General features: G+C 70.8%; 100 protein-coding genes and 1 riboswitch (1 of these 101 running past the window's edge). Of the genes, 46 read left to right on the forward strand and 54 right to left on the reverse strand.

The features are described 5' to 3' along the window. Positions 1–341: 341 nt before the first annotated feature. From AC3AOF_RS20690 to cbiE, 4 genes are all read right to left on the reverse strand, one after another. A complete protein-coding gene (locus AC3AOF_RS20690) occupies positions 342–881 on the reverse strand; it encodes a GNAT family N-acetyltransferase (RefSeq protein ID WP_488346358.1) in 540 nt (179 codons plus the stop codon). A gap of 67 nt (positions 882–948) precedes the next feature. Then, on the reverse strand, positions 949–1,737 hold the full coding sequence (gene cobM / locus AC3AOF_RS20695) for a precorrin-4 C(11)-methyltransferase (protein WP_488346359.1): 789 nt from the start codon (positions 1,735–1,737) through the stop codon (positions 949–951). Beyond that, a complete protein-coding gene (locus tag AC3AOF_RS20700; protein WP_236992718.1) occupies positions 1,734–2,168 on the reverse strand; it encodes a cobalamin biosynthesis protein in 435 nt (144 codons plus the stop codon). The genes cobM and AC3AOF_RS20700 overlap by 4 nt, the downstream gene beginning before the upstream one ends. A 53-nt stretch (positions 2,169–2,221) precedes the next feature. Further along, positions 2,222–3,466, reverse strand: coding sequence for a precorrin-6y C5,15-methyltransferase (decarboxylating) subunit CbiE (cbiE, locus tag AC3AOF_RS20705; protein ID WP_488346360.1), 1,245 nt, complete (start codon positions 3,464–3,466; stop codon positions 2,222–2,224). Between cbiE and AC3AOF_RS20710 the strand changes: the two genes are divergently transcribed. Next, entirely contained in the window at positions 3,465–4,220 is a 756-nt protein-coding gene (locus AC3AOF_RS20710) for a cobalt-precorrin-6A reductase (protein WP_236989093.1), read from the forward strand. The genes cbiE and AC3AOF_RS20710 overlap by 2 nt on opposite strands. On the opposite strand, the gene cobJ is transcribed toward AC3AOF_RS20710, so the two are convergent. The 10 genes from cobJ to AC3AOF_RS20760 form a co-directional block, all read right to left on the reverse strand. Beyond that, a complete protein-coding gene (gene cobJ, locus AC3AOF_RS20715) occupies positions 4,193–4,948 on the reverse strand; it encodes a precorrin-3B C(17)-methyltransferase (RefSeq protein WP_488346361.1) in 756 nt (251 codons plus the stop codon). The genes AC3AOF_RS20710 and cobJ overlap by 28 nt on opposite strands. After that, a complete protein-coding gene (locus AC3AOF_RS20720; protein WP_488346362.1) occupies positions 4,945–5,736 on the reverse strand; it encodes a precorrin-2 C(20)-methyltransferase in 792 nt (263 codons plus the stop codon). Before AC3AOF_RS20720 ends, cobJ begins: the two co-directional genes overlap by 4 nt. Beyond that, a complete protein-coding gene (locus AC3AOF_RS20725; protein WP_236989091.1) occupies positions 5,736–6,368 on the reverse strand; it encodes a precorrin-8X methylmutase in 633 nt (210 codons plus the stop codon). Before AC3AOF_RS20725 ends, AC3AOF_RS20720 begins: the two co-directional genes overlap by 1 nt. Next, positions 6,365–7,867, reverse strand: a complete 1,503-nt coding sequence (locus AC3AOF_RS20730; RefSeq protein WP_488346363.1) for a nitrite reductase — start codon at positions 7,865–7,867, stop codon at positions 6,365–6,367. The genes AC3AOF_RS20725 and AC3AOF_RS20730 overlap by 4 nt, the downstream gene beginning before the upstream one ends. After that, positions 7,864–11,145 carry a cobaltochelatase subunit CobN gene (gene cobN / locus AC3AOF_RS20735; protein WP_488346364.1) on the reverse strand — a complete coding sequence of 1,094 codons (3,282 nt, stop codon included), beginning with the start codon at positions 11,143–11,145 and terminating at the stop codon, positions 7,864–7,866. The genes AC3AOF_RS20730 and cobN overlap by 4 nt, the downstream gene beginning before the upstream one ends. A gap of 6 nt (positions 11,146–11,151) precedes the next feature. Beyond that, a complete protein-coding gene (locus tag AC3AOF_RS20740; protein WP_488346365.1) occupies positions 11,152–11,742 on the reverse strand; it encodes a Uma2 family endonuclease in 591 nt (196 codons plus the stop codon). Between the two features lie 337 nt (positions 11,743–12,079). After that, positions 12,080–13,114, reverse strand: coding sequence for a cobalamin biosynthesis protein CobW (cobW, locus tag AC3AOF_RS20745; RefSeq protein WP_236989087.1), 1,035 nt, complete (start codon positions 13,112–13,114; stop codon positions 12,080–12,082). Further along, positions 13,111–13,488: a DUF1636 family protein gene (locus AC3AOF_RS20750; RefSeq protein ID WP_236989086.1), complete on the reverse strand. Its 378-nt coding sequence runs from the start codon at positions 13,486–13,488 to the stop codon at positions 13,111–13,113. Before AC3AOF_RS20750 ends, cobW begins: the two co-directional genes overlap by 4 nt. Beyond that, the gene (locus AC3AOF_RS20755; RefSeq protein WP_488346366.1) at positions 13,485–14,231 is read right to left on the reverse strand and encodes a CbtA family protein; all 747 of its coding nucleotides are present in this window, start codon (positions 14,229–14,231) and stop codon (positions 13,485–13,487) included. Before AC3AOF_RS20755 ends, AC3AOF_RS20750 begins: the two co-directional genes overlap by 4 nt. Positions 14,232–14,317: 86 nt before the next feature. Continuing rightward, positions 14,318–14,494 carry a CbtB domain-containing protein gene (locus tag AC3AOF_RS20760; RefSeq protein ID WP_048425720.1) on the reverse strand — a complete coding sequence of 59 codons (177 nt, stop codon included), beginning with the start codon at positions 14,492–14,494 and terminating at the stop codon, positions 14,318–14,320. Positions 14,495–14,525: 31 nt separating this feature from the next. Continuing rightward, positions 14,526–14,725: riboswitch (cobalamin riboswitch) on the reverse strand. A 62-nt stretch (positions 14,726–14,787) separates the two neighbouring features. On the opposite strand from AC3AOF_RS20760, the gene cobU reads away from it, so the two are divergent. The 3 genes from cobU to AC3AOF_RS20775 all read left to right on the forward strand — a co-directional run bounded on the left by cobU (position 14,788) and on the right by AC3AOF_RS20775 (position 16,944). Next, positions 14,788–15,357 carry a bifunctional adenosylcobinamide kinase/adenosylcobinamide-phosphate guanylyltransferase gene (gene cobU, locus AC3AOF_RS20765; RefSeq protein ID WP_488346367.1) on the forward strand — a complete coding sequence of 190 codons (570 nt, stop codon included), beginning with the start codon at positions 14,788–14,790 and terminating at the stop codon, positions 15,355–15,357. Beyond that, the gene (cobO, locus tag AC3AOF_RS20770; RefSeq protein ID WP_488346368.1) at positions 15,354–15,959 is read left to right on the forward strand and encodes a cob(I)yrinic acid a,c-diamide adenosyltransferase; all 606 of its coding nucleotides are present in this window, start codon (positions 15,354–15,356) and stop codon (positions 15,957–15,959) included. The genes cobU and cobO overlap by 4 nt, the downstream gene beginning before the upstream one ends. Before the next feature lie 199 nt (positions 15,960–16,158). Continuing rightward, positions 16,159–16,944, forward strand: a complete 786-nt coding sequence (locus AC3AOF_RS20775) for a prephenate dehydrogenase/arogenate dehydrogenase family protein (protein WP_488346369.1) — start codon at positions 16,159–16,161, stop codon at positions 16,942–16,944. A gap of 151 nt (positions 16,945–17,095) precedes the next feature. Here AC3AOF_RS20775 and AC3AOF_RS20780 read toward each other — a convergent pair whose 3' ends face one another. The 4 genes from AC3AOF_RS20780 to serS all read right to left on the reverse strand — a co-directional run bounded on the left by AC3AOF_RS20780 (position 17,096) and on the right by serS (position 21,703). Next, complete coding sequence (locus tag AC3AOF_RS20780; RefSeq protein WP_488346370.1) at positions 17,096–18,730, reverse strand: peptidoglycan DD-metalloendopeptidase family protein; 1,635 nt, start codon at positions 18,728–18,730, stop codon at positions 17,096–17,098. A gap of 192 nt (positions 18,731–18,922) precedes the next feature. Beyond that, positions 18,923–19,615: a protein-L-isoaspartate O-methyltransferase family protein gene (locus AC3AOF_RS20785; RefSeq protein ID WP_488346371.1), complete on the reverse strand. Its 693-nt coding sequence runs from the start codon at positions 19,613–19,615 to the stop codon at positions 18,923–18,925. A gap of 10 nt (positions 19,616–19,625) precedes the next feature. Further along, positions 19,626–20,387, reverse strand: a complete 762-nt coding sequence (surE, locus tag AC3AOF_RS20790) for a 5'/3'-nucleotidase SurE (RefSeq protein ID WP_488346372.1) — start codon at positions 20,385–20,387, stop codon at positions 19,626–19,628. Continuing rightward, positions 20,387–21,703 carry a serine--tRNA ligase gene (serS, locus tag AC3AOF_RS20795; RefSeq protein WP_488346373.1) on the reverse strand — a complete coding sequence of 439 codons (1,317 nt, stop codon included), beginning with the start codon at positions 21,701–21,703 and terminating at the stop codon, positions 20,387–20,389. The genes surE and serS overlap by 1 nt, the downstream gene beginning before the upstream one ends. Positions 21,704–22,138: 435 nt before the next feature. On the opposite strand from serS, the gene argS reads away from it, so the two are divergent. The 8 genes from argS to tatC all read left to right on the forward strand — a co-directional run bounded on the left by argS (position 22,139) and on the right by tatC (position 30,321). Continuing rightward, entirely contained in the window at positions 22,139–23,896 is a 1,758-nt protein-coding gene (argS, locus tag AC3AOF_RS20800) for an arginine--tRNA ligase (protein ID WP_236989078.1), read from the forward strand. A 180-nt stretch (positions 23,897–24,076) separates the two neighbouring features. Then, positions 24,077–25,480 (forward strand): SPOR domain-containing protein, encoded by a 1,404-nt coding sequence (locus AC3AOF_RS20805; protein ID WP_488346374.1) that lies wholly within the window; start codon positions 24,077–24,079, stop codon positions 25,478–25,480. Positions 25,481–25,665: 185 nt separating this feature from the next. Then, on the forward strand, positions 25,666–26,691 hold the full coding sequence (nagZ, locus tag AC3AOF_RS20810) for a beta-N-acetylhexosaminidase (RefSeq protein ID WP_488346375.1): 1,026 nt from the start codon (positions 25,666–25,668) through the stop codon (positions 26,689–26,691). Next, on the forward strand, positions 26,666–27,463 hold the full coding sequence (locus AC3AOF_RS20815) for a segregation and condensation protein A (protein ID WP_488346376.1): 798 nt from the start codon (positions 26,666–26,668) through the stop codon (positions 27,461–27,463). The genes nagZ and AC3AOF_RS20815 overlap by 26 nt, the downstream gene beginning before the upstream one ends. Positions 27,464–27,495: 32 nt before the next feature. After that, a complete protein-coding gene (scpB, locus tag AC3AOF_RS20820) occupies positions 27,496–28,140 on the forward strand; it encodes an SMC-Scp complex subunit ScpB (RefSeq protein WP_236992715.1) in 645 nt (214 codons plus the stop codon). A 197-nt stretch (positions 28,141–28,337) separates the two neighbouring features. Continuing rightward, positions 28,338–28,685, forward strand: coding sequence for a twin-arginine translocase TatA/TatE family subunit (locus tag AC3AOF_RS20825; protein ID WP_236989074.1), 348 nt, complete (start codon positions 28,338–28,340; stop codon positions 28,683–28,685). A 257-nt stretch (positions 28,686–28,942) separates the two neighbouring features. Next, positions 28,943–29,521 carry a Sec-independent protein translocase protein TatB gene (gene tatB / locus AC3AOF_RS20830; RefSeq protein ID WP_236989073.1) on the forward strand — a complete coding sequence of 193 codons (579 nt, stop codon included), beginning with the start codon at positions 28,943–28,945 and terminating at the stop codon, positions 29,519–29,521. After that, positions 29,518–30,321 (forward strand): twin-arginine translocase subunit TatC, encoded by an 804-nt coding sequence (gene tatC, locus AC3AOF_RS20835; RefSeq protein ID WP_488346377.1) that lies wholly within the window; start codon positions 29,518–29,520, stop codon positions 30,319–30,321. The genes tatB and tatC overlap by 4 nt, the downstream gene beginning before the upstream one ends. Before the next feature lie 112 nt (positions 30,322–30,433). Here the strand turns inward: tatC and AC3AOF_RS20840 are convergent, their stop codons facing one another. Beyond that, positions 30,434–31,315, reverse strand: a complete 882-nt coding sequence (locus tag AC3AOF_RS20840) for an ATP-binding protein (RefSeq protein ID WP_488346378.1) — start codon at positions 31,313–31,315, stop codon at positions 30,434–30,436. A gap of 234 nt (positions 31,316–31,549) precedes the next feature. Between AC3AOF_RS20840 and yajC the strand changes: the two genes are divergently transcribed. From yajC to AC3AOF_RS20865, 5 genes are all read left to right on the forward strand, one after another. Then, complete coding sequence (gene yajC / locus AC3AOF_RS20845) at positions 31,550–31,879, forward strand: preprotein translocase subunit YajC (protein WP_236989070.1); 330 nt, start codon at positions 31,550–31,552, stop codon at positions 31,877–31,879. A gap of 88 nt (positions 31,880–31,967) precedes the next feature. Then, the gene (secD, locus tag AC3AOF_RS20850) at positions 31,968–33,575 is read left to right on the forward strand and encodes a protein translocase subunit SecD (RefSeq protein ID WP_488346379.1); all 1,608 of its coding nucleotides are present in this window, start codon (positions 31,968–31,970) and stop codon (positions 33,573–33,575) included. 105 nt (positions 33,576–33,680) lie between these two features. Further along, complete coding sequence (secF, locus tag AC3AOF_RS20855) at positions 33,681–34,628, forward strand: protein translocase subunit SecF (RefSeq protein ID WP_236989068.1); 948 nt, start codon at positions 33,681–33,683, stop codon at positions 34,626–34,628. Continuing rightward, positions 34,629–35,018, forward strand: coding sequence for an Mth938-like domain-containing protein (locus tag AC3AOF_RS20860; protein WP_236989067.1), 390 nt, complete (start codon positions 34,629–34,631; stop codon positions 35,016–35,018). It begins immediately after the preceding gene. Between the two features lie 10 nt (positions 35,019–35,028). Further along, entirely contained in the window at positions 35,029–35,895 is an 867-nt protein-coding gene (locus AC3AOF_RS20865) for a phytoene/squalene synthase family protein (protein ID WP_488346380.1), read from the forward strand. 124 nt (positions 35,896–36,019) lie between these two features. Here AC3AOF_RS20865 and trmFO read toward each other — a convergent pair whose 3' ends face one another. From trmFO to AC3AOF_RS20900, 7 genes are all read right to left on the reverse strand, one after another. After that, positions 36,020–37,450, reverse strand: a complete 1,431-nt coding sequence (gene trmFO / locus AC3AOF_RS20870; RefSeq protein WP_488346381.1) for a methylenetetrahydrofolate--tRNA-(uracil(54)-C(5))-methyltransferase (FADH(2)-oxidizing) TrmFO — start codon at positions 37,448–37,450, stop codon at positions 36,020–36,022. A 173-nt stretch (positions 37,451–37,623) separates the two neighbouring features. After that, the gene (locus tag AC3AOF_RS20875) at positions 37,624–37,773 is read right to left on the reverse strand and encodes a DUF1127 domain-containing protein (RefSeq protein WP_082173034.1); all 150 of its coding nucleotides are present in this window, start codon (positions 37,771–37,773) and stop codon (positions 37,624–37,626) included. A gap of 824 nt (positions 37,774–38,597) precedes the next feature. After that, a complete protein-coding gene (locus tag AC3AOF_RS20880; protein WP_488349026.1) occupies positions 38,598–39,569 on the reverse strand; it encodes a S1C family serine protease in 972 nt (323 codons plus the stop codon). 223 nt (positions 39,570–39,792) lie between these two features. Further along, the gene (locus AC3AOF_RS20885) at positions 39,793–40,797 is read right to left on the reverse strand and encodes a transporter family protein (RefSeq protein WP_488346382.1); all 1,005 of its coding nucleotides are present in this window, start codon (positions 40,795–40,797) and stop codon (positions 39,793–39,795) included. 63 nt (positions 40,798–40,860) lie between these two features. Next, positions 40,861–41,097: a hypothetical protein gene (locus AC3AOF_RS20890; protein ID WP_236989063.1), complete on the reverse strand. Its 237-nt coding sequence runs from the start codon at positions 41,095–41,097 to the stop codon at positions 40,861–40,863. Between the two features lie 54 nt (positions 41,098–41,151). Beyond that, on the reverse strand, positions 41,152–44,136 hold the full coding sequence (uvrA, locus tag AC3AOF_RS20895) for an excinuclease ABC subunit UvrA (RefSeq protein ID WP_236989062.1): 2,985 nt from the start codon (positions 44,134–44,136) through the stop codon (positions 41,152–41,154). Positions 44,137–44,352: 216 nt separating this feature from the next. Beyond that, the gene (locus AC3AOF_RS20900; protein WP_236989061.1) at positions 44,353–44,817 is read right to left on the reverse strand and encodes an Lrp/AsnC family transcriptional regulator; all 465 of its coding nucleotides are present in this window, start codon (positions 44,815–44,817) and stop codon (positions 44,353–44,355) included. Positions 44,818–44,984: 167 nt separating this feature from the next. Here AC3AOF_RS20900 and AC3AOF_RS20905 point away from each other — a divergent pair, with 167 nt between their 5' ends. Beyond that, a complete protein-coding gene (locus AC3AOF_RS20905) occupies positions 44,985–45,995 on the forward strand; it encodes a 1-aminocyclopropane-1-carboxylate deaminase (protein ID WP_488349027.1) in 1,011 nt (336 codons plus the stop codon). A 242-nt stretch (positions 45,996–46,237) separates the two neighbouring features. Here the strand turns inward: AC3AOF_RS20905 and AC3AOF_RS20910 are convergent, their stop codons facing one another. Further along, on the reverse strand, positions 46,238–47,098 hold the full coding sequence (locus tag AC3AOF_RS20910) for a glycoside hydrolase family 25 protein (protein ID WP_442919245.1): 861 nt from the start codon (positions 47,096–47,098) through the stop codon (positions 46,238–46,240). A 202-nt stretch (positions 47,099–47,300) separates the two neighbouring features. On the opposite strand from AC3AOF_RS20910, the gene AC3AOF_RS20915 reads away from it, so the two are divergent. Then, positions 47,301–47,744: a DUF488 domain-containing protein gene (locus tag AC3AOF_RS20915; protein WP_488346383.1), complete on the forward strand. Its 444-nt coding sequence runs from the start codon at positions 47,301–47,303 to the stop codon at positions 47,742–47,744. A gap of 123 nt (positions 47,745–47,867) precedes the next feature. Continuing rightward, entirely contained in the window at positions 47,868–49,058 is a 1,191-nt protein-coding gene (locus AC3AOF_RS20920) for an MFS transporter (RefSeq protein WP_488346384.1), read from the forward strand. Between the two features lie 16 nt (positions 49,059–49,074). Here the strand turns inward: AC3AOF_RS20920 and AC3AOF_RS20925 are convergent, their stop codons facing one another. Together AC3AOF_RS20925 and AC3AOF_RS20930 are read right to left on the reverse strand one after the other, a co-directional pair. Further along, a complete protein-coding gene (locus tag AC3AOF_RS20925) occupies positions 49,075–50,184 on the reverse strand; it encodes a glycosyltransferase family 4 protein (RefSeq protein WP_488346385.1) in 1,110 nt (369 codons plus the stop codon). Then, the gene (locus AC3AOF_RS20930; protein WP_488346386.1) at positions 50,181–51,059 is read right to left on the reverse strand and encodes a UDP-2,3-diacylglucosamine diphosphatase; all 879 of its coding nucleotides are present in this window, start codon (positions 51,057–51,059) and stop codon (positions 50,181–50,183) included. The genes AC3AOF_RS20925 and AC3AOF_RS20930 overlap by 4 nt, the downstream gene beginning before the upstream one ends. A 270-nt stretch (positions 51,060–51,329) precedes the next feature. Between AC3AOF_RS20930 and AC3AOF_RS20935 the strand changes: the two genes are divergently transcribed. The 4 genes from AC3AOF_RS20935 (at position 51,330) to AC3AOF_RS20950 (ending at position 54,818) form a co-directional block, all read left to right on the forward strand. Next, positions 51,330–52,316: a DMT family transporter gene (locus AC3AOF_RS20935; RefSeq protein WP_236989055.1), complete on the forward strand. Its 987-nt coding sequence runs from the start codon at positions 51,330–51,332 to the stop codon at positions 52,314–52,316. Positions 52,317–52,425: 109 nt separating this feature from the next. Beyond that, positions 52,426–53,130 (forward strand): thiamine phosphate synthase, encoded by a 705-nt coding sequence (thiE, locus tag AC3AOF_RS20940; protein ID WP_236989054.1) that lies wholly within the window; start codon positions 52,426–52,428, stop codon positions 53,128–53,130. Positions 53,131–53,158: 28 nt separating this feature from the next. Next, positions 53,159–53,959, forward strand: coding sequence for a bifunctional hydroxymethylpyrimidine kinase/phosphomethylpyrimidine kinase (gene thiD, locus AC3AOF_RS20945; protein ID WP_236989053.1), 801 nt, complete (start codon positions 53,159–53,161; stop codon positions 53,957–53,959). Between the two features lie 238 nt (positions 53,960–54,197). Continuing rightward, the gene (locus tag AC3AOF_RS20950) at positions 54,198–54,818 is read left to right on the forward strand and encodes a helix-turn-helix domain-containing protein (RefSeq protein ID WP_236989052.1); all 621 of its coding nucleotides are present in this window, start codon (positions 54,198–54,200) and stop codon (positions 54,816–54,818) included. Positions 54,819–54,829: 11 nt separating this feature from the next. Here AC3AOF_RS20950 and AC3AOF_RS20955 read toward each other — a convergent pair whose 3' ends face one another. From AC3AOF_RS20955 to AC3AOF_RS20980, 6 genes are all read right to left on the reverse strand, one after another. Beyond that, entirely contained in the window at positions 54,830–55,174 is a 345-nt protein-coding gene (locus tag AC3AOF_RS20955; RefSeq protein WP_236989051.1) for an HVO_A0114 family putative DNA-binding protein, read from the reverse strand. 222 nt (positions 55,175–55,396) lie between these two features. Further along, positions 55,397–55,996, reverse strand: coding sequence for an ABC-type transport auxiliary lipoprotein family protein (locus AC3AOF_RS20960; RefSeq protein ID WP_488346387.1), 600 nt, complete (start codon positions 55,994–55,996; stop codon positions 55,397–55,399). A gap of 119 nt (positions 55,997–56,115) precedes the next feature. Beyond that, a complete protein-coding gene (locus tag AC3AOF_RS20965) occupies positions 56,116–57,195 on the reverse strand; it encodes an MlaD family protein (protein WP_236989049.1) in 1,080 nt (359 codons plus the stop codon). A gap of 128 nt (positions 57,196–57,323) precedes the next feature. Then, on the reverse strand, positions 57,324–58,121 hold the full coding sequence (locus AC3AOF_RS20970) for an ABC transporter ATP-binding protein (RefSeq protein WP_488346388.1): 798 nt from the start codon (positions 58,119–58,121) through the stop codon (positions 57,324–57,326). A gap of 75 nt (positions 58,122–58,196) precedes the next feature. Next, positions 58,197–59,279, reverse strand: coding sequence for an ABC transporter permease (locus AC3AOF_RS20975; RefSeq protein WP_488349028.1), 1,083 nt, complete (start codon positions 59,277–59,279; stop codon positions 58,197–58,199). A gap of 156 nt (positions 59,280–59,435) precedes the next feature. Further along, complete coding sequence (locus AC3AOF_RS20980) at positions 59,436–60,602, reverse strand: MFS transporter (protein ID WP_488346389.1); 1,167 nt, start codon at positions 60,600–60,602, stop codon at positions 59,436–59,438. Positions 60,603–60,798: 196 nt separating this feature from the next. Here AC3AOF_RS20980 and AC3AOF_RS20985 point away from each other — a divergent pair, with 196 nt between their 5' ends. Together AC3AOF_RS20985 and AC3AOF_RS20990 are read left to right on the forward strand one after the other, a co-directional pair. Further along, positions 60,799–61,656, forward strand: coding sequence for a hypothetical protein (locus tag AC3AOF_RS20985; protein ID WP_488346390.1), 858 nt, complete (start codon positions 60,799–60,801; stop codon positions 61,654–61,656). A 111-nt stretch (positions 61,657–61,767) separates the two neighbouring features. Further along, positions 61,768–62,208, forward strand: coding sequence for a DUF1489 family protein (locus AC3AOF_RS20990; RefSeq protein ID WP_488346391.1), 441 nt, complete (start codon positions 61,768–61,770; stop codon positions 62,206–62,208). 201 nt (positions 62,209–62,409) lie between these two features. On the opposite strand, the gene AC3AOF_RS20995 is transcribed toward AC3AOF_RS20990, so the two are convergent. Together AC3AOF_RS20995 and AC3AOF_RS21000 are read right to left on the reverse strand one after the other, a co-directional pair. After that, positions 62,410–64,179, reverse strand: coding sequence for a sulfotransferase family protein (locus AC3AOF_RS20995; RefSeq protein ID WP_488346392.1), 1,770 nt, complete (start codon positions 64,177–64,179; stop codon positions 62,410–62,412). Between the two features lie 1,315 nt (positions 64,180–65,494). Then, positions 65,495–76,180 carry an apolipoprotein A-IV repeat region-like domain-containing protein gene (locus AC3AOF_RS21000; RefSeq protein WP_488346393.1) on the reverse strand — a complete coding sequence of 3,562 codons (10,686 nt, stop codon included), beginning with the start codon at positions 76,178–76,180 and terminating at the stop codon, positions 65,495–65,497. 437 nt (positions 76,181–76,617) lie between these two features. On the opposite strand from AC3AOF_RS21000, the gene AC3AOF_RS21005 reads away from it, so the two are divergent. The 3 genes from AC3AOF_RS21005 to AC3AOF_RS21015 all read left to right on the forward strand — a co-directional run bounded on the left by AC3AOF_RS21005 (position 76,618) and on the right by AC3AOF_RS21015 (position 78,799). Next, positions 76,618–76,935 carry an Hpt domain-containing protein gene (locus AC3AOF_RS21005; RefSeq protein ID WP_236989043.1) on the forward strand — a complete coding sequence of 106 codons (318 nt, stop codon included), beginning with the start codon at positions 76,618–76,620 and terminating at the stop codon, positions 76,933–76,935. A gap of 246 nt (positions 76,936–77,181) precedes the next feature. Next, positions 77,182–77,502 carry a 2Fe-2S iron-sulfur cluster-binding protein gene (locus AC3AOF_RS21010; RefSeq protein ID WP_093566727.1) on the forward strand — a complete coding sequence of 107 codons (321 nt, stop codon included), beginning with the start codon at positions 77,182–77,184 and terminating at the stop codon, positions 77,500–77,502. Positions 77,503–77,722: 220 nt separating this feature from the next. Next, a complete protein-coding gene (locus AC3AOF_RS21015) occupies positions 77,723–78,799 on the forward strand; it encodes a methyl-accepting chemotaxis protein (protein ID WP_488346394.1) in 1,077 nt (358 codons plus the stop codon). A 28-nt stretch (positions 78,800–78,827) separates the two neighbouring features. Here AC3AOF_RS21015 and AC3AOF_RS21020 read toward each other — a convergent pair whose 3' ends face one another. Beyond that, positions 78,828–79,553, reverse strand: a complete 726-nt coding sequence (locus AC3AOF_RS21020; RefSeq protein WP_488346395.1) for a fused DSP-PTPase phosphatase/NAD kinase-like protein — start codon at positions 79,551–79,553, stop codon at positions 78,828–78,830. Positions 79,554–79,750: 197 nt separating this feature from the next. Between AC3AOF_RS21020 and AC3AOF_RS21025 the strand changes: the two genes are divergently transcribed. Beyond that, on the forward strand, positions 79,751–80,257 hold the full coding sequence (locus tag AC3AOF_RS21025; protein ID WP_488346396.1) for a GNAT family N-acetyltransferase: 507 nt from the start codon (positions 79,751–79,753) through the stop codon (positions 80,255–80,257). A gap of 253 nt (positions 80,258–80,510) precedes the next feature. Then, complete coding sequence (ppa, locus tag AC3AOF_RS21030) at positions 80,511–81,044, forward strand: inorganic diphosphatase (protein ID WP_236989040.1); 534 nt, start codon at positions 80,511–80,513, stop codon at positions 81,042–81,044. 449 nt (positions 81,045–81,493) lie between these two features. Here ppa and AC3AOF_RS21035 read toward each other — a convergent pair whose 3' ends face one another. From AC3AOF_RS21035 to AC3AOF_RS21045, 3 genes are all read right to left on the reverse strand, one after another. Further along, positions 81,494–81,700 carry a hypothetical protein gene (locus tag AC3AOF_RS21035; protein ID WP_236989039.1) on the reverse strand — a complete coding sequence of 69 codons (207 nt, stop codon included), beginning with the start codon at positions 81,698–81,700 and terminating at the stop codon, positions 81,494–81,496. 123 nt (positions 81,701–81,823) lie between these two features. Further along, positions 81,824–82,129, reverse strand: a complete 306-nt coding sequence (locus tag AC3AOF_RS21040; protein ID WP_236989038.1) for a hypothetical protein — start codon at positions 82,127–82,129, stop codon at positions 81,824–81,826. Positions 82,130–82,168: 39 nt separating this feature from the next. Continuing rightward, a complete protein-coding gene (locus AC3AOF_RS21045; protein ID WP_236989037.1) occupies positions 82,169–82,948 on the reverse strand; it encodes a cold-shock protein in 780 nt (259 codons plus the stop codon). A gap of 437 nt (positions 82,949–83,385) precedes the next feature. Between AC3AOF_RS21045 and AC3AOF_RS21050 the strand changes: the two genes are divergently transcribed. After that, positions 83,386–84,819 carry a protein adenylyltransferase SelO gene (locus AC3AOF_RS21050; protein ID WP_236989036.1) on the forward strand — a complete coding sequence of 478 codons (1,434 nt, stop codon included), beginning with the start codon at positions 83,386–83,388 and terminating at the stop codon, positions 84,817–84,819. Here AC3AOF_RS21050 and AC3AOF_RS21055 read toward each other — a convergent pair. The 5 genes from AC3AOF_RS21055 to AC3AOF_RS21075 form a co-directional block, all read right to left on the reverse strand. Continuing rightward, on the reverse strand, positions 84,792–86,501 hold the full coding sequence (locus tag AC3AOF_RS21055; RefSeq protein ID WP_236989035.1) for an ABC transporter substrate-binding protein: 1,710 nt from the start codon (positions 86,499–86,501) through the stop codon (positions 84,792–84,794). The genes AC3AOF_RS21050 and AC3AOF_RS21055 overlap by 28 nt on opposite strands. 346 nt (positions 86,502–86,847) lie before the next feature. Then, on the reverse strand, positions 86,848–89,337 hold the full coding sequence (locus AC3AOF_RS21060; protein WP_488346397.1) for an ATP-binding protein: 2,490 nt from the start codon (positions 89,335–89,337) through the stop codon (positions 86,848–86,850). 76 nt (positions 89,338–89,413) lie between these two features. Beyond that, positions 89,414–89,686 (reverse strand): hypothetical protein, encoded by a 273-nt coding sequence (locus AC3AOF_RS21065; protein WP_488346398.1) that lies wholly within the window; start codon positions 89,684–89,686, stop codon positions 89,414–89,416. Between the two features lie 42 nt (positions 89,687–89,728). After that, positions 89,729–90,091, reverse strand: coding sequence for a hypothetical protein (locus AC3AOF_RS21070; protein WP_488346399.1), 363 nt, complete (start codon positions 90,089–90,091; stop codon positions 89,729–89,731). A gap of 254 nt (positions 90,092–90,345) precedes the next feature. Beyond that, positions 90,346–90,555: a hypothetical protein gene (locus AC3AOF_RS21075; protein WP_236989031.1), complete on the reverse strand. Its 210-nt coding sequence runs from the start codon at positions 90,553–90,555 to the stop codon at positions 90,346–90,348. 1,161 nt (positions 90,556–91,716) lie between these two features. On the opposite strand from AC3AOF_RS21075, the gene AC3AOF_RS21080 reads away from it, so the two are divergent. Continuing rightward, positions 91,717–93,354 carry a porin gene (locus tag AC3AOF_RS21080; protein ID WP_488346400.1) on the forward strand — a complete coding sequence of 546 codons (1,638 nt, stop codon included), beginning with the start codon at positions 91,717–91,719 and terminating at the stop codon, positions 93,352–93,354. 303 nt (positions 93,355–93,657) lie between these two features. Here the strand turns inward: AC3AOF_RS21080 and AC3AOF_RS21085 are convergent, their stop codons facing one another. Next, on the reverse strand, positions 93,658–93,921 hold the full coding sequence (locus AC3AOF_RS21085; protein ID WP_488346401.1) for a hypothetical protein: 264 nt from the start codon (positions 93,919–93,921) through the stop codon (positions 93,658–93,660). A 289-nt stretch (positions 93,922–94,210) separates the two neighbouring features. Between AC3AOF_RS21085 and AC3AOF_RS21090 the strand changes: the two genes are divergently transcribed. Continuing rightward, the gene (locus tag AC3AOF_RS21090) at positions 94,211–94,882 is read left to right on the forward strand and encodes a glutathione S-transferase family protein (RefSeq protein WP_236989028.1); all 672 of its coding nucleotides are present in this window, start codon (positions 94,211–94,213) and stop codon (positions 94,880–94,882) included. A gap of 35 nt (positions 94,883–94,917) precedes the next feature. Here AC3AOF_RS21090 and AC3AOF_RS21095 read toward each other — a convergent pair whose 3' ends face one another. Further along, the gene (locus AC3AOF_RS21095) at positions 94,918–95,427 is read right to left on the reverse strand and encodes a DUF2147 domain-containing protein (RefSeq protein WP_236989027.1); all 510 of its coding nucleotides are present in this window, start codon (positions 95,425–95,427) and stop codon (positions 94,918–94,920) included. A gap of 390 nt (positions 95,428–95,817) precedes the next feature. Here AC3AOF_RS21095 and ndk point away from each other — a divergent pair, with 390 nt between their 5' ends. The 3 genes from ndk to AC3AOF_RS21110 all read left to right on the forward strand — a co-directional run bounded on the left by ndk (position 95,818) and on the right by AC3AOF_RS21110 (position 98,880). Further along, a complete protein-coding gene (gene ndk / locus AC3AOF_RS21100; RefSeq protein ID WP_488346402.1) occupies positions 95,818–96,240 on the forward strand; it encodes a nucleoside-diphosphate kinase in 423 nt (140 codons plus the stop codon). Between the two features lie 84 nt (positions 96,241–96,324). Further along, positions 96,325–98,415, forward strand: a complete 2,091-nt coding sequence (locus tag AC3AOF_RS21105) for a molybdopterin-containing oxidoreductase family protein (RefSeq protein WP_488346403.1) — start codon at positions 96,325–96,327, stop codon at positions 98,413–98,415. 108 nt (positions 98,416–98,523) lie between these two features. Continuing rightward, entirely contained in the window at positions 98,524–98,880 is a 357-nt protein-coding gene (locus AC3AOF_RS21110; RefSeq protein WP_236989024.1) for a hypothetical protein, read from the forward strand. 181 nt (positions 98,881–99,061) lie between these two features. Here AC3AOF_RS21110 and AC3AOF_RS21115 read toward each other — a convergent pair whose 3' ends face one another. After that, a complete protein-coding gene (locus AC3AOF_RS21115; protein ID WP_236989023.1) occupies positions 99,062–99,499 on the reverse strand; it encodes an Lrp/AsnC family transcriptional regulator in 438 nt (145 codons plus the stop codon). 209 nt (positions 99,500–99,708) lie between these two features. Between AC3AOF_RS21115 and rocF the strand changes: the two genes are divergently transcribed. The 9 genes from rocF to AC3AOF_RS21160 all read left to right on the forward strand — a co-directional run bounded on the left by rocF (position 99,709) and on the right by AC3AOF_RS21160 (position 107,577). Beyond that, positions 99,709–100,569, forward strand: coding sequence for an arginase (rocF, locus tag AC3AOF_RS21120; RefSeq protein ID WP_488349029.1), 861 nt, complete (start codon positions 99,709–99,711; stop codon positions 100,567–100,569). A 202-nt stretch (positions 100,570–100,771) separates the two neighbouring features. Then, the gene (gene ocd, locus AC3AOF_RS21125) at positions 100,772–101,824 is read left to right on the forward strand and encodes an ornithine cyclodeaminase (protein ID WP_488346404.1); all 1,053 of its coding nucleotides are present in this window, start codon (positions 100,772–100,774) and stop codon (positions 101,822–101,824) included. A gap of 544 nt (positions 101,825–102,368) precedes the next feature. Next, complete coding sequence (locus AC3AOF_RS21130; protein WP_236989021.1) at positions 102,369–102,509, forward strand: hypothetical protein; 141 nt, start codon at positions 102,369–102,371, stop codon at positions 102,507–102,509. A 55-nt stretch (positions 102,510–102,564) separates the two neighbouring features. Next, positions 102,565–102,705, forward strand: a complete 141-nt coding sequence (locus AC3AOF_RS21135) for a hypothetical protein (protein ID WP_236989020.1) — start codon at positions 102,565–102,567, stop codon at positions 102,703–102,705. Positions 102,706–102,762: 57 nt separating this feature from the next. Continuing rightward, positions 102,763–102,909 carry a hypothetical protein gene (locus tag AC3AOF_RS21140; protein ID WP_236989019.1) on the forward strand — a complete coding sequence of 49 codons (147 nt, stop codon included), beginning with the start codon at positions 102,763–102,765 and terminating at the stop codon, positions 102,907–102,909. Positions 102,910–102,965: 56 nt separating this feature from the next. Next, on the forward strand, positions 102,966–103,106 hold the full coding sequence (locus AC3AOF_RS21145) for a hypothetical protein (RefSeq protein ID WP_236989020.1): 141 nt from the start codon (positions 102,966–102,968) through the stop codon (positions 103,104–103,106). A 66-nt stretch (positions 103,107–103,172) separates the two neighbouring features. Further along, positions 103,173–104,117 (forward strand): LpxL/LpxP family acyltransferase, encoded by a 945-nt coding sequence (locus AC3AOF_RS21150; RefSeq protein WP_488346405.1) that lies wholly within the window; start codon positions 103,173–103,175, stop codon positions 104,115–104,117. A 21-nt stretch (positions 104,118–104,138) separates the two neighbouring features. Further along, positions 104,139–105,419, forward strand: coding sequence for an HlyD family secretion protein (locus tag AC3AOF_RS21155; RefSeq protein WP_488346406.1), 1,281 nt, complete (start codon positions 104,139–104,141; stop codon positions 105,417–105,419). A 4-nt stretch (positions 105,420–105,423) separates the two neighbouring features. Beyond that, positions 105,424–107,577 carry a peptidase domain-containing ABC transporter gene (locus AC3AOF_RS21160; RefSeq protein ID WP_488346407.1) on the forward strand — a complete coding sequence of 718 codons (2,154 nt, stop codon included), beginning with the start codon at positions 105,424–105,426 and terminating at the stop codon, positions 107,575–107,577. A 129-nt stretch (positions 107,578–107,706) separates the two neighbouring features. Here the strand turns inward: AC3AOF_RS21160 and AC3AOF_RS21165 are convergent, their stop codons facing one another. The 5 genes from AC3AOF_RS21165 to AC3AOF_RS21185 form a co-directional block, all read right to left on the reverse strand. Beyond that, complete coding sequence (locus AC3AOF_RS21165) at positions 107,707–108,186, reverse strand: DUF2306 domain-containing protein (RefSeq protein ID WP_488346408.1); 480 nt, start codon at positions 108,184–108,186, stop codon at positions 107,707–107,709. Between the two features lie 202 nt (positions 108,187–108,388). Beyond that, complete coding sequence (locus tag AC3AOF_RS21170; RefSeq protein WP_488346409.1) at positions 108,389–108,694, reverse strand: winged helix-turn-helix domain-containing protein; 306 nt, start codon at positions 108,692–108,694, stop codon at positions 108,389–108,391. 11 nt (positions 108,695–108,705) lie between these two features. After that, positions 108,706–109,290, reverse strand: coding sequence for a hypothetical protein (locus tag AC3AOF_RS21175; protein ID WP_488346410.1), 585 nt, complete (start codon positions 109,288–109,290; stop codon positions 108,706–108,708). A gap of 175 nt (positions 109,291–109,465) precedes the next feature. Continuing rightward, on the reverse strand, positions 109,466–110,944 hold the full coding sequence (locus tag AC3AOF_RS21180) for a TolC family protein (RefSeq protein WP_488346411.1): 1,479 nt from the start codon (positions 110,942–110,944) through the stop codon (positions 109,466–109,468). Between the two features lie 676 nt (positions 110,945–111,620). Then, positions 111,621–112,393 carry the 3' portion of a GntR family transcriptional regulator gene (locus tag AC3AOF_RS21185; RefSeq protein ID WP_236989012.1) on the reverse strand. 145 nt of this gene lie beyond the right edge of the window, so the window shows 773 of its 918 coding nt (coding positions 146–918); the start codon falls outside the window, past its right edge; its stop codon occupies positions 111,621–111,623.

The following is a 112,393-nucleotide window of genomic DNA, read 5'->3' on the forward strand; positions in this document are numbered from 1 at the left end:
GGTAATTACCCATGGGGTGGCACGGAAGGTCCGCTCGACGGCGCATGGGATTACAAGACCAAAGAAATATATCTAAAATCTCATATAGTATTTATATTATCTATCATAATTACAATCGCATTGCCGTTTTTCACGCGAACGCCGTGGCATATGTTGATTGTCATGGTAGTCGTGTATTTTTTTAATGCCCATGCAGTAGAATGGGTCGTCAGTCTGTTCTGATATGGCTCCCGCATCGCACGCGATGCCATGGTCGCCCGACGCGATCGATCATCCGATACGCGGCCGGCGGCATGGCGCCCAGGACCGCGTCTCGATCGAATCGACCGTCTCGGCGGGCGTCAGAGGCAATCGGAGGGGCGTTGCAGGCCGAAGGCGGAGGCGGGATCGTCCCAGTGATACCGAATCACCGTCCGGTCGCCGCCGCCGGGAATGGCGTGTCGGCTCCGCTCCGCGATCGCGCCGCCGCGCCGCTCGTAGAAGCGGCGGGCCGGTTCGTTCTGCTCGAAGCACCACAGGTAGATCCCTGAATCGGGGTAGCCGCGCAGGGACCAGTCGGCCGCGGCTGCGAGCAAATCCGTCCCCAAGCCTCGCCCCTTCGCCGTGGGAAGGACGTGGAGATTGTCGATCAGCGTTCCCCAGCGCTTATCCTCCGCCCCGACCGCGCAGACGAAGCCGAGCGGCCCGTCGGCGTCCTCGGCGATGATGGCGGTCACGTGCGGCTGATGCGGCCCGAGGCGGCCGGCCCACGCGTCCAGGCGATCCTGCTCGATCGGACCGGCGAGGAAGTCCGGATCGAGGATCCCCCGATACGCGCTTCTCCAGCTCGCCGTGTGGATCCGGGCGAGCACGGCCGCATCGGCGTCGGTGGCGATTCTCATCTGCATGAATCGAGGTCTACGGCCGGCGTCCGACACCCGCAACGGCCGGGAGCCGTCACGGACCGGGTCACGTCGACCGGGGTTCGACCAGCGCGGCCACGGCCCCGCCCGGCCGGAACCGCCGGTCGTAATCCACCGCGTAGAGCGCGCTCTCGCGGAAATCCGTCGACCCGAGCGCCGGGCCGACCAGGATCAGCGCCGTGCGCTCCAGCCCCGCCGCCGCGACCCGGGCCGCGATATCGGCGAGGGTCCCGCGCAGGACCCGCTCGTCCGGCCAGGTCGCGCGGAACACCACCGCCACCGGGCAGTCCGGGCCGTAATGCGGGATCAGGTCCGCCACCACCGCCTCGACGACGTGGATCGACAGGTGGATGGCCAAGGTCGTCCGGGTCGCCGCGAAGGCGGCGAGGCGCTCGGTGTCGGGCATCGCAGAGGCGCGGCCGCTGGTGCGGGTGAGCACCACCGATTGCGCCACCTCCGGCACCGTCAACTCGCGCCCGAGCACGGCCGCCGCGGCGGCGAAGGAGGGAACGCCGGGGGTCAGGTCGTAGGGGATGCCGAGGCGGTCGAGGCGGCGTGTCTGCTCGGCGACCGCGCTCCAGATCGAGAGGTCGCCGGAATGCAGCCGCGCCACCTCCTGGCCGGCCGCGTGGGCTTGCCTCATCACGTCGATGATCGCGTCGAGGGAGAGCGGCGCGGTGTCGACGATCCGCGCACCGGGCGGGCACCAGGACAGAATCTCCGGCGCCACCAGCGAGCCGGCATGCAGGCAGACCGGGCAGCGGGCGATGAGGTCGCGGCCGCGCACGGTGATGAGGTCGGCCGCGCCGGGGCCGGCACCGATGAAGTGGATCATGACGAAAGGGCGTCTCCGCTGGCGGCGAGAGCGCAGGTGGCGCCCGCCGAGGCGATGCGGGGCAGGACGAGGCGGCCCTCGGGCCCGGCCGCCGCCAGCGCCGCGGCCTCGGCGAGCGAACCGACGCCACGCAGGGCCTCGATGCGGACGGAGCGGGTGACGACCCGGCGGCCGGCCTCGCGCAGGGCCTCGACCCCGATGGCGACGAGCGGCACGCCGAGGGATTCGGCCGCCGCGCGGATCGCCGGGTCGCCGGCGCGGTCCGCGGCGGTGGCCAAAGCCGCGAGTTGCGCACCGGCCAAGTCCGCCTGCCGCAGGCCCTCCGCCACCAGCCCCAGGATCTCCTCGGCCGCGGTGGCATGGCGAAAGCCGATGCCGGCGACGAGGGCGCGGGGCGCCGCCTTGGCGGGGGTGCGGGCAGGGCCGTGCAGGAGGGGCGGCGGCGGGGCGCTTCCTGGAACCCGCGCCTGGATGATCGAGAGGGTCACGGCTTCGTCAGCGCCCATTGCGTCACCGGCATCGCCGGGCGCCATCCGGTGAGGTGACCGACCGGCTCGGCCCGGGCGACCGAGAGGCGGCGCAAGGTACCGCCATGTTCGGCATGACAGCGCAGCAGCAGGGCCTCGCTCTCCAGCGTCACCGCGTTGGCGACGAGGCGCCCGCCGCTGGGAAGCGCCCGCAGGACCGCCGCGACCAGGGCAGGCTCGGAGACGCCGCCGCCGAGGAAGGCTGCGTCCGGTGCCGGCAGCCCGGCGAGGCTTTGGGGCGCCCGGCCGATCACGACCCGCAGATCGGGCACGCCGAGATCGCGCGCGTTGCGGCGGATGCGGGCGGCGCGCTCCTCCTTCGCCTCGACCGCGATCGCGCGGTTTGCCGGATGACGCAAGGACCACTCGATGCCAATCGACCCCGAGCCGGCGCCGACATCCCACAGGAGCTGGCCGAGCCGGGGGCGCAAGGCCGCGAGTGTGATGGCGCGGATCTCGGCCTTGGTGAGCTGGCCGTCGGTCTCGAACCAGGCATCGTCGAGGCCGGGTGCGAGCGGAATCACCCGGGCGTCGGGCTCGGCCACCACCTCGACCGCCAGTGTGTTGAGCGGGTCGATTCCGCCCTCCGAGAACTCCGCCGCCAGGGCATTGCGGCGGCGCTCGCGGGGACCGCCCATGGCTTCGAGCACCGTGAGGCGCGAGCGCGGAAATCCGCGTGCGGCCAGCAGGCCTGCGAGTGTCCCGGGCGTCGACCCGTCCCAGGACAGGAGGAGGAGCCGGGCGCCGGGCTGGAGATGCGGGATCACCCGCTCCAGCGCCCGCCCGTGCAGGGTCAGGCACGCGACCTCGGCGAGCGGCCAGCCGAGCCGGGCCGCCGCGAGGCTGAAGGCGGAGGCCTGGGGATAAGCCGCGATCTCGCTCGCCGGCATCAGCCGGGCGAGTTCCGCGCCGACGCCGTAATGGAACGGATCGCCGGTGGCGAGCACGCAGGTCGGTTGCCCGCGCCGGGCGAGGATTTCCGGATAGGCATCCGAGAGCGGGCTCGGCCAGGCCAGGGTCTCGGCGGACAGTGGCGCGGCGAGTTCCAGGTGGCGGCGCCCGCCGACCACCAGCCCGGCCCCGTCGAGGGCCGAAGCGGCGGCGGGCGAGAGCCCGGCCCGTCCATCCTCGCCGATGCCGACGATGAACAGCCAGGGTGGAATGCTCGACATCGCGGGAGCCTCAGGCGAGAAGGCGGCCATGCGCATCCTCATCCTGGGCGGCACCTTCGAGGCCGCGAGCCTGGTCCGGCTGCTCGCCGAGCGGCCGGATCATGACGTCACCCTGTCGCTCGCCGGGCGCACGGCGGCGCCCCTGGCTCTCCCGGCGCACACCCGTATCGGCGGCTTCGGCGGGGCCGACGGGCTCGCGGCCTACCTGCGCGAGCATGGAATCGCGGCGCTGATCGACGCCACCCATCCCTTCGCCAAGGTCATCTCCCATAATGCCGCCCTGGCGAGCCGCGCGGCAGGCGTGCCGCTCCTCGCCATCCGGCGCCCGGCCTGGGCGCGGGAGGCCGGCGACGACTGGCACGAGGTCGACAGCGTGGCGCAGGCCGTGCCGGCCCTGGGCGATACGCCGCGTCGGGTTTTTCTGACGGTCGGCCGGCTCGAACTCGCCGCCTTCGCGGCGGCGCCGCAGCACCGCTATCTCGTTCGCACCATCGAGCCGGTCGGCGACGCCCTGCCGGGGATCGACGTGACGGCGATCGAGGCCCGCGGCCCGTTCGGCGCGACGGAGGAAGAGGCGCTGATGCGCCGCCACCGGGTCGAGGTGCTGGTGACCAAGAATTCCGGCGGGGCTGCGACCTACGGCAAGATCGCGGCGGCGCGCGCGCTCTCCCTGCCGGTGGTGATCGTGCGGCAGCCCTTGCTGCCGCACGTACCCTTCGTGGCGCAAGCCCGCGACGCCCTGGCCTGGCTCGACGCTCATCGGGTGACGGACCGCGGGGTGTAGACGAAGGGCACCTGGCCCTCGCGCGCGATCAGCCGGGTCGCGCTCGCCCCGATCATCACCAGGGTCGCCATGTCGGCCTCCGCCGTGCGCGCCTCGGCGAGGGGGAGGATGCGGATCGCCTCGTCGGGCCGGCCGACGGCGCGGGCCAGGATCACCGGCGTCTGCGGCGCGCGGTGCTCGGCCGCGAGGGCGAGCGCCGCACCGAGCTGCCAGGGCCGGGCCCGGGAGATCGGATTGTAGAGTGCCACCACGAGGTCGGCCGCCAGCACGGCGCTCAGCCGGGCGGTGACGACCTCCCAGGGCTTCAAATTGTCCGACAGCGAGATGGCGCAGAAATCGCCGCCGAGCGGCGCGCCGACGCGGGCGGCGGCGGCCAGCATCGCGGTGATGCCGGGCTCGACCGTGATGGCGAGCGCGCGCCAGGCCGGGTCGCCCGCCTCCAGCGCCTCGAACAGGGCCGCCGCCATGGCGAAGACACCGGGATCGCCGCCCGACACCACGGCGACCCGGCGGCCGGCGGCGGCGAGTTCCAGGGCGTGGCGGGCGCGGTCGACCTCGACCCGGTTGTCGCTGGCGTGGCGCGTCAGACCCGGCCGCTCCGGAACCCGGGCGACGTAAGGGAAGTAGCCGATCAGGTCCTCGGCCTCCTCGAGCGCTGCGCTCGCTGCCGGCGTGAGGTAGCGCGGATCGCCGGGCCCGAGGCCGATCACCGTGACGGAACCGCTCACGGCCGGCGGCCCTCGCCCGGCACCAGCACCATCGAGAAATACGGCGCCCGGTCGTCGGGCTTCTGGCTGAGCGGCGTCACGGTCTCGCCCGCCATGGTGCCGCGCTCGACATAGACCGCGCGGCCGATCAGCCCGGCTTCGGTCAGCGCCGCGCGCACCTTCGGCAGGTGGCGGCCGAGCTTCATCACCACGGCGGCGTCGGTCGTGCGCAGCCGCGCGACGAGCGTCGCGTAGGGCAGGGTGGCGGGCAGGACCGTCAGCACGTCGTCGCCCCAGGTGATCGGGGTGTTGGCCCGGGTCCAGCAGCCCGACATGCCGGTGACGCCCGGCACGACCTCGACCGGGAACCGGTCCTTCAGCCGGCGCCAGAGATGCATGAACGAGCCGTAGAAGAAGGGGTCCCCCTCCGACAGGATCGCCACGTCGCGCCCGGACGCCAGCACCTCGGCGAGGCTCGTCGCCGCCTCGTCGTAGAAGGCGGCCAGCGCCGCCACGTAAGCCGGGTCCTCGGGGTGCAGTTCGGTGGTGTAGGGATAGGGCAGCGGCCATTCGCGGGCCGCGTCCTGCACCACCGCGTCGGCGATGGTGCGGGCGTTGCCGCGCTTGCCGGCCTTGCAGAAATGCACGAGGTGGTGGGCGCGCTCCAGCACCCGGACCGCCCGCACGGTGAGGTAATCCGGGTCGCCCGGCCCCATGCCGACCCCGTAGAGCGTGCCGGTGACGGCAATTCGCGGCGCGGACGGCATCTCGGCCGGATCGGCGACCGGGAACGCGGAAGGACCGTCCATCACTCGACCTCGTTGGCGAGCGCGTTGACCGCCGCCGCCGCCATGGCGCTGCCGCCGCGCCGGCCGCGCACCACCAGGAACGGCACCCTTCCATCCGCGGCGAGCGCATCCTTCGATTCGGCCGCGCCGACGAAGCCGACCGGGATGCCGATCACCGCGGCCGGGGGCGCCACGCCCTCGTCCAGCATCTCGAGCAGGCGGAACAGGGCGGTCGGGGCGTTGCCGACGACGACGACGGAGCCGGCGAGCCGGTCGCGCCACAATTCCATCGCGGCGGCGGAGCGGGTGGTGTCGAGGCGCTTCGCCAGGTCCGGGACGCGCGGGTCGGACAGGGTGCAGACCACGTCGTTGTTGGCCGGCAGCCGCGCCCGGGTCACGCCGTCGGCGACCATGCGGACGTCGCACAGGATCGGCGCGCCGCGGCGCAGCGCCGATTCGGCGGCCTCGGCGAAGTCGGGCGACAGGTCGATGTCGGCGGGCAGGTCGGTCATGCCGCAGGCATGGATCATCCGCACCGCCACCCGCTCGGCGGCGCCGTGGAAGCGCGCGAGGTCGGATTCGGCGCGGATCATCGCGAAGGAGCGCGCGTAGATGGCGGCGCCGTCGCGGATGTAGTCGAGGCGCGGATTCATGCGGGCTCCCGGAATGCGTCTCTCAGGCCCGAGGGGTCATCAAGAGTGGCGGTGATTCGTGTGCTCTCTAGCCGCTCCAGCACGGCACCGAAAGTGAGCACGCGGTCGGTCTCGGTCCCGGCGTTGCCGTCGAGCACCACCCCGTAGCGGCCGTCGGGCCGGCCTATCAGGGTGAGGGTGGCCGGACTCGGGCTGGCGCACCCCTTCGAGCAGCCGGAGACGTGCGCGGTAGCGCCCGCTCGCACCAAATGCGCGAAGGCAGCGGCGAGATCGAGCGCATGGCTTTGCGCCGGCGTGCCGCCGGAGGCGCAGGCCGGCGCGCCCGGGCAGGCGGCGACCGCCCGGCGCGGGTCGGCGGGATCGACGATCAGGTCGGCAGCCGCTGCTTCGTCGCGCAACGCGGCGGCATCGGTGTCGTTCCGGGCGGTCAGGACGACGCCCCGGCTCGGCGTGAGGGCGAGGTGGCCGTCGCCATGGGCCTCGCTCCAGGCCGCGACGCGATCGAGGAGGTTGGCGTCGCAGCGGCCGAAGGGCAGCTCGGCGAGGAGCGTGCGGCCGTGCAGGCCGGCGGGGCGGGCGGTGCTCGGCGAGGGGCGCGCGCCGGGGTCGAGGTCGTCGAGGAGGGCGTCGCGCTGCCGGTCCGATAGGGCCCGCATCCGGCGGGCACCGGACGCGGCGAGGCCGTGCAGGAGGGTGCGCAGGGTGGCGAGCGCCGTGGGGGCGGGGGTCGGCGCGAGCCAGATCGGGCCGGACGGGGTCGCGAGGGCGAGTTGAAGCGTGGGGAGCGCCCGCTCTCCCGTGCTGTCCGACACGATTGTCGAACCGTGTTCGAACTCACCTACGATCGAGGGCGCGCGCCTCTCCTCCCCAGTCGATCCCGGGCTTGCCCGGGATCGCTCGAGCTTGTGGGAAGGAGTGGGAGGTGGGGGTGGTGCCGGCGAGACCTCGGCGGTGCCTCCTGCACCACCCCCAACTCCTCCCCACAACTTGCCGCGATACCGGGCAAGCCCGGGATCGCCTGGGGAGGGGAAGGAGCCCGAAATCCGCACCCAAACATCCGCCTCGACCGGCCCGAGCCCGCCGGTCTCGTCCTCCACCGCCACCAGGGTCTTGGCCGGCAGACCGGTCACCTCGCGGCCGATCGCCTCCACCGCCGCGACGATGGCGAGGCATTCCGCCCCCGCGAGCGGCGCGCTGAGCGTCAGCCGCTGCGGCCCGCCATCGTGACGCACGTCGCCGAGACCCGCTCCGCCCAGGATCGCGACGACCCGCCCGTGGCTCTCCGCCGTCACCCCGCGAACCTGGAGGTTGCCGCGCGCCGTCACGTCGAGCAGGCCGTTGCCGCCCTCCCGTGCCGCCCGCGCGGCCGCTCGCGCCTGATCGGCCGTGAGCCGTCCGGCGACCGGGTGGAGGCGCACCAGAAGGCCGTCGCCGGTCGGCATCGGCCGGGCGAGGCCCGGGCACCAGCCGCGGCGCGGAGCCGGATTCACGGCGCTCATTCGGCGGCCTCGCGCGGCGCGAGGGCGGCGAGCGAGTTGCGCCGGCTGCGCCACAGGCCGCGGTCGCGCAAACTCGCGAAACGGTCGCGGAGCGCCTGCGCGACGCCCGGATTGGCGCTCTCGATCGCCCCCAGCACGTCCGGGTCGCCGAGATAGGCGTCGTAGAGCCGGTCGATCTCGGCATCCGCGACCGCGTCGGTGGCGGCGGCCATCACGAACACCGCGTCCAGCCCCTGCGCCAGCTCCTGCACGCCGCGCCAGCCGTGGCGGAGCTGCCCGGCGATCCAGCGCGGATGGGCGAGGCGGCCGCGCACCAGCCGGGCGACGTCCTCGCGGGCGGTGCGGGCCCGGGGCGCCTCCGGGCGGCTGGTGTCGAGGCTGTAGAGCACGGGCGCCGCGCCGAGGGATTCGGCCGCAGCCGAGAATCCCCCCATCGCGTCGGCGCCGGCATCGCCGTCGAGGAGGTCGCGCTCGGCCACGTCGAAGGCGTGGAGATAGGCATCCGCCGCCGCGACCCGGGCGGCGAAATCGGAATCCTCGGCGCCGGTCGCCTCCGCAGTCGCGTCGAGATAGGCCCGGGCGAGGTCGTCCCGCTCGGTCCAGTTCCCGTCGAGGGCGAGCGCCGCGGTGCCGGCGCCGTAGCGGCCGGGGGCCGCCCCGAATACCCGGGCCGGTGCCTCGCCGCGGCGGCGGGCGGCGGCCAGCGGATTGTCGGCATCGTCCTCCTCGCGGGAGGCGACCGCCCGGGCGGCACGATCGAGGAGCGCCAGCGTCTCGGGAAAGGTATCGCGAAAGGCGCCGGAGACCCGGACCGTCACGTCGATCCGCGGCCGGTCGAGGAGGGCGAGCGGCAGCACCTCGAACCCGGTCACCCGGGTCGAGGCGTGATCCCAGGTCGGGCGCACGCCCATCAGCGCCAGCGCCTGCGCGACGTCCTCGCCACCGGTGCGCAGGGTGGGAGAGGCCCAGAGATCCATGACGAGGCGGGCCGGATACTCGCCCTCGTCCTGGAGATAGCGCCGCACCACCTCCCTGGCGGCCGTCTCGCCCAGCATCGCGGCGGCCCGGGTCGGCAGGGCCCGGGGATCGAGGGTCGCGAGGTTGCGCCCCGTCGGCAGCACGTCGGCCCGGCCGCGGGCCGGCGAACCGGAGGGGCCCGGAGGCACGAAGCGGCCGTCGAGGGCGGCCAGGAGCCCATGGCGCTCGGCCGGACCGCATCCGGGATGGGCCTCCGGGCTCGCACCGAAGACGTGCAGCCCGTCGCGCATCGTCACCTCGGCGAGGTCGCACAGATGCGCGTCGAGGGCGGCGAGCGCGTCCGGCATCGCCGTGTCGCGGTCGATACCGGCGGCGGCCAGCAGCCCCGCATCCTCGGCCCGCTCCAGGATCCCGCGGGCGATCAGGTCGGCGCGGCGCGGGTCGAGCACCGTCGCGGCGGAATATTCCTCCACCAGTTCGCGCAAGGTGGCGGCCGCCGGGTCGAGGCCGGCTTCCGCGGTCTCCGGCGGCAGGTGGCCGATCGTGACCGCGCCGATCCGGCGCTTGGCCGGCGCCGCCTCGCCGGGATCGTCGACGATGAACGGGTAGACCACCGGCAGGGCGCCGACGGCCAAAGCCGGCCAGCAGGCGGGGGAGAGCGCCACCGCCTTGCCGGGCAGCCACTCGGTGGTGCCGTGGGTGCCGAGATGGATCAGCGCATCGCTGCCCTCGCGCAAGGCGAGGTGGAAGGCGAGAGAGGCGTGGCACGGCACCGCGTCGGGATCGTGATAGCCCGCCTTGCGGTCGCCCTTGTGGCCGCGATCCGGCTGGAGCGCCACGCGCACCCGGCCCGCTTGGACCGCCCGGAACCGGAAGGCGCCGTCCATGACGGCCGGATCGTCGGCAGGCTCGCCCCACTCGGCGAGAAGCGCCGCGCGGGCCGCCTCCGGCAGCCGGGCATGCCAGGCCTCGTAGGTGCCGAGCGGCACCGCGAGGCTCGGGGCCTCCTCCGTGAGCCGGCGCATCAGGACGGCCGGCTCCGGGATGTCCGAGACCGCGTAGCCCTCGGCCGCCAGGAGTTCGAGGATTGCCCGCGTGCTCGCCGGGGTGTCGAGCCCGACCGCGAAGCCGGCCCGCCCGCCCCGGGCCGGGTAATCGGACAGGACCAGGGCGAGGCGGCGCTCGGCCCGCGGCGTCCCGGCGAGGCGGGCCCAGGCGGCGGCCCGGTCGGCGGTGGCGGCGATCCCGGCGAAATCCGGCACCGCCCGGCGCTCGCGAAACCCCTCGACCTCCGGCGCCTCTTCCTTGTGGGAGACCGGGAAGCCCGAGAGCCGTCCGTCGAATTCCGGCAGCGCCACCTGCATGGCGAGGTCGGCGGCCCCGAGACCCCGCGAAGAGGCGGCCCAGGCCTCCCGGCTCGACCCCACCGTGAAGGCCTGGATCACCGGGCAATCGGCGGCGTCGAGGACGAAGCCGGCATCGTCCCGGGCCGAGAAGGCGGTCGTGGCGACGATCACGGCGGGACGCTGCACGGCGATCGCCTCGCGCACGGCCGCCACCGCCTCCGGGTCCTTGAGACTGGCGACCGCGACGATCGTGGGAGCCAGGCCGCGTTCCCACAAAGCCGCGGCGAGGGCGGTGGCCGGCGCGGTGTCGCCGCCGAGGATCGCCGAGCGGTAGACGAGCACGAGGGCCCGGGGCAAAACGGCGCACGGGACGGGCGAGGCGGGGCCGACCGCGTCGAGCGGGCCGCAGCCCGGGCACCAGGCAAAGCCCCGCTTCAGGGCCCGGGGCGGCTCGGGCTGGACCGGGCGGCCGAGCTCGGCGGCGATCCGGGCGAGGAGCCGGCGCAGGTTCTCGGGGCCGCCCGCTCGAAAATACCCGTCGAGGGCGTCGCGCAGGTCCGGCGTGACCGTGGAGATCGCGGCGAGGCGGGGGTCGGGACGGTCGCATCCCGGCAGCACCGCGAAGGGGATGCCGTGCGCCCGGCAGGTCTCGGCCAGCCGCTCGAGCCCGTAGCGCCAGTAATCGAGCCCGCCGAGACAGCGCACCAGCACGAAGCGGGCCCGGGCGATCACCGCATCGGCGTAGAGGTCGACCGAGAGCGGGTGGCGCAGCTGCGCCATCTTGGCGAGGCGCAGGCTCGGCCAGTCGCCGGAAAGCGTTGCATAGGCCTGGCTGAGGCCGGCGAGATCGGAATCGGTGAAGGACAGGGCGACGATGTCACCGGGCGCCTGGCCCAGATCGACCGCCGCCTCGCCCTCGTCGAGGGACACCGTATCGATGCGCAGGAGATGCATCGGCCCTCAAGCCCCCGAGACCAGGCGGGGCCGGGGCGGGAAGGCGACGCCGTCATAGATATCCGCCAGCGCCAGGCTCATGCCGAGGTCCGGCAGGTCGATCGCCTGGTCGAGCCCGGCGACGAGGCGGCGCTGCCAGCCGTCCTCATCGTCCCGCCGCCACAGGGCGATCTCGGGCGCGTTCGGCTCGACGAGCAGGATCACCGCGAGGCTCGCGACGGCCTTGTCCTCTTCCAGCTTGTCGAACGCGTCGAAGTCGCGGGTGGAAGGCGACAGGACCTCGGCGACCAGGCGCGGGTCCCCGGCCGTCAGCCCGTTCGGATCGCGGGTGCCACACTCGACGCCGAGATCGGGCCGGCGGTTCTGGCCCGGCAGGGTCTCGACGCTGCCGTCACCGGTGAAGGGCCGGCACGGCGTGCCGCGCGGCCGGGTGCGGAACTCCGCCACGAGGTTGACCACGATGTCGTCGTGGACGTTGCGGGCTCCGGCCATCAAGCGGACCGGCACCCCATCGACCAGCTCGTAGCGCTCGTCCTGGCGCTCCTGCCAGGCGAAGAACTCCTGCACGCTCCAGCGCCGCGGCGCAGGCTCCGACATGCGATGCCCTCCCGGGCTAGGGGTTTCTGCGTTCGAGACCGACGATATGGCCTCGGCCGCGCCGACTTCAAAGTATAGCGCGGGTTTCTCCCTCCCCCCTCTGCGGGGGAGGGTGGCCTACCAAGTAGGCCGGGAGAGGGGCAGCGCGACGATATTCCCGGGGGGCTCTTCACAACGGGTCTGCCCTCTCCGGAAGCGGCGTCCCCTCTCCCGGCTCGCTTTCGCTCGCCACTCTCCCCCGCAGAGGGGGGAGGGGGTCAGCAGCGCCACGTCCTTTCCCCGGACAAGCCTGCGGCTGCGCGGAGAGGGGACGTGCACGAACCGGAGCGTGAGCCCGTCAGCCCTTCAACGCCGCCGCCACCGCGTCCTTGTCGAACCCGGTGAGCCCGATCACCACCAGCGTCCCGTCCCGGTGCTCGCCCGGGCGCCAGGGGCGGTCGTAATGGTGGGCGACGCGGCGGCCGACGCCCTGGACGACGAGGCGCATCGGCTTGTCGGCGACGGCGCAGAAGCCCTTGATCCGCAACACCCCCGCCACCTCGGCGGCCTTCGCCACCCGTGCGGCCAGATCCTCGGGCGAGCCCGCCGCCTTCACCGGCAAGGCCACGCTCTCGAAATCGTCGTGGTCGTGATCCTCCTCCGTCTCGTGGTGCGACGGGCGGGAGGCGAGATCGTCCTCGGCGGCGGCATTCAGGCCCAGCAGCACGCGGGGATCGAGCGCGCCGTGGGCGGTCTCGACCAGCTTGACGGCCCGCGGCAGGTGCGCCTCGACCTCCGCGCGGACCCGCGCCCGCTCGGCCTCGTCGAGAAGGTCGGACTTGTTCATCACCACGAGGTCGGCGCAGAGGAGCTGGTCCTCGAACACCTCCTCCAGCGGGTTCTCGTGATCGACGCTGGCATCCGCCGCGGCTTGCGCCGCCATCGCCTCCGGATCGTCCGCGAACGCGCCCGAGGCCACCGCCGGGCCGTCCACCACCGCCACCACGCCGTCGACGGTGACCCGCGAGCGGATCGCCGGCCAGTTGAAGGCCTGGACCAGGGGTTTCGGCAGGGCGAGGCCGGAAGTCTCGATCAGGATGTGCTCCGGCGGCTCCGGCCGGTCGAGGAGCTTGTTCAGCGCCGGCACGAAATCGTCGGCGACGGTGCAGCAGATGCAGCCGTTCGGCAGTTCCACCACCGCGTCGGCGTCGCAGCCCGGGATGCCGCATTCGGCGAGCAAGGACCCGTCGAAGCCGACATCGCCGAACTCGTTGACGATGATCGCGAGCCGCCTTCCGTCGTTGTGCTCGATGGCGTGGCGCACCAGCGTCGTCTTGCCGGCGCCGAGGAAGCCGGTGACGATGGTGCAGGGAATCTTGTTCAGGATGGTCATGCGGTCACCGGCGCGGGAGGGATGCGGGCAACGACACCCTTGCGGAATTCCTGCGGACGCGCGCGCCAGGGCACGATGCCGTCCGGGGTCCCGGCATAGAGGCCGATGCCGTCGAGGATAGTGTCGGCGGCGATGTTCGGGTCGAGGTCGCCGTAGACGTAGGTCCAGCGGCCCGGGCTCGCGACCGCGACCGTGCAGGGCCGCTTGCAGACCGAGAGGCATTCCACCGGCTCGATCCGGATCGGCGCCCCGGGCCGGGCCGCGAGGGCCTGCGCCAGCGCGTCGTGCAGGCGGGCCCCGGCGCGGGGACCTTCGCCTGTATCGGCGGCGTCGCGGCAGGTGGTGCAGACGTAGAGGGTGACGGGTTCGCTCACGCGGCCACCTCGCTGCGGCGAGCGACGCCTTTCGACCCGCTCACCGCCTCCCAGGCCCAGCCGAAGGCGAGGCCGAGCACGGCCCAGAAGGCGAAGCCGATCGCCAGCGACCGGGCCGCGAACTGCGCCGCGAAGACCGGCGGCATCGCGGAGATCTCTTCGGGCCCGTGCGGGGCGCCCCAGACATGCGGCGCGACGATGAGGGCGAGGCCGAGGCCGATCGCGGCCGGCCCGCGGCGGATTGCCACCAGGTAGAGGCCGATCGCCGTGGCGAGCGCGGTCGCCACCCACCAGAGCTGGCGCGATTCGAGCCCTGCCGCGGCGATGCCGGGCAGTTCCGGCGGCAGCCCGATCGCCGGAGCCAGGCTGGCGGCGAGAAAGCCGCCGATGCCGAACTTCAGCGCCTCGGAGGGCGTCACCGCGCGGCCGGTCGCGACCAGCACGGCGCCGAGAAGCAGCGCGTAGCCGACGCCGCTCACCAGGGTGGCGAGCGCCGTGAAGGCGAGGCGCGGCAGGCCGGGCGCCGGCTGCCATTGCGGCTCGGCCCCATGGTCGTGGCCCGCATGGGCGAGCACGATCAGCGGGTTGGCGAAGGCGTGACGGGCGGGGGCGACGGCCTCGGCGGTCTCGTATTTCTCCGCCGCCAGGATCAGCGGCGAGGTGAGGGCGAATTGCAGCGCGGAGGCCACGCATGCGGCCAGGAAGCCGGCGACCAGGGCCGCGGCGAGCAGACGTTTCGTCATGGGAGGATCACCTGCACGACCAAAGGGCCGCGGGCCCACGCCCGGTCAGGGCGCAGGCCGCACGGCCCGAAAGGATTCGGCCCTGGTCAGTGGCAGGGGAAGTTGGCGGAGTGGCGCCAATCGTGCGCGGCGTTGTGCAGGGCGACCACCGGCGCGAAGCCGGAGACGAACAGCAGGCCGACGCCGAGGGTGGCGGCGAGGAGGACGGCGCTCAGGCGCTCGCCGACCAGGGCGGGGGAGAGAGACCGGGTGATCGCGACCATGACGAACTCCTGCCGCCCCACCGGCGGCGTCGAGAGAGAAGGGGTGACGGCAGGTCTCCTGGCTCGCGGCCTCGTGCCGGCCCACCGCCTTCCCGGATCGCTCCAGTGGCCGATGGCGGACCGTGTTCGACCGCTCACAGTTGCGGGGGCAGCCGCGGCCCGCCGGAGGCTTCCGGCTTCCGCGTTCCCTTTTCACCTCGTCACCGAGGCACCGTCGCGCCGACCCTAGCGGGTCGGGAACGGGCTTGCAATCGACGCCGGCTGCCGCGACACCTCCGGCCCCGAGGTTTTCGATGCCAGATTTCGACGAGGAGAGGCCCGTGCCGGACCGGAATCGCGCCGCCCCGCGCCTGACCCTGGTGCTGGGCGGCGCCCGCTCGGGCAAGAGCCGCTACGCCGAGGGGCTGATCGAGGCGCAAGCAGGCCCCTGGCGCTACGTCGCGACGGCGCAAGCCTGGGATGACGAGATGGCTGCTCGCATCGCCGAGCACCGCACCCGCCGGCCCCCGCCCTGGGAGACGGTCGATGCGCCCCGCGACCTCGCAACGGTGATCCGGGGAGCGCCGGCCGGCCGGCCCGTGCTGGTCGATTGCCTGACCCTGTGGCTGACCAACGCGATGCTGGACGAGGCGGCCGACCTGGCGGCGGAACGCGATTCTCTGATCGAGGCGTGCAAGGCGGCACCGGGGCCGCTGGTGCTGGTCTCGAACGAGGTGGGGTTCGGCATCGTGCCGGAGAATGCGCTCGCCCGCCGGTTCCGCGACGAAGCCGGCCGCCTTCATCAACGTCTCGCCACCATCGCCGACCGGGTGGTGCTGGTGGTGGCGGGGCTGCCGATGATCATCAAGGGAGACGATCGATGAGCGGAGACGAGGCGGCGCGCCACCGCGCCAAGATGGAGAAGCGCAAGGCGGTGCAGGATGCCGAGGTGGCGGGCAAGACGATCGAGAAGGGCCTGCTCATCGTCCATACCGGCCCGGGCAAGGGCAAGTCGACCGCCGCCTTCGGGCTTATGCTGCGCGCGCTCGGCCGCGGCTGGCGGGTCGGGGTGGTGCAGTACATCAAGGGCGCCTGGGAGACCGGCGAGCGCTTCGCCCTGGAGCGTTTCGCCGATCAGGTCGCCTGGCACACGATGGGGGAGGGCTTCACCTGGGAGACCCAGGACCGCGACCGCGACGTGGCGGCGGCGCGTGCCGCCTGGACGCAGACCGAGGCGCTGATGGCCGATCCGACCGTCCGGCTCCTGATCCTCGACGAGCTCAACATCGCCTTGCGCTACGACTACCTGCCGCTCGCGGAGGTGGTGGAGGCCTTGAGCCGGCGCCGGCCGGACCTGCACATCGTGGTGACGGGCCGCAACGCCAAGCCGGAGCTGATCGCCGCCGCCGATCTCGTGACCGAGATGGGGCAGGTCAAGCACCACTTCGCCGCCGGGGTGAAGGCCCAGGAGGGGATCGAGTTCTGATCGACGCGTTCCGATTGACGACCCGGGCCGGATCGGCGTAGAGGCTCGGCCATGACCAGCCTCTTCCTGTCCGGACTCTATTACGCGCCGCTCAGTTAAGCGGCAGGGTGCTCGTCATCTCTCAACCGCTGCGACATGCCGGCGGTTGAGGCTCCAGGATACCAGGACCCGCCGGCCTCGCTCCCATCCGAGGTCTCCCGTGCCGTCCTCCCCCATCCCGCTTCCCGCCCTCGGCCTGATCGGCTTCGGCGCCTTCGGCCACCTCGTCGCCACGCATCTGGCGCCGCTGTTCTCGCTGCGGGTCCACGACCCGTTCGCGCCCGATTCCGCCTTCGCGGCGGCCGGCGTCGCGCGGTGCGGCCTCGCCGAGGCCGCCGCCTGCCCGGTGGTGATTCTGGCGACCCCGGTCTCGACCCTCGCCTCGGTGGTGCGCGACGTCGCCCCGCACCTGATTCCCGGCGCACTCGTCCTCGATGTCGGCTCGGTGAAGGTGCGGCCGGCCGCGATCATGCGCGCCGGCCTGCCGCCGGGCGTCGACATCGTCGCCACCCATCCGCTGTTCGGGCCGCAGAGCGCGCGGGACGGGTTGCGCGGCCTCAAGATCGCGGTCTGCCCGGTGCGGGGGAACCGCGCCCGACGGGTCGGCGCCTTCCTGCGCCGCGCCCTCGGGCTCGACGTGATCCTGACGACGCCCGAGGCGCATGACCGGGAGGCGGCGGCGGTGCAGGGCCTGACGCACCTGATCGCCAAGGTGCTGGTGGCGATGGAGCCGCTGCCGACCCGGATGACGACCCGCAGCTTCGACCTCGTGATGCAGGCGGTCGGCATGGTCCGGCACGACGCGCCGGAGGTCTACCATGCCATCGAGCGCGAGAACCCTTACGCGGCGGAGGTGCGGCGGCGGTTCTTCGGCCTCGCGGCGCAGATGGATGAGGAGTTGGGGGAGGGCGCATGCGTCGGGGAGACATTGCGGCTCGAGGCCTGATGCCATTCCGGATTCCGCGTCGCGGCCCCGGGATGTCGGCTTCCTCGGCGCTGGAACGCTGCACCATCGCGTTGCGGGACGATCTTCTCGCCGCAGACGCGAAAAAGCGGGACGCTCGCGCGCCCCGCTTCCTCGCTCGCCCGATCGGGCGTCAGTTGCTCGCCAGGTGCGGCACCGGATCGACCGGGGTCGCGCCCTTCCGGATCTCGAAGTGGAGCTGCGGCGAGGTGACGTTGCCCGACGCGCCGGACTTGGCGATGGTCTGGCCGCGCTTCACCTTCTCGCCGGGGCGCACGTCGATCTCGCCGTTATGGGCATAGGCCGAGACGTAGCCGTTGGCGTGACGCACCAGAACCAGCTTGCCGTAGCCCTTCACGTCGCTGCCGGCATAGGCCACGGTGCCCTCCTCGGCCGCCTTGACCGGGGTGCCTTCGGGCACCGCGATGTTGATGCCCTCGTTGCCGCTCGAGCCGTAGCCCGAGATCACGCGGCCGCGGGCGGGCCAGCGGAAGCTCGATTGCGGATCGGGCGCGGGCGCCGCCGGGGCGACGGCCGGGGCCGGCGCCGGCTCGGGCGCCTTCTCGGGCAGGGCCGCGACCTTCACCGGCTTGACCGGCTCGGGCTTTTGCGCAGGCTTCACCTCCGCGACCTTCTTGGGCTCGGGCTTCGGCATCTCGGCCAGCTTCGGCTCCGGCTTCTTCACCTCCACCGGCTTCACCTCCGCCTTCTTGACCTCCGCCTTCTTGGGCTCGGGCTTGACCGCCTCGGCGACTTTCCTGACCTCGGGCTTCGTCTTCTCGACGAGCCTGGGCTCGGGCTTCTTGATCTCGGCCTTCTTCGGCTCGGGCTTGGGCTCGACCTTGGCGACGGCCTTCGGCTCCGGCTTGTGGGGCTTGGCCGCGACCGTCTCTTCCTCGTCGTCCTGCGGGCGCGCGGCCACCTTGGCGACGGGCTTCGGCTCGGGGCGCTGCGGCTTGGCGGCGACCCGCTCCTCCTCCTCGCGCGGCTCGGGCTTGCGCGGGTTGAGCTTGGCGGCGCGCTCGGCGGCGGCGGGCGCCACCGCCTTGGCCTCGGCCTGGCCGGGGCGGGCATGGACCTTGCGGACCGGCTCGGGGGCCGGCTCCGGCTCCGGCTCGCGGCGCGGGGGCTCGCGGCGGACAGGCTCGGGGCGCGGCGCCACCTCGGCGACCCGGCGCACCGGCTCGGCGGCACGGGTCTCGGCGGCACGGGTCTCCGCGGCTCGGGTCTCGGCGACCTGCATCCGCGGCGCCGGGGGCACGGCGCGGGCGCTCATCGCCGGGGCGCCGCCCGCATGGTAGACCGGGATCACGATCTGGCGGCCGGGGGTGACCTGTGCGGCGCTCGACAGGCCGTTGGCCTGGAGGATCGCCGCGGAGGGCACGCCGAAGCGGGTCGACATCTGGTTCAGGCTGTCGTTGGCGCCGACCGTGATGGCGGTGCCGCCGGCCGCCGACCAGCCGGCCGGGCCGCCGGTCACCGGGGACGCGGCGGCGACGCGCGGCGTCGACACCGGTGCGGAGACCTGACGGTTCGACAGGGCTGCTCCCGCCATCGGGGCCGAGAGCGGCCGCGACTGGATCGGCGTCGAGCGCACCGCCGGCGCCACCGCCCCACCGTCGGGCAGGCTGCCGGTGGCACCCGGATCCCCGCTCGCACTCGATGAGAACGGGTTCGAGAACGGGTCGAGCCGCACCGCATCGGTGCTGCAGGCCGCCGAAGCGCCCCCGATCAGCCCGATGAGGGCGAAGCGCGACAGCGCCCGCATCCCCTTGCCTGTCCCGCGTTCCGGCATCGACGCACCCGTACATCCACGCAACCGTATGAGGTGGATTCAAACAGGATTCAGGTTAAGCTTCCGTTGCGCGGCGGCGTCGCGGCTTCACCCTGAGGGCCGGATTCCGGCCTAGGCGACCGGCCTAGGTGACGAGCCTAGGTGACTTGGGGGCCGGGCGGTGCGTCAGAGCACGGCCGCCAGGCCCGGCGTCAGCGGGGCGATGCGCAGGGGCGTCTCGCGCACCTGACGCCATGGGCCGTCGGCTTCCTGCGCGATGGCGACGAGACGGGGGCCGGCCGGCGTGCCGACCGCCCCGACGAGGCGCCCGCCCGGGTTCAGACGGTCGATCAGCGCCGGGGGCAGGTCGCGGAGCGAGCCGTTGACCAGGATGCGGTCGAAGGTGCCGGCTTCCTCCGGCGGGGCGCAGCCATCGGCCAGCCCGACCATCGCGGCGCCGAAGCCCAGCGCGTCGAGGCGCGAGCGGGCATTGCGGGCGAGCGTGGCGTAGCGCTCCAGGCTGACCACCTCGGAGGCTCCAAGGCGGATCAGCAGGGCCGTGGCGTAGCCGGAGCCGGTGCCGATCTCGAGCACCCGGGCTCCCTGGACGGTGAGCGCCGCCAGCATCGTGGCGATGACGCTCGGCGCCGTCATGGTCTGGCCGCAGGGCAGCGGCAGGGCGATGTCGCGGCGCGCGAGATCGCGGAAGGCGAGCGGCGCGAAAGCCTCCCGCGGCACCCGTTCCATCGCGCCGAGCACCGCGGCGTCGCGCACCCCGCGGGCGCGCAGGCCCAGCACGAAGGCCGCGGTCTCGACCGCGCCGGACGCCTCGCGAGCGCCGTCCGGCGCGTCCTCCTGACCCTCGTGATCGTCGCTCATGCCAAGACAGTCATGCGAAGGCCTGGGCGAAGCGCGTCAGCGTCGGCTCGTCGGTGAGGTCGAGGCGCAGGGGCGTGATCGAGATGCAGCCGTCGGCGATCGCCTTCAGGTCGGTGCCGTGGCCGGGCTCGAACCGCGCCTTGGCGAAGGCGAGCCAGAAATACGGGTTGCCGCGCCCGTCGACCCGCTCGTCGATGGAGAGCAGCGCCTGGTTGCGCACGCCCTGCGCCGCCACCGCGATGCCCTTCACGTCCTCGGGCTCGCAATCCGGGAAGTTGACGTTGACCAGGATGCCGGGCTCGATCCCGACCTCCAGGATCCGCCGGATCACCGCGGCGCCGTGATGGGCGGCGGTGTGCCACTTCACGTTGGCCCGCCCGCCGATGCCGTAGGCCTGGCTCAGCGCGATCGCCTTCACGCCGAGGATCGTCGCCTCCATGGCGCCCGCGATGGTGCCCGAATAGGTCACGTCCTCGGCGACGTTCTGGCCGCGGTTGACGCCCGACAGCACGAGGTCGGGCCCGTGATCCTTCAGGAGGTGGCGGATGCCCATGATGATGCAGTCGGAGGGCGTGCCCTTCACCGCATAGCGCTTCTCGCCGGCCTGGCGCAGGCGCAGGGGATCGTTGAGCGACAGCGAGTGCGACACGCCGCTCTGGTCGGTCTCAGGTGCCACGACCCAGACGTCGTCGGAGAGCTCGCGGGCGATCTCCTCCAGGCAGCGCAGGCCCGGCGCGTGGATGCCGTCGTCGTTGGTGACGAGAATGCGCATCACCGGTGTCCTTCGATGCGGGTGAGGCCGCCCATGTAGGGCGCGAGGGCCGACGGGACCGTGACGCTGCCGTCGGGGTTCTGGTAGTTCTCCATCACGGCGATGAGCGCGCGGCCGACCGCCACGCCCGAGCCGTTGAGGGTGTGGACGTAATGGACGCCCTTGCCCTCCTTCGGGCGGTAGCGCGCCTCCATCCGGCGGGCCTGGAAGTCGCCGCAGACCGAGCAGGACGAGATCTCGCGATAGGTCTTCTGGCCCGGCAGCCAGGCCTCGATGTCGTAGGTCTTGGTCGAGGCGAAGCCCATGTCGCCGGTGCAGAGCGTGACGACCCGGAACGGGATGTCGAGGCGCTTCAGCACGGCTTCGGCGCAGGACAGCATGCGCTCATGCTCCTCGGCCGAGCGCTCGGGCGCGGTGATCGAGACGAGCTCGACCTTGCTGAACTGGTGCTGGCGCAGCATGCCGCGGGTGTCGCGCCCCGCCGCCCCGGCCTCGGCCCGGAAGCAGGGGGTGAGCGCGGTGAAGCGCAGGGGCAGCTCGTCCTCGGAGAGGATCGCTTCGCGCACGAGGTTGGTGAGCGGGACCTCGGCCGTCGGGATCAGCCAGCGGTTCGGCGCGCCGCTCTCCTGCGCCATCTCGGGGGAGCCCTGGACCGCCGCGAACTGGTCGTCGCGGAACTTCGGCAGTTGCGCCGTGCCGAACATCGCCTCGTCGCGCACGAGCAGCGGCGGCACCACCTCGGTATAGCCGTGCTCGCCCGTGTGCAGGTCGAGCATGAACTGGCCGAGCGCCCGCTCCAGCCGGGCGATCTGGCCCTTCAGCACCACGAAGCGCGAGCCCGAGAGCTTCGCCGCGGTCTCGAAATCCATCAGGCCCATGGCCTCGCCGAGCTCGAAATGCTGGCGGCCGTCCTCGCTGAGCCCGCGGCCCTCGAAGCGGCTCTTCTCGACGTTGTCGTGCTCGTCGCGGCCCTCCGGCACGTCGGGGCCCGGGATGTTGGGGATCGCCGACAGGCGCTCGGAGAGCGCCTTGCCTGCCGCGTCGGCGGCCGCGTCGAGCGCCGGCGCCTCCTCCTTCAGCCGGGCGACCTCGGCCATCAGCTCTTGGGCGCGGGCCTCGTCCTTCGCCTTCTTGGCCGCGCCGATCTCCTTCGATAGGGCGTTGCGCTTCTCCTGGGCTCCCTGCGCCGCCGAGATCGCGGCCTTGCGCGCGTCGTCGAGGGCGATGAGCTGCGAGGACAGCGGCTCCAGCCCGCGGCTCGTCAGGCCCTTGTCGAAGGCGGCCGGGTTGTCGCGGATGGCCCGGATGTCGTGCATGGCGCGGTCCGAATCGTGTGTCTGTATAAGGGCCGGCGAATCCGGCCGGTGACGCCAGGACGCTTTGCAGCATCGGCCCCGCGGCGACAAGGGAGAGAACGGGGGTGTTCGGCGGACCTGGCGGGTGGTCGCGCGTCAGCCTTTGAATTCAACTCATTGAAAAGGCAGGCGCTTTCCCCTCCCCCTTGTGGGGAGGGGTCATGGGGATCGAAGATCCCGCGTGGGGGTGGTCCCGCGTAGGGCTCGGCGCTCAATCCTGCACCACCCCCACCCCTAGCCCCTCCCCACAAGGGGGAGGGGAAACGCTTTGCTTTCATATCGATGAGGGCGTCCCTTGCCGCCCCGCTTGCAGCCGCCCGCCCCGGCGTGAGAAGAGCCCGGCGCCTGAGTGCGGCATGCCGCCTCCGGCCCGAACTTTGCAGAACTGGTCAACGCATGAACATCTTCGCCGCCTTCGAGGCCCGCATCGGCGAGGCGCTCGAGACGCTCACCCGCGCCGGCACCCTGCCGGAGGGGCTGGACCGTGCCCGCGTGGTGGTCGAGCCGCCGCGCGACCCGAGCCATGGCGATCTCGCCACCAATGCCGCCCTGGTGCTGGCGAAGGAGGCGCGCACCAACCCGAAGGCGCTCGCCGAGGCCCTGGCCGCCGACCTGCGCAGCGACCCCCGCGTGACGGAAGCCAGCGTCGCCGGCCCGGGCTTCATCAACCTGCGGCTGACGCCTTCGATCTACGCCGAGGTGGTGCGGGCGGTCCTGCGCGAGGGCGAGGCCTATGGCCGGGGCGCCAGGGTGCCGGGCGGGGTCAATGTCGAGTACGTCTCGGCCAACCCGACCGGGCCGATGCATGTCGGCCACGGCCGCGGCGCGGTGTTCGGCGACGCGCTGGCCAACCTCCTCGCCGCCGCCGGCCGCGACGTGACGCGCGAGTACTACATCAACGATGCCGGCGCCCAGGTCGACGTGCTCGCCCGCTCGGCCTTCCTGCGCTACCGCGAGGCCCTGGGCGAGACGGTCGCGATCCCGGACGGCCTCTACCCGGGCGACTACCTCGTGCCGGTCGGCGAGGCGCTGAAGGCCCGATACGGCGACACGCTCCGCGACAAGCCCGAGGCCGAGTGGCTGCCGCTGGTGCGCGATTTCGCCATCGACCGGATGATGGACCGGATCCGCGAGGATCTGGCGGCCATCGGCATCCATCACGACGTGTTCTTCTCCGAGCGCACCCTCCAGGCCGGCGGCGAGGGCGGGGCCGTGGCGGCGCTGATCGCCGACCTGCGGGCCAAGGGCCTCGTCTACGAGGGACGGCTGCCGCCGCCCAAGGGCCAGCTGCCCGAGGATTGGGAGGACCGCGAGCAGACCCTGTTCCGCGCGACCGCCTTCGGCGACGACATCGACCGGCCGCTGCTGAAATCCGACGGCAGCTTCACCTATTTCGCCTCCGACATCGCCTATCACCGCTCCAAGGTCGAGCGCGGCGCGGTCGAGCTGATCGACGTGCTCGGCGCCGACCATGGCGGCTACGTCAAGCGCATGCAGGCGGCCGTGAAGGCGGTCTCGGACGGGAAGGCGGCGCTCGACGTCAAGCTGTGCCAGCTCGTGCGCCTCCTGCGCGGCGGCGAGCCGGTGAAGATGTCCAAGCGCGCGGGCGAGTTCGTCACCCTGCGCGAGGTGATCGACGAGGTCGGGCGCGACCCCGTGCGCTTCATGATGCTGTACCGGAAGAACGACGCGACCCTCGATTTCGACCTCGCCAAGGTGGTCGAGCAGTCGAAGGACAACCCGGTCTTCTACGTCCAGTACGCGCATGCCCGGGCGGCCTCGGTGTTCCGCCAGGCCCGCGAGGCGTTCCCCGAGCTCGACCTCACGCCGGCCGCGCTGGCGAAAGCCGATCTGTCGGGCCTGACCGATCCGGGCGAGCTCGAGATGATGCGCGGAATCGCCCAGGTGCCGCGCGTGATCGAGGCGGCGGCCGCCGCCCACGAGCCGCACCGCGTCGCCTTCCACCTCTACGAGCTGGCGAGCGCGTTCCATAGTTTCTGGAACAAGGGCAAAGACTTGCCGCAATTACGGTTTGTTAATCAAACCGACAGAAAGTCCACCGAGGCGAGGCTGGCCCTCGTCGCTGCCCTCAAGGGGGTGGTCGCGTCCAATCTCGGGATCCTCGGCGTCGGCGCGCCCGACGAGATGCGCTGAGGCGCCCCTGGGACCGGCACGCGACCTGACGTCGCGGCACGCCGTGAGGCGCCGCCGCGGCGGGACGCGAGCGATGGGATCTGACGGCCGCCCGTCCCATATGGGGATCGGCGGCCGGTGCCGCCGAACCGGGCCCGACGCGCGGCGAGGTGACGCGAGGGCGAACAGGATGGTGCTGCCATGACGACCAATGCTTCCCGGGTTCCCGTCGATTACGACGGCTACGAGCAGGATCGGCAGCCGACCCCCGCCCGCCAAAGGTCACCCTTGGATGAGCAGGCGCGCCCCGGCGCCCGGCCCGATCCCCTCGCCGAACTCGCCCGCATCGTCGGCCAGGACGATCCGTTCCGCGCCCTTCTCGAGGCCAAGGAAGCCAAGGAAGCGAGCCGCGCCGAGCCGCGCGGCCGCGTCGAGCCGGTGATGCCGCATTACGGCGAGGCGCCGGCGCCGGGCCTGTCCGCCACCCGCAACGAGCCGAATTTCGGTGAGCCCGGTCCGGGCGCGCCGATGCCGGCGCCCGGCCCCGCGCCGGCGCACACGCCGGCCGCCGCCTTCAACCAATACCTCGCCGCGGTGGACCGCGAGATCGATTCCGAGCCGGCGCCCGGCATGCCCGAGGCGGAGGCGAACCCTGAGCCGCGGCCGCGGGGTCGCCGTCGCATCGCCCTCGTCGGCACGGCGCTCGGCATCGTCGCGGCGTCGATCGGCGGCGCGCTGACCTGGAAGGCCTTCCATCACGGCCGCTCCGGCGCGCCGATCCTGGTGATGGCCGACCAGGCGCCGCTCAAGGTCGCACCCCAGAATGCCGGCGGCGTCGAGATCCCGGACCAGAACAAGCAGATCTACGAGCGCACCGCCACCGCTCCGGCGAAGGACGGCGGGCAGATCCGCATCGTCAACCGCGAGGAGCAGCCCCTCGACGTCAAGCAGGCGGCACGCTCCCTCGCCGCCGAGGCCGGCACGCCCGCCACCCCGGGCAACGCCCTGACCGAATCCCTCGGCGAGCCGCGCCGGGTGCGCACCGTGTCGGTCCGTCCCGAGCCCTCGCCGGCCGAGGCCCAGCGCGCGGCCCAGGCCGCCGCGCAGGCACAGGCCGCTCAGGAATCGCCGGTCTCCCCGATCCCGACCATGACCCTGCCGACCGAGGCGACCGGCTCGACCCCGGCCACGCCGCGCGGCCCGCGGGCGATCCCGATCGCGCCGGCTCAAGCCGCGCAGAATACGGCCGCCGAGACTCCGGCGCCGGCCGCGGAAACACCGCGGCAGAAGCCGATCCAGCGCGTCGCCTCGGCCGAGCCGCCGACCACCACCCAGGCGATGCCCTCGCCCCAGGCGCCGGTGGGCGGCTTCTCGGTGCAGCTCTCGGTGCGCGCCACCGAGAAGGAGGCGGAGGTCGCGTTCAAGCAGGCCCAGGAGCGCTACGGCGCCGTGCTCGGCGGTCAATCGCCGCTGATCCGCCAGGCCGAGGTCAACGGCAAGTCGATCTACCGCGTCCGCGTCGGGCCGATGTCGAAGGAGAGTGCCGACGGCCTGTGCGGCAGGCTCAAGGCCTCGGGCGCCGCCTGCTTCGTCGCCAAGAACTGAGCGACGAGCAACTGACCGACGCCGAGAAACCCCGCGGCTGTGGCGCAGTGCCGACAGCCCCGGGCCGGCGAATCGCCTAAATTCCCGTCTTTATCCGCTTGCGATTCCCGATCATCGGCGCCCGCATGGATGCCGGACGGGAGCGCGCGACCGTTCCCCCTTCGAACCGACGAGAGCCGCCGTCGATGACCCTTGCCCTGATCCTCGGCTGCGCCGGCCCGACCTTGAGCCCCGAGGAGGCCGCCTTCTTCCGCGAGGTGCAGCCCTGGGGCTTCATCCTGTTCAAGCGCAACGTCGAGACCCCCGAGCAGGTCCGTGCGCTGACGGCGGCGCTCCGCGAGACCGTCGGCCGGGCCGACGCTCCGATCCTGATCGACCAGGAGGGCGGCCGGGTGCAGCGCCTGACGCGGCCGCACTGGCAGGCCTACCCGTCGGGCCGGGCCTATCTGCGGGCCGGCGGCCCCGAAGGCGGGCCGGCGCTGGCCGGCCTCGGTGCCCGCCTGATGGCGCACGACCTCGCCCAGGTCGGCATCAACGTCGATTGCGCGCCGGTCCTCGACGTGCCGGTGCCGGGCGCCCACGACGTCATCGGCGATCGGGCCTACGGCACCGATCCGGCGGTGGTCGCGGCCTTCGGACGGGCGGTGGCCGAGGGGCTGATGGCCGGCGGGGTGCTGCCGGTGATCAAGCACATGCCCGGCCACGGCCGCGCCGGCGCCGACAGCCACCATGCCCTGCCGGTGGTCGAGGCGAGCCTGGCCGAGCTCGACGCGCACGACTTCCGGCCCTTCCGGGCGCTCTGCGACCTGCCGATGGCGATGTCGGCCCACGTCGTGTTCCGCGCCCTCGACCCGGAGAGCCCGGCCACCACCTCGGCCACGATCATCCGGGAGATCGTGCGCGGCCGCATCGGGTTCGACGGCCTGCTGATGACCGACGATCTGTCGATGAACGCCCTGTCCGGCACCTTCCGCGAGCGCGCCGCCGCCGCCTTCCGGGCCGGCTGCGACATCGGCCTGCACTGCAACGGCGTCCGGGCCGAGATGGAGGAGGTGGTGGCAGCCAGCCCCATCCTCGCCGGCGAGGCCCTGCGCCGGGCGGATGCCGCCCTGGCCCGCTTGAGCCCGGCACAAGGACCCCAGAACGCCCCGGCATTCGATCCGGCCGAGGCCCGCGCCCGCCTCGATGCCGGGCTCGCGACCGCGGCCTAAGGTGGCGGACGACTTCGCGGGGGACGAAGGAGCCGGCGACGGCGCGCCGTTCGTCGTCGATGTCGACGGTTTCGAGGGACCTCTCGACCTGCTCCTGGAACTGGCCCGGCGCCAGAAGGTCGACCTCGCCCGAATCTCCATTCTGGCGCTGGTCGAGCAGTACCTCGCCTTCATCGACGAGGCGCGCCGCCTGCGCCTGGAACTGGCGGCGGATTATCTCGTCATGGCGGCCTGGCTCGCCTACCTGAAGTCGCGCCTGCTGCTGCCGGCGCCGCCCCGCGGCCCCGAACCCGCCGCCGGCGACCTCGCCGAGGCGCTGGGCCTTCGCCTGCGCCGCCTGGAGGCGATCCGCGCCGCCGCGCTGATGCTGTCCGGGCGGGGCCAGCTCGGGCGCGACGTCTTCGCTCGCGGCGCCCTGCCGCCCGAGCCCGCATCCGCCGCACCGGGGGCCTTCGCCGTCACCCTGCACGACCTGATCGCGGCCTATGCCCGCCAGCGCCAGGAACGCGCCCGGGCCCAGGTGACGCTGCCGCCGAGGAGCGTGTGGTCCCTGGTCGATGCCAGGAGCGCCCTGGAGCGGTTGATCGGCCCGCGGGACGACTGGACCGACCTCGATTCCTACCTCGCCCAGTACCTCGCCGATCCGAAGCGCCGCGCCACCGTGCGGGCCTCCTCGCTCTCGGCAGTGCTGGAGCTCGCCCGCGAGGGCCAGATTCTCCTGCGTCAGGACGGCGCCTACGCGCCGATCCAGATCCGGGCCGCCGGGCCGTGACGCGCGAGCCCGCGGGTCGCGCCCCCAAGGCGATGCGCCTCTCCGCGTCATCACCGCCCTCCGAGGCCGCCCGCCTCGCCGAGGCGCTGATCTTCCGTGCGCCCACGCCCCTCACCGAGGCCGACCTCGCCGCCCGGCTTCCCGCCGGCACCGACGTCCGGGCCGTGATCGCCGAGATCGCCGGTGACTACGCGGCGAGGGGCATCGCGCTCGCGCGGGTCGCCGGCGGCTACGCCTTCCGTACCGCGCCCGACCTCGCCCCGGCCCTGCGGGGCGGCGTCCCGGAGCCGCGCAAGCTGTCGCGGGCCGCCCTCGAGACGCTGGCCATCGTCGCCTATCACCAGCCGGTGACCCGCGCCGAGATCGAGGAGATCCGCGGCGTCACCACCTCGAAGGGCTCCCTCGACCTCCTGCTCGAGACCGGCTGGGTGCGGTTGCGCGGCCGCCGCCGTACGCCGGGGCGGCCGGTGACCTACGGCACCACCCCGGCCTTCCTGGATCATTTCGGCCTCGACGCGGTCTCCGACCTGCCGGGCCTCGACGAGCTGAAAGGCCTCGGCCTGCTGGAAGGCCGGCTGCCGGCGGGCTTCCGGGTCCCGCAGCCGGGCGACGGCGCGGGAGCCGACGAGGATCCCATCGACGGCCCCTCGCTCCCCGGCGATGCCGCGGCGGACTGAATTCCCGGGTGGGGCATTCCCCCGGGCCCCGAGGAAATGCTTGTTTTCGCCTCTTGCCGTCCTTACGTTCCGGCCGCACCGCACGTGCTCGGACCGCCCCCACGGCGACGATGAGCCTGCGGGATCAGAGGTTTGGGACGTCGCACGACGCCCCGCGAGAGTGCCGCAGCGATGCAGACGCTGCGCAGGAGAGAACCATGGGCGGCGCGAGTATCTGGCACTGGATCGTCGTCGGCGTGATCATCATGCTGCTGTTCGGGCGCGGCAAGGTGTCCGACCTGATGGGCGACGTCGCCAAGGGCATCAAGGCGTTCAAGAAGGGCATGGCCGACGACGAGCAGGCCCCGGCCTCGACGGCGCAGGTACCGCATGCGCAGGTGCCCCCGGTTCAGGTGCCCCCGGTCCAAGTGCCGCCCCCGGTGGTTCCGCCGGCGCCCGCGCAGCCTGTCCATGCGCCGGCCACCCAGGCGCCAACACCCCATGTGCCGACCGCGCAGATGCCGCCGCTGGGCACCGAGCCGAACGTCGACCGCAAGGTCGGCTGAGCGGTCCGGCCTCTGGCCCGTTCCCCGCATGAAGGAGCGCGCGACCTCCGGTCGGCCTCCTTTTTCGCGCCGACCCGATCGGCGCCTCCCGGGGCGGGGCGAGTTCCTCATCGGGCACCTGTTTCATGCGGAACCCGGTCGCCGGTGACTGGCGCCGGCGCATCGGCGTGCTAGACAGCCCGCGCGGGGCGCCCGCTCACGAGCCGCGCCGCGTGATTTCAAGAGTCGCGCCGCGCGAGTAGCAGGGCCGTCACGCCATGTTCGATATGAGTTGGGGCGAGGTGATGCTGATCGGCGGCGTCGCGCTCGTCGTCATCGGCCCCAAGGACCTGCCCAGGACCCTGCGCACCGTCGGCCAGGTCGTCGCCCGGGTGAAGCGGATGGCGGGCGAGTTCCAGAGCCAGTTCAGCGAGGCGATGCGCGAGGCCGAGCTCGACGACGTCCGCCGCGAAGTCGCGGACATCAACCGCAGCGTCTCCTCGGCGACGAGTACCGGCTTCAACCCGGTCCAGACCATCCGCAACGAGATCAAGGGCGCCGTCGACGGCGTGCCCAAACCCGCGACTCAGGCCCTGCCGGGCGCGGAGTCGTCGGCATCGGACCCCTCGGCTCCCCATTCCACCGCCTCGGACGTGCCCGCCGCGCTGCCGGAACCGGCCCCGCCGGCCTTCGATCCCGCCGCACCGCCGGCCTATCAGCTCCCCGAGCCCGCGGACGAGAAGCCCTCCATCTCGGCGCTTGCGGCGGCGACCGCACAGCTCAAGGCCGAAGCCGCTCGCGCGGCGTCGAAGTCTCCCACCTCCCACGACACCGCCAGCACGGGCCACACTGCATGATGACCGAGGCCGATGAAGCCGAGATCGAGGCCTCGCGCGCACCGCTGATCGAGCACCTGATCGAGCTGCGTTCGCGGCTGATCAAGTCGCTGCTCGCCTTCGGGGTCATGTTCTTCGTCTGCTTCTTCTTCGCGCAGCACATCTACAACATCCTCGTCCACCCCTACGTGGCGGTGGTGGGAGCAGACAAGGCACGGCTTATCGCGACCCACTTCCTCGAGCAGGTCTTCACCAACATCAAGCTCAGCGTGTTCGGCGCCGGCTTCCTGTCCTTCCCGGTGGTCGCGACGCAACTCTACGCCTTCGTGGCACCGGGCCTGTACCGCAACGAGCGCCGGGCCTTCCTGCCCTATCTCGTCGCCACGCCGGTCTTCTTCCTGCTCGGCGCCCTCGTCGTCTATTTCCTGGCGATGCCGCTGCTGATCAAGTTCTCGGTCAGCCTGCAGCAGATCGGCCAGCCGGGCGAGGCCACGATCGAGCTCCTGCCGAAGGTGGACGAGTACCTCTCGCTCATCATGACGCTGATCTTCGCCTTCGGGATCGCGTTCCAGCTGCCGGTGATCCTGACCCTCCTGGGCCAGATCGGGCTGATCGATTCGAAGTTCCTGAAGGAGCGCCGGCGCTACGCGATCGTCCTGGTCTTCGTCGCCGCCGCGGTGCTGACCCCGCCGGACGTGATCAGCCAGCTCTCGCTCGCGGTACCGATGCTGCTCCTCTACGAGGCCTCGGTGTTCTCGGTCCGCGCCATGGAGAAGCGCCGCGAGCGCGCCCGGGCGGCGGGGGAGGCTGCGGGGGAGTAGGATCGTCCCGCTCCGGTCCGAACCTCCGCGACATCCCGGGCTGCGCCGAGCAGCCCGGGACTTTCGCTTAACGCCCCGGACCGACGCAGAGGTGACGGGATCGAGAACGACCTCAGTCCAGCCGCCGCCCCAGGCGCCCCGCCAGGTCCTGGATGTACTGGAACGCCGTGCGGCCCGACCGCGCCCCGCGGGTGGTCGACCATTCGAGGGCCTCGGCCCGCAGCCGCTCCGGCTCCATCGTCAGGCCGTACCGCGCCACGTAGGCGTCGATCATCGCCAGGTACTCGTCCTGGCTGCACTTGTGGAAGCCGAGCCACAGGCCGAACCGGTCGGAGAGCGACACCTTCTCCTCCACCGCCTCGCCCGGGTTGATCGCCGTCGAGCGCTCGTTCTCCATCATGTCGCGGGGGAGCAGGTGGCGCCGGTTCGAGGTGGCATAGAAGATCACGTTGTCGGGCCGGCCCTCGATGCCGCCGTCGAGCGCCGCCTTGAGCGACTTGTACGAGGTGTCCTCGGCATCGAAGGACAGGTCGTCGCAGAACACCACGAAGCGATGCGGATCCGGCCGGAGCCACCCCATCAGGGCCGGCAGTCCCTCGATGTCCTCGCGATGGATCTCGACGAGCTTCAAGGGCCGCTCCACGGCGCGCGCATTGATCTCGGCATGCACCGCCTTGACCAGCGACGACTTGCCCATGCCGCGGGCGCCCCACAGCAGGGCGTTGTTGGCCGGCAGGCCGCGGGCGAAGCGCTCCGTGTTGTCGAACAGGATGTCGCGCATCCGGTCGATGCCGCGCAACAGTCCCATCTCGACCCGGTTGACCCGCGGTACCGGCTGGAGCCGCCCTTCCGGCTGCCACACGAAGGCGTCGGCCGCCGCGAAGTCGGGGGCGGGGCGCGCCGGCGGGGCGCTGCGCTCCAGGGCCGCGGCGATGCGCAGCAGGACGGGCAGCAGGTCGGTTCCGGACGGGGAGGTCGGGATCGGATCGGTCATCGCGGGGAAACGGGCTCCTGCGCAGGGGCGGACGTGCGGGTGGCGCCTCTTAATCCCAACGCGCCGCGAACGAAAACCCCAAGGCCCCGCGGGCGAAAACCCACCGGGATCGGGCAGGGGAGGGCCGTTCCCCGACGTTGCTTTCGGGTCGTCCGTGGCTATAGTCCGCGCGCTTTTGCAAGGCCGGCGGGGACCCGCCCGGCCCGTTTTCGTCTTGTTCGGGAGACCTCGAGAGTGATCACGCCCGCCTTCGCGCAGGGAGCCGGGATGTCCGGCGGCACGGACATCCTCGTGCAGGTCGTCCCCTTCATCCTGATCTTCGTGATCATGTATTTCCTGATCCTGCGCCCGCAGCAGCGCCGCGCCAAGGACCACCAGGACATGATCAAGAACGTGCGCCGCGGCGACACGGTGGTGACCACCGGCGGCATCGTCGGCCGGGTCACCAAGGTGACCGAGGCCCCGGAGATCGAGGTGGAGATCGCCCCGAACGTCAACGTCAAGGTGGTCCGCACCATGATCTCCGAGGTTCGGGCCAAGGGCGAGCCGGTCAAGGCCGCCTGATCCATCGTCTGACGCAGGGTGAAGCCCGGACGAGAAGCGCCGGGCCGCCCTATCTCACACATATTCGAGACCGGTTGGGACGCCGCGGATGCTCCGTATCTCCACCACGAAGGCCGTCGCGACGCTCGCCGTGATCCTCGTCGGCCTGATGCTCGCCGTGCCGAGCTTCTTCACGGCCGAGCAGCGCAACGGCTTCATCAAGTCCCTGCCGTCCTGGTTCCCGACCTGGATCGTGCCGACCCGCGCCATCGTGCTCGGCCTCGACCTCCAGGGCGGCTCGCAGATCGTGCTGGAGGTCGACCGCAACGACCTCACCCGCGGCATGGCCGAGGGCCTGCGCGACGACGTGCGCCAGGCCCTGCGCGAGGCCGGCGTGCAGGCCGTCGGCGGCATCCAGCTCCAGCCCCGCGGCGTGCAGCTGCGCATCACCGACGAGGCGGCCCGCGCCAAGGCGATGCCGAAGCTCCAGGCGCTCTCCCAGCCCGTCACGGACGCGACGCTGGGCCAGACCGGCGCCCGGACACTCGACGTGCGCGAGGAGCCGACCGGCCTGATCCAGCTCACCTTCACCGATGCGGGCATCAACGCCCGGGTGCGCCGCGCCGTCGCCCAGGCGATCGAGGTCATCCGCCGCCGCGTCGATCTCGGCGGCACCACCGAGCCGTCGATCCAGCAGCAGGGCGCCGACCGCATCCTGGTGCAGGTCCCGGGCCTCCAGGATCCGGCCCGCCTGGAGGAGCAGCTCGGCAAGACCGCCAAGCTCACCTTCCGCCTGCTAGCCGACAGCCCGGCCGGCGACGTCGACATGCTGCCGTCCAAGGACGCCAACGGCCAGAAGGTGCCGGTGGAGCGCCGGGTGCTGGCCGACGGCGCCGACCTGACCGACGCCCAGCCGGGCTTCGACCAGAAGTCGAACGAGCCGATCGTCAACTTCAAATTCAACCTGCGCGGCGCGCAGAAATTCGGCCAGGCGACGAGCGAGAATGTCGGCCGCGCGCTGGCGATCGTCCTCGACAACGAGGTCGTGTCGGCCCCGCGCATCCTGCAGCCGATCACCGGCGGGCAGGGCCAGATCTCCGGCCGGTTCACGGTGCAGCAGGCCAACGACCTCTCGGTGCTGCTGCGCGCCGGCGCCCTGCCGGCCAAGCTCACCGTGATCGAGCGCCGGACCGTCGGCCCGGGCCTCGGCCGCGACTCGATCGAGGCGGGCAAGCACGCTACCATCGTGGCGACGATCCTCGTCGTCGTGCTGATGTTCGCCGCCTACGGCGTGTTCGGCCTGTTCGCCAACATCGCGCTCCTCGTCCATGTCGGCCTGATCCTCGGCCTGATGTCGGTGCTGGAAGCCACGATGACGCTGCCGGGCATCGCCGGCATCGTGCTCACCATCGGCACCGCGGTCGATTCCAACGTGCTGATCTACGAGCGCGTGCGCGAGGAGGTGCGGGCCGGCCGCTCGATCCCCTCGGCGCTGCAAGCCGGCTTCGACCGCGCCTTCGCCACCATCGTGGATTCCAACTCCACCATGGCGATCGCCGCGGTGATCCTGTTCTTCCTCGGCTCGGGGCCGGTGCGCGGCTTCGCGGTGGTGTTCATCCTCGGCATCATGACCACGGTCATCACCGCCGTGACCCTGACCCGGATGATGATCGCCCTGTGGTACCAGCGCCTGCGGCCCAAGGTTCTCCCGATATGAAGACCCTGCCGATCTGATGGTTTTCGCAGCCGGGCGGCGCGTCGCCGCCCGGCTCAAGCGCTGCGTCCGCCCGGGGCGCGCCGACACACCCTTCCGAGACCGACGATGCGCCTCCTCCGCCTCTGGCCCGACGAATCCCACTTCGACTTCATGCGCCTGCGGCGCTTCAGCTTCCCGCTCTCGGCCTTCATCTCGGTCGCCACGGTGGTGCTGTTCCTGCAGATCGGGCTCAATTTCGGCATCGACTTCAAGGGCGGCACCCTGGTCGAGCTGCGGCCGAAGGCCGGCGTCACCTCCGATGTCGGCGCGGTGCGCCACACCGCCAACGATTTCGGCTTCGGCGAGACCGAGGTGCAGGAACTCGGCCAGGGCTCGATCTCGGTCCGCTTCCCGCTCCAGGCCGGCGGCGAGACCGGGCAGACCCTGGTGATGCAGAAGGCCCACGCCGCCTTCGACAAGGATTACGCCTTCGACCGGGTCGAGACCGTCGGTCCCCGCGTCTCGGGCGAGCTGGTGCAATCGGGCACGATCGGCGTCGTGCTGTCGGTCGTGGCGGTCCTGCTCTACCTGTGGTTCCGGTTCGAGCGCGAACTGGCGCTCGGCGCGATCGTCGGCACCCTGCACGACATCGTCATCACGGTCGGGCTGTTCGTGATCACCCGGATCGAGTTCAACATGACCTCGATCGCCGCGATCCTCACCATCGTCGGCTACTCGCTGAACGAGACCGTGGTGGTGTTCGACCGCACCCGCGAGCTGATGCGGCGCTACAAGACCATGCCGACCGAGCAGCTGCTCAACCTGTCGATCAACTCGACCATGTCGCGCACGGTGATGACCGCGATGTCGACCGCCCTGTCGCTGCTGGCTCTCGTGCTGTTCGGCGGCGAGGCGATCAAGGGCTTCTCGGTGGTGATGCTCGCCGGCGTGGTGATCTGCACCTACTCGGCGATCTTCGTCTCGACCCCGTTCCTGATCTATATCGGGCTGCAGGCCGGCGGCTCCCGGACGCAGGTGCGCGACCCCTCGGCCCTGCCGCAGGCGGCCGAGTAGGTGGCGGCTCCCGAGCGCCCGCAGGACGGCTTCGTTCCGGGCCGTCACCCGATCGACGCCTATGGCGGCGGCGGCTTCCGCTTCGCCGAGATGTCGCATCGCGGCTCGATCCTGGCGCTGCCCTCGGGCGTGCGCGCCTGGGAGGTGACCGAGCCCGCCGGCATCACGCCGAAGAGCTTATCGCCCCTCGTGGCCGAGGCCGGCGGGATCGACCTGCTGCTGCTCGGGACCGGCGCCGAGATCGTGTTCGTGCCCGACTCCTTGCGCCGGTTCCTGAAGGAGGCCGGCATCGGCCTCGACGTGATGCAGACCGGCGCGGCGGCCCGGACCTACAACATCCTGATGGCCGAGAACCGCAAGGTCGCGGCCGCCCTGATCGCGGTGCCGTGAGCCGGATTTCATGAGCCAGCCCGAGACGCGGGATCCGGCCTGGGCCTATGCCCATTGCGAATCCCTGGTGCGGGACGGCGACCCGGACCGCTGGTACGCCAGCCTCTACGCCCCGGCGGAGATCCGCCCGCATCTCCACGCGCTCGCCGCCTTCAGCCTGGAGGTGGCGCGGGTGCGGGAGGCCGTCTCGAGCCCGATGCCGGGCGAGTTGCGCCTGCAATGGTGGCGCGACGCCCTTCAGGGCGAGGCGCGGGGCGACGTGCGCGCCCACCCGGTCGCCGCCGCCCTCGACGACACCCTCGTCAAGGCGCGCCTGCCGCGCCAGCCCCTGGTCGACCTGATCGACGCCCGGGTCTTCGATCTCTACGACGACCCGATGCCCTCGACCGGCGACCTCGAAGGCTATTGCGGCGAGACCGCCTCCTGCCTGATCCGCCTCGGCAGCCTGATCCTGGCGAACGGCTCGGAGCCCGGGGGCGCCGCGGCCGCGGGCCATGCCGGCGTCGCCTACGCGGTGACCGGCCTCCTGCGGGCCTTGCCGTGGCACGCGCGCAGCGGCCAGGTCTACCTGCCGGCGGACGTGCTCAAGGCCCACGGCGTCACCCGCGAGGACATCGTGGCGGGCCGCGGCGGCCCGGGCCTGCTCGGGGCCTGCGCCGACATGCGGGCACTGGTGCGCCGCCACCTCGCGGCCTACGCGGCCGAGCGGGCGACGATCGCCACGGTGGCGGCCCCCGCCTTCCTGCCGGTCGCCCTCGTCGAGGCCTATCTCGCCCAGATGGAACGGCCGGGCTACGACCCGCTCGCCAGCGTGATCGAGGTGCCGAACTGGCGCCGGATCTGGCGGCTGTGGTGGGCGGCGCGGTCGGTCAAGTAGCCCCCCAAGCCTTCCATGTCTCCACGTCATCCCGGGGCCGCGTCGCGGAACCCGGGATGACCCGGAGGGTGTGGCGACCGTCGGCTCACCCCCCGGGCGGAATGCCGTTGCATGTCCCCCGACGCTACTCCGCCGCCTCGGCCGGCAGCGGGGCCGGCGCCTCTCCGAGCCATTCGCCCAGCGCGGCCCGGGCCCGGTCGGTCATCGCCCGCTTCTTCGCCTGTGCCTTCTCCGTGCCCCGCAGGCGCTTGCCGTCCGGGGCCTTCGGTGCCCGGTCGAGGGGCGGGAAGAGGCCGAAATTGACGTTCATCGGCTGGAACGACCGCGGCGTCCCCGCATCCTCGGCCGAGACGTGTCCGCCGGTGATGTGGCCGATGAGGGCCCCGAGCGCCGTCGTCACCGGCAGCGGCTCCAGCGAGCGCCCCTGGCGCTCGGCGGCGGCGAAGCGGCCGGCCATCAGGCCGATCGCGGCGCTCTCGACATAGCCCTCGCAGCCGGTGATCTGGCCGGCGAAGCGCAGGCGCGGCTCGGCCTTGAGCCGCAAGGTGGCGTCGAGGAGGCGCGGGCTGTCGAGATAGGTGTTGCGGTGCAGGCCGCCGAGACGGGCGAACTCGGCGTTCTCCAGGCCGGGAATCGTGCGGAAGACCCGCACCTGCTCGGCGTGCCGCAGCTTCGTCTGGAAGCCGACCATGTTGTAGAGCGTAGCCAGCGCATTGTCCTGGCGCAGCTGCACGATCGCGTAAGCCTTGACCGTCGGGTTGTGCGGGTTGGTCAGGCCGAACGGCTTCATCGGCCCGTGGCGCAGGGTCTCGGGACCGCGCTCGGCCATCACCTCGATCGGCAGGCAGCCGTCGAAATAGGGGGTCGAGGCCTCCCATTCCTTGAACGAGGTCTTTTCGCCGTCGATCAGGGCCTGGATGAAGGCGGCGTATTGCTCGCGGTCTAGCGGGCAGTTGATGTAGTCGGCCCCGGTGCCACCCGGCCCGACCTTGTCGTAGCGGGACTGGAACCAGGCCTTGCCCATATCGATCGAGTCGCGGTGCACGATCGGCGCGATGGCGTCGAAGAAGGCGAGCGATTCGGCGCCGGTGAGGCTGCGAATCCCCTCGGCGAGGCCGGGCGCGGTGAGCGGGCCGGTCGCCAGGATCACGCTGTCCCAGGAGGCCGGCGGCAGGCCGTCGATCTCCTCGCGGAGGATGGTGACGTTCGGATGGCCTTCGAGCGCCGCGGTGACGGCCCGGGCGAAGCCTTCGCGGTCGACGGCGAGCGCGCCGCCGGCCGGCACCTGGTTGGCGTCGCCGCAGGCCATGATCAGCGAGCCGAGGCGGCGCATCTCCTGGTGAAGCAGCCCGACGGCGTTCTGCTCCGCATCGTCGGAGCGGAACGAGTTCGAGCAGACAAGCTCGGCGAGGTCCTGCGTCTGATGCGCCTCGGTGCCGCGCCGGGGCCGCATCTCGTGCAGCACCACGGGCAGGCCGGCCTCGGCGATCTGCCAGGCCGCTTCGGAGCCGGCGAGGCCGCCGCCGACGACGTGAATGGGGTCTGATCCGGACATGACGCGGCATATCGGATCGGACGCCGTCGATGCAACACCGACGGGAGGATGGCGGGGTCCGGACATGCGAACGCCCGCCGGAAGGGGCGGGCGCGCGAGACGATGAACGGCCCGGCGGGCCTATGATCGACTTGGGGGTACTCGGTACGCGGTACTGATACGCGGCGGGTGCTTTACGCGACCGAGCGGGCGATGCCCTGGATCTCGAAGCGGCTGATGCCGAGATCGTCGAGCTCGCGGTCCGAGAGACGCGACAGCTCGTGCACGGTCTCGCGGTAGCGGAGGTAGGAGCGGATCTTGCTGAGGATGAGGGAGACGAACATCGGATTTGACCTCTGGACGGGCAGCCGGTGCGAACCGTTTCGGCAGCGGCTGCCTGTCTCTGTTGCAACGCACCATATGGGAAATGGCCCCGGTGCTGGGAGAGGGAGTCGCGTAAGCCAGCCATGCACGATCCGCATGCAGCGCGCAGGGAATCGTCAACCAACCCCTGTGCCTGCCGATTTGGCAGCACTCTGGCGCATGAAGCGCAGGGATTCCGGGCATTTAGGCACTATGCTGCACGCGCGAAGGGCGGGGGTGCGGACGGGGTGCGCACCACGCTTCGGAAGGAGGAGAGCGCAGGCATGCGGCAGCCGGTGATGCATCGGTGTGCAGTGCGGCGACGGGCGCGGGCGGTGCCGTTTTGGGAGGCGTGGGCGTGCCCGTACGAGGCGCAGGGTTCTCGTCCCTGCATGCTGCGAGGCCATCCGGAACGGATGGGGCGCGTCAACTCGCTTCTCCGCGCGAGTGGCGCGGCGATTTGGGAAAAGAATGGCGCGGGTTTTTCCCTCCCCCCTCTGCGGGGGAGGGTGCCCCACGGCGAGTGCGAAGCACTCGCACTGGGGCGGGAGAGGGGACGCCGTTTCCGGATAATGCGGAACCGTCTGAAGGGCGTCCGCTGGATCAGCGTCGGCGCTGCCCCTCTCCCGGCTCGCTCCGCTCGCCACCCTCCCCCGCAGAGGGGGGAGGGGGAAACCCGCGCTCTTCTCGTCCTGGACGGCTTCCGGAAGGCCTTGCCGCGGGCGGGGTGACGGCGTCGTCTCGGTTCGGACGATGCCGCAGGCGAAGCCAGACCGAGGACGGAAGAGGTTGCGCGAGACGCCCCTCAGTGCAGCCGCGGCGCCACCAGGAAGGAGGCTCGGTCCGCCGAGACGACTGGGATGCTCAAGGTCCGCCCGTCGCGATGGACGGTGAGCGGCACGGTGATGCCGGCGGGTCCGAGCGCCCAGACCGCGCGCAGGAAGCCCGCGAGGTCGCCGACCTCGGTCTGGCCCACCGCCATCAGGATGTCGCCGGCGCGCAGGTCGGCGGTCTCGGCGGGCCCGCGGGGCGAGAGGCCCATCACGACGACCTGATCGTCCATCTCGGTGGCGTAGAGGCCGAGCCAGGGGCGGGGCGGGCCGGCGACGCGACCGAGGGTCGTTAGATCGTGCAGGATCGGCTTCAGGAGGTCGATCGGCACCGCCATGTTGATCGGACGGCTGTCGCGGCCGCCCTGCTGCAGCTGGAGCGAGCCGAGGCCGGTGAGTTCGCCCGCCGGGCCGATCAGCGCGGCGCCGCCCCAATGCGGGTGCGAGGGCGCGGTGAAGATCGCATCGTCGAGGAGGTATTCCCAGTAGCCGGCGAATTCCTGCCGGGCCACCACCTCGGCGGCGACGGCGCGGGTACGGCCGCCGGCCCCGGCCATTACCAGCCGGTCGCCGACGCGCAGCGAATCGGCGCTGCCGAGCGGCAGGTAGGGCAGGTCGAGACGGTCGAGGGCCTGGACCAGGCCGAAGCCGGTGGCGGCATCGTAGCCGACGACATGACCCGGCGCGGTGCGGCCGTCATGCGCGGTGAGCCAGATGCTCTCGGCCTCGGTGATCAGGTAGCCGATGGTGAGGACCAGGCCATCCTCGCCGATCAGGACGCCGTTGCCGGCCCGCTCGGTGCCGAGAATCTCGGCGGTGTAGGCGCCCTCGGGCACCCGCGAGGACAGGGCGACGACGGCGGTCAGGGTCTGGTCGAGGTCGTAGGAATAGGCGGCCGGGCGGGGCTGCACCGCGGAGGGGATCTTCCAGTCGCCGGGCGCTGCCATCATGGCCTCCTCCCGGGGCGTCTCGCGCATGCGCGCCCCGTGTCTCGAGTCGTCCGGCGGGGAGCTTCGCCGCCCCGCCCGTTCGCACCCGTTATAGGTCGCGGAACCGGGCGCGACAGCCATCGCGCGCGCCACCCACGGAAAACGCCCGGCTCGACGAGCCGGGCGGGAAGGAAGGGTCTCTCGAACGGGCCCGGACGCGGTGCCGGGCCCGGGTGGTCTTTCAGTACTTGCGGATCAGCGGAACCGGCGCCGGCTCGGGCGCTGCCGCGACGGTGTAGAGCGGGGCGATGACGCGGAACCAGCCCTCGGTCGAGTAGGCCTCGCGGTTCGTCGCCAGGCCGGTGACCGGCGAGATCTGGCGGGCCGAGGTGGCGACGTCGCGGGCGATCCAGGCCTGGACCGAGAACTTGCCGAAATCGTAGCCGACGAGACCGCCGAGGGCGAAGCGCCCGCCGCCGCCGCCCACCACCGTGCCGCAGCTGGCGAAGTTGCCGTTGCATGGCGCGCCGAGGGGGAGGGGGCCGCGATTCGGCAGGTTGGCGGTGCCGTAGCCGATGGCGCCGATCTCGAACTTGCCGAACTTCTTGGTCGCGGTCAGGTCGAGGTTGAGGGCGTCGGTGGGGAACTGGCTGCCGTAGAAGCCCGGGATGCCGTTGCGGCCGCCGAAGCGGGCCGGCGTGTCGTAGAAGTTGTAGGTGAGGTTGGCGGTGATGTTCCAGCCGTCGCCGGTATAGCTGATGCCGAAGCCCTGGCGGTAGGTGTTCGAGGCCAGGATCGGCAGGCCGCCGCCGCGGCCGGCGTTCAGTTCGTTGAGGTAGACACCGGCGAGGTAGCTGACGCCGACGTTGTTGCCGAGATCCCAGGCGAAGATGCCGCCGACGAAGGTGCCGACATTGATGCTGGTGTCGCGGCCGCCGGGGGCGCGAGAGAAGGTGAAGACGGTCGGCGGGGCGACCACGGCCTCGATGCGCGCGCCGAGGACCTTCCACGGGGTCGACCAGACCAGGACCGGGATGTTGACCGCGGTGTCGGTCGAGGTGAGGTTCGGGCCGTCGGGGCTGCGATAGGTGAAGGTGTTGATCGCGTAGACGCCCTCGGGCAGCGGCGCGCCGATCGCGAGGCCGACCTGCTCACCCGGAACCGTCGTGGTCTGCGCGAAGGTGGCATTCGCCGAAACGCTCAACGACAGGGCAGCCGCCCCCGCGGCCAGCCAGTACTTGCCCATGGTCCTTCCTTCCCTAAGTGATATCAGGCCGGGGCACGTCAAGTCGCTGGCACGATCCGCGCGTCATCGCACCGCGCTTCGACCGAAGCCATGTTGCACCCGGCCCCCGCCCGGCGACACAGTCTGAACACCACGATGGTCTTCCAGATTGTCCCGGATTGCCAGCCCTTTGCTCGCCAGGAAGGCAGGCGATGCGGCAGCGTTGCGCAAATGACGCATTTTCGTCATGTCGCCGCCGATTTGTACTTTGGTGGTACAGAGCAAGAAATGGGCAACAAACGCCGACTTGCTGCGCCGCACAGGCGCGTTTCGCGCCCGTGCGGCCAAGCTTCGTGGGTGTTTTGGGGCGTGCATCTATTCCGCCGCCTGCTTGCTGGTCGCGGGCTTGCGGGGCCGCGGCGCCTTCGCGGCCGGCTTCGCCGCGGGGCGCCGGGCCAGGACCTCGCGCAGGAATCGGCCGGTATGGCTCGCCTCCGAGGCGGCGATGTCCTCCGGGGTGCCTTGCGCCACGATGATCCCGCCGCCGTCGCCGCCCTCGGGGCCCATGTCGATCACCCAGTCGGCGGTCTTGATGACCTCGAGGTTGTGCTCGATCACCACGACGCTGTTGCCCTGGTCGACCAGCTCGTGCAGCACCTCCATCAGCTTGGCGACGTCGTGGAAGTGCAGGCCGGTGGTCGGCTCGTCGAGGATGTAGAGGGTGCGGCCGGTCGCCCGCTTCGACAGTTCCTTGGAGAGCTTCACCCGTTGCGCCTCGCCGCCCGACAGGGTCGTGGCCTGCTGGCCGACGCGGACATAGCCGAGGCCGACCCGGGCCAGGGTCTCGAGCTTCTCGCGGATCGCCGGCACCGCCTTGAACAGCTCGGCCGCCTCCTCCACCGTCATGTCGAGCACGTCGGCGATCGAGCGCTCGCGGTACTTCACCTCCAGGGTCTCGCGGTCGTAGCGCTTGCCCTTGCAGACGTCGCAGGTGACGTAGACGTCGGGCAGGAAGTGCATCTCGATCTTGATGACGCCGTCGCCCGAGCAGGCCTCGCAGCGCCCGCCCTTGACGTTGAACGAGAACCGGCCGGGCTGGTAGCCCCGCGCCTTGGCCTCGGGCAGGCCGGCGAACCAGTCGCGGATCGGCGTGAAGGCGCCGATATAGGTGGCGGGGTTCGACCGCGGCGTGCGGCCGATCGGCGACTGGTCGATGTCGATGACCTTGTCGAGGTGTTCCAGCCCCTCGAGGCGGTCGTGGGGGGCGGGGTGTTCCAGGGTGCCGTTGAGCTTGCGCGCCACCGCCTTGTAGAGCGTGTCGACGACGAGCGTCGACTTGCCGCCACCCGACACGCCGGTGATGCAGGTGAAGGTGCCGAGCGGGATCTCGGCCGTCACGTCCTTCAGGTTGTTGCCCCGGGCGCCGACGAGGCGCAGCAGCTGCGGCTCGGGCTCGCCGGCCTTGGCGGCCGGGTTGCGCTTGGCCTTGCGCCGGCTCTTCGGCACCCGCACCGACAGCTTGCCGGTGAGGTACTGCGCGGTCAGCGAGTTCGGGTCGTCCAGGAGTTCCTTCGGGGTGCCTTGCGCCACGATCTGCCCGCCATGGATGCCGGCGCCGGGGCCGACATCGACGACGTAATCGGCCTGAAGGATCGCGTCCTCGTCGTGCTCGACCACGATGACCGAGTTGCCGAGGTCGCGCAGGCGCTTCAGCGTGCCGAGCAGGCGCTCGTTGTCGCGCTGGTGCAGGCCGATCGAGGGTTCGTCGAGGACGTACAGGACGCCGGAGAGCCCCGAGCCGATCTGGGAGGCAAGGCGGATGCGCTGGCTCTCGCCGCCCGACAGCGAGCCCGAACCGCGGGCGAGCGTCAGGTATTCGAGCCCGACATCGACCAGGAAGGTCAGCCGGTCGCGGATCTCCTTGAGGATGCGGAGAGCGATCTCGTTCTGCTTCTGCGTCAGGTGCTCGGGCAATTCGCCGAACCAGCGATGGGCGTCGCGCACCGACAGGACCGTGGCGTCGCCGATATCGGAGCCGGCGATCTTCACCGCCAGGGCCTCGGGCTTCAGCCGCTTGCCGCCGCAGGCCGAGCACGGCGTCTCGGCCATGAACCGGCCGATGTCTTCCCGCGCCGTATCGCTGTCGGTTTCCTTGTAGCGCCGCTCCAGGTTCGGGATCACGCCCTCGAACGGCTTCGACACCTCGTAGGCGCGAAGCCCGTCATTGTAGGCGAAGCGGATCTCGTCGCCGTCGGAGCCGTAGAGCACCACCTGGCGGGCCGCCTCGGTGAGCTTGGCCCAGGGCGTGTCGGTGCGGAAGCGGTAGTGACGCGCCAAGGCCTCCAGGGTCTGGCCGTAATAGGGCGAGGTCGATTTCGCCCAGGGCGCGACGGCGCCGCGCGACAGGCTCAAGGCCTCGTCGGCGATGACCAGCGTCGGGTCGATCCGCATCTCGTGGCCGATGCCGCCGCAGGTCGGGCAGGCACCGAAGGGGTTGTTGAAGGAAAAGAGTCTGGGCTCGATCTCCGGAATCGTGAAGCCGGAGACCGGGCAGGCGAAGCGCGACGAGAAGGTGATGGGTTCGGGCGCCTCACCGTCCTCGGGGGCATCGGCGAAGGTTACCACCGCGATGCCGTCGGCGAGTTCGAGCGCGGTCTCGAACGAATCGGCCAGCCGCGAGGCCATGTCGGCCCGCACCACGATCCGGTCGACCACCACGTCGATGTCGTGCTTGAGCTTCTTGTCGAGCTTCGGCACGTCGTCGATGGCGTAGTACTCGCCGTCGATGCGCAGGCGCTGAAACCCCTTCTTCTGGAACTCGGCGATCTCCTTGCGGTACTCGCCCTTGCGGCCGCGCACGACGGGGGCCAGCAGGTAGAGCCGGGTCTTCTCAGGGAGCGCCAGCACCCGGTCGACCATCTGGCTGACGGTCTGGCTCTCGATCGGCAGGCCGGTGGCCGGGGAATACGGGATGCCGACCCGCGCCCAGAGCAGGCGCATGTAGTCGTAGATCTCCGTGACGGTGCCGACCGTCGAGCGCGGGTTCTTCGAGGTGGTCTTCTGCTCGATCGAGATCGCCGGCGACAGCCCGTCGATCTGATCGACATCGGGCTTCGACATCATTTCGAGGAACTGGCGCGCATAGGCCGAGAGCGATTCGACGTAGCGGCGCTGGCCTTCCGCATAGATGGTGTCGAAGGCGAGCGACGACTTGCCCGAGCCGGACAAGCCGGTGAACACCACCAGCTTGTCGCGCGGGATCGTCAGGTCGACGTTCTTCAGGTTGTGCTCGCGGGCGCCCCGCACCGCGATCACGCGCGCGTCCGCGGAACGGTCGAAGAGCTTGTCGAGAGAGGCCATGCAGGAAGGCTCCGGGCCGCCGCCAACGGGGCGCGGCCAGGCTTGGTGGGACCGGGGACCGGCCGGGAGCCCGCGATGCCGAGAACCCTGTCGACCGTATGGAGGACCAGATGGGGCCGCCCCTACGGATAACCAGATGGGCTCCTGGGCCGAGGCTCCGGGACAGTCTCTGGTAACGACTAGAACAAACTGCGTACATCGGCAACCATCGCGATCTCACAAGCTGAGCGGGGCGTTGTCGATGACCTCCTTCATGACGAAGAAGGTCCGGGTCTGGCGCACCCCGGGCAGGGCGATCAGGATCTCGCTGTGCATCCGGTTGAAGTCGGCCATGTCGGAGACGCGGATCTTGAGGAAATAGTCGAAGTCGCCGGCGACGAGGTGGCAGTCGAGCAGGGTCGGCATGGCGAGCGCCGCCGCCTCGAAGGCGGAGAAGCTCTCGGGCGTCGACCGGTCGAGCACCACGCCGACGAGGACCAGCGAGCCGCGTCCCACCTTCTCGGGCGCCACCACCCCGCGCACGCCGCGAAGATAGCCTTCGTCGAACAGGCGCTGGGTGCGGCGGTGGCAGGTCGCCGGGCTGGTGTTGACGCGCTTGGCGAGCTCCGCGTTGCCGATCCGGCCATCCTCTTGCAGGAGACGCAGAATTTTCAGGTCGATACGGTCGAGCCCGGGGGACATGAGAGATCCTTCCATCCGGCAGCCGGAAGATGGATGCATCTAGCATGTCGACGCGTAGAGGGAGCGGCCTCAGCATCGACAATCGCGCAATTTCGAGAGCACCTTTCACCGAAGACTTGATAGGGTGAAAGCGGCTTCCACACAGGACCCCGGCGATGACCCAATCGATGCTGTCGCAGTTCGAGCGCTACCCCCTGACCTTCGGCCCGACCCCGATCGAGCACCTGCCGCGCCTGACCGCGCATCTCGGCGGCGACGTCGAGATCTACGCCAAGCGCGAGGACTGCAACTCGGGCCTCGCCTATGGCGGCAACAAGCTGCGCAAGCTCGAATACATCGTGCCGGACGCGATCGCCTCGAACGCCGACACCCTGGTGTCGATCGGCGGCGTGCAGTCGAACCACACCCGCATGGTGGCGGCGGTGGCGGCCAAGATCGGCATGAAGTGCCGGGTGATCCAGGAAGCCTGGGTGCCGCACGAGGACGCGGTCTACGACCGGGTCGGCAACATCATGCTGACGCGGATCATGGGCGCCGAATCGCAGCTCGTGGACGAAGGCTTCGACATCGGCATCCGCGACAGCTGGAAGCAGGCGATCGAGGACGTGAAGGCCAAGGGCGGCAAGCCCTACGCGATTCCCGCCGGCGCCTCGGTGCACAAGTTCGGCGGGCTCGGCTATGTCGGCTTCGCCGAGGAGGTGCGCAAGCAGGAGGCCGAGATGGGCATCCGCTTCGACTACATCGTGGTCTGCACCGTCACCGGCTCGACCCATGCCGGCATGGTGGTCGGCTTCAAGCCCGACGGCCGCGCCGACAAGGTCATCGGCATCGACGCCTCCTGCACCCCGGCCCAGACCCGGGCGCAGGTTCTGGAGATCGCCCGCAACACCTCGGCCCTCGTCGGCGCCGGCGAGATCACCGAGGACGACGTGGTCATCAAGGAAGAGTACGCCTACCCGGTCTACGGCGTGCCCTCGAAGGAGACGGTGGAGGCGATCCGCCTCGCGGCCCGGCTCGAGGCGATGATCACCGACCCGGTCTACGAGGGCAAGTCGATGCAGGGCATGATCGACCTCGTCCAGAAGGGCTTCTTCCCCAAGGGCTCGAAGGTGCTCTACGCCCATCTCGGCGGCGCGCCGGCCTTGAACGGCTACAGCTACACCTTCCGCAACGGCTGAGCAGCGCCGATCCCCGTCTTCGTCCCATTCACGACCTCATCCTGAGGTGTTAGTCGATCAAAGATCGACTGACCTCGAAGGAGGGCTCCAGATGCCGCCGAGATGTCTGGAGCTCTCCTTCGAGGCTCCTTTCAGTCGCACCTCAGGATGAGGTCGAGGGTGGGACGAGATGATCCGCAAGCAAAGAAGCCCGGCCGCTCGTCGCGGACCGGGCTTCGTCGTTTCCAGCACTCAGTCCACCGTCACTTGTCGGTGCACAGCCCCGCCTCCGACAGCCGGCGGTGATTGCGCGGGTCGCAATCGGTGGCCAGGAACGAGGCCCATTCGGCCTTGGTGCCGTAGAAGGCGTTGCGGTCGACGTCGCCACGCACCCCCGGCACCCGGCCGGTCGAGGTGAACTGCCACAGCATCCAGTCGCGGTTGACGTAGCGCTGCTCCGGCTCGGCCGCGGTGGAGCGGACCCAGTGCGGGTAGTCGGGCAGCTCGCCCTCCAGCACGTCCTTGTGGAAGGTGATGTCGGTGTAGATGATCGGGCGCTTGCCGGTATAGGCCTCCATCTCCCGAAGCATGTACTCGGTCATGGCCAGCGCCTGGGCCTTCGGCAGCTTCTTCGGGCAAAGTGCCGAATGGCCGTTCCACTCGACGTCGAGGACCGGGGGGAGGGCGGTCGGGTCGTTGGGGACGTTGCGCTTGAACCAGTCCATCTGGTCCTTGGCCGAGCGGCACCAGAACACGAAATGGTAGGCGCCGCGCGGCACGCCGGCCCGGCCGGCGCCGTCCCAGTTCTCGCGGAAACGGTCGTCGACGTGGTCGCCGCCCTCGGTCGCCTTGATGTAGGCGAACTGGGTGCCGGCGCCCTTCACCGACATCCAGTCGATCGGGCCCTGCCACTTCGAGACGTCGATGCCCTGGATCGGATGCAGCTTCGCCTTGGCGACGCCCGGATGGGGCTTCACGTCGCCCTTGGTGGGATAGAAATCGGCGCCGCCGCCGGCACAGGCCGCGAGCGTGGCAAGGCTCGCCGCCGCCAGGGCGCGCTTGCCCCACCGGACGCCGCGCGACACGGCGGAGGACCACGGGGCGGAGGGGATCGTCGACTCCATCGGCATCGGGGCGCGGCCTGACTTCACGCGGAACACTATGGCTATTCGATGCGGTGGGGCCGGTTAATGGAAGCTTGACGGAATCGGGACGGAATTTCGAAACTCGTGGCGTGAAAGCCACATAGATTGCCCCAGAGGGTCGCCCGAGCCTCGTCCATCGGGCATAAGCCCCCGTCACGGCTGCGATTTGTCGGGGCGAGGCATGGCCAAGGTCCTGTTTACCATAGGGTACGAAGGCGCCGATTCCGAGCGCTTCACCGCCGCCCTGCGCGATGCCGGCGTGGCGAGGCTCGCCGACGTGCGCGCGGTGGCGGCCTCGCGCAAGCGTGGCTTCTCGAAGAGCGCGCTCGCCGCCGGCCTGACCGAGGCGGGCATCGGGTACACGCATCTGCGCAGCCTCGGCACGCCGAAGGCCGGCCGGGAGGCGGCCCGCGCCGACGATGCCGGGCTGATGCGGCGGATCTACTGCGAGGAGGTGCTGGAGACCGGCGCGGGCCAGGTCGCCCTCGACGAACTGGCGGCGTTGGCAGCGGCCGGGCCGACCTGCCTGCTCTGCTTCGAGCGCGATCCCGAGCGCTGCCACCGGCGAATCCTGAGCGATCTGCTGGCGGGGAGGGGGTTCGCGGCGGTGGATCTGTTCGCCTGAGGCGCGGGCAATCGCCCGCCTCCCGACGACCGGCGGGCGAATCCCGGCCTGCCCATCGATTCGGCCTGGACCGCCCGGCGGCGGCGGCCCATCATGCCGTCCGGCCCCGACCGTCGCCTCCCGATGCCGATCCCCTCACCGACGGCCCGTGCCGTCGCGGCGCTCTGCCTGACCCAGGTCATCGGCTGGGGCACCACGTTCTGGCTGCCCGCAGTCACCGGCCCCGCCATGGCCGGGGAGCTGGGCATGACCCTGCCGCTCGCCATGGCGGGCCCGACGGTGATGCTCGTCGTCATGGCGATGGCGTCGTGGCCGCTGAGCGGCCTGTTCGAGCGTCACGGTGCCCGACCGGTCATGATCGCGGGGTCGTCCCTGGGGGCGGCCGGCCTGCTGGTCATGGGCCTCGCCGACGGTCCGGCGCTCTACCTCGCCTCGTGGGTGATCGTCGGGCTGGCCGGTGCCGGGATGCTGACCACGCCGGCACAGGTCGCCGTGACCGAGATCGCCGGCGACAGGGCGCGCGGCGCGCTCGGCGTGCTGGTCCTGGCCGGTGGGCTGACCTCGACGATCTTCTGGCCGCTCTCGGGGCTGCTCCAGGCCCAATGGGGCTGGCGCGCGACGACCCTGGCCTACGGCGTCCTGATGCTGCTCGTCTGCGTGCCGCTCCATGCATGGGTGCTGGCGCGGCGGCCCGGGAGGCGATCCCGCGCGGAGAACGCCGCGCCCACGCCCATCGACCGGGCGCGCTTCACGCTCCTCGCCCTGAGCCTTGCGGCAAACGGCTTCTTCACCTGGGGCTTTGCCCTCACCTTCATCATCCTGTTCGAGGCGGCGGGGCTCGACCATGCCGAGGCGCTGACGGCGGCATCCTTCATCGGCATCGCCCAATGGGCGGGGCGCATGGTCGACGTCCTCGGCGGCCGGCGCTGGTCGGGCTTCGTCCTCGGCCTCGCTGCCTACGCGCTGTTCCCGCTGAGCTTCGTCGTGCTGCTCATGACCAGCAGCTTCTCCGGCGCCCTGCTCTTCGCCACGCTCTACGGCGTCGCCAGCGGCGTCGGCGCCGTCACCCGCGCCACGCTGCCGCTGCAGCTCTTCCCCTCCGGCACCTATGCCCGCGCGGCGGCGCGCCTGGCGGTGCCGCTCAACCTCTCCTTCGCGGCAGCGCCCCCGGTCTTCGTCACCCTGGTGACGCGGGCCGGCCCCCACGCCGCCCTGTGGCTGGCCCTGGCGATCTCGCTCGTCGCGTTCGGGCTCTTCTTCAGCCTGCGGCTCGTGCATCGACGCGGAGCGTGCGGGCTGCCTGTGACGGGGTGAGGGGGTTCAGGCCGACTCAGCCCTCACCCACACGCCGCAGGGGCGTGGCCGCCCCGCCCGGCAGGGATCGCAGCGAACCGATTTGCCGCCCGGGCCGGGCCGGCGCGCCCTCGGCATGGGCGGCCTCGATATTGCCGTAGAACTGATCCGCGCTCGCCGCCCAGGTGTAGCGGAGGGCCTCCGCCCGGCAGGCCTCGCGCGGGATCGCCAGCGCCGCGCGGGCCGCTGCGCCGAGATCGTGGTCGAGGATGCCGACGCTCGTGCCGCCGATCACGTCGAGCGGGCCGGTCACCGGATAGGCCGCCACCGGCAGCCCGCTCGCCAGCGCCTCCAGCAGCACGATGCCGAAAGTGTCGGTCAGGCTCGGGAAGACGAAGACGTCGCTCGCCGCATAGACCCGGGCGAGCGCCTCGCCGGTGAGCGTGCCGAGGAAGCGTGCCGCCGGATCGATCCCGGCGAGCCGCGCCCGGTCCGGCCCGTCGCCGACGACGAGCTTGGTGCCGGGCAGGTCGAGGCGCAGGAAGGCCTCGACGTTCTTCTCCACCGCCAGCCGCCCGACGAACAGGAAGAACGGGCGGGGAAGACCGGATAGCGCCTCGGGAAGGACCTCACCGTCGCGGGGGCGAAACAGGTCGGTGTCGACGCCGCGGGTCCAGCGCATCAGCCGGGTGAAGCCGCGCCCCGTCAGATCACGCTCCAGGGACGGCGTGCTCACCATCGTGCCGCTCGCCGCACCATGGAAGCGGCGCAGGCACGCGTAGCTCCAGCGCTCCGGCACCGGCAGGCGGGCGGCGAGGTATTCGGGGAAGCGGGTGTGGTAGCTCGTGGTGAAGGGCCGCCCCTGCGCCAGGCAGACCCGGCGGGTGGCGAGCCCGATCGGCCCCTCGGTGGCGATGTGGACGTGGGTCGGCGCGAGAGCCGGGAACCGGGCGGCGACCCCGCGGGCGGTCACCAGCGAGAGCCGGATCTCGGGGTAGCCCGGCAGCGGCACGCTGGCGAAGTCGAGGGGCGTGAGCATCACCGGGTCGTGGCCGCGCCGGCGCCCCGCCGCGACCATGTGCTCGAGGGAGCGGACGACCCCGTTGACCTGGGGGTGCCAGGCATCGGTCGCGACGAGGAGCCTCACGCGACGGCCCTGGCGCTGGCGGCCGGGGGCAGGGGGGTGCGGGCGGCGGGCGCCAGTTCCTCGACCGGGATGACCGGTGGGCTGCGCGAGGTGAGGGGCTGCGCCGTCTCGGCATTGGCCCGCTTCCACTCGGCGAAGCGGATCACCTCCATGGTGCCGTCGTAATGCTCGACCACCGCCGTGCAGGATTCCACCCAGTCGCCGGTATTGAGGTAGTGCATGTCGCCGACCATGCGGCTCGCCGCGTGGTGGATGTGGCCGCAGATCACCCCGTCGGCCTCGGCCCGGCGGGCCTCGGCGATCAGGAATTCCTCGAAGCGGCCGATGAAGTTGACGGCGTTCTTCACCTTCAGCTTGGCCCAGGCCGAGAGCGACCAGTAGGTCAGGCCGAGACGGCGGCGCACCCAGTTGAGATGGGTGTTGACGAACAAAGCCGCCGTGTAGGCGCCGTCGCCGAGCAAAGCCAGCCAGCGGGCGTGGCGCACCACGAGGTCGAACTGGTCGCCGTGGATGACGAGGTAGCGCTTGCCGTCCGCCGCCTCGTGCAGCACCTGATCCTGGATCTCGATGCCGCCGAAATGCATGTCGAGGAAGTCGCGCAGGAACTCGTCGTGGTTGCCCGGCACGTAGACGAGGCGGGACCCTTTTCGCACCTTCCGTAGGAGCTTCTGCACCACGTCGTTGTGCGATTGCGGCCAGTACCAGCCCGAGCGCAGCTTCCAGCCGTCGACGATGTCGCCGACCAGGTAGATCTCGTCGGCATCGACCTCCCGCATGAAGTCGAGCAGCAGCTCGGCCTGGCACCCCTTGGTTCCCAGGTGGATATCCGAGAGGAACAGGGTTCGCACGCGAAGCGCGTCGGCGTCCTCGGCCACGTGCAATCTCCTTGGCGGCGTCTCGCGCCAGCCAAACCCTATTCGCGTATCACTTTGATGACGCGGGAACGGATCGGCGAACCTCGGCCGAGGGAGGCAGGCCCGAATTCGTTTGCGGAGGCTTAACATCCACCATGCGGATCGCGCAGGTCAGACGCCCGGGGAGGTGTCTATCTCGGCCGTGCCGATTCGTGGTTCTGACACGATGCCCCGCCGCGATCCGCGGCCGCGCCTCTCCCCCGCTTCTCCCTCAAGAAAAGCACCACGCCCATGGCAGCCCCCCTCGTCGTCCCCGGCCGGTCGGTCACCGGATCTGGCGCGTCGGGCCGCGCGGCGGCGCGCCCTTATCTGGGGATCGGGCTCAAGGTTCTCTCGGCGCTGGCCTTCACGCTGATGTCCGCCGGGGTGAAGGTCCTTGCCGACCGGTTCCCGACCGGCGAGATCGTGTTCTTCCGCTGCTTCATCGCCATCGCGCCGCTGCTGCTGTGGCTGCGCTGGCAGGGCAGCGTGCGCGACGCCGTGCGCACGCAGAACCTCAGGGGCCACGTCCTGCGCAGCATCATCGGTGCCTGCGGCATGTTCGCGGGCTTCGCCGGTCTCTCCTTCCTGCCGCTCTCGGACGCGGTGGCGATCGGCTACGCCTCGCCGATCCTCGTCGTGGTGCTGGCGGCTGTGGTGCTGCGCGAGCGGGTGCAGGCCTATCGCTGGGCCGGCGTCTCGGTCGGCTTCCTCGGGGTGCTGATCACGCTGGCGCCCCATCTCGAATTCGGCGGATCGAGCGGCGGCGGCACCACCGGCGCCCTGTTCGCGATCCTGGCGGCGGCCTGCTCGGCGGCGGCCACCATCCAGGTGCGCAAGCTCACCGGCACCGAGCGCACCGGCGCCATCGTGCTCTACTTCTTCCTGTTCACCTCGCTGCTCGGTCTCTCGACCCTGGCTCTGGGCTGGAAGATGCCGGGCTGGTCGGATCTCGCGCTGTTCGTGGTCGTCGGCGTGCTCGGCGGCATCGGCCAGATCCTGCTCACCGAGAGCTACCGCCACGGCGACGCCTCGCTGGTCGCGCCGTTCGAGTACACCACCATGCTGTGGTCGGTGCTGATCGGCTGGTTCGTGTTCGGCCAGCTTCCCACCGCCGCGATCGCGATCGGCGGCGGCATCGTCGCGGCGGCCGGCGTGTTCGTGGTCTGGCGCGAGCGGCGCCTGGCGGTGGAGCGGGCCCGCGAGGCGGCGGCGGGCGGGCTGACGGCGGGCCGTTGACGCCCGCGCTCGCTCGCCCTTACTCCGGTGGGATCGCCGGCCCGCGATCCCCGGGCCCAGCAGGATTACGCCCCATGCCCGCACGCCCCCGCCCCGCAGGAGCCCGCCCGTGAACACCGAGGCTGGGCACGCGACCGTGCCGGTGGACCTGCGGCTCTACGGCCTCCTCGATGTCGGGGTCTGCGGCGGCGACGCCGATTACCTCGCCCGGATGGCGGCGGAGGCCGCGTCCGGGGGCTGCACCCTGCTGCAATACCGCGAAAAGACGATCTCCAACGCCCGCGAGACCGTGGCGCGCCTGCGCCGGATCCACGCGGCGCTCCAGGGTACCGGCGTCCCGCTCCTGATGAACGACCGGGTCGACCTGGCCCTCGCCGCCGGTCTCGAGGGCGTCCATCTCGGCCAGGAGGACCTGCACCCGGCGGATGCCCGTCGCCTGCTCGGCCGCGGCGCGATCGTCGGGCTCACCGTCAAGAACGCCGCCCAGGCCGACGAGCTCTACCGGCTGCCGGTGGATTACGCCTGCATCGGCGGCGTCTTTTCCACCACCAGCAAGAACAACCCGGACCCGCCGGTCGGGCTCGACGGGCTCAACCGCATCGTGTTCCGGGCCCGGCTCGCCCGCGGCCCCGGCCTGCCGGTCGGGGCGATCGCCGGGATCGACCGCAGCAACGCCGCGGCGACGATCGGGGCGGGGGCGGACGGGATCGCGCTGATCTCGGCCCTGTTCGGCACCGGCCGCGACGTCGCGGCGCGCGCCCGCGACCTGCGCGGCGTGGTCGACGGGGCGCTCGCCGCCAGAGGTTCGGCATGATCGGGATTCGCACGATCGGAGACCGGGCATGATCGCCGTGACGATCGCGGGCTCGGATTCAGGCGGCGGCGCCGGAATCCAGGCCGACCTCAAGACCTTCTCGGCGCTCGGCGTCTACGGCGCCACGGTGATCACCGCGCTCACCGCCCAGAACACGCGCGGCGTCCAGGCGATCCACGACATCGACCCGGACTTCGTGGCGCGCCAGATCGAGAGCGTCTTCACCGATCTCGACGTGACGGCGCTGAAGATCGGCATGCTGTCGCGCGCGCCCGTGATCGCTGCCGTGGCCGAGGGCCTCGCCCGCCACGCCGCCGGGCTGCCCCTGGTGCTCGATCCGGTGATGGTGGCGACGAGCGGCGACCGGCTGCTCGCCGACGATGCCGTCGCGGCCTTGCGGACGAAGCTCGTGCCCCACGCCGCGGTCCTGACCCCGAACCTGCCGGAAGCGGCGGTGCTGCTGGGGGAGGGGATCGCGGAATCCGAGGCCGCGATGCTCGACCAGGGGCGGCGCCTCCTGGCCCTCGGGCCCCGCTCCGTCCTGATGAAGGGCGGTCACGCGGCCGGGCCCGACAGCGTCGACCTTCTGGTCGGGCCGGACGACAGGGTCCTTCGCCTCGAAGGCCCGCGGATCGAGACCCGCAATACCCACGGCACCGGCTGCACCCTGTCGGCGGCCATCGCCGCCGGGCTCGCCCGCGGCCTGCCCCTGCCGGAGGCGGCCCGGGCCGCCAAGGCTTACCTGACCGCCGCGCTCGCCGCATCGGACCGGATCCGGATCGGGCACGGCAACGGCCCGGTGCATCATTTCCACGCCTGGTGGGGCTGACACGTCATCCCGCCGGAATCGGGCCGCGCGGCCGCATGAACCCTTGCGCCCATCCCGCGATTGCGTTTGATGGAGCGTACGGACGTTCGGAATGCGGAACGCCGTGCGGTGATCTAGAGCATTCCACGATCGCGCAGCAATCGTGGAATGCTCTAGGTTTTTGATTTTGCCGCATTTTCTACGACGAACCGGTATCCACTTCGTCGGAAAATGCTCAAGCGGGGTTCAAGGGCGGGCGATGGGCGTCGAGCGGGGGCGGGAGCGCGGCAAGGACCTGTTGACCGGGGCACAGGTGCTGTCGGGGCAGCTCGGCAAGACCATCCAGCGCCTGCGCAAGGCCTACAACCTGTCGCTCTCGGAGCTGGCCGAGCAGTCGGGCGTCGCGAAGTCGATCATCAGCCAGATCGAGCGCAACGAGACCAACCCGACCCTGGCGACGATCTGGCGCCTGAGCCAGGCCCTCGACGTCTCGATCGAGCGGGTGCTCGCCACCGGCGACGAGGAACCCTTCATCGAGAAGTCGTCCCGGGCCGACACGCCGATCCTGGTCTCCGACGACGGACGGATGCGGCTCGCGATCATCGGCTGGATCAAGACCGTCGAGTGGCTGCAATGGTACGACCTCTCGGCCGATCCCAACGGGGTGCTCGATTCGGATGCCCACCAGCGCGGCTCGGTCGAGTGCCTGTCGGTCACCGAGGGCGAGTTCGAGGTCGACGTGGCCGGCGCTGTCCAGCGGGCCCGGGCCGGCGAGACCCTGCGCTACCGCTGCGACCGTCCCCACACCGTGCGCTGCGTCAGCGACACGACCGGGCGTGCCATCATGGTGGTGATCATGAAGGCGGCGGTGATGGAGTGAGGGTGTAGCCCTCAGGCGGCCCGGCCCATCGTGAAATCGACATGGACCGAATCGAACGGGAAGCTGATCCGGTCCTCCGGTCCCGCCTGGACGACGCCGGCCTTCCGCAAGGCCCCGATATCCGCCCGCACCTCGTCCACGTCGCGCCCGACCAGATCCGACAGGACCGCGAGTGGCAGAGGCTCACGGCCGACCAGGGCGCGCAACAGCTCCCAACGGCGCGGTGTCATCACGGTCCAGAGCAGCTCGACCGAGGCGAAGGAGATGACGGCGCCCTGCGGCTCGCCGCGGAACGCCGCACTCAGCCGGGCTTGCACCTCGGTGATCCCGGAGACCCCAATGGTCACGGTTCTCATCGTGCGCTCCGGTTCCGTCCCTTGCATCGACGCCCTGTCCAATTCTCGACCTCATCCTGAGGTGTCAGCCGATTGGAAATCGGCTGACCTCGAAGGAGGGCTCCAGAAGCCTCTGCGATCGCTGGAGCCCTCCTTCGAGGCTCCCTGATGGTCGCACCTCAGGATGAGGTCATGGGTGGGACAAGAAAAACACGGCTCTCCGGTGAAAAGAAGGGGTTGGCCTCACCCCCCGGCATTGATCCACCGTACCAGATCCGCCAGCACCATCGACAACGCCCGGTCGAGCCCGTTCGCCGCCACCGCCGCGTTCACCTCCGCCACCGGGACCCGGGCCTGGAACACACGGGCGGCCACCACCGTGCCGTTGCTCTCCTGAACCAGCTTGGCCGAGAGATCGACCACCGCCTCGCGGGTGCCGGCATTGATGTCGAAGGCGCGCAGCTCGGTGATCAGCACCGTATCGGCCGCGACCTTGTCGCCAGGGCGGCTGACGGATTTCAGCCGGTTGGCGTTCTCGAGGCTCTGGATCACCCGGGTCTGGACCAGACGCGGCAGCCGGTCGGCCCATTGGCCGCCGCCGAGGAACGACACCGACCCGCCGGGCTCGCGCACGATGATCCGGTCGGCCTCGAAGGGCTGCAGCCCGACCGGCTCGGCCACCACGATCGAGCGCCGCGCCCCGCCGCTGCGGGCCGCCCCCGGCAGGGCGGTGAGATCGAACGTCGTCGGCACGGCGCCGCTGCCGCAGGCGCCGAGGAGCAGGGCGAGCCCGGCGGCGAAGAGGCCGGGAAGCCAGCGCGGGGAAGGAGCCTTGAGGAGCATGGGAGCGGACGGACCGGAAGGCGGGGCCGGGACGGGCCCGGAAGCTTGAGCAGAGACGAAGGGACAACGCCCGTCCGGGCGCAGCGGTGCAACCGCCGCGAGGCTGCACTGCAACATGGTCAGCGACCGTTGTATTCGGGCAACGACGGCTTGCCGCCGAAGATCACCTGGGACGGATCGCGCTCGATCTTGCGCACGGCGCTGTTGAGGCTGTTGAGGGTGCGCTGGCCGTCGGTCGAGAGGGTCTGGACCTCGCGCCGGCCGGCGCCGCTGAGGCGGCTGACGCTCGAGGTCAGGGTGGCGGTGCGCTTGTCGAGATTCTCCGACATGGTGCGGAAGGCCCGGCCCGCCTCGCGGATCGAGATCGCCGCCTCGCGCACCTCCGCGAAGGTGCTCTTGCCGGCATCCCCCGAGGCCGAGCCGAGGAAGCCCTCGGCGCCCTTCAGCACCGCGTCGAGCCGGTCGGCGGAGGCGCTGAGCTTGCCCGCGAGCAGCCTGGCATCGTGCACGCCCGCCTGAACGTCGGGCGAGGCGGCGGCGAGCGCCGAGGAGAACTTGTCGGCATTGTCGATCAGGCTCGCGAGCTTGCGCCCGTCCACCGCCTTGGTCAGCGCGTCGAGGGCCGGCGCGCTGTCGCCGAGCGTCTTGGAGAACCGCTCGACATTGGCGAGCGTGCGGTTGATCGCCCCCTCGTTGCCGGCGACCACCCGGTCGAGGCGCTGGAGCATGTCGTCGGCGCGCTGCGCGATGGTGCGGGCCGCCGCCATCAGGTCCTGGATGTCGGAGGCGTCGGCGAAGATCGTCGGGACCGGATCGTTGTTGGTCGGGGCGAGCGGCGGCGCATCGGCGCTGCCGCCGGTGAGCGCGATCGAGGCGACCCCGGTCAGCATCGTCATGTCGAGGCGGGCGCGGGTATCGGCGCGCAGGGGCGTGCCGCGATTGACCTCGACGATCGCCGTCACCCGGCGCGGGTCCTGCGGCAGCAGCCGCACGTCGGTCGCCTCGCCGACCCGGATGCCGTTGAAGGTGACCACCGCCCCCTTGGCCAGTCCCCCGACGCCGCCCGAGAACACGACGCGCACCGGCATCCGGGCCTGGTTCGACGAGGAGCCGCGCAGCCAGAACGCGAAGGCGAAGCCGAGCGCGATCACCGCCAGCGTGAAGGCCCCGATCAGGACGTTGTTGGCGCGGGTTTCCATGCCTTAACGGTTTCCGTGCTCGTGCGGGGCGAAGGTCGGAGGAGAGACGATCCGCGACGCCCCCGTGGCATGGCTCATCCTGCCAAGCTTAAGAGAGGCCGCGCGGCCGGCAGGTGCGGGAGCGCACATCAGGCGATTCCCTCCACGATCCCGCGGGATGAAGCCTCGCCGGATACCGGGGACATCGCGGGCACCACGATCGAGCGGGCGCGCTTGCCGTGGAAATAGGAGCGCAGCCACGGATGATCCGAGGCCAGCATGGCCTCGATCGGCCCCTCGGCGATGATCTGGCCGTCGCCGAGCGCCGCGATGCGGTCGCAGGCGGTGTAGAGGCTGTCGAGGTCGTGGGTGACCATGAACACGGTGAGCCCCAACGTGCGCTGGAGGGTCGCCACAAGCTCGTCGAACTCGCCGGCGCCGATCGGGTCGAGGCCGGAGGTCGGCTCGTCGAGGAACAGCACCTCCGGGTCGAGGGCGAGCGCGCGGGCGAGCGCCGCGCGCTTGATCATGCCGCCGGACAATTCCGAGGGCAGCTTGTCGGCGGCGTCCGGCTTCAGCCCGACCATCTCGATCTTGAGCCGGGCGAACTCGTCGAGCAGGCGCTCGGAGAGCGTCAGGTGCTCGCGCATCGGCACCTGGATGTTCTGCTTGACCGTAAGCGCCGAGAACAGCGCGCCCTGCTGGAACAGCACGCCCCAGCGCCGCTCGATCACCCGGCGCTGGGCGAGGCTTAGGCGGTCGACATCCTCGCCGAACACCTCGATCGTGCCGGAGCGCTTCGGCACCAGGCCGAGCAGCGTGCGGGTGAGCACCGACTTGCCCTGGCCCGACGGCCCGACGAAGCCCATGATCTCCCCCCGGCGGATGTCGAGGTTGAGGCCCTTGAGCACCGTGCGGTCGCCGAACGCGACCACGAGGTCGCGCACGCGAATGATCGCGTCGCGGCTCGGATTGTCGGGAGAGGTGGGGCTCGTGATCGCCAAGGGTTGGGGCTGCCTCGCTCAGAAATCGATGGCCGCGAAGAACACCGCGAAGAGTCCATCGAGGACGATGACCATGAAGATTGACTTGACGACTGAGGCGGTGACGTGGCGGCCGAGCGACTCGGCCGAGCCCTCGACCATGAAGCCCTCGACCGAGGCGATGATGCCGATGATGAGCGCCATGAACGGCGCCTTGATCAACCCGATGAGGAGGTGGCGAAAGCCGATGGCGTTCTGGAGCCGGAAGGTGAACGCTTCGAGCGACAGGCCGCCATAGAGGAACGAGGTCATGGCGCCGCCGGCGAGCGCCGCGAGGTCGGCCAGGAAGGCGAGCAGCGGCAGGGCGAACATGAGGGCGAGGATGCGCGGGACGATCAGGATCTCGATCGGGTCGAGGCCCATGACCCGCAGGGCATCGACCTCCTCGCGCATCCGCATCGAGCCGATCTCCGCCGTGAAGGCCGAGCCGGAGCGCCCCGCCACCATGATCGAGGTCAGGAGCACCCCGAGTTCGCGCAGGGTCAGGATGCCGATCATGTTGACGACGTAGCTCTGGGCGCCGAAGCGCTGGAGCTGGATGATGCCCTGCTGGGTGACGATGCAGCCGACCAGGAACGAGATCAGCATGATGATCGGCGCGCCGCGCAGGGCGATCTGCTCGACCTGGTTGACCAGAGCCGGGCCGCGGAAGCTGCGCGGTCGGGCGAGCACCCGCAGGCAGCCCGCCACCACCTCGCCCAGGAAGGCGAGGCCGGCCAGGCCCTGGTGACCGAGGCTGCGCATCCCCGAGCCTAAGCTCGCCACCGGATCGAGGGGGTGGAAGCGCCGGCGCCGCGCTGCGGGCCCGGCCTCGCGATAGGCGACCTCGCGCAGGAGGATCAGGTGCTCGGGCGCGGCGCCGGCGTAAGCGGTGCCGGCGGGAAGCGCCGCGCGGGTCCGCTCCAGCACCCAGGCGCCGAGCGTGTCGAGCCGGGCCAGGCCCGAGAGGTCGATGACGAGCGGGCTACCGGCCGCCAGCATCGCGGCGGACGCGGCCTCGACGGCGGGGCCCTGGTCGGCGGTCCAGCGGCCGGCGAGGCGCGCGGCGACGCCGTCGCGCATGCGCTCGACCGCGACGCGGGCCGGATCGGCCCCCCGCGTGGTGGGTGCGGTCGGCACGGGCCGGCCTCCCTCGTTCGCCTAAAAAGAATCCCCTCGGGCCGGTCCTATACCCCGTCATGCTAACAATTCGCAAACCATCGCGGCGCGCCCCGCAACTCAGCGGCGAGCGGCCCGCGACGCGGCCAGCGTGAGGACGAGGCCGAGCCCCGCCACCGGCAGCATCAGCCCGAAGGCGAAGGAGCCGCCGCCGGCCCGGTAGGCCGCCCCGCTCGCCAGGGTGGCGGAGGCCGAGGCGAGGGCGGCACAAGCCGCGTAGACCCCTTGCGCCGCGCCGCGTCCGCCCTCGGGGGCGAGCCGCGACAGGGCCGCCATGGCGCCGAGCTGCGTCGCCCCGAAGGTCAGGCCGTGCAGGGCCTGCAGCGGCACCACCAGGGCCGGCAGCCCGGACACGGCGAGCAGCCCGGCCCAGCGCAGGAGCGCCGCCGCGGCCCCGAGACCGAGGAGGCGGAACGGCGCGTCGCGGAAAGCAGGCACGCGGCCGATGACGGCGAAGAACGCGATCTCGGCGACGACGCCGACGCCCCAGGCGAGGCCGGTCGTCGCCGGCGCCAGGCCGAGCCCGACCCAGTGGATGGACCCGAAGGCGTAGACCGCCGCGTGGCTCGCCTGGATCGCCGCCCCGGCCGCGATGGCGAGCCACAGGGCCACAGGCAGGCGCACCCGCCCGGCCGTGCGGGGACGCGGTGGGCCACCCGGCACCCGGCGGAGCAGGAAGGCGGCGCCGCAGGCCGAGGCCAGCTCCAGCCCGGCGAGGAAGCCCGGGATGCTGCCGGTCCCCATGATCCCGAGGAGCCAGCCGCCCAGCAGGCTCGCCGCCAGGAAGCCGAGCGAGCCGCCGAGCCGGATCCGGGCATAGTCGAGCCGCGGATCGCGCCGCACCGCCGCAAGGCTCTGGTAGTCGAGGCTCGGCACGAGGGGCGCCCCTCCGACGGCGTTGAGGGCGATGACGACGGCCAGGACCGGCCAGCCGAGGGACGCGGAGGCCGGCATCAGCGCGTAGGTCGCGGCGAGGCACAGGCTTCCGGCGACCATGAGCCGGCGCGCCGGGACGCCGCGGTCGATCAGGCCGAGGAGCGGCGCCGTGACGGCGATCCGGACCAGGATCGGCAGGGCGACGAGCGCCCCGATCAGCTCCGGCCCGAGGCCGAGGCCGGCGAGCCAGAGCGGCATGAACGGCATCGCCACGCCGATGCCGGCGAACACCGCCGCGTAGAGCAGGGCGAGGCGCGGGCCGTCGCCGAGGAGGAGCGGGGGAGGCGGCACGGGGATGGGGGGCTTGTTTAGGAAAAGGCCGGGGGCGGATCGAATCAGTCCGCCCGGGGCGGGCCTGGCGTAAGCCGCCGTTAACGCCGGGATGTCAAGCGTAAACACCGATACGCCTCCGGGCGACGCCGCTGCGCCGCCACGGCAAAGCGGCGATGACAGGGCAGGTGAGATGGCCGGGACCCCTTCGCTCCCCATGCCGCGGGAAGAGTACGACGTCATCGAAGGCGCGATGCTGGAGACGGCGCGCGGGCGCTGGTTCCTTGGCGAATACGCCAAGCGCAACCGCTCCGCCGATACCGACGTGCTGCTCCAGGCGATCGGCCGGCTCGAGAACGCGGTGGTCGGCGAGCGCGGCCCCTCCGGGATGGAACGCCTGCGCTTCGACCTGATCGAGATGGCGAAAGCCATCAGCCGCACCAAGTCCGAGATCGCGGCGATCCATACCCCCGACCAGGACCAGAGCCAGCTCGGCGCCGCCTCCGAGGCGCTGGACGGCATCGTGCGCACCACCGAGCGCGCCACCTCCGACATCCTCCAGGCCGCCGAGGAGGTGCAGGAGGTCGCCTGGACCCTGCGCGAGACCGGGGCCGACAGCCGCGTCTGCGACCGCCTCGACCAGAACGCGACCCAGATCTACACCGCCTGCTCGTTCCAGGACCTGACGGCGCAGCGCACCAGCCGCATCGTCAACACCCTGCGCTACCTCGAGCAGCGCCTGACCGCGATGATCGAGATCTGGGCCAGCGAGGACGACCCGCCGGCCCCGGCCGCGCAGCGGACCGAGGTGCCGCAGACCACCCTCGACCAGAACGACGTCGACCAGATCGTGGCGACCGGCAAGGACGACGATCGGGCCCGGAGCGAGGAGCCGGCGCCGCGCCTGCGCCTGGTCGAGCCGGCGATGCCCGACGACGACATCGCCTTCGTGCCGGTGCGCGAGCCGGTCCGCGAGGAACCGGCGGCCCTGGCCGAGGATGCGATGGCGCTGGAGGATGCCTTCGCGGAGATCGACGATCTCGCCCTCGACGAGAAGCTCGCCCGCTTCACCTGAGGCGCGGCGTCAGGGCGCGGGGCGCGCGCCCTCGCGGCGCCGAAGTTCTTCTGCCAGGAAGACGGCTCCTCAGGGAGCCCCGCGCCCCGCCCTCTCTCACCGCCGGCCGCGATGTCCCTTCACCTCCTCAAGCTCTGCGTCGGCTGCGAGTCCATCGCCGACCTCGAGGAGTGGATCGCCACTCGCCGGGCCGAGGCGGCGCGGCTGGGCCGCCCGCACGAGCAGGCCCACATCACCCGCATGGTCCCCAAGCGCGGCGACGAGATCGCCGGCGCGGGCTCGCTCTACTGGGTGATCCGCGGCCAGATCGCCTGCCGCCAGCCGGTACTGGCGATCCGCCCCTTCACCGATGCCGACGGCGTCGGCCGCTGCCGCCTCGTCCTCGACCCGGAGGTTACCCCGGTCGAGCCCCGGCCCTGCCGGCCGTTCCAGGGCTGGCGCTACCTCGCCCCCAAGGACGCCCCACGCGACATCTCCCGCCACGCCGCCGGCGACCTCGCGGCGATGCCGGAGACGATGCGGCGGGAGCTGGCGGCGTTGGGGCTGCTCTGACCAGGCTGTTCCCGCAGTGCCTGACTGACGGGCCGGGCGCATGGTCGCAGCACGGTCGGGGCACCGGGGGATACCGAATCCAGACAATGGCTTCCGAACTTCGTATCATATGCCGGCGCGGCGACGTGCAGCTCCCCGTAACTGAACGACGACGAAATCGACATCGCGAAACGAACGGCTGGATTTCTCATATCGTCAAATTTAACCGCACACGATGCTCGATAATATGGCACAAATGTCCCTATCGTCATCCGAATCTCGAACCGACGAAGGTCTGTGAGATTTGTCGGCTGCGATTTTTATCTTAAATATTTCATTTTCATTTATTTTTACCTCACAATCAAACCGGCTCACGCCCGATTCGACAACCCGCCACAAGAAGTTCTCGCCCTGTATGACGAGAGATAAATTTATTTCTTTGTATAAATCAATTAATTCATCGATTATATATATTTCGATGGTGATTTTCGTGATATACTTGCCAGCGTGCAATATGAAGGCCGATCGTCTCGCGAGCCAGCGATCGTTGTAAAATCCTTCTGAACACACGACTTTCACGGTATCGAACTCGTATGTCTCCGTGCCGCGCCCACCTAATTGCAGATCACTCGGCGCGACTCTCATATCGTATCCGTAAAAAGATAGATTGTCGGCCATGATCGCCGTCATCGTAGTTTTCTCGACGTCATCGAAGACACGGCGATATCCACCAACACGCCCGCTTTGCCTCGGCAGATCTGGGCCTTTTTGATGATCGCCGAACGCTTCCAATGCAGAATTATTAATAATATCTTTTAACAGCCTGTCGTCGGCAGGGTACCCAGCAAAACTCACCACCCTGCGAAACACGGAGATATCCCGAATTCGCAGATCTTCGTACCTAATCGTCAGCACCCGCTCGCCATCGTGATCGGCACAGGCCTTTCTCACAACATTTGTATGCCAATTCCACTGATGTGCGTAGTAGCCGACTGCGTTACGCCGCAGCTGCACATCTTGTGTTTCAGCCAAAATCCGGGAGGCGAACGGAGAAAACCGTGACCGGATCACGTCTCTCCCGTCCCGCACGAGATGGATCGCACGGGATCGGGGCGTCGCCCGTAACAACAGGTCGGAGGCATGCCCCTCATTCGGCGCCTTCAGGACAACCCTGTCGTACCCCTCCACACCCCAATGCAACATGACGTGCTTAAAAATAATATCTCTTATGCTCTCTATCAGCATATCATGAGTGCGCTCATTGAAAATAGATTCGTGCCGTTGGTACCCTTCGATCATAGTTCTTTTAAATACAGACCCTCGAATTTTCTCCTGATCGAAATGAGGACTCGACGGAAAATCGTCTTCGTAGGACGCGAATATTTTTGAATCCAGATACATGTAATGTTCGGGCTCCACCTCGAAAGCGCCGAGAATTCGCCCTATGTTCATTTCGTCGATCGGCCGATACCCGGTCTCGAGTCCGCCTTTCTGCTTGTTGAAAGCAGGGATAGCACCTAATATATCATGAGCAAGCCACGTCGTCCCGGCTCGTGGAGACCCGAAAATCCAGATATATTTTTCTTCGAGCTCTTCAACAATAGCGGAAAAATTTCCGACGCCAACGTCGATTTTTAAATCGAAAGCTTCGTCGAGCGGGCCGCCGCAAAATTCGAACTCCATAGCGAATTCCGATCCGCCGCAGATCAGATTGCGGTTTAACAATATTTGATGAATGTTATAGTTGTTCGAAAAAATCCTCTTATCCAGGATAGAATTACCTTGAATTATCCTCCAGTATATTTTTATATTGGCATCATTCTTGCAAATCTCGATCAATTTATCGGAGACAATAGAAAATACGACGACATCGCGATCAAGCGAAGAACTTAAAATTTTAAGGACACGACTGCTGAGACTGAAACTGAAGCGCGGCGTTTGCGGCGGAAATATTTTCGCCGAAATATAATCAACGTACTCTATCTTAGTCAAATTAAAGCTCCACACACAATAGCATCAGACCGATTGACGATTGCAGCCGATTGGCATCTTGACTTGTTTAGATATTAACAATATTTACGAACTTGCTGAGCGAACTCCATGGCTAAATTTTCCTAGACATACAACGATCCACAACGACAGTCACTAACTCTGCGAAACACACCTCACACTCATCCGATCTGTCAAAGCGCCCGATAGTACCTGCGTCGCACAGGTTAGTTCCTAGGTCTTAGCCCGTCAACCGCGCGCCGATTCTATCGGATCGTTCTGTCTCGCGACTTTTTCGGTGACCGGCGCATCCCTGCCGGATCGTCTCTCGTTCCGAGTGGACGTTCACGGTCCGCGGCGTGCCACGATCCCGGGCCGCCCGATCGGCGGAGTGACATTTCGTTGCGTGAATCGGGACCACGGCGATGGCGTCCGGGTTCGACGGCCCGATCAAGCGCGCCGTGTCGTACGCTTTCCGATTGATCGCTTCGCGATGCGGAAAGCGGCTTCGCTCAAGTGTGTGAAGCCCACGGCTTCACCGCGCGGGCTGGTGATACGAGATCCGGAAGTGATCTTCCTGATCTCGTGTGATCAGCCCACACTCCAGCGATGCAAGCCCCGGTGGCACGGCCTCGCACGGGCGGCCGCCACGATGCTGAACGCCCACGGCCTCCGACGGATGGATACGACTGCGTCGTCGCAATATGGTGCCGAACCGATCGACATGCGTCACGGCTGGATCATCCGTGTCCCACACTCCGATCGATCCCGATGCCGTGAGGGAGCGAGGGACCGTCGAGGCCCCTGCCCGGGACCTTTGCCTCGAACGCCGCCATGCGCCCACCCACCCCCGTCTCCAGCGTCCGGACGATTCAGGCGCAGCGGCTTTGCTTGGCGATGGCCCCGAAGAGCAACCTGTCCGGTGCCCTCTTGCCGTCACCCGGGCAGGAGAGACCATCCGCCGCGGCCGGTCACGCCGCGAGAACCGGCAGGCCTGCCAGAGCCAGGGAGGGGAGGCGGGATCGAACTCCCATGACGTCTCCCCGCGCGGTGAGAAGGACCGCGCCGGCCGCCGGATCGCCCGAGAGGCCGTCAATCCGCATACGATCCCCCGATATCATGGTCGAAGCCTGTGTCCGCCCCGCCGATGTTGCGGCTTTGCAGCGTGAAAGCTCTGCCACGAAAAGAGCAGGCGCCGGATCCCTTTCGTCCCACGCCAGGATCGTCGGAGAGCAGCTGTCGCCTCCGAAGAAGACCCCTCTCGATCGGCTCGATCGGAGGGGCCTTCGTCACGTCGGAGTGGGGTGTTCGGCGAGGCTCACGCCCCTTCGAACCGCCCGCTGGCATGGGCCAGCATCGTGTAGACCTTGCCGCTCTCCGAGGTGAGATAGGCGTTGGCCCGGCGCGGGTCCTTGTCGGCGCGGGAGACCTCGCCGAGCAGGCGCTCGAATTCCCGCACGTAGTGGTCGACGGTCCGGCGGAAATCCGGCTCGGCGCGGTAGCGGCGGCGGATCTCGTCGAAGGTCTTCTGGCCCTCCGCCGTGTAGAGGCGGCGGGTGAACAGGTCCGTCTCGCCGCGGCGATAGCGCTCCCACAGGTCCACCGCGGCGGCGTGCTCGATCATCCGGGCGATATTGCTGGAGATCGAGTCGATCGCCGCCGCACCGGCCCGGTCGGCATCGGACGCTTGGCCGGAACCCTGGCCCGACTTGCCCTGACCGGCCTTGCCGGTATCGGGCTTGCCTTGGTCCGACTTGCCTTGATCCGACTTGGAGGCCACCGCCTTGCCGGCGGCCGGCCCCTGATCCTCGTCCTCCTGCGAGGCGCGGATGAGGAGGTCGGAGAGCCAGCCGCCGGCCCCGGCGCCGGCACGGGGTGCGTCGCGCCGAGCCTCGCCGGCGGGCCGGTTCGCGGCCTGTGGCGCGGCCGGGTGGGCCGCTCCCTGAGCCGGACGGGCTGGCCCCTGGACCAGACGAGCCTGGGCCGGAGCGACAGCCGGGGCCGACTGAGCCGGAGCCACGGACGCCGAAGCAGCAGGCTTGGGCGCCGACGGCTTGACGGCCGGAGCATGGGTCGGGGCCGGTTGGGCCTGGGCTTGCGCCGGGGCCTGCGGCTTCTGGGCCGCCTGCGCCACGGACGCCGGACGGCCCGCTTCCGCGGCGCGGGGCTGTGCCAGGGGTTGCGCGACGTCGACCGCGCGGGGCGAGCGCTGGACCAGGGCCGAAAGCTCGTTCAGGGCCTTGATCTGCTCGGCCACCACCCGGCGCATCTCGCCGGTGGCGTCCTGCGCCTCCTGCGGGATGCTGACGACGCCGCGCTGCAGGTCGCCGCGGATCTCCTCCAGGGTGCGGCGGATCTCGGTCGCCATGCCGCGCATGGATTCCACGGTGCCCTGGAAGCGCTCGGCGGCGTCGCCGAAGGCCTCGCGCATCTCGCCCGAGGCGCCGGCCACCGCCTGGCGGACCGTCTCGGCCGCTCGCTCGCCCTCCTGGCCGGTGCCGGCGCGCAGGCGCTCGAACGCCTCCGTGACGGCGCTGCCGGCCTGGCGGGCGCTGGTCTCGATCTCGCGGCCGAGCGCCTGGGTGCGGGCCTCGATGGTCTTGAGCGTCGCCTCGACCCGGGCGCCGACGCCCTCCGTGGCGGCGGCGAGCGCCGCCGAGCGGGCGTCGATGCTGCCGAGCAGCGCGTCGATCTCGGCCTTGCGCTCGCCCAGCGAGGCGTTGACCCGGCCCTCGGCGCCTTCGAGCGCACCTGCGGCGGCCGTGAGGTCGCCGATATGCTGGCGTGCGGTCTCGGTGAGCGCCTTGCCGCGGGCGTCCAGCGTCGCCGCGAGGCCGGAGGCCTGGCGCAACGCTCCCGTCGCCGCGCCCTGGAGCGCGCCGACCTGCTCGGCGACCCGGTCGGAGGCCTTGCCCGTCTCGGTGGCGATCTCGGCGAGCGCCGACTGGATCTCCTGGACCCGGCCCGACAGCCCGCCCTCGATCGCCGACAGGTTCTCGCCGGACTTTCCGACGAGGTCCTGGAGGGCGCCGCAGGCACCCTCGATGCGGCCGATCAGGCCGCCGAGTTCCGCCCCGACGCGCTGGTTGACCTTCGTCAGGGCCTCGACCGCCCGGGCCGCGCCCTGGTCGGCCGCCCGGCGCAGGGTCTCGGCCGCCTCGGAGGACAGGGCCGCCAGCGTCTCGGCACGTTCGCCGAGCGCCGCCACGGCGCCGCCCATCCCCTCGGTCACCGCCCGCTCCAGCGCCTCGCTGCGCTGGGCCAGCACGCTCACCAGCTCGCTGCCGGGGCCCTCGACGACGTCGCGCAAGCGCGACACCTGCCGGTCGAGCCCCTCGACCGTCTCGCCGCTCGCCGCCAAAGCCGCCACCAGGGCGCCACCGCGCTGGTCGATGGTCCGCTGCAGCGAGGCGGTGGTCGCGTCGAGCTTCTGCCCGAGGGCGCCGCCGCGCTCGTCGACGATCTGGCGCAGGGCCTCGACCCGCTCGGCGAGGCCGCGATTCAGCTCGTTGCCGCGCCCGTCGATGGTCTGGGTCAGGTCGCGGGCGGTCTCGGCGAGCGCCCGGGTGAGGGTGGTGCTGCGCTGGTCGATCAGGGCCGCGAAGGCCGCCGCCCGGCGGTCGAAGCCGGAGCTGAGCTGGGCGCTGCGCTCGTCCACCGCCGCTGCGAGGGCCGCGGAACGCTCGTCCATGGCGCCGTGCAGGCTCGCCACCCGCTCGTCGAGGGCGGCGGTGAGCGCCGCCGTGCGGGCATCGACGAGGGCCGCATAGGCGTCGCTGCGGTCGTCGAAGGCGTCGGCCAGGGCCTCGCCGCGGGCCGCCACCAGGGCCGCGAAGGCGCGCATCCGGCCGTCGATCCGGGCCGTGAAGGCGGCGGAGCGCTCGTCGACGCTGCCCGACAGGGCCTCGGTGCGGGCCTGCATCAGGGCCGCCAGCTCCGCCGCCTTGGCGTCGACCAGCATCCCGAAGGCCGCGGCCCGCTCCTCGACGGTACCGCCGAGGGCCTCGACGCTCGCCCGCAGGCGCTCGGCCAGGGCCGCGCCGCCGCCGTCGAGCGTCCGGGCCATGACCTCGACCTGCCCGCCGAGCACCGCGTCGAGGGCGGCGCGGCTGCGCTCCAGGGCGCCGGACAGCTCGGCCACGCGGGCATCGAGCAGGGCGGTGAGCGCCGCACCGCGGTCGTCGAAGGTCTCGGCGAGGTCGCTGTTGCGCGAGTCGAGCAGGCCGGCCAGCGCGTCGCCGCCGCTGCGGATCGTCGTGGCCAGCACGTCGATGCGCTCCTGCACCCGGCGGGCGAGCACGTCGCCGGCGCCCGTCAGCTCGGCGAGCGCCCGCTGGCGGCCGTCGATCAGCCGCACCAGGTTGCCGCCGCCCTGCTCGATCGTGCCGGCGATGGCTTCTTCGCGCTCGCGCAGCAGGGCCGCCAGGGCCTCGACGCGATGGTCGAGGGTCTGGGCGAGCGCCGTCCGCTGCCCGTCGAGGGCATCACCGAGGCCGGCCTGGCGCTCGGAGAGGAGGCCGGAGACGGCCTGGGCGCTGCGCGACACGGCGTCGCCGAGGGTCGCGACGCGGGATTCGAGCAGGCCGGCGGCCTCCTCGCTCCTGGCCGCGATCAGGCCCGCCAGGGCCTCGCCGCGCCGGTCGAGACTGGTCTCGAGCGCCTGCGACCGGGCCTCGATCAGGCCGTCGAGATCGCGGAGCGCCGCGTCGACGCGGCCCGACAGCTGGGTGCCGCCGGTCTGCGCCGCCCGGGCGAAGGCCTCGGTGCGGGCATCGAGCATCCCGGCGAGCGCCTGGGCGCGGGCCTCCACCGCCTCGGCGAAGGCCGCGCCGCGGCTCTCGACCAGGTGGTCGAGGGCGGCGAGGCGGTCGTCGAACAGGCCCGACAGGTCGCGGGTGCGGGCATCGAGGGTGCCGACCGCGCGGCCGACCCGCTCCTCCAGGGTAGCGGCCAGCACGTCGCCGCCCTCGGCGATCACGCCGCGCAGGGTGCCGACCCGATCGTCCAGCACGGCCCCGAGGGCGCCGGCCTGGTCGTCGAGGAGGTTGCGCACCGCGACCGAGCGCTGCTCCAGCGCGTCGTGCAGGGCACGGATCCGGTCGTCGAGGCCGGCCTGCATCGCGGAGGACTGGCCGTCGAGGAGGCCGCGCAGGGCGACGGCCTGCTCGTCGAGCAGGGCGGCGAGCGCCGTACCGCGGTCGCCCAGGGCGGTGCCGAGCCGGCCCGAGCCCTCGTCGAGCACCCGGTCGGCCTCCTCGATGGTCTCGCGCAGCCGGCCGAGCAGGGTCTCGCCGCGCTGGCCGATGAGGTCGGAGAGCGCGTTGCCGCCGCGGTCGAACAGCCGCGCCAGCTCGGTGATGCGGCCGGCGAGCGCGCCGACCACCGCCTGGCCGCGGGCGTCGATCTCCTGCGCCAGCGCCGCGGTGCGCTCGTCGACGAGGCGGGCCAGGCTCTCGCTGCGGCCCTCGAAGGCGGTGCGGATCGCCTCGGCCCGCTGGGCGAGGTCGCGGCTCGCCTCGCCGCTGTGGTTCTCCACGAAGGTGACCAGCTCGCGGGTGCGGGCGCCCAGCTCGTCGTCGAGGCGGCGGGTGCGGCTCTCGATCAGGCTCAGGGCCTCCTCGGCCTTGACGCCGAAGGTCTCCTCCACGACGCGGCCGCGCTCGTCGAGGGCCTGGGCCAGGCCTTCGAGGCGGGCGATGACCCGCTCGTCGAAGCGGGCGGCGCCGGCATCGAGGGAGCGGGTCAGTTCCTCGGTGCGGCGGCCGAGCTCGTCGCCGATCTCGCCGACGCGGGCGGTCAGGGTGTCGCTCATCGCCTGGCTGCGGGCGGTGATGGCGCGGGCGAGCTCGTCGGCGCGGCCGTCGAGGGCCTGGGCGACCTCGCGGCCGCCCTCGGCCATCACCCGGGCCATCTCGCCGGCCCTGACGATCAGGGCCTCGTTCAGCGCCGTGGCGCGGGCGCCGATATGCTGGTCGACATGGGCCACCATGGTGCTGAAGGTGGCGCCGATCTCGGCGGTGCGCTTGGCGGAGCGGTCCTCGAGCGCGCCGAGCTGGGCCTCGACGGCCTCCCGGGCCTCGCGGGTACGCTCGGCGATGGTCTCGGCCACGGCCCGGCCCTGGACCGTGATCAGGCGGTCCATCTCCTCCAGGCGCCCGGACACGCTCGCGGTGAGGTCGTGGGTGTCGCGCGAGATGCGGTCGGCCAGGATGTCGCCGCGGGCGATCGCGTCCTGGAGCGCCGCGAGGCGGTTGGTCAGCACCTCGTCGATGGCGCGGCCACCGTTCTCGGCGGCGCTGGCGAGCGCCGTGCCGGTCTTGTCGAGGGCGTCGTTGACCCGGGCGCCCTGGCTTGCCACCGCCACGACGATGTCGCGGCCGGCAGCAGTGAGGCGGGTCTGCGTCTCCTCGGCGTGCCGGCCGATCATGTCGGTCAGCGCGCGGCCATTGTCCTCGAAGGCGGAGCCGACCTCGGCGAGGCGGGTGTCGAGGGCGCCGGTGGCGGCTTCCGCCGCGAGCGCCAGGGCCGCGGACACGTCCTCGGCCTGGCGCGTCAGGTGCTCGACGGCGCCGCGCAGGGTGGCGTCGGTGGCCTGCGTACGGTCGGCCACCAGGCGGCCGGCCTCTTCCGCGGCGCGGGCGAAGGCCGAGGCCGCTGCCAGCGTGCGGGCATCGACCTGCCCGGTCGCCTGCTCGGCCGCAGCAGTGATCGCGGAGGCGATCTCCTCGGCGCGCGCGGCCAGGCCGTCCACGGCGTCGCGCAGGGCGGAGTCGACGGCCTTCGCCCGGTCGCCGAACAGGCGTCCGGCCGCATCCGCGGCTTGCGCGAAGGCCGAGGCTGCCGCGAGCGTCCGCGCGTCGAGGGCGCCGGTCGCCGTCTCGGCGGCGCGGCCGATCGCGAGAGCGGCTTCCTCGGCCCGGCCCGCCAGACCCACCACGGCCCCGTGCAGCGCCGTATCGGCCTCGCCGGCCCGCAGACCGATCACCTGCGCGGCTTCCTCCGCCACCCGGGCGAAGGACGACGCGGCTTCCGCGAGACGCGCCTGCAGCGCACCCGACGCCTCCTCGGCGCCCTGGCGGAACGCCTCGACGCTCTCGGCCGTGCGCGCGCCCACCGCACCGGTCGCCGTCTCGGCGGCCCGGCGCAGGACCTCGGCGGCCTCCTCGGCACGAGCCCCCAGTTCGCCGGTCGTCGCGGTGGCGGCCTGCCGGAACAGCTCGGCCGCGGCCTGGCTGCGGGCATCGAGCTCGGCGCCGGTGGTCTCCAGGGTGCGCCGGAAGATGTGCGCCACCTCGACCGTGCGAGTCCCCAGTGCCCCGGTCGCCTGCTCGGCGGCCCGGCGCATGATCTCGGCGGCCTCCGTCGAACGACCCTGGAGCGCGTCGCCGACCGTATCGGCCGACAAGGTGAGGGCGGCAGCCGCCGCCTCGGCGCGTTCGGCGAGACCCGCCAGCGCGGTCCGCAGCGACGCGTCGGCGGTCTCGGTGCGCTTGCCGATCAGGCGGCTCGCCTCCTCGGCGGCCGCCACGAAGGCCGCGGCGGCCGAGGCGGTGCGCCCGTCGAGGGCGCCGGTGGCGCTCTCGGCCGCGAGCGCGAGCGCCGCAGCGACATCCTCGGCCTGGCGCGTCAGGTGCTCGACCGTGCCGCGCAAGGTCGCGTCGGTGGTCTCAGTACGCTCGGCCACCAGGCGGCCGGCGTCTTCCGCGGCGCGGGCGAAGGCCGAGGCCGCCGCCAGGGTGCGGGCATCGAAGTGACCGGTCGCCTGCTCGGCGGCCGCGGCGATCGCCGAGGCGACCTCCTCGGCCCGCTCGACCAGGCCGTCGACGGCACACCGCAGGGTCGCATCGGCCAGGCTCGCGCGCTCGGCCACCAGATGGCCGGCCGCTTCCGCGGCCTGCGCGAAGGCACTCGTCGCCGCCAGCGTCCGCGCGTCGAGGGCGCCGGTCGCCGTCTCGGCGGCGCGGCCGATCGCGAGAGCGGCTTCCTCCGCCCGGCCCGCGAGCCCGACCACGGCCCCGTGCAGCGCCGTATCGGCCTCGCCGGCCCGCATGCCGATCACCTGCGCGGCCTCCTCCGCCACCCGGGCGAAGGACGATGCGGCCTCGGCGAGACGCGCTTGCAGCGCACCCGACGCCTCCTCGGCGCCCTGGCGGAACGCCTCCACGCTCTCGGCCGTGCGCGCGCCGACCGCACCGGTCGCCGTCTCGGCGGCCCGGCGCAGGACCTCGGCGGCCTCCTCGGCACGAGCCCCCAGTTCGCCGGTCGTCGCGGTGGCGGCCTGCCGGAACAGCTCGGCCGCGGCCTGGCTGCGGGCATCGAGCTCGGCGCCGGTGGTCTCCAGGGTGCGCCGGAAGATGTGCGCCACCTCGACCGTGCGAGTCCCCAGTGCCCCGGTCGCCTGCTCGGCGGCCCGGCGCATGATCTCGGCGGCCTCCGTCGAACGACCCTGGAGCGCGTCGCCGACCGTATCGGCCGACAAGGTGAGGGCGGCAGCCGCCGCCTCGGCCCGCTCGGCGAGACCCGCCAGCGCGGTCCGCAGCGAGGCGTCGGCGGTCTCGGTCCGCTCGCCGATCAGGCGGCTCGCCTCCTCGGCGGCCGCCACGAAGGCGGCGGCGGCCGACGCCGTGCGCCCATCGAGGGCACCGGTGGCGGTCTCGGCCGCGAGCGCGAGCGCCGCGGCGACATCCTCGGCCTGGCGCGTCAGGTGCTCGACCGTGCCGCGCAGGGTCGCGTCGGTGGTCTCAGTGCGCTCGGCCACCAAGCGGCCGGCGTCTTCCGCGGCGCGGGCGAAGGCCGAGGCCGCTGCCAGCGTGCGGGCATCGAAGTGACCGGTCGCCTGCTCGGCGGCCGCGGCGATCGCCGAGGCGACCTCCTCGGCCCGCTCGACCAGGCCGTCGACGGCACCCCGCAGGGTCGCATCGGCCAGGCTCGCGCGCTCGGCCACCAGATGGCCGGCCGCTTCCGCGGCCTGCGCGAAGGCACTCGCCGCCGCCAGCGTCCGCGCGTCGAGGGCGCCGGTCGCCGTCTCGGCCGCGCGGCCGATCGCGAGAGCAGCTTCCTCCGCCCGGCCCGCGAGCCCGACCACGGCCCCGTGCAGCGCCGTATCGGCCTCGCCGGCCCGCATGCCGATCACCTGCGCGGCCTCCTCCGCCACCCGGGCGAAGGACGATGCGGCTTCCGCGAGACGCGCCTGCAGCGCACCCGACGCCTCCTCGGCGCCCTGGCGGAACGCCTCCACGCTCTCGGCCGTCCGCGCGCCCACCGCACCGGTCGCCGTCTCGGCGGCCCGGCGCAGGACCTCGGCGGCCTCCTCGGCACGAGCCCCCAGTTCGCCGGTCGTCGCGGTGGCGGCCTGCCGGAACAGCTCGGCCGCGGCCTGGCTGCGGGCATCGAGCTCGGCGCCGGTGGTCTCCAGGGTGCGCCGGAAGATGTGCGCCACCTCGACCGTGCGGGTGCCGAGCGCGCCCGTCGCCTGCTCGGCGGCCCGGCGCATGATCTCGGCGGCTTCCGCCGAGCGGCCTTGCAGCGCGTCGCCGACCGTGTCGGCCGACGAGGTGAGTGCGGCAGCCGCCGCCTCGGCGCGTTCGGCGAGACCCGCCAGCGCGGTCCGCAGCGAGGCGTCGGCGGTTTCGGTGCGCTCGCCGATCAGGCGGCTCGCCTCCTCGGCGGCCGCCACGAAGGCGGCGGCGGCCGACGCCGTGCGCCCGTCGAGGGCACCGGTGGCGCTCTCGGCGGCGAGCGCCAGGGCGGCGGTGACGTCCTCGGCCTGGCGCGTCAGGTGCTCGATCGTGCCGCGCAGGCTCTCGTCGAGGGAGAGGGCACGGGTCGCCACGCTGCGGCCGGCCTCGTCGGCGGCGCGGGCAAAGGACGCGGCAGCGGTCTCGGCCTGCTCGCCGACATGGCCGGTCGCGGCCTCGGCGGCTTGCCGGAAGCGGTCGGCGAGGGCAGCAGCACGGGCGTCGAGATCGGCGCCGATCTCGTCCGCGGTGCGGCGCAGGGCCTCGCCGGCGCCGGCGGTGCGGGCCTCGAAGCCGCCCTGCAGCGTGTCGGCGGCGAGCGCCAGCGCGGCCTGCGTCTCCTGGGTGCGCCGGTCGAGGCCCTCGGCCAGGTCGCGGCTGCGAGTCTCGAACGCGGCGGCCAGCGCACCGAGCGCCTGGCCGATCCGGCCCTCGGCCTCGCCGGTGCGTTCGGCCACCAGGGCGGCGACGCGCTCGCCGGTCTGGTCCAGGCTGCGCTCCAGGCTGCCGCCATGGCCGACCAGCACCTCCTCGACGCGCCCGATCGTCTCCTCGAGGCGGGACGCGAGGTCGGCGCCGCGCACGCCGAGCGCCTGGGCGGCGTCCTCGACCAGCGTCGAGAGGTCGTCGCGCACCTTCGTCGCGCGGTCGCCGAAGGCCGTGATGACGCCGTCGCTGGCGCGGGCGAGCCCGGCCTCGGCCGCCGCCGCGCGGGTCTCGATCGCCACGGCGACGCCGTTGCCGGCCTCCTCGATCTCCTCGCGGAGCGCGATGCCGCGATCCGAGATATGGGCCGCGATGGCGCTGCCGGAGGCGGCGAAGCGCTCGGTGATGGCGCTGCCGGTCTCGGCGAAACGCTCGGTGAGGTCGGTGCCGCGGGCGAGGAAGCGCTCCTCCAGCCCCTGCGCCGAGCGCTCGAAGGTGTCGCGGACTTGCGCACCCTCGCGGTTGAGGGCCTCGATCACCTCGGCGCCGGTCTCCGCCAGGGTGCGGGCGACGGTGCCGGCATTCTCGGCCAGCGTCCGGGTGAGGAGGCCGCCGGTGCGCTCGAACGCCTCCGTGACCTCGACGGCACGGGTCTCCAGCGCCCGGCTTAAGGAATCGCCGACGGTGCCGAGATCGGCCTTCACGCCGTCGCTGGTGGCGACGAGGCGCTGGACCAGGTCGTCGCCGCGGCCGGCCACCGCCTCGACCACCCGGTCGCCGGCGGCGGCGAGCGCCAGGGTCACGGCCTCGCCGCGGTCGCCGAGAGCCGCCGTGATCGCCTCGCCGCGGGCGCCGAGCGCCGCGGTGACCCGCTCGCCGGCCCCGTCGACCGCCGTGACGATGCGCTCGGCCGCGGTGTCGAGCTCCTGGGTCAGGGTCTGGTGCGAGCCCTGGATCGCGCCACGCACCCGCTCGGCATTGGCGACGATCGTTTCGCGCTGCACCACCAGCTCCTCGACGAGGGAGCGGATGCGGATTTCGTTGTCCGAATAGGCACGCTCCAGGGTCGAGATCTCGCCGCGCACCAGGGTCTCGAGCTCGCCGGCGCGGGCGAGCGCCCGCTCGACGCCATCGCCGACCGCCGCGACCTCGCGGCGGACCGCCTGCGACATGGTCAGGACCGCGTCGGTGGAAAAACCCTCGGGCTCGGCGAGCCGGATCGCCACCTCGCCGACCGCGCGGGCGACGTGGCGCATCTCCTGGGCCCGCACCGCCAGCATGGCGGCGATGAAGAACAGCATCACGGGGGCGAGCACGGCCGCCGCGCCGACCGCGCCCTGGAGGCCGCCGAGACCGGCGGCAAAGCCCCGCAGGTCGCCGCCGGACTGGATCCAGGCGAGCACCGTGAAGCCGGCGAGCCACACGAGGGCGGCGAGACCCGCGACGACATAGGGCGTGCGCGACGGCTCGATGCGCAGGGTCTGCTGCAGGGCCCCGACGCTGCGGCGGTCGTCGTTGGCGACGAGGGAGCGGTCGGGCGGCAGGAGCCCTCCCTCGCGCACGAGACCGCCCTCGCGACGGCCGTCGCGGGAGCCGGGCAGGGGGCTGCCGTCGAAGCCGGGCTCGCGCACGAGGCCGCCATTCGCCAACGGGTCGGACAGGGGGTCGGCATCGTGGATGTCGGGCAGGCGGGGCTCGACCCGGCTGCCGTCGAGGGGATCCGTCGATCGGGCGTCGGGCGAGCGGGGATCCGGTCCTGCCGGATGGTCCAGGTTCAGGGCCTGCTCAATCGCCGACAGCGCCGCTTCCGCCGGATCCTTGAGCTTCTTTTCCGTCGCCATCGAACGCCCCGTTACGCCGTGAACGCCGCCGGGCAGCCCGCGAGGGCCGCCGCGCCGCATCATCCCCGAAGATCCCGCGAAACCCGCGCCGTGCCGCCAGCCGACGCGATCTCAGCGGTTTACCACGAGAACCTTAGACGCAAGGAGTACCAGACGGATACCCGGACCGCGCCAACCCTCCCAAAAAGCTTAACGGAATGGTTACCATGTGTCCGGCGCACCGCGCCCGATGCCGCTATCCTGCCGCAGAGTCTCGGTTTTGCCACCAGGCGGCGGGACGGCTCCGACCGTGAGCACGCTGTGGACAGCGTTCCACCGGACGTGCCGGAACCTCTCGCGCCCACGGCCGTGGGGCCCCCAGACCTTGCGTCCGGCTCAGGCCCGGGGGATCTGGGGCTCGCCAGAGACCGCATGCCGGCCCACCGCGAGAGACCCCGATGGAGACACTTCTCGACCGCGCGCACCTCGACCGCCAGACCTTCGGCGATGCCGACCTCGCCCGCGAGGTGCTGGGGCTGTTTTCGGAGCAATGCGAGCGGCTCACGCCTAAGCTCGCCGATCCGGACCTGGCGCCCGGAACCAGAGCGGACCTTGCCCATACCCTCAAGGGCTCGGCCCTCGGAGTCGGGGCCGCCCGCGTCGCGGCCCTGGCCGGGCAGCTCGAAGCGGCCCTGCGGACCGGCGAGGGAGGGACGGCGCGCAGCCTGGAACCGGCTCTGGCGCAGGCCGTTCGCGAGACCCTGGCGCTCCTCTAAGCAGATTTCGCAAGAGTGGCCGCCGGTTTTGCGGAAAAAATCTGCGACAAAGCAAGGATCCAAGCGGACGAAGCGTTGGCCTGCCGACGCAAGGCGGCTTGGAGCCGGGCCCGCGCGGCCTGCTGCGGCGGCTGTGCCGCGCGACGCACGGCGCGCTTGCATTCCGGGGCGGCAGCCGCCAATCAGACCGCGCCGCGTCCCTCAAAGTCCGATTTGCGGCCGCGCTCGAGGCTTCCGGAGTCCCAGATGGTCCAGATCACCTATGTCGATGCCGCCGGTACGCCGCGCACCGTGAAGGGCGAGGTCGGCTCGACCGTGATGGAGACCGCGATCCGCAACAACGTCCCGGGCATCGACGCGGAATGCGGCGGCGCCTGCGCCTGCGCGACCTGCCACGTCTATGTCGGCGAGGACTGGGCGGAGGCGGTCGGCCCGGCCGAGCCGATGGAGCAGGACATGCTCGACTTCGCCTCGGACGTGCGGCCGAGCTCGCGCCTGTCGTGCCAGATCCGGCTCAAGCCCGAGCTCGACGGCCTCACCGTCACCACGCCGGCCCGCCAGGGTTGAGGCGCGCGCCGGTCCTTCCGGTTCCATTGGGGAAGGACGACGGCTCACCTTCGGCAGGGTGGCGTGACGACCTTGCAAGTCCCGATTGGGGGAGTGAAGCCCGCGGCGGGACTGGGCGATCAGACGGCCTAGACCTCGCCTTGGGACGCAATTCCTTAAGCATCGGCATTCGACACTCACATCCGGCCTCCGGGGCACGACCCGGACGAGGAGATGCGGTGTGACGAACCAGGCCCGAAGGCTGGGCGACGATCGGGCGGAGGGCGGTTGCGCCCTGTCTGACATCGCCGCCGCGGCGACGACCCTGCGCCAGGCCGCGCACGACAAGACCCAGCGCATCCGCCGGATCACCAGCCAAGTGAAGATGCTGGCCCTCAACGCCCGCATCGAGAGCAGCCGGGTCGGCGAGCACGGGCGCGGCTTCACGGTAGTGGCCAACGAGGTCGGGGCCGTGGGCGAGGCGATCGCCGGCCTCGCCCGGGAGCTGGAGGCCGATGTCGACGGACGGATCGTCGGGCTGCAGGACCAGGTCTCCCGGCTGGTGACCCGGGCCCAGGGCGAGCGCCTGGTCGACCTCGCCCTCAACGCGGTGGAGCTGATCGACCGCAATCTCTACGAGCGGACCTGCGACGTGCGCTGGTGGGCGACCGACGCGGCTTTGGTGGCCTGCGCGGCGGACCCGGAGCCGGCGACGGCGGCTTACGCCGAGAAGCGCCTCGGCGTCATCCTGTCGGCCTACACGGTCTATCTCGATCTCTGGCTGTGCGACCTCGACGGCCGCATCCTCGCCACCGGACGGCCCGACCGCTTCCCCGGCCTGCGCGGCCAGAGCGTGGCGCAGGAGCCCTGGTTCCGGCAGGCCGCCGCCCTCGCCTCGGGCGACGAGTACGTCGCGGCCGACATCCGGGCGGAACCCCGCCTCGGCGGCGCGCAGGTGGCGACCTACTGCGCCAGCGTGCGCCGGGACGGCGAGGCCTCAGGCAGCCCCCTCGGCGTGCTGGCGATCCATTTCGACTGGGAGCCGCAGGCGCGGGCGATCGTCGAGGGCGTGCGGGTCGCGCCCGAGGACCGGGCCCGCACGCGGGTGCTGCTCGTCGATGCCGGGCAGCGGGTGATCGCCGCGAGCGACGGCATCGGCATCCTGAGCGAGCGCCTGCGCTTCGACCGCGACGATTCGGCGAGCGGCGTCGTGCCGGGCCGGAGCGGCAAGAGCCTCGTCGCCTATCACCGCACGCCCGGCTACGAGACCTACCGGGGCCTCGGCTGGTACGGGGTGATCGTGCAGGGCGCGGGGTGACGCTTCCGGGCCGAACCTGACGGGAGGGTCACTCCCGCCGCAGCAGCCGGTCGACCAGCAGGTCCGACCACAGGCCGGTGCGGAAGTCGCGCCTGAGGGTCTCCGGATCGTAGACGTGCTCGACCCAGTCGAGGAAGCTCAGGCCCTTCGGCTCGCCCTCGGTCAGGTAGCGCTCGAAGAACGCATCGAGGATGCCGGTCTTGGCGAAGCGGAAATGGCCGAACCTCGCCGAGAGCTGGCGCGCCGCCTCGCGCACCGGCCGGCCCTCGTGCAGGATCAGGTAGAGGGCGGCGGCCAGCCCCGCCCGGTCGGCACCGGACTTGCAGTGCAGAACCGCCGGATAGGCGAGGCCGGCGAAGAAGTCCCTGGCGGCGAGCAGCGTCGCCTTGTCGGGCGCCTCGCGTGAGCGCATCACGAACTCGACGAGCTGCAGCCCCTCGCGCTCGCAGGCCTCGCGCTGGAGCTGCCAGGAGCCGTGCTCGCGCCCGCCGCGCAGCGAGATGATCGTGCGCACGCCCTGGCGCCGGAACCAGGCGAGGTCGTGCGGCGCCGGCTGGGCCGAGCGCCAGACCATCCCGCGCCCGATCCTGTGGCGGTTGAGATAGGCCAGGCGGATGACGCCGTGGTCGATCAGCAGCATGTTGGCCCAGGCGCGCAGGCGTCCGCCCGGGCCGGCGATCGGCTGCTCCCAGCGGGCGATGCGGGCCATGCGGCGGGCGTAGCGGGTCTCGGGCGGGAGGAAGCGGTTGAGCACGAAGGGGCAGGCGCCTGGCTTTAAGGGAAAATCAGCGATTCGCCGGAGCGGGCAGCATGCCGCTCTAGCAGCCGCGTGACCCGGCCGCAACGATGCCGCCGCCGATGAGCCAGCACCCAAGCCTGGCATTGCGCTTGCGACGTCTCCCCCGCATCGTGGGGACGCGATCCGTCGGCTAACAATCGAGGGGGAAGGCCGTGAGCACTCAGGTCGTCAGCATTCGCCGGGCCCGGGACCAGGATGCCGGGATGCTGTCGGAGATCTTCGACGCCGCCTGGCGCGAAGCCTATCAGGGCATCATCCCGGGGGTCGCCCTCGACCGGATGCTGGCTCGCCGGGGCCCTCGCTGGTGGCGCTCCACCATCGGCCGCAACCGGCCGCTGGTGGTGCTCGAGCTGGGCGAGAGCCTCATCGGCTACGTCTCCTACGGCCGCTGCCGCGACCGCTCCCTCAAGGCCGAGGGCGAGATCGACGAGATCTACCTCACGCCGACCTACCAGGGCCTCGGCTACGGCACCCGGCTGTTCCGGGCGGTGCGCAACGACCTCACCGACCGGGACGTGCGCCGGATCGCCGTGTGGTCGCTCACCGAGAACGACCGGGCGCGGGACTTCTACGAGCGGATGGGTGGGCGCGTGGTGGCCGAATCCTGCGACCGCATCGCCGGGGCCGAGTTGCACAAGGTCGCCTACCTGTTCGGCTGACGCGGCAGGGCGGCGGGGGCCGCCCCGGCTCCCTGCCTGTCTGTTGATCACGTGGGATTGCAGATCTGCACAATCGGCACTCATCCGCAGCAACAGATCCGGCGCGGCCGGTTTTCACGATCGCCCCGGCCGCAGCGGAACTTGTCCTCGACTGTCGCGGCCGCCGTTGCGTCCCGGCGCTTGTGCGGACGCCCGCGGCCCTCTAAGGACCGCGCCATTCAGGGGCGCATCCGCCCTTGCAGGGAGTCTGCTCATGCGCCTCGATGCCATCTCCATCGGCAAGAATCCGCCCGAAGACGTCAACGTCGTCATCGAGGTTCCGGTCGGCGGCGAGCCGATCAAGTACGAGATGGACAAGGATGCCGGGACGCTGATCGTCGACCGGTTCCTCTACACCGCGATGCATTATCCGGGGAATTACGGCTTCATTCCCCACACCCTGTCGGGCGACGGCGACCCGTGCGACGTGCTCGTCGCCAACACCCGGGCGATCATCCCCGGCGCCGTGATGAGCGTGCGCCCGGTCGGCGTGCTGGTGATGGAGGACAATGCCGGCGAGGACGAGAAGATCATCGCGGTCCCGTCGCGCAACCTGACCAAGCGCTACGACCGGATCGAGAACTACACCGACCTGCCCGACATCACGATTCACCAGATCCAGCACTTCTTCGAGCACTACAAGGATCTCGAGCCCGGCAAGTGGGTGAAGATCGTGCGCTGGGGCGACAAGGCCGAGGCGCAGCGCCTGATCCTCGAGGGGATCGAGCGAGCCAAGAAGGCGAAATAAGTCGAGCCAAGTAAGGGAGGGGTGAGGCTCGCCTCTTCCATGAAAGGCACAACGGTGAACCCTCCCCCCTCTGCGGGGGAGGGTGGCGAACGAAGTGAGCCGGGAGAGGGGACGCCGCTTCCGGAAATGTCGCGCCCTTCATGAAGAGCGCTCTCTGGATCAGCGTCGCGCTGCCCCTCTCCCGCCCCACTCCGTGGGGCACCCTCCCCCGCAGAGGCTAGCGGATTCACACTTCTCCTCTAAGAGCTAACCCTCTGTAAACGCGCGCGGTTTCCCCTCCCCAGGCGATCCCGGGCTTGCCCGGTATCGCTGCAAGTTGTGGGGAGGGGGGCGCGCTACCACTAACGGGGCAGCGCTCAAACCGAGAAGTGTGAATGCGATAGCCCGCAGAGGGGGGAGGGTTCTCGCGCACGACCGGCGCGGGCCATGCCCCCGGTCGATGTGTCCCCTCAGACCGCCCGCGTCTGCGCCGCAGCGCCCGGCCGCGGCTTCTTCACGGCATCGTTGTAGGGCGCGTTGTAGGCCCGGCGCACCGAGGCCCAGTAGGCCTCGCGCTCCTGGGCCGGGAGGCGGCCGAGGGCGGCATTGAGCGCAGCCTCGCCGGCGGCTTCCAGCCCGCGCAGCTGGTCCGGGGTGACGTCGTGAACGGTGGTCATGGTGAAGGGGTCCCGAGCCCGGTTGGGTTCGAACCGCATCATGCCACAAGCGCGGCGGTTCCGCACGCACAGGCTTGCCGCAGCAATGCCGCGCCCTACCGCCTGTCCCCGTTGTTTCCAGGGTCAGCGCACCCCGCCCCGGCCGGACAGGGCCGGGTTTCGGTCCGCAGCCCGGGCGGCGCTTGGCGGCAGGCCGTCGGCCTTCTGCGGCCTGTTCCAGGCGGGCGGGGACGTCGCGGCGCCGGGCTTCGCGCGCCCATGCACACCGTCCTGGCTCTCCTGGCCCCAACCGTAGCCGGCATTGACCCCGGCATAGAAGCCGGTGAAGTCCTCCGCGGCGGCCGGGCCGCAGAGTATGCCCGCCAGAACGAGACCCAGCAGGATGGCGCACAAACGGAAAGGAGCGGTGGCCGAGGGCCACCGCTCCATCCGTGTCGATCGATTGCTCGGGCGACGATGCACCGTAGCTCAGTCGACGCTGATGCTCTGAGCCTCGCGGCCCTTCATGCCCTCGACCACGCCCATGGTGACGGGCTGGCCTTCGGCGAGGGACTCGAGGCCGGCGCGGGCGAGAGCCGAGCGGTGGATGAAGACATCCTTGCCGCCGTCATTCACCGACACGAAGCCGAAGCCCTTGGCGGGATCGTACCACTTCACGGTGCCGCTCATCTCGGTCGACGGACCGGAGGCGAAGCGGCCACCGCCGCCGGCACCACGCTCGGGACGGTCGCCGTAGCCGCCGCCACCGAAGCCGCCGGCACGCGGGGGACGGGGATCGCGACGGACCGGAGCCTCGGCCGTGCTGGTGTCCACGCTGGTGATGTTGGTCACCTGCGGGCCCTTCTGGCCCTGCGCGGTCTGGACGCTGAGGCGGGTGCCCGGCATCAGATCGGCGTGGCCGGCCGCCTCGACGGCGCGGATGTGGAGGAAGGCATCGCCCGAGCCGTCGCCCAGCTCGACGAAGCCGAAGCCCTTCTCCTTGTTGAACCACTTGACCGTCGCGTCACGCTCCGGCCCGGAAGGGGCAGCGCTACGCGGGCCACCGCGGTCGAAGCCACCGCCGCCGCCGCCGAAGCCGCCGCCGCCGTAACCACCACCGCCGCCGCCACCGTAGCCGCCGCCACCGCCACCATAGCCACCGCCGTAGCTGCTGCCCTGCGGCGCCTGGTCAGGCCACCGCGGCTCGCTACCACCACCCTCGTCGAAGCCGCGACGGCGCGGCTCCCGGAAATCACGACCACGTCCCATTAGAAGCTCGCCAAAACGTAAAAACCGCCGACCACCCTTGTACCCCGGTGCGCTCTGTGCCTGACAGCCAACGCCTCGAGATCGTTCCATTCCCGGCTGCGGTGACCAAGATGACCGCCACACTCCTGACGCAACTCAGACCGTACCGCAAGGCGGATCTGCCACGCGTGGCGATGACAGGGGTTACTTTCTCACGTCGCGGCGCGGATTGACAGCCCGATTCGGCATCTTTTCCCCGTGTCCATCGTGCACCAGTGTGGCGTATGAGCACGGTTCGCGCGTCCATGGGCCCGGACCGACATCCGATGCCATGGGGCGTTCGGTGCCACGGTTCGATGCCACGGGATGCGACCAGGCGGGACCCGCCCATGCCGCGAGACGTTGCCTGACCGCACCCGCCGTCCACATCTCGTCCCACCACGTCGATCGAGGTCCCGATGCCGGCCCACACCCTCCGTCCCTCGCGCCGTCACGCCGATCTCGGCCCCGACTTCTACGACGTCGTCGCGCCCGCCCGCTTCCCGGCCCACATCGTGCGCCACCGCAACCAGCCCTGGGCCGAGCGGGTGGGCCTCGGCGGTCTCACGGACGCGGAGTGGATCGGGCATTTCGGCCGCTTCGAGCCCCTGCCCGGCAGCTTTCCCGAGCCGCTGGCCCTGCGCTACCACGGCCACCAGTTCCGCAGCTACAACCCGGAACTCGGCGACGGGCGCGGGTTCCTGTTCGCGCAACTGCACGACCTGAGCGACGGGCGCCTGCTCGATCTCGGCACCAAGGGCAGCGGCCAGACGCCGTGGTCGCGCACCGCCGACGGCCGCCTGACCCTGAAGGGCGGGGTGCGCGAGGTGCTGGCGACGACGATGCTCGAGGCCCTCGGCGTCGAGACCTCGAAATCGTTCAGCCTGATCGAGACCGGGGAGGCGCTGAGCCGCGGCGACGAGCCGTCGCCGACCCGCTCCTCGGTGCTGGTGCGGCTCAGCCACTCGCATATCCGCATCGGCACCTTCCAGCGCTTTCGCGCCCATAACGACACCGACAACCTGCTCCGGCTCCTCGACCACACGGTCCGCACCTACTTGCCCGATGCCTGGCGCGACGATCCGGCCGACCGGGCCGCCGCCTTCCTGGCGGAGGTCTGCCGCCGCGTCGCCCGGATGGGCGCGCAGTGGATGACGGCGGGATTCGTCCACGGCGTGCTCAACACCGACAACATCAACGTGACCGGCGAGAGCTTCGATTACGGTCCGTGGCGCTTCGCGCCGGTCAACGATCCGGCCTTCACCGCCGCCTATTTCGACGAATACGGCCTCTACGCCTTCGGGCGCCAGCCGGAGGCCCTGGGCTGGAACCTCGCGCGGCTCGCCGAATGCCTGCTGCCACTTTCCGACGAGGCGCGGCTGGGTGCGGCGATGGACGTCTACGGTCCCGCCCTACAGGAGGCCTTCGCGGGGGCGATCCTGCGCCGCCTCGGCCTCGCGGTGCCGGCCGACGAGGCGGCGATGCACGGGCTCGTCGGGGCGTTCTGGGCCTTCCTCCAGACCAGCCGGGCACCGTTCGAGCAGGCCTTCTTCGACTGGTACGGGGGGCTCGCCAGCGAGGCACGGGCCGCCCGCAGCCCGGCCGCCGCACATTACAGTGGCGAAGGCTTTTCGCGGGTGCGCCAGGCGCTCGGCGCCCTCTCGGCCGATCCGGCGGCGCGGCTCGACCATCCGTATTTCGCGGGTGCCACACCCTGCACGATGCTGATCGACGAGGTCGAGGCCCTGTGGGCGCCGATCGCTGCGGCCGACGACTGGTCGGCCTATCATGCCAAGCTCGCGGCGATCGGCGAGATGGCCGAGGCCTACGGCACCGGCCCGGTGACACCATGAGGCCGGGGCGCCGGGGCCCCGCGCGCATCCGGACCGCTCAGGCCCACGCCGCGAAACAGGTGCCGGCCGAGGGGATCCATGCGGTAGCCGGTCACCTCACGCCGGGCGACCACGAACACCGCCGAATGGGCGATCGGCACCCACGGCACCTCGCGGGCGAAGATGCCTTGTGCCTGCCTGTAGAGCGCGGCCCGGGCCTCCTGGTCGGGCAGGCGCCGGGCCCGGGTCACCAGGGCGTCGAAGGCGGGATCGCACCAGCGGGCGACGTTGCTGCCGCCGGGCCGGGCCGGCACGCAGCCGAGCAGAACGCCGAGGAAGTTGTCCGGATCGCCGTTGTCGGCGGTCCAGCCGAACAGGGCCATCGCCGGCACGCCGGCCAGCATCTTGGCCCGGTAGGCGCTCCACTCGTCGGTCAGGAGCCGCAACCGCACGCCGATGCGGGCGAGGTCGGCCTGGATCATGTCGGCGACGCGCCGGCCGTTGGGGTTGTAGGCCCGGCTCACCGGCGGGTACCACAATTCGGCCTCGAAACCGGAGGGGAAGCCCGCCTCGGCCAGCAGCTTCTGCGCCGCTACCCGGTCGAGGGGTGGATCCCGGAGGGCCGGATCGTGGCCCCAGAGGTTCGGCGGCAGGGGCGAGCGGGCCGCCGTGCCGCCCGGGCCGTAGATTCCCTCGACGATCGCCGCCTTGTCGATCGCCATCGCGACGGCGCGGCGCACCCGCAGGTCGTCGAACGGGGGCTTCGTCACGTTGAGGGCGAGGTAGCCGATATTCAGCTCCTCCTCGCGCATCAGGGTCAGCGCCGGATCGGCCCGGATCGCGTCGAGGTCGGCGGGGTTCGGGAACGGCATCAGGTGGCACTCGCCGGCCCGGACCTTGGCGAGCCGCACCGCCGCGTTGGCGGTGATCGAGAAGACCAGGCTGTCGATCGGCTGGCGCCCGCCCCAGTAATCCGGGAAGGCGCGGTAGCGGAGCGCAACGTCGGGCTGGAACGCCACGAAACTGAACGGCCCGGTGCCGATCGGCTCGCGATCGAGGCGCTCCGGCTCGCCGGCCGCCGTGAGCCTGGCGGCATATTCCGCCGACTGGATCGCCCCCAACGCCATGGCGATGTTCGGCAGGAAGGTGGCGTCGGCCTCGCGCAGGCGGAACCGCACGGTGCGGGTATCAAGCGCCTCGACCGCCTCGATCAGGTCGGGCAGGCCGAGATCGCGGAAGTAGGCGTACTGGCCGCCCGAGACCCGGTGATACGGATGGTCCGGCTTCCATTGCCGGGTGATCGAGAACACCACGTCCTCGGCGGCGAGCGGACGGGTCGGCGTGAACCGGGCATTGCGGTGGAAGGCGACGTTCGCGCGGAGCGTGAAGGTGTAGTCGCGCCCGTCCGGCGAGACCGTCCAGGATTCGGCGAGGCTCGGGCGGATCGTGGTGGTGCCGGGCTCGAACGCCACCAGGGTGTCGAAGACCGGCCAGGCCGCATCCATCCCGGTCGTCGTGGTGACGAGTTGCGGGTTGAGCGATTCGGGATTGCCCTCGGAGCAGAAGACCAGGGTCCTGGCAGCGGCCGGCGACGCCGCGAGCCATAGCGCGGCGAAGAGGGCCGACGCGGCGCGAAGACACGCCCGGGACTGGCCGCCTGCGGCCCGGCTCCAATTCCGGATTCGTCGAGTCTGGCCGAGCATCGATCCTCGCCTCCGCCGTCGCGGCATCCGTCGCAACATGGCCGTACCGGTTGTCAGAGTCTGCTTGACTTGTCCGATAGACTTAGAGCTTTTTTAATCGGCAATCGCAACATCGCATGGGTTTTTCTCTCTCACCCGCAACCTCATCCTGAGGTGCGACTGAAAGGAGCCTCAAAGGAGGGCTCCGGAAGTCTCGGCGGCATCTGGAGCCCTCCTTCGAGGTCAGTCGATCTACAATCGACTGACACTTCAGGATGAGGTCGCAGGTGGGATGAATGAAATTGATTGGCCGAACAGGCTCGCAATCCCCATCGACAAGAAATTTTCCCTTGATCTACCCCACACCTCACTGCGCCGCCACCCGGCTCTCCGCGCCCGCACGGACGGGCGCCGCCGGCGCGAGGCAGGCTGGGAACTCGACCCGCACCAGGGTGCCGCTGCCCTCCCGGCTCTCCACCGCGATGCGCCCCTGCAGCTGCCCGGTGACGAGATTGTAGACGATGTGCATGCCCAAGCCCGAGCTGCCGCGGTGGCGGGCGGTGGTGAAGAACGGATCGAAGATGCGTTCCCGGTCCGCCGCCGCGATGCCGCGCCCGTCGTCGCGCACCTCGAGGCGCACCCACCCGCCCTCATGGGTCACCGCGACGACGATGCGTCCCGGCGTCCCGTCGGCGAAGGCGTGCACCACCGCGTTCTTGACCAGGTTGGTGATGACCTGAGCCAGCGCTCCGGGATGGGTATCGACCTCGACCTCCTCGCCGGCATCGAGGTCGAGGCGGTGCCCGCCGCGCCGCAGCAGCGGCCCGAGGCTGCGCAGCAATTCCCCCAGCCACTCGCGCAAAGAGAAGCGGCGGTGCTCGTCGCTCACCCGGTCGACCGCGACCTGCTTGAAGCTGTGGACGAGATCCGCGGCCCGGGCGAGGTTGGCGGTGAGCAGGTGCGAGCCCTCCTGCATCCGGTCGACGAAATGGGAGAGGCGCGAGCGCGAGAGCTGCCCGGTCTTCGCCACCTCGCCGAAGTCGCGCGCCTCGTCGCGCACGAGGGTCGCGGTGGTGAGCGCGATGCCGAGCGGCGTGTTGATCTCGTGCGCCACCCCGGCGACGAGCTGGCCGAGCGAGGCGAGCTTCTCCGCCTGGATCAGGTCGGACTGGGTCTGGCGCAATTCGGCGAGCGTCCGGTCGGCCTCCTCCTTGGCCCGCCTGAGCGCCCGCTCGCGCCGGCCGATCTCGTCGACGAACATCGCGGTCGCCCGGGCCATGTCGCCGAGCTCGTCGCGGCGGCGCCCGACCTCGGCCCCGACGTCGCGGCGGGCCGGATCGGCGGCGAGCGCCAGCATACTGCGCTGGAGCTGGCGCAGGGGCGCGGTGATCGAGCCAGCCGCCGCGAGGCCCACCGTCGAGCCGATCACCAGGCCGGCCCCGGCGCCGACGAGCAGCAGGCGCAACAGGAAGGTGCCGAGGCGATCGGCATCGTCGATGAAGATCTCGTTGAGGCTCCGGGCGGTCTCGCCGATCGCCGCGGCGAGGCCGTCCATCGCGGCGATGCCGTCGTTCTGCCGGCGCAGGCCCTCGACCGTGGTGCCCAGGCGCTCGCGCCAGCCGTCGATGGCCTCGATCATCTCGCCCTGGATCAGCGGCGAGATCGGCAGCGCCGCGGCGGTCTCGGACAGGCGCTGACCGTCCTCCAGCATCGCGGCCGCCGCCGGGACGTCGCGCCGGCGCAGGGCTTCGGCGGTGCGCTGGCCGAGCTTGAGGGTCTCGAGCGCGATGTTCTGGGTCGCCTGCTCGGTCTCGTTGGCCTGGACCGCGTAGGAGAGGAGCTGCGTGACCTCCTCGTGCAGGGCGCGCTGGGCCGACCCGTCGATCTTGAGGACCCGCTCGCACCACTCGTCGAGGACGTTGACCGGGGAGGGGAGCGGCGCGGGGTCCGACACGATGCCCCCCGCCGCGAAGGGGTGCGGCTCCTCGGATCCGCGCCAGGCCTCGTAGGCGGCGGTCAGGATCAGGAGTTCCTCCGCCTCGCGCTCGCGTCCGTCCCCCTTCAGCGCCGCCGCGAGGTCGCGGGCGGCGTTGCGCACCTGGACCATCGAGGGCGGCGGGCCGGCGGATCGCGGAGGAGACGGCGCGGGGCCGGCCCCGCCGGTTCCGGACGAGGATGATGGCGCGGGGCCGGCCCCGCCGGTTCCGGATGAGGATGATGGCGCGGGGCCGGCCCCGCCGGTTCCGGATGAGGATGATGGCGCGGGGCCGGCCCCGCGCAAGGCCTCGATCTCCGTCTCCGCCACCAGGGCGCGCAGCTCGTTGACGGCGCCGACCACGTCGCGGACCTGGCGCAGGGTCCGGGCCTTGTCGGTGAGGGAGACGACGAGATCGGTGTTGGCGGCGCGCTGGCGGTCCCGGGCCTGATCGGCGAGACTCACCAGGGCGTCGGCCCGGGCCGCCATCTCGGCGATCAGCCCGTCATTCTCCCGGGTGATCCGCACCAGGGCCTGCATCTGCTCGATCGAATCCTTGAGCGCTCCCCGTGCAGCCTCGATGCGGGCCGCCTGGTCCGGGGTGCGGGCGAAGCGGCGCAGGTCGTCGAGGGAACCGGCGGATTCCGCGGTCAGGCGGGCGAAGCGCTCGGCATGGTCGGTGCGCTCGGCCGGGCGCGCGGTCAGGAACTCGTCGCGCACCGTCGTCGACAGGGTCAGGGTGCGGTAGATCGCGCCGGCCAGCACCGCCCCGTCGCGGGCCTTCTCGGCCTGGGCGAGCAGGAGCCAGCCCGCGAGCGCGATCAGCGCCGCGATGGCGATCGGCAGACCGCCGACCAGGAAGATCTTGTGGCCGACCCGCATCGTGGTCCCGTTTCGCCGCGGGGGCCGACTATGCATTAAATTTCAAGGTCTGCCAGCACGGCGGATGTCGGCCGCCTCACCCCGGCATCGGCGGCCGCGACGCCGTGCGCTCGGGCGCCCGGGAGACCGGGCCCGGACGGCGTTTCGTCGCCCGCGCCCCGACAGCCTGCCGCCTCGGCCGGGCCTGACCCGCCGGGACCTGGTCCGCCGGAGAGGCGAGGGGCAGGGACACCGGCCGGCAGCCGGTGCAGCGTTCGGGTCCCGCGCCGAGCAAGGAGCGCAAAGCCTCCAGTTCCGCGGGATCGCCGTCCAGGAGCGCATCCAGGAGATCGGCGCTGAAATGCGGCATGATCGTCTCGCGGTGGGCGGCCTCGTCGGATGGTCCGGCGCATCAGCCGACCGAGACCCGGCCCGGCATCCGGGCCGGGGCGGCCGGGCGCCCCTCCTCGATCATCCGGACCGGCCGGCGCGGCACGGCGCCCTCCGGCTGCAGGCAGGATCCGGGGCGGTAGGGCCAGGCCGCCTGCGTGCAGGCGGGATCGACAGGCGCCGTCGAGACCGGGGTCGCCAAGGGAGCATTCAAGGGAGCATTCAAGGGAGCATTCAAGGGAGCATTCAAGGGAGCATTCACGGGCGCCTCGACCGGGGCCGCCTTGCGCGCCTCCTTAGCCAGATGAGGAACGCTCGTCTTCGTCACCTCGACGATGCCGGCCGTCAGCATCGCGCTCATCAGGATCACCCGCGCCACAATCATCTTCGCCTCCGCGCCGCCCGTTGTCTCCGGGCTCTTGTGAGCGGCGGTATAGGCGCGGTGCATGTCCGCGATTTTGCGTCGGATTGCCGATTCGGGGCAGGCGGGGCCCATCGTGTTTCGTCCGCCGGACTGGACGAAACATTCGGCGACGCCGCATGCACATGAAAAATCCCCCTTTCCGGCGGGAAAGGGGGACGGAAACCTTCAGAGACGGCCCGGGCCCGTGGGGGAACCGGCCTGATCACGCGACCGGATTACTCGGCTGCGGTCTGTTCGGCGGTGAAGTGGCCGCACCAATCCTGACCGGCGACGACCGGCCACAGGCCATGGCCCTGCGGCTCCGGCTGGCTCACCGGCGGGTTGTAGCGGCACAGGCCCTGGTCGCCCGTGGCGGCGGCACCGTTGAGCTTGTGGTCGTCGAAGTAGCGGCAGCTGTTGCAGGCCGCACCTTGGGTGATCGCCATCGTCGTTTCTCCCGTCCGCCGGTCCGTCGCCCGGACGCGCCACCCTTCAATTAGAATAATTCGAAACTGATGGCAAGCGGCCGTCCCTGGGCAAGGCGGGAGCGGATCGGCGGGCGTCGTAGGGGGATTCGTGGCGGCCTCGTGGACGCGAGGCGGTTTGACGAAACGTCGAGCCGATACGGAGGCTGATCCTCCGCTCCTCCCGACGGATCCCGGGTCTTCCCGGCATCTCGGGCCCGCCCCGCTCGACGAACGGCGTCGCGATCCGACTCTCGGCGGCGGTCGGCTCCGCCGCGATCGATTGCAGTGGAGTTGCCGCCCGTATCGCCAGAGTGGCGGCCCATCGCCGTCGAGGCGCCGGTCGCCGTGGCGAAGGTCGGAAAAAAGCAGCGAGCGGCGACCGGGAAACCCACCACCGCATGCCCCGGGGCGCGAGGTCCGACACGATCGATCTCGCCCACATGCCGTCCGGGACGATCGGCCCCCATCGGATGCTCCAGGCCGCCGGCTGCGGCTGTCCCAGGTCCAGTCCCTCGTCGAGAGCCGCCCCCGATTGGCGACCGCCGGATCGATACCGACGCCCTGCCGCGCCGAGAGGAAGCGGGATGCGCCACGAGCGGTCGCCCCTCCGGTCCAATCGGGCGGACCCGGGAGATCGAATATATCTGCTGCGATGCGCCACTGAAAAAACACATAGAAACCATTCAGATACGTTTTATACACAAAAATAATATCGACAACAAATATAAATCATTGCTCTAACATAATATGGCAGATTTATATCATGGAAATTTTTATTTTTTTCTGCTTTGTTAGCCTAAGAAAATGACGCAGAGATAAAATCAGCCTTCGCTTGTAAGTTCTTGAGATTTTTGTTAGTTCTAAATAATAATCTATAGGGTTCCGTAGTCACAATGTGGTGATTCTGCCACAATCTCCGAACAAGGCGGTCTTGGCAGACTGTTAGAACTTGGATGAGATTGATCAACTCAGCGTCATGAAAGATTGTTCCCTCGCACCGAACGAAGTCGGGTGCGGTTCGGCCGAACCTGTGCGGCGGCCGAATCTTCGGGGGCATAAGAGGGACATGGTCTCGAGGCCGAAGAGGTCTTCGGAACAGAGTCGTTCACCCCTTTCGGGTCCGAAATCTTGGAGGTCTCCATGAAGCTCGTTAAGAGCCTTCTGCTCGGTTCGGCCGCTGGCCTGACCGTTGTTGCTTCTGCTCACGCTGCCGATCTGCCGATCAAGAAGGCTGCGCCGGTCGAGTACGTCCGCGTCTGCTCGACGCATGGTGCCGGCTTCTTCTACATCCCGGGCACCGACACCTGCCTGCGCGTCTCCGGCCGCGCCCGCTTCCAGGCCACCTACCTGCAGGCCTATAGCCGCTCGGGCGACCTGACCGGCTACCAGGGCCTCGGCCGTCTGAACCTCGACGCCCGTACGTCGACCGCCTATGGCACCCTGCGCGCCTTCGTGCGTATGGACCTGTCCTACGGCACCGGTCCGTTCCTCGCCTCCGGCACCGCGCGTCTCGCCGGCACCGGCTTCCCGGCCCTCGGCGTCGACACCTTCGGCCGCGTCACCAACGGCGTGAACCTCGACAAGGCCTTCATCCAGTTCGCCGGCTTCACCGCCGGTCGCGCGGCCTCGTTCTTCGACTTCTACGCCCACGACCTCGAGTTCATCGCCTCGTCGCTCGGTTCCGACATCTCCTCGACCAACCTGCTCGCCTACACGGCGACCTTCGGTCAGGGCTTCTCGGCGACCCTGTCGATGGAAGACCCGCTGCTGCGCAAGACCCCGATCTACGGCAGCGCCAGCGGCGGCTCGAGCTTCACGGGCTTCCAGGTGTTCACCCCCGGCGCCGGCAACTTCACCCCGGTCATCGGCACCAACGCCTTCGGCCAGCCGATCATCGCCGACTACGACGTCGTCCAGCGTCAGCGCATGCCCGACTTCGTCGGCGCGCTCCGCTACGACGCTGCCTGGGGTTCGGCCCAGATCTCGGCCGCCGTGCACGAGATCAACGCCGGCAACGCGTCGGGCACCATTCGCAGCATCGCTGGCGTCTCGACCGTCGGCGCCGTCGCTCCCCGTCCGACCACCGAGTACGGCTGGGCGGTTCAGGGCGGCGTGAAGGTCAACATGCCGTTCGTCTCTCCGGGCGACCTGCTGTACCTGCAGGGCTCCTACGGCGAGGGCGCCATCCGCTACACCGGCTACAACTCCTGGCTCGGCGGCTACACCAACTTCGCGTCGCTCGCCAGCGGCACGACGTTCGGCACCTCGCTCGTCGACGCGGTGGTCGACCCGATCAGCGGCAAGATGGACCTGTCCAAGTCCTGGACCGTCACCGCGGCCTACCTGCACTACTGGACCCCCGAGTGGCGTTCGGCCGTGTTCGGCAGCTACGGCGAGATGTCCTACGGCAAGACCAGCCGTGCCGATCTCGGCATCGTGAACACGCTGGCCGGCTTCTCCACCGGCCCGCTGCCGAGCCCGTTCGCGGCCGGCTTCGGCTTCACGAACCAGCTGCGCGACACCAACCAGATCGTCGCGGGCGCCAGCCTGATCTGGTCGCCGGTGCGTGACCTCGACATCGGCATCGAGGGCAACTACGCCCGCCTCGCCCTGCAGAGCGGTCGCGTCATCGACCAGAACAAGGCTCCGGGCTTCGGCGGCCAGAACGTCGTGGGTGTCGTGAACGGCCAGCCGGTCGTCGCCGGCGGCGGCGTCCTGCCGACCACCAACGCGACGGACACGTTCCAGATCCGTATGCGCGTCCAGCGCGACTTCTAAGACCATCGAAGTCGAACAATCGGGGGTCCCGGCGCGAGCCGGGGCCCCTTTTTTCGTGTCCGCAGCATAAAGACAAGAAAAAAGGCGCACTCGGGGAGTGCGCCTTGCAGGTGCCCTGGGTCTCGAAACTCAGGATGTCTTCTTGTATCAGCACCATAAGTCGAATTCAACTGTCAGAACTCGGATTCGACGGATCTTCCGAGTAAAAAATTCCCAGCGATTGAGTTCTAACAAAATCAGGCGCCGGGGCGCGGACGGCGGATGGGTGTGCTCGCGGCGCGCCCAAAACCTCGCCGGACAGCGTCAGGCGCGCTGCTCCTTCAGGCGGCGGACGCACTTGCTGTAATATTGCGGCCAGCGCGGCCCCTGCGCCGCCTTGTCCGCCGGGGGCAGGGCGCGCCACTCGGCGCCGCATTTGCGCTGGCGCTCGCGCGCGGCGAGGCCGCGAGGGCCGGGCTCCCGACGCGGCGCGAGATCGGGATTCGGTCCGGCGCTCTGGCCGAACGAAGCGGCGGGCGCGGCGACCAGCAGCGCCACCAGTACGGTACGGAGGAGGGGAGACGGCATGGGCGGGCTCGCAGGGGGAGCGCCGCCGGGATCGGCCGGCGCGGGGCCGAGACTGCCACACCCTGACGCAAGGGCAATAGATGCACGCCGGGCGTGCAGGCAGGACGTCCAGCCGAAAAAGGCTTACGGGCCGTTTCGCAGCCGCGACACCGGTGCAAGACCGGCACGAGATCGTCGATTGAGACAACCTTCACCCTGTACAGGGTGGGCCCGGGCCTGTTTACCTGCCATTGAAGCCCGATGCGCGACGGACGTGCCCCGTCCCCGCCGTGCGAGAAGGACCAGCCGCATGTCGGCCGTGACGACGCCGCCGATCGACCTCTATTACTGGACGACGCCCAACGGCTGGAAAGCCTCGATCATGCTGGAGGAATGCGGGCTGCCGTACCGCATGGTCCCGGTCAACATCGGCAAGGGCGCGCAGAGCGCACCCGAGTTCCTGGCCGTGTCGCCGCACGGCAAGATCCCGGTCATCGTCGATCCGGACGGGCCCGGCGGCACACCGATCACGGTGTTCGAATCGAACGCCATCCTGCAATATCTCGGCCGCAAGACCGGGCTGTTCTACCCGTCGGAGGAGCGGGCCCGGATCTCGGTCGACATCTGGCTGTTCTGGCAGGCGGCGAATTTCGGGCCGACGCTGGGCCAGACCCACCACTTCCGCATCTACGCCTCGGAGAAAATCCCCTACGCGGTCGAGCGCTTCACCGCCGCGACAATGAGGCTCTACGCCACGCTCGACGCCCAGCTCGGCCGCCATTCCCATGTCGCAGGTGACGAGTACACCATCGCCGACATCGCGATCCTGCCCTGGGCCAAGATGTGGGAGCGCCAGGGCCAGGACATCGCCGCATTCCCGAACGTCGCCGCCTGGATCGACAGGATGAAGGCCCGTCCAGGCGTGCAGCGCGGGTTCCGGCTCAAGCCGGACCCGGAGGAGGCTCCGGGCCCGCGGGGTTGAGGCTCGGTTCGCAGCAGACTCAGTTCGCAGCAGGCTTAGTTCGCAGCAGGCTTGGCGGCCGCGGGCTTCGCCTTGGCGGGCACCGGCGCGACCTGGGCGAACTCGTCCGGGGCCTTGGTCCAGGTCTGCGAGCCGCACAGGATCTTCAGCATGCAGCCCGAGATCGCGAGTTCGCTGGCGCTCTCTCGGCTGATCGAGACGTCGTAGATCTTGCCCTCTTCGGCGTTGTAGATCTGGCCCTTGAAGGCACCGTCGTCGGGCTTCAGCCCGTCCATCAGGGTGAGGCCGATCACCGGGCGGCTGCGCTTCTTCGGATCGGGATTCTTGATGTCGGTGCGCGGCTGGCCCTGGTCGTTCAGCGGCGTCTTCAGCCACACCACTTTGCCGCAGGCATGGGCGGCACCGGGACCGCATTTCTCGATTCTGATCTTGGCCCGGCCGTCCTCGGTGAGCCAGGTCCCGGAGGGATCGCCGGCGGCGGCCGCGGCGGTGACGCCCGCCGAGAGCAGGGAGGCGGCGATGGTCGGGATCAGGATCGAGCGCATGCAGGAAGCTCCTGGCTGTCCGCGTCACGAGAGCCCCATGCGGGACTGACGACGGCGGAAGAGGCGAGGGACGCCGCCGCGGCGGGACCGGGCAGCGTGGCCGAAAGGTCACGTTGAAGACAGGAAGCCCGATCTTTGGGGCGATTTTTCGGCCGCGTTGCGGCAAGGCCGCAACGATGTGGTCGGGCGGCGAGGGCGGTCGCCCTTCCGCGCTTGAGGGGCGCCGGGCCCGCGGCTATAAGCCCGGCGCCGGACGTCCGCTCAGGACCCGGCGCGCGGGCGCTCGCGCCCGGCTTGAGAACCGGACCTCCAAGGTTTGAGCCTGACGGGTCCGGTGCCGCGCGGCATCCCACCGCCCACGCCACCGCTTTTCTTCGAACGGACGTCCCCATGGCCACCGAGCGCACCTTCTCCATCCTGAAGCCCGACGCCACCGCCCGGAACCTCACCGGCGCGGTCAACGCCGTGATCGAGGAGGCGGGCCTGCGCATCGTCGCCCAGCGCCGCATCCGCATGTCCGACGCCCAGGCCAAGAAGTTCTACGAGATTCACGCCGAGCGTCCGTTCTACGGCGAGCTCGTGGATTTCATGACCTCGGGCCCGGTCGTGGTCCAAGTGCTCGAGGGCGAGAACGCCGTCGCCAAGTACCGTGAGGTCATGGGCGCCACCAACCCGGCCCAGGCCGCCGAGGGCACCATCCGCCAGAAGTTCGCGAAGTCGGTCGGCGAGAACACCGTCCACGGCTCCGACAGCCTCGAGAACGCCGGCATCGAGATCAAGCAGTTCTTCGACGACAAGGACATCGTCGGCTGACGGTTTCCCCGCCAGGGAAACGCCGATAGGTTGAGAGCCCTCGCCGCGAAAGCGGCGGGGGCTTTTTTCATGGGAGACCGGACAGTGACGGCGCAGCCACGGATCGAGCGGACGACCTCCACCTGCCCGCACGACTGCCCGTCGGTCTGCGCCCTCGAGGTCGAGGTGATCGACGGCGCCACGATCGGGCGGGTGCGCGGCAACCCGCGCCACAGCTACACGGCGGGCGTCGTCTGCGCCAAGGTCGCCCGCTACGCCGAGCGCATCCACCATCCCGACCGGCTGACCCGGCCGCTCATCCGCACCGGGCGAAAAGGCTCGGGCGAGTTCGCAGCCATCAGCTGGGACGAGGCGCTCGATCGTGTGGCGCAAGAATTCCTCAAGGCGGAGGCCGCGCACGGGCCGGAGGCGGTCTGGCCGTATTATTATGCCGGCACGATGGGGCTGGTGATGCGCGACGGCATCAACCGCCTGCGCCACGCCAAGGGCTATTCCGGCCAGTTCTCCACCATCTGCACCACGCTGGCCTGGTCGGGCTACATCGCCGGCACCGGCCGCCTCGCCGGGGTCGATCCGCGCGAGATCGCCGAGAGCGACTGCGTGGTGATCTGGGGCACCAACCCGGTGCATACCCAGGTCAACCTGATGACCCACGTCCAGGCCGCCCGCAAGAATCGCGGTGCCAAAGTCGTGGTCGTCGACATCTACGACAACCCGACCATGAAACAGGCCGATCTCGCCCTGCTGCTGCGGCCGGGCACCGACGGGGCGCTCGCCTGCGCGGTGATGCACGTGCTGTTTCGCGACGGCCTGGCCGACCGCGACTACATGGCCCACTACACCGACTGCCCGGAGGAGCTGGACGCCCACCTGAAGACCCGCGACCCCGCCTGGGCCGCCGCGATCACCGGCCTCACGGTCGAGGAGATCGAGCGTTTCGCCCACCTCGTCGGCGAGACGAAGAACACCTTCTTCCGCCTCGGCTACGGATTCGCCCGCAGCCGCAACGGCGCCGCCAACATGCATGCAGCGCTCTGCATCCCGGCGGTGACCGGCGCCTGGCAGCATCGCGGCGGCGGCGCCTTCCACTCGAACAGCGGCGTGTTCGGCCTCAACAAGCGGCTGATCGAGGGTCTGGATGCGGCCCGGCCCGGCACCCGGATGCTCGACCAGTCGCAGATCGGCCGGGTGCTCACCGGCGACCCGGAGGCGTTGCGCCACGGCCCGCCGGTGACCGCGATGCTGATCCAGAACACCAACCCGGTCTCGGTCGCCCCCGAGCAGGAGCTGGTGAAGCGGGGATTTGCCCGCGAGGACCTGTTCGTCTGCGTCCACGAGCAGTTCATGACCGAGACCGCCCGGATGGCCGATCTGGTCCTCCCGGCCACGATGTTCCTGGAACACGACGACCTCTATACCGGCGGCGGCCAGCAGCACATCCAGCTCGGCTTGAAGCGCATCGACCCGCCGGCCTCGTGCCGCTCGAACCACGAGGTGATCGTGAGCCTCGCCGAGCGCCTCGGCGCCGAGCATCCGGGCTTCGCCATGAGCCCGCGCGAGTTGATCGACGCCACGCTGAAGGCCTCGCGCCGCGGCAGCCTCGCCGAGTTGGAGGGAGACGGCTTCCTCGACGTGCAGCCTGCGTACGAGCGCGCCCATTTCCTCGACGGCTTCGCCTATCCCGACCGGCGCTTCCGCTTCCGGCCCGACTGGAGCAAGGTGCCGGTGGCGCAGGATGGGCCGCGCGGGCCGGCGATGCCGCCGCTCCCCGACCATTGGGAGGCACCCCTGATGGTGGCGACGGAGGCTCATCCGTTCCGCCTCGCCACCAGCCCGGCGCGCAACTTCCTCAATTCGAGCTTCACCGAGACCCCGACCTCGCTCGCCAAGGAGCGGCACCCGACGGTGATGATCCACCCGGAGGATGCCGGGCCGCTCGGGATCGGGGAGGGGGCGTGGGTGCGGCTCTCCAACGAGCGTGGCGCCGTGACGCTGCGGGCAACGCTGTTTTCGGGCCTGCGCCGTGGGGTGCTGATCGCCGAATCGATCTGGCCCAACGATGCCTACCCGGACGGGCGCGGCATCAACACCCTGACGGGAGCCGACGCGCCGGCCCCGTTCGGCGGCGCCGCCTTCCACGACAACCGGGTCGCCATCGCGGCCCTGCCGCAGTAACGCGGCCTATAATCTCCGCGGTGTGGCCCGCCCGCCCTTGTGCGGGCGGGGAGTTTCGGCGTCCAACGGTCGAGCTTGACGACAAGCAGCCCAACGGACCTCATTGCCATGCGTCTCCGCACCTTCCTTGCCGCCGGCCTCCTCGCGATCGGCGCCAGCGCGGCCCTTGCCGGCGCGTCCTCGTCGCAGTTCGAGGCCTACCAGCCCGATCCGGCCCTGCGCACCGCGCCGACATCGGAGCTCGAGGCGCGGGTGCGCCGCTCCTGCGCGGTGATCCAGGCCCGGATGCAGAACGCCGCCGAGACCAGCTTCGAGCGCCCCTGCGGCTGCTACGCGAAGACCACCCTGCGCGCGCTCGACGCCTCCGAGATCGCGGCCTACCGCACCACCGGCTACTTCAACGATTCGGCCCGCGCCAAGGCGCTCGGCGCCATCGACAGCTGCAAGCTGCAGCGGCCGGTCTGAGGGGCGAGGCTGAGTCCTCGCACACACTCCTATCCGCAACCCCATCCTGAGGTGCCGCGAAGGAGGGTTTCAGAAGTCTCTGCGCTCTCTGGAGCCCTCCTTCGAGGCTCGCTTCGTTCGCACCTCGGGATGAGGGCGCGGGTGGGAGTCGATGAAGTTCAGTCGTCTGTGCTGGAACGTCCTACAACCGCGCCCGCGCAGACCGCGGCGTCGACAGGAGCAGATGCGTCTCCGAGGTGGTCACGCCCGGCAGCAGGCGCACCCTCCGCAACAATTCGTCGAGTTCCGGCAGGCTGCCGGCGGAGACTTCCACGACGATGTCCCAGGTGCCGACCGTCGTGTGGACCGAGGTGATCGCGGCGAAGCCCTTGAGGGCGTCGATCACCTCGCCGGTCTTGCGTCCCTCGACGGCGATCAGGGTGATCGCCCGTACCGCCGCCGGCTGGCTATCGGCCCGCAGCACCACCGTATAGCCGATGATCTCGCCGTCGCGCTCGAGCCGGTCGAGCCGCGCCCGCACCGTGGCCCGCGACACCTTGAGGATGGCGGCCAACTCCGAGACCGGGCGCCGGCAATCGTGCCGCAGCAGGGTGATCAGGTTCTGGTCGAGGGCGTCCATTCCGACACTCTGCGCATTGTCACCTGCCAGATTGCGCAATCCGACTGAAAAATCGACCGGCTTCCCGTATTCGAAGTGACGCATCCGCTTGCTACCGTCGTGCTGATCGATGCGATCGGTGGGGCGCAAGCGTGGTCGGCAGACATCCTGAACGATGCGTCCTGGTGGGCGCGCCGGTGCAATCGGGCACCAACCGCCTCGGCTGCGACATGGGGCCGAGCGCCTACCGGGCGGCAGGCCTGCCGCAAGCGATCCGCGATCTCGGCATCCCGGTCGAGGATGCGGGCACCGTCGCGCCCGCGCCCTTCGCAGGCCCGGCCCATCCAAATCCGGCGATCCACCACCTCGCCGAGACGGCGGGCTGGACGCGGGCGCTCACCGAGGCCGCCTTCCGGCACAGCGCCGAGGCGCGGCCGATCTTCCTCGGCGGCGACCACAGCCTCTCGGCCGGCACCGTGGCGGGCATGTCCTTACGGGCGCGGGCGGAGGGGCGGCCGCTCTTCGTGCTCTGGCTCGACGCCCATGCCGACCTCCACACCCTCGACACCACGGCGAGCGGCAACCTGCACGGCGTGCCGCTCGCCTATCTCACCGGGCGGCCGGGCTTCGAGGGCTATTTCCCGCCCCTGGAAGCGGCGCTCGATCCGGCGCGGATCTGCATGATCGGCCTGCGCAGCGTCGATCCGGCGGAGCGCGCGGTCCTGCGCGACAGCGGCACGCGGGTGCACGACATGCGCGACATCGACGAGACCGGCATCGCCGCCCCCTTGCGCAACTTCCTGCACGAGGTCGCGGGCGCCGACGGCCTGCTCCATGTCAGCCTCGACGTCGACTTCCTCGATCCCGGCATCGCGCCCGGCGTCGGCACCACGGTGCCGGGCGGGGCCACCTTCCGGGAAGCGCACCTGATCATGGAGCTGCTGCACGATTCCGGCCTGGTGCGCAGCCTCGACCTCGTGGAACTCAACCCCTTCCTCGACGAGCGCGGCCGCACCGCCCTGCTGATGACCGATCTCGCCGCCAGCCTGCTCGGCCGCCGCATCCTCGACCGACCGACCCGGAGCTTCTAGGACAACTTGATTTGGAGCAAGTTCCGGCGAAGTGGATACCGTTTCGTCGCAGAAAATTCGACAAAATCAATGATCAATAACACATCAATATTGTAGTACGATTGCGCAACTCCCTAGTAAATCGATGCAAGCCAGCCTATATTTTGCTTTTTCACCAATTCCTTTCGCAAGATCGACCACCACTTTCGCGGGATTTGCTCAGATGACGGCCCTCAACATCGTCCCATTCGTCAGCGTCGACAAAATGATGCGCCTCGTCCACGCGGTCGGGATCGAAGCAATGCTGGTCCGCCTCGCCGCGGCCGTCGCGGAGGACTTCTCCCGCTGGGAGGCCTTTCACAAGACGCCCCGGATCGCTGCCCACAGTTCTGACGGCGTCATCGAGCTGATGCCAACCAGCGACGGGCAGACCTACGGCTTCAAATACGTCAACGGCCACCCGAAGAACGCCGCCGGCGGGCGCCAGACCGTCACCGCCTTCGGGGTGCTGGCCGATGTCGGCAACGGCTACCCGGTGCTGATCACCGAGATGACCCTGCTGACGGCCCTGCGCACCGCCGCCACCTCGGCGCTCGCCGCGCGAGCCCTCGCGCGGCCGGGGTCGCGCACCATGGCGCTGATCGGCAACGGCGCCCAGGCCGAGTTCCAGGCCCTGGCCTTCCGGGCGCTCCTCGGGGTCGATGTCTTACGCCTCTACGACATCGACCCGGCGGCGACCGCGAAGTGCCTGCGCAACCTCGCAAGCCTCGGCTTCGACCTCACGGCCTGCGGCAGCACCGAGGAGGCGGTTCGCGGCGCCGACATCGTCACCACGGTAACGGCGGACAAGCGCAACGCCGTGATCCTCGGCGACAACCTGGTCGGGGAGGGGATGCACATCAACGCCGTCGGCGGCGACTGCCCGGGCAAGACCGAGCTGGCGCCGGAGGTGCTCGCCCGCGCCGCCCTCTTCGTCGAGTACGAGCCGCAGACCCGCATCGAGGGCGAGATCCAGCAACTGGCCCCCGATCATCCGGTCACCGAGTTGTGGCGGGTCCTCGCCGGGCTGACGCCCGGGCGGAACAATGCGCGCCAGGTCACGGTGTTCGACTCGGTCGGCTTCGCGATCGAGGATTTTTCGGCCTTGCGCACCGTGCGCGATCTTCTGGCCGAGCATCCCTACTACGAGGAGCTCGACCTCCTCGCCGATCCGGACGACCCGCGCGACCTGTTCGGCATGCTGCTGCGGGCGGCCCCACCGCGCCTCGTCGCCTGAGCCACCGCCACAGGCCGCACCGCGCCGCGGATCCGGCAAGAGAGCCGGCAACCCCGCAGATCCGCCAGGCCCGCCGATCTGTGCCGCCCATCCCTCGACTTGATCTGTATTGCCAGCGCGGCGCGCCGCGCAGTCCGGTCCCCACGCCGTCGCGCCTTCCGACGCTCGCCGTCGTGGAAATCTCCAGTCCCCGCCGGGGCGGGCGGAGTCTTGGGAGGAGTCTTGGCAAGGGCAAGATTATCCCCGAACTCGGATTGCTCGGCCGGAACACTCTCCCGGAGCATCGCCCCGCGACAGGAACGTTCTACCGACCTGGCGAGCGGCCCATCGCCGGCTCGCTATGCACAGCCCTTCCCCAGCGAAATTACGTACGCAATCTCTCGAGTCGCTGCGTAAGATCTTGTTGCTGATCCGTTTTCGGGAATCGCTTTGGTTAACAGCAGGCTAAGTGTTCGACTGTCCGTCTCGACACGTTTTGAAACATCTGGCATCCCAAGACTGCGAACGGGACGCGAGACCGGTCCCGGACTTGAGGACAGCCCCGATGAAGACCCTCGACCTGAAGACCCTCGGCACCGTCGCTGGCGGCACCCTCTGCGCGCCCGTCTGCTGCCCCCCGGCCTGCCCGCCGCCCGCCTGCCCCCCGGCCCCCACCTGCGGCAGCGCCAAGTCCAAGAAGTGCTGATCGCCTCAGCGATAGACTGATCTCGACGATACGAAGACCGACAGGAAAGACCACCATGAAGAAGCTCGACCTCGCCACCCTCGGCACCGTCGCCGGCGGCACGATCTGCGCCCCCGTCTGCTGCCCCCCGGCCTGCCCGCCGCCCCCGTGCCCCCCGGCTCCGACCTGCGGCAGCGCCAAGTCCAAGAAGTGCTGATCGCACCGGCGGCAGCCTGATCTCGACGACGACAAAAGACTGACAGGAGAGACGATCATGAAGAAGCTCGACCTCAAGACCCTCGGCACCGTGGCTGGCGGCACCCTCTGCGGCGGCATCTCCATCGGCGTGTCGGTCGGCGCCTGCGCCCCGGCCTGCCCCCCGGCCCCGACCTGCGGCAGCAGCAAGTCCAAGAAGTGCTGATCGCCCAAGCGGCAGCCTGACCTCACCGACACTTCGCATCAGACAGGAGAGACACCATGAAGAAGCTCGACCTCGCCACCCTCGGCACCGTCGCCGGCGGCACGATCTGCGCCCCCGTCTGCTGCCCCCCGGCCTGCCCGCCGCCCCCGTGCCCCCCGGCCCCGACCTGCGGCAGCGCCAAGTCCAAGAAGTGCTGATCGGCTGACAGGGGAATCGTGCGGGGCCATGCCCCGACGGACAGAGTTCCGAGGACGACAGTTCCGATGAGCAACGCCCCGCACATCCCCTGGACCTATGCCCGCATCGCGAGCCTGCCGCTCGCCTGGCGCCGGCGCGCCCTGCGCGCCCTGGTCGCCGGCCGCCGCCTCCTTGACCGGAACAAGGGCGACGGCTTCGCCGCGACCTTCGAGAGCGTCCTCCGCCTGCCGCGCCGCGAGGCCCTGCGCCTGTCGCGCGAGGCCGTCCACCACGACGCCGCCACCGAGATCGAGTGGTGCGCCATGCACAAGCGCCCGGTCGCGGCCATCCGGCGCGACATCGACCGGGTGAACGTCACCGATCCGGCGGCGATGGCGCGCGTCGCCGCCACCGGCCGGCCGGTGATCCTGGCCCCCCTCCACATGGGCGCCTACGTGGTCGGCCTCGCCGCCCTGATGCTGCGTTACTTCCCCGGCCGGCCGATGCTGGTCCTGCGCCAGCGCGACGACATGGCGATGGAGACGGAGGTCATCGAGCGCCTGCGCGAGGTCGATGTCGACGTGCGCTTCCTGAATGTCGGCAACCGGTCCGACTTCCTCTCCGCGGTGCGCTTCGCCCAGAAGGGTGCGGTGATCGTGGTGTTCTGCGACCTCGATCCGTCCTACGGCGCGCCGGCCGAAATGCCGATGTTCGGGCTGCCCTTCCGCTTCGCCTTCGGCACCGACACGTTGGCCCGGCTCACCGGCGCCACCGTGGTGCCGGTCGCCACCACCATGGACGATACCGGCGACACGGTCCGCCTCGGCCAGCCCTTCGAGGTGCGGGGGAACGCGCCCGAGGAGCGCGAGCAGGTCGCCGGCATCATGCGTAGGCATATCCAGGCCGCCATCGCGGCGAGACCCGAGCAGTGGCACCTGTGGCCGATGCTCGCCGATTATTTACCCTCCTCTGCCAGGGTGCAGGACAACTCTCCGGCAGGCGGGGAGGCGCCGCAGACCCTCGCGGCGTAAGGTCTCCCGAGCGGACGGTCGATGAGCGAACCCGCGGCGCCTCCCTCCGCGGAGGCCAGTTTCCAGCGTCGGCGGCTCACCGGCACCGTCCACCTCCAGCACGACCGCGGCAGCGTCTGGATGGCGTGGTTCTTCGGCGCCATCATCGTGGTGATCGTCGCCGGCCTGTTTCTCGGCCGCCTCGCCCGTTCCGAATCGGTGCGCGGCTACGTCTCGGCGGCCTCGGGCCTCACCCGCCTCGACGCCCAGGCCGCCGGCATCGTGCGGGACATCGCCGTCAAGCAGGGTGACACCGTCAAGCGCGGCCAGCGCCTGATGCAGATCCAGCTGCGCGAGCAGACGACCGGCGGCGTCTCGACCGTCGGGGCGACGCTCCGCAGCCTGCAGGAGCGGCGCACCGGGCTTGCCGCCGAGGAGGCGCGCCTCTCGGTCTATCTCGAGTCGACCCGCGGCGACCGCAGCGAGACCGAGCGCAACGTGACGGCGGTCTTGCGCGCCCTCGACGAGCAGGAGCGCACCCTCAAGGAGGGATTGGCCCAGCAGGAGGAGATGGTCTCCCGCGTCGAGGCCTACCTGCGCCAAGGCTACGCCACCCGCGAGACCCTCAACGGCCAGCGCCGCGCCGCCCTCGACTATGCCCGCCAGATCGCCGAGTTGCGCGCCCGCCGGGCCGAGCTGCGGCAGAGCACATCCGAGCGCCTGCGGGCGCAGCGCACCGGCGACACCGAGAAGGCGGCCCAGCTCGCCACCACCCGCAACGAGTTGAGCGCCATCGAGGCGCAGATCACCGCGCTCGGCGCCCAGTCGCGCATCGACGTGGTGGCGCCCACCGACGGCCAGGTCGCCGGCCTCTACGTCCAGCCCGGCGATTCGGTGACCGCCGACCAGGTCGTGGCGATCCTCGGCGATACCAGGGCCGATCCGCTGGTGGTGCTGGAGGTGCCGGCCCGCGCCATCGGGCTCGCCAAGGTCGGCCAGGAGGTGGTGCTGAAATACGACGCCTTCCCGTTCAAGACCTTCGGCATCGCCAAGGGGACGATCACGGTGATCTCCGGCACGCCCTTGCGCAACCCGATGCTGGCCTCGGCCGATGACGGCACCGGCGATGCGGCGGGCGCGGCGGCTTCGCGGCAATCCGTCTACCGGGTCGAGGTGCGGCCCGATTCGCGCACCATGCGCGCCTACGGGGTCGACGAGCCGATCCGCATCGGCTCGACGCTCTCGGCCGACATCGTGGTCGAGCGCCGCCGCCTGATCGACTGGATGCTCGATCCGATCCGGGCGATGCGCGGAAGAGGATGATCCGATGACCGACTGGCTCAAGCGTGCGCTCGCGCCCAAGCGCCGGGTGCGCTCGATCCTCCAGAACGAGGCCAACGAGTGCGGGTTGGCCGCGCTCGCGATGGTGGCGAACTACCACCGCCACGACATCGACCTCGCTTATCTACGGGCTCTGTTCCCGCTCTCGCGCAACGGCATGACCCTCGCGAGCATCGTGCAGCTCGCCGACAGCCTCGACCTGGACGCCAGCGGCTACGCCCTCGACGGCGTGACCGAGCTGGAGCAGGTGGCCTTGCCGGCGATCCTGCACTGGCGCGGCAACCACTTCGTGGTGCTGGAGAAGATTTCTCGCGGGAAGTATCACATCCAGGACCCCGAATTCGGCCTGCGCATCTACGAGCGGGCCGACATGGAGCGGCTGTTCGGCGGCGTCGTGCTCGAATTCGCCCCCCGGATGGATTTCCGCGCGATCAAGGTCGGCGACCGGCTCAAGCTGTTCGACATCCTGCGCAGCGCCCGGGGCCTCAGCGGCACGGTGTGGCAGATCACGCTGGTCTCGGTGGCGATCTCGCTGCTCGGCCTCACCACCCCGGTGCTGCTCCAGATCGCGCTCGACGTGGTGATCCCGCAGGTCGATCTCGACCTGATGCAGATGCTGGCCGCCGGCCTCGTCCTGATGATGCTGTTCGAGGCGTTCGGGCAGTGGCTGCGCGGCTACATCGCCTTGCGCGCCTCGACGTTGCTCCAGCTCCAGTTCACCCGCAACGTCGTCGGCCACGCGCTGCGCCTGCCCTTGAGCTATTTCGAGTTGCGCCATCCGGGCGATTTCGTCACCCGCATCCAGTCGATCGATACGATCCGCAACTTCATGGTCGGCGGCCTGGTCACGTCGTTTGCCGATATCGGCACGTCGTTCCTGCTCGTCGGGCTGATGTACTATTACTCGCCCGCCATGGCGTCGATCGTGCTCGCGACCCTCGCCGCCGTGCTGGCGATGCGCTTCGTCACCTTCCCGACCCTCAACCGCGCCACCGCCGGCTCGCTCGAGGCGCGCTCGCAGGAGCAGGCGAGCCTGATCGACGGGTTGCAGCGCATCGGCAGCCTGAAGGCGCATAACAGCACCGAACTGTTCGCCATGAACTGGTTCGAGAGCTTCGCGCGCTTCGCCAATCTCGATTTCCGGGCGAAGAAGGCCGGGCTCGACGCCGAGTTCCTGATGCATGTCGTGATCGCGATCAGCACCGTGGCGACGCTCTATCTCGGCATCACCGGCGTCATCAAGAACACGCTGACGATCGGCACGCTCTACGCCTTCATCGCGCTGCGCACCGACTTCTTCGACCGCGTCAACCACCTGACGACCAGCCTACTCCAGCTCGCCGCCCTCAAGGTCCATGTCGCCCGCCTCGACGATGTGATCGGCCAGGCGCCGGAGGAGGGCCTGCACGAGGCGACCTTCCACCGGGCGATCCGCAAGGAGGTGAAGGTCGAGAACGTGACCATCCGCTTCGGCCGCGGCGACGAGCCGATCCTGACCGGGGCCTCGCTGACCATCGATGTCGGCCGCTGCGAGACCATCGCAATCGTCGGCGCCTCCGGATCCGGCAAGTCGTCCTTGATGCGGATTCTCGCCAGCCTCACCGAGCCCGCCGCCGGCTCGGTCACCATCGACGGCGCGCCGATCGGCCAGTTCGGCAAGCGCGAGTACCGGGCCAATCTCGGCGTCGTCTTCGCCGATGACGGGCTGTTTGCCGGCACGGTCGCCGACAACCTGTCGCTGTTCGATCCCGCCGTGTCGCATGCCGAGATGGAGGCCGCCCTGACCCGGGTGGCGTTGCGCGAGGAGATCGAGCGGCTGCCGCAGGGCTACGCCACCCACGTCTCGGAGGAGGGCAGCGTGCTCTCCACCGGCCAGCGCCGCCGCCTGCTCCTGGCGCGGGCCATCTGCCGCCGGCCGCGGCTGATGCTCCTCGACGAGGTGACGGCGAATCTCGATCCGGCGACGGAAGTGGCCCTGGTGGAGAGCCTGAAGGGCGTGAAGGCCGCCAAGGTCTTCATCACCCACAGCGAGCGCCTGCTCGACCAAGTCGACCGGGTCTTCCGGATCGAGAACGGCCGGCTCACGGAGGATCCGCAGCCGCCAGAGAAGCCGGGGGCGCCAGTGCCGGAGGCGGCGTGAGGGGGTCTCTCCGGGGGCCCGCGCTGCGTGAGCGACGCCATGCCGACATGCTCGGAAGGCGGCCGACAATGGATCGTTCCGCGCCGCCCGCAACCCCCGGCACCGACCGGCGGTTGGTTGACCGGCACGTCACACGGGATCCGTCACGGCCGGTCGATGGCGAAGGATGAGGGCCCGGCCGACCAGCGTCACGGTCAACGTGACCGAGAAGGTCACGAGCCAAGCCTCCCCCGCATTTCTGAGCGGCAGGGTGCGCACGACGAGTTCGGTCGCCGCCGCGGCCAGCAGCCCGACATAGGACCATGAGATCCAGTAATAGTGTTTCTCGCGCCAGCCAGGGCTCCGAGGTGAACGCAGTACCGGCCACATGCCTGCGGCGATGCAGGCAAGGCTTATGAGCGCCCCGGCATGCAGAATATTGAACGCGCCTGTGAACTGGACGACGAGCAGGGCCGCGCAATCCGCGATCAGCATGGCACAAACGAACGCGTACCCGACGGCCCGATGCCGGCTGCCACGCTTGGGAGCCAGGAACTGGATCAGGCCGAGCACGATCCCGGCCGCAGCCAGAACGGCATGAATGGTTCCCGGCATGGTGAGGCTGGCCATGTCATCGACTCCTTCCCTCGAATTGTGCTGTTGTCGCGCGCAATGCCCCGGCCGGCCCTGGGCCCAGATCCGGGTTCGGGCGTGGTTCACGTCCTCGACCGTCGGGCGAGGTGGAGCAGACGAACGGAGATCAGGGGGCCGCCACGAGCCGCGTCGGCTCGAGCGTGCGGCGACCGTCCCTTCCGATGCCGGACCGGCAAGGTCAGCCGATATCGCTTCCGTCGAGGATGGCGCGCAGGGCCGCGACGTGGGCGAGGTAGGCCGCACGGCCCGCCTTCGTCACGGCGATCCGCGTGCGTGGACGCTTCCCCTCGAAATCCTTGGTCACCGCGACGTAGCCCGCGCCTTCGAGCGTGGCGATGTGGGCACCGAGGTTGCCATCCGTCAGGCCGAGCAGGGCACGCAGGCGCTTGAACTCCAGCAGGCTCCCCTCGGGACTCGCGGCAAGCGCTGCCATGATCCGCAGTCGTGCCGGCGCATGAATGATCGCGTCGAGGTCGCCGGGCATCCGTCCAGGCATCAGGTTGGGTCACGCCGCGCCAGCAGGAGGCCGGCTGCGATCAGGCCGCCGCCGCCGAGCAGGCCGGCATAAAGCAGGAACTCCATGGGCGGTATCGCGAAACCGGCCAGGAATAGGATCGTCAAGGCGCCGCCGAGGATCGCCAGTACCGGTCCACGCCAGAGGCCGGCAATGAGGTAGGCGAAGCCGGTGACGGTGCCTGCGTAGATGCCGAGGGCATTCGGGTGTCCCGAGAGCAGGACGGAAGCCCAGAGCGTCGCATAGGCGCTCATGAGCACCGCCGACACGCTGTAGCGGAGTTCGGGCCCGGAGCGGCGTTCCCGGCCGCTGCGGCGGCGTACGAGAACGAGACCAAGCGTCATGGCCCAGCCCAGAGCCGTCACGGTCCACCAGATGGTGCTCGCGCGGCCCGGCACGAGAAACGTGCCGACGAACCCCGCCATCCAGGCGACACCCCAGAGGATGAGGTACGGGCTGGCCTGACCGTAGAAGAGAGCGGCAAGCAGGCGGCGCTCGCCATCTTCCGCGGCGGCGAGGGCGAGACGCGCGTCGTCACGCCTGTGGACCGGGTTCGGAGTCGTCATCGCGGATCCCTACTCACAGATAACTCTGTATTACAGAGAATTCTGCAAATCAAGAACCCTGGCGCGCAGCATGACGATCGTCGATCGCTCCGCAACTCGTGGCGAGGTCGCGGGCGGGACTGAGACGGCGGCCGCGCCCAGCGCACCCGAAGAACCTGCCACGGGATCGCGAGCCTTACCGAGCATCTCCCTCCGCCCGCGACACCCGCAGCACCGGCGGCGCCAGCACCTTCGCCGCTGCGCTCCCGCGCAGCACCGGCGTCACCTCGGGCGAAGCTGCCGCGAGCGAACGGCGCAGGACCGACGGCGGCGGGGGAGCGACCGACTCGAACCGCCGAGAGGGAGGCCCGCCGGGCGCGGCGTCGAGCTGGGCCGCGGCCGCCGCCAGTTGCAGCGCCTGCCCGTCGCGCTCGTTCAGGACGATCTCCGCCGCCACCTCGGCATTGGCGAGTTCGCCGCGGATGTTCAACTCGTCGAGGACGGTGCGAAACCCCGCCGCCCGCTCGATCCCGAAACCTCGCATCGTCTCGCGCAGCTCGCGGATGCGGGCGACCAGCTGGGTGTATTGCTCGGCGGTGGCCTGGCGGCGCGCGAAGGCGATGCGGGCCGAGGTGAGGGTGGCGAGTTCCTTGTCCTGCGCCTCGTAGCTGCGCTGGCGCGCCAGGGCCGAGGCCTCGCCGATCCGCGGCAGGCTGCCCGGCGTGTAGATCGGCACGGTCGCGACCACCCGGGTGGTGGTATCGGTGATCCGGTCGAGGACCGGGCTGTAGCCGATCTGCGCGATCTTCGAGAATTGCAGGTTGACCTTCGGCAGCAGGTCCGCGACCGCGGCCTTGGCCTGGTAGCCCGCGGCCTCCGCCTCAAGCTGGGACGCGGCGATGTCGGGATTGGCCGTCCGCACCAGTTCGGCATAGGCGTCGGCATGGCGCGGCAGCCGGTCGGGCAGGCGCGGCGGCGGCATCCGCTCCGGCGCCATCCGGGTCAGCCGGGTGAAGTCGAGCCTGGACGCGGTGAGGTCGGCCTGGGCGCGGATCCGCAGGGCCTCGGCCTCCTGAACGCGGGAGCGGGCCAAGGCCACGTCGGTGCGGGTGGCGTCGTTGAGCTCGAACTGCTTGTCGGTGAAGGCGGCGATGCGCTGGATCGCGACGAGTTGCGCGTCGCGGGCGGCGAGGATCCGGGTGTCGCGCAACACCGCGATATAGGCGATGGCGGTATCGAGCAGCACCTGCTGGCGCCGGCCGATCAGCAGCAGCCGGCCCGATTCGGCCAGCGTCTTCGCCGTCTGGTAGCCGTTCCAGCGCTGGAACCCGTCGAAGACCGGCAGGTTCGCGGTGAGCCCGACCACGGTCGGCGCCCGCCGCGGCGTCGCGTCGAGCCCGACCGTCGGAGGTGCGGCTTCCGGCGAATAGGTGATGCGGCTCCGCAGCGGCCGGTCGGCCGTGAAGGCGACGGTGGGCATGAAGGCGTCGATGGCGCCGCGCAGGCGCTCCTCGGCGCCGTCCTGGCGCGCGCGCTCGGCCCGCAGCACGAAGCTCGAGTCGAGCGCGGCGGCGGAGGCCTCCTCGAGGCTCTGCGCCCGGGCCGCGCCGGCGGGGATCGCCAGGATCGCCAGGACGCAGCCCAGCCTCTCCAACGTCGCGCGCCGCACCGGCATCTGATCTCCGAAGGGTAGGGGAGCGCCGGGCGCCTTCCTGGCGAGGACGCCGCGAACGGTCGCTCTCTTCTTCGCGCAACAGGGTGAACGAAGCCTTACCTACGGACGCGAAGCCTCACGGGGCTCGACTGCACAGGACAACGTGACCGGATGGGTGATGATGAGCGGCCGTCAATCTGATCATATCCACGTCATACCGCATACCTCCCGCGTTGCTCGGTCGATGAAGATTACAAAGATCTGTGGCCGCGGCCGGTCGATATTCGACCAGTCCGGCATGGTCCGCAGTCGCGATGCGTCATCCGGAGGCCGCGACGCTGTTTTGGGGAAAGGAAGATGCGCAGGTCCCCTGCTCTTCCCGCGGGCGGGGAGGGGGTCTCGATGGGTGAGGCTCCTCCGGAAACTCCCCCTCATCCTCGCGGCGAACCTGCATTTCGCCGCACGGGCTCGCTGCCCCCCTGGACGGGGGATCAGCCCTCTCCCCGCCCACGGGGAGAGGAGAAAATCCCGCGCCATTCCTTTTCCCCGACAGCCCTGTGGCGGAGAGAGGCGCCTCGGCGGCATCCGGCTCTCAGACGGTTTCCGATCGATCGCTTCGCGATGCGGAAACCGGCTTCGCTCAGGCGCCGCGCGGGCTGGTGATACGGCTTCCGGAAGGAATCTTCCGGAAGCCGTATCACCCCCGCGCCGGCACACCACCGAGCGGGCCGACGGCGATCGAGCGCAGCAGGGTCGCCCGAGCGGTACGCAGATGCACCCGGCAGGTCTGGTCGATCTGGCGCAGGTCGCGGGAGCGCAGGGCGGCGATGTAGTCCAGGTGCTCGCCCAGGGCGACGCGGTGGCGCTCCTTCTCGTCCGATTTGTCCCACTGGTAATGGTAGTGGAAGATGATCGAGATCACGTCGTAGAAATCGCGGATGAAACGGTTGCGCGAGGCGTCGAGGATCAGCCGGTGCAACCGCTCGTCGAGGCGCGAGAAGTCGCGATGGCGCGCATCGATCTCGGCGAGCAGCGCGTGATGCTCGCGCTCGATCGCGGCGAGCTCGGCCCAGGCCGGTGAATCCGGCGCCAGCTCGACGAAGCGGCGGGCCGAGCGCAGCTCGAACATCTCGCGGATCTCGTAGATCTCGGCGGCGAAGTCCGGTGTCACCCCGGCGAAGATCCAGCCGCTGTTCTCGCGCCGCTTCAGGAGCCCGAACTGGCTGAACCGGGTCAGGTATTCCCGCACCGCCGTGGTCGAGACGCCGAACAGCCGAGCCAGTTCCGCGGTGTTGACCACCTGGCCCGGACGGCAATCGCCCTGGAGCACCCATTGCATGAACTTGCGCTCGACGGCCTCGGCCACCGTCTCGGTCTCGACGCCCGGGAAGTAATCATCCGGCACCGGGTGGCGAAGGAGGTGGCGCCGGGTCCCGTCCATCCCGACGATGCCGGCCGCGGACAGGCCCG

It is taken from the genome of Methylobacterium sp. 142-1Y (genome assembly GCF_057747795.1).

What these genes read in the sequence shown, in the direction of transcription:
- AC3AOF_RS21060 (WP_488346397.1), bottom strand. Translation starts at nt 89,337, where the DNA reads ATGCGGGTCGGCCACAAGATCTTCCTGGTCGGCGGTCTGCCGATCGCC.
- AC3AOF_RS21035 (WP_236989039.1), bottom strand. Translation starts at nt 81,700, where the DNA reads ATGACCACCGTTCACGACGTCACCCCGGACCAGCTGCGCGGGCTGGAA.
- AC3AOF_RS21085 (WP_488346401.1), bottom strand. Translation starts at nt 93,921, where the DNA reads ATGCCGTCTCCCCTCCTCCGTACCGTACTGGTGGCGCTGCTGGTCGCC.
- AC3AOF_RS21055 (WP_236989035.1), bottom strand. Translation starts at nt 86,501, where the DNA reads ATGCTCGGCCAGACTCGACGAATCCGGAATTGGAGCCGGGCCGCAGGC.
- cobU (WP_488346367.1), top strand. Translation starts at nt 14,788, where the DNA reads ATGCCAGATTTCGACGAGGAGAGGCCCGTGCCGGACCGGAATCGCGCC.
- ocd (WP_488346404.1), top strand. Translation starts at nt 100,772, where the DNA reads ATGACGGCCCTCAACATCGTCCCATTCGTCAGCGTCGACAAAATGATG.
- cobN (WP_488346364.1), bottom strand. Translation starts at nt 11,145, where the DNA reads ATGCATCTCCTGCGCATCGATACGGTGTCCCTCGACGAGGGCGAGGCG.
- AC3AOF_RS20710 (WP_236989093.1), top strand. Translation starts at nt 3,465, where the DNA reads ATGCGCATCCTCATCCTGGGCGGCACCTTCGAGGCCGCGAGCCTGGTC.
- AC3AOF_RS20975 (WP_488349028.1), bottom strand. Translation starts at nt 59,279, where the DNA reads ATGCGCGACGGCGTCGCCGCGCGCCTCGCCGGCCGCTGGACCGCCGAC.
- tatC (WP_488346377.1), top strand. Translation starts at nt 29,518, where the DNA reads ATGATGACCGAGGCCGATGAAGCCGAGATCGAGGCCTCGCGCGCACCG.
- AC3AOF_RS20755 (WP_488346366.1), bottom strand. Translation starts at nt 14,231, where the DNA reads ATGACGAAACGTCTGCTCGCCGCGGCCCTGGTCGCCGGCTTCCTGGCC.
- AC3AOF_RS21115 (WP_236989023.1), bottom strand. Translation starts at nt 99,499, where the DNA reads ATGGACGCCCTCGACCAGAACCTGATCACCCTGCTGCGGCACGATTGC.
- ndk (WP_488346402.1), top strand. Translation starts at nt 95,818, where the DNA reads ATGGCCACCGAGCGCACCTTCTCCATCCTGAAGCCCGACGCCACCGCC.
- AC3AOF_RS21160 (WP_488346407.1), top strand. Translation starts at nt 105,424, where the DNA reads ATGACCGACTGGCTCAAGCGTGCGCTCGCGCCCAAGCGCCGGGTGCGC.
- AC3AOF_RS20905 (WP_488349027.1), top strand. Translation starts at nt 44,985, where the DNA reads ATGCTGTCGCAGTTCGAGCGCTACCCCCTGACCTTCGGCCCGACCCCG.
- serS (WP_488346373.1), bottom strand. Translation starts at nt 21,703, where the DNA reads ATGCACGACATCCGGGCCATCCGCGACAACCCGGCCGCCTTCGACAAG.
- tatB (WP_236989073.1), top strand. Translation starts at nt 28,943, where the DNA reads ATGTTCGATATGAGTTGGGGCGAGGTGATGCTGATCGGCGGCGTCGCG.
- AC3AOF_RS21090 (WP_236989028.1), top strand. Translation starts at nt 94,211, where the DNA reads ATGTCGGCCGTGACGACGCCGCCGATCGACCTCTATTACTGGACGACG.
- AC3AOF_RS21130 (WP_236989021.1), top strand. Translation starts at nt 102,369, where the DNA reads ATGAAGACCCTCGACCTGAAGACCCTCGGCACCGTCGCTGGCGGCACC.
- AC3AOF_RS21135 (WP_236989020.1), top strand. Translation starts at nt 102,565, where the DNA reads ATGAAGAAGCTCGACCTCGCCACCCTCGGCACCGTCGCCGGCGGCACG.
- AC3AOF_RS21170 (WP_488346409.1), bottom strand. Translation starts at nt 108,694, where the DNA reads ATGCCCGGCGACCTCGACGCGATCATTCATGCGCCGGCACGACTGCGG.
- AC3AOF_RS21155 (WP_488346406.1), top strand. Translation starts at nt 104,139, where the DNA reads ATGAGCGAACCCGCGGCGCCTCCCTCCGCGGAGGCCAGTTTCCAGCGT.
- AC3AOF_RS20720 (WP_488346362.1), bottom strand. Translation starts at nt 5,736, where the DNA reads ATGGACGGTCCTTCCGCGTTCCCGGTCGCCGATCCGGCCGAGATGCCG.
- AC3AOF_RS21110 (WP_236989024.1), top strand. Translation starts at nt 98,524, where the DNA reads ATGCGTCTCCGCACCTTCCTTGCCGCCGGCCTCCTCGCGATCGGCGCC.
- AC3AOF_RS21140 (WP_236989019.1), top strand. Translation starts at nt 102,763, where the DNA reads ATGAAGAAGCTCGACCTCAAGACCCTCGGCACCGTGGCTGGCGGCACC.
- scpB (WP_236992715.1), top strand. Translation starts at nt 27,496, where the DNA reads ATGCGCCTCTCCGCGTCATCACCGCCCTCCGAGGCCGCCCGCCTCGCC.
- AC3AOF_RS21075 (WP_236989031.1), bottom strand. Translation starts at nt 90,555, where the DNA reads ATGGCGATCACCCAAGGTGCGGCCTGCAACAGCTGCCGCTACTTCGAC.
- AC3AOF_RS20965 (WP_236989049.1), bottom strand. Translation starts at nt 57,195, where the DNA reads ATGGAAACCCGCGCCAACAACGTCCTGATCGGGGCCTTCACGCTGGCG.
- trmFO (WP_488346381.1), bottom strand. Translation starts at nt 37,450, where the DNA reads ATGTCCGGATCAGACCCCATTCACGTCGTCGGCGGCGGCCTCGCCGGC.
- cobO (WP_488346368.1), top strand. Translation starts at nt 15,354, where the DNA reads ATGAGCGGAGACGAGGCGGCGCGCCACCGCGCCAAGATGGAGAAGCGC.
- rocF (WP_488349029.1), top strand. Translation starts at nt 99,709, where the DNA reads ATGGGGCCGAGCGCCTACCGGGCGGCAGGCCTGCCGCAAGCGATCCGC.
- AC3AOF_RS20950 (WP_236989052.1), top strand. Translation starts at nt 54,198, where the DNA reads ATGGGCGTCGAGCGGGGGCGGGAGCGCGGCAAGGACCTGTTGACCGGG.
- AC3AOF_RS20815 (WP_488346376.1), top strand. Translation starts at nt 26,666, where the DNA reads ATGCCGGGCTCGCGACCGCGGCCTAAGGTGGCGGACGACTTCGCGGGG.
- AC3AOF_RS21005 (WP_236989043.1), top strand. Translation starts at nt 76,618, where the DNA reads ATGGAGACACTTCTCGACCGCGCGCACCTCGACCGCCAGACCTTCGGC.
- AC3AOF_RS21175 (WP_488346410.1), bottom strand. Translation starts at nt 109,290, where the DNA reads ATGACGACTCCGAACCCGGTCCACAGGCGTGACGACGCGCGTCTCGCC.
- AC3AOF_RS21150 (WP_488346405.1), top strand. Translation starts at nt 103,173, where the DNA reads ATGAGCAACGCCCCGCACATCCCCTGGACCTATGCCCGCATCGCGAGC.
- AC3AOF_RS21000 (WP_488346393.1), bottom strand. Translation starts at nt 76,180, where the DNA reads ATGGCGACGGAAAAGAAGCTCAAGGATCCGGCGGAAGCGGCGCTGTCG.
- AC3AOF_RS20805 (WP_488346374.1), top strand. Translation starts at nt 24,077, where the DNA reads ATGACGACCAATGCTTCCCGGGTTCCCGTCGATTACGACGGCTACGAG.
- AC3AOF_RS20990 (WP_488346391.1), top strand. Translation starts at nt 61,768, where the DNA reads ATGTCCCTTCACCTCCTCAAGCTCTGCGTCGGCTGCGAGTCCATCGCC.
- cbiE (WP_488346360.1), bottom strand. Translation starts at nt 3,466, where the DNA reads ATGGCCGCCTTCTCGCCTGAGGCTCCCGCGATGTCGAGCATTCCACCC.
- AC3AOF_RS20875 (WP_082173034.1), bottom strand. Translation starts at nt 37,773, where the DNA reads ATGTTCGTCTCCCTCATCCTCAGCAAGATCCGCTCCTACCTCCGCTAC.
- argS (WP_236989078.1), top strand. Translation starts at nt 22,139, where the DNA reads ATGAACATCTTCGCCGCCTTCGAGGCCCGCATCGGCGAGGCGCTCGAG.
- AC3AOF_RS20915 (WP_488346383.1), top strand. Translation starts at nt 47,301, where the DNA reads ATGGCCAAGGTCCTGTTTACCATAGGGTACGAAGGCGCCGATTCCGAG.
- AC3AOF_RS21050 (WP_236989036.1), top strand. Translation starts at nt 83,386, where the DNA reads ATGCCGGCCCACACCCTCCGTCCCTCGCGCCGTCACGCCGATCTCGGC.
- cobM (WP_488346359.1), bottom strand. Translation starts at nt 1,737, where the DNA reads ATGATCCACTTCATCGGTGCCGGCCCCGGCGCGGCCGACCTCATCACC.
- AC3AOF_RS21045 (WP_236989037.1), bottom strand. Translation starts at nt 82,948, where the DNA reads ATGGGACGTGGTCGTGATTTCCGGGAGCCGCGCCGTCGCGGCTTCGAC.
- AC3AOF_RS20785 (WP_488346371.1), bottom strand. Translation starts at nt 19,615, where the DNA reads ATGAGCGACGATCACGAGGGTCAGGAGGACGCGCCGGACGGCGCTCGC.
- AC3AOF_RS20880 (WP_488349026.1), bottom strand. Translation starts at nt 39,569, where the DNA reads ATGGCAGCGCCCGGCGACTGGAAGATCCCCTCCGCGGTGCAGCCCCGC.
- AC3AOF_RS21010 (WP_093566727.1), top strand. Translation starts at nt 77,182, where the DNA reads ATGGTCCAGATCACCTATGTCGATGCCGCCGGTACGCCGCGCACCGTG.
- AC3AOF_RS20780 (WP_488346370.1), bottom strand. Translation starts at nt 18,730, where the DNA reads ATGCGGGCGCTGTCGCGCTTCGCCCTCATCGGGCTGATCGGGGGCGCT.
- AC3AOF_RS20740 (WP_488346365.1), bottom strand. Translation starts at nt 11,742, where the DNA reads ATGTCGGAGCCTGCGCCGCGGCGCTGGAGCGTGCAGGAGTTCTTCGCC.
- AC3AOF_RS20825 (WP_236989074.1), top strand. Translation starts at nt 28,338, where the DNA reads ATGGGCGGCGCGAGTATCTGGCACTGGATCGTCGTCGGCGTGATCATC.
- secD (WP_488346379.1), top strand. Translation starts at nt 31,968, where the DNA reads ATGCTCCGTATCTCCACCACGAAGGCCGTCGCGACGCTCGCCGTGATC.
- AC3AOF_RS20730 (WP_488346363.1), bottom strand. Translation starts at nt 7,867, where the DNA reads ATGAGCGCCGTGAATCCGGCTCCGCGCCGCGGCTGGTGCCCGGGCCTC.
- AC3AOF_RS20985 (WP_488346390.1), top strand. Translation starts at nt 60,799, where the DNA reads ATGCCGCGGGAAGAGTACGACGTCATCGAAGGCGCGATGCTGGAGACG.
- AC3AOF_RS21180 (WP_488346411.1), bottom strand. Translation starts at nt 110,944, where the DNA reads ATGCCGGTGCGGCGCGCGACGTTGGAGAGGCTGGGCTGCGTCCTGGCG.
- AC3AOF_RS21095 (WP_236989027.1), bottom strand. Translation starts at nt 95,427, where the DNA reads ATGCGCTCGATCCTGATCCCGACCATCGCCGCCTCCCTGCTCTCGGCG.
- ppa (WP_236989040.1), top strand. Translation starts at nt 80,511, where the DNA reads ATGCGCCTCGATGCCATCTCCATCGGCAAGAATCCGCCCGAAGACGTC.
- secF (WP_236989068.1), top strand. Translation starts at nt 33,681, where the DNA reads ATGCGCCTCCTCCGCCTCTGGCCCGACGAATCCCACTTCGACTTCATG.
- nagZ (WP_488346375.1), top strand. Translation starts at nt 25,666, where the DNA reads ATGACCCTTGCCCTGATCCTCGGCTGCGCCGGCCCGACCTTGAGCCCC.
- AC3AOF_RS21040 (WP_236989038.1), bottom strand. Translation starts at nt 82,129, where the DNA reads ATGGAGCGGTGGCCCTCGGCCACCGCTCCTTTCCGTTTGTGCGCCATC.
- AC3AOF_RS21070 (WP_488346399.1), bottom strand. Translation starts at nt 90,091, where the DNA reads ATGATTGTGGCGCGGGTGATCCTGATGAGCGCGATGCTGACGGCCGGC.
- cobW (WP_236989087.1), bottom strand. Translation starts at nt 13,114, where the DNA reads ATGACCATCCTGAACAAGATTCCCTGCACCATCGTCACCGGCTTCCTC.
- AC3AOF_RS20920 (WP_488346384.1), top strand. Translation starts at nt 47,868, where the DNA reads ATGCCGATCCCCTCACCGACGGCCCGTGCCGTCGCGGCGCTCTGCCTG.
- AC3AOF_RS20900 (WP_236989061.1), bottom strand. Translation starts at nt 44,817, where the DNA reads ATGTCCCCCGGGCTCGACCGTATCGACCTGAAAATTCTGCGTCTCCTG.
- AC3AOF_RS21065 (WP_488346398.1), bottom strand. Translation starts at nt 89,686, where the DNA reads ATGCCGCATTTCAGCGCCGATCTCCTGGATGCGCTCCTGGACGGCGAT.
- AC3AOF_RS20840 (WP_488346378.1), bottom strand. Translation starts at nt 31,315, where the DNA reads ATGACCGATCCGATCCCGACCTCCCCGTCCGGAACCGACCTGCTGCCC.
- AC3AOF_RS20725 (WP_236989091.1), bottom strand. Translation starts at nt 6,368, where the DNA reads ATGAATCCGCGCCTCGACTACATCCGCGACGGCGCCGCCATCTACGCG.
- AC3AOF_RS20865 (WP_488346380.1), top strand. Translation starts at nt 35,029, where the DNA reads ATGAGCCAGCCCGAGACGCGGGATCCGGCCTGGGCCTATGCCCATTGC.
- uvrA (WP_236989062.1), bottom strand. Translation starts at nt 44,136, where the DNA reads ATGGCCTCTCTCGACAAGCTCTTCGACCGTTCCGCGGACGCGCGCGTG.
- AC3AOF_RS21165 (WP_488346408.1), bottom strand. Translation starts at nt 108,186, where the DNA reads ATGGCCAGCCTCACCATGCCGGGAACCATTCATGCCGTTCTGGCTGCG.
- AC3AOF_RS21080 (WP_488346400.1), top strand. Translation starts at nt 91,717, where the DNA reads ATGAAGCTCGTTAAGAGCCTTCTGCTCGGTTCGGCCGCTGGCCTGACC.
- AC3AOF_RS21145 (WP_236989020.1), top strand. Translation starts at nt 102,966, where the DNA reads ATGAAGAAGCTCGACCTCGCCACCCTCGGCACCGTCGCCGGCGGCACG.
- thiD (WP_236989053.1), top strand. Translation starts at nt 53,159, where the DNA reads ATGATCGCCGTGACGATCGCGGGCTCGGATTCAGGCGGCGGCGCCGGA.
- AC3AOF_RS20935 (WP_236989055.1), top strand. Translation starts at nt 51,330, where the DNA reads ATGGCAGCCCCCCTCGTCGTCCCCGGCCGGTCGGTCACCGGATCTGGC.
- AC3AOF_RS20760 (WP_048425720.1), bottom strand. Translation starts at nt 14,494, where the DNA reads ATGGTCGCGATCACCCGGTCTCTCTCCCCCGCCCTGGTCGGCGAGCGC.
- AC3AOF_RS20910 (WP_442919245.1), bottom strand. Translation starts at nt 47,098, where the DNA reads ATGGAGTCGACGATCCCCTCCGCCCCGTGGTCCTCCGCCGTGTCGCGC.
- AC3AOF_RS20690 (WP_488346358.1), bottom strand. Translation starts at nt 881, where the DNA reads ATGAGAATCGCCACCGACGCCGATGCGGCCGTGCTCGCCCGGATCCAC.
- AC3AOF_RS20885 (WP_488346382.1), bottom strand. Translation starts at nt 40,797, where the DNA reads ATGGGCAAGTACTGGCTGGCCGCGGGGGCGGCTGCCCTGTCGTTGAGC.
- surE (WP_488346372.1), bottom strand. Translation starts at nt 20,387, where the DNA reads ATGCGCATTCTCGTCACCAACGACGACGGCATCCACGCGCCGGGCCTG.
- AC3AOF_RS20955 (WP_236989051.1), bottom strand. Translation starts at nt 55,174, where the DNA reads ATGAGAACCGTGACCATTGGGGTCTCCGGGATCACCGAGGTGCAAGCC.
- AC3AOF_RS20960 (WP_488346387.1), bottom strand. Translation starts at nt 55,996, where the DNA reads ATGCTCCTCAAGGCTCCTTCCCCGCGCTGGCTTCCCGGCCTCTTCGCC.